Genomic DNA, 115,343 nt, shown 5'->3' with positions numbered 1-115,343 from the left:
CCGGAGTAGCCCTCGGTCAGTGCCGCAGGCCGGTCCGCTCCCGCGGGCCAGGGGACCAGGGACCACCGGTCCCCGGCCCTCGGCCTGTGTGCGGGCGAATCAGTCCGCGATGGGCAGGTACACGCGGTTCCCGCTCGCAGCGAACTCCTTCGACTTCTGGGCCATGCCGTCCTCGATCTCGGCCCGGTTGCCGCCGTGTTCACGACGGATGTCCTGCGAGATCTTCATGCTGCAGAACTTGGGACCGCACATCGAGCAGAAGTGAGCCGTCTTGGCGGGCTCCGCCGGCAGGGTCTCGTCGTGGAACTCCCGTGCCGTGTCCGGGTCGAGGGCGAGGTTGAACTGGTCCTCCCACCGGAACTCGAAACGGGCGTCGGACAGCGCGTCGTCCCACGCCTGGGCACCTGGGTGTCCCTTGGCGAGATCTGCTGCGTGGGCGGCGATCTTGTAGGTGATGACGCCGGTCTTGACGTCGTCACGGTTCGGCAGGCCCAGGTGCTCCTTGGGCGTGACGTAACACAGCATGGCCGTACCCCACCAGGCGATCATCGCGGCGCCGATGCCGGAGGTGATGTGGTCGTACGCCGGCGCGACGTCCGTAGTCAGCGGGCCGAGCGTATAGAACGGAGCTTCATCGCAGATCTCCTGCTGAAGGTCGATGTTCTCCTTGATCTTGTGCATCGGGACGTGGCCCGGGCCTTCGATCATGGTCTGTACGTTGAAACGCTTGGCGGTCTGGTTGAGTTCCCCGAGCGTCCTCAACTCCGCGAACTGTGCCTCGTCGTTGGCGTCCGCGATCGAGCCCGGCCGCAGACCGTCGCCGAGGGAGTACGTGACGTCGTACGCGGCGAGGATTTCGCAGAGCTCCTCGAAGTTCTCGTACAGGAACGACTCCTTGTGGTGCGCGAGGCACCAGGCGGCCATGATCGAGCCGCCGCGCGAGACGATGCCGGTCTTGCGGTTGGCCGTCAGCGGCACGTACGCCAGGCGCACGCCCGCGTGGACCGTCATGTAGTCCACGCCCTGCTCGGCCTGTTCGATGACCGTGTCCTTGTAGATGTCCCAGGTCAGCTCCTCGGCCCGGCCGTCGACCTTCTCCAGGGCCTGGTAGAGCGGCACGGTGCCGATGGGCACGGGGGAGTTGCGCAGCACCCATTCGCGCGTGGTGTGGATGTTGCGGCCGGTGGACAGGTCCATGACCGTGTCGGCGCCCCAGCGGGTCGCCCAGGTCATCTTCTCGACTTCCTCCTCGATGGAGGACGTCACCGCCGAGTTGCCGATGTTGGCGTTGACCTTCACCAGGAACCGCTTGCCGATGATCATCGGCTCGATCTCCGGGTGGTTGACGTTGGCCGGCAGCACCGCCCGGCCCGCCGCGATCTCGTCGCGCACCACCTCGGGCGAAACGTTCTCCCGGATGGCCACGTACTCCATCTCGGGCGTGATCTCGCCCCGACGGGCGTACGCGAGCTGCGTGACCGCCTTGCCGTCCCTGCTGCGGCGCGGCTGGCGCGGCCGTCCTGGGAAGACGGCGTCGAGGTTGCGCAGGCCGCCGCGCGGCGAGGTGTGCTTGATGCCGTCGTCCTCGGGACGGGCGGGTCGGCCCGCGTACTCCTCGGTGTCGCCACGGGCGATGATCCAGTTCTCGCGCAGCGGCGACAGGCCCCTGCGGACGTCTGTGTCGACGAGAGGATCGGTGTACGGGCCCGACGTGTCGTACAGCGTGACCGACTGCCCGTTGGTGAGATGCACCTGACGGACCGGCACCCGCAAGTCGGGGCGAGAGCCCTCGACGTACGCCTTGTGCCAGCCGATGGACTTCCCGGCCTCCTCGGACTGTGCGTCCTGAACGGAGGCAGGCGTGCGTGCGTCCTTGTTGGTCATGAGACCTACTCCCTACGCCGGCATTACCCGGTAACAGGTTCGGCGGTCGACGCAGCGGCTTCCGTCTGCCGACGTTTCGTGTGAAACATCACTCGACTTCGGTGATGTTTCATGTGAAACATCGCTGGGACGGAGGTCAGCGCCCTCTCAGCCCGGTGCTCCGAGCTCCCGCGTGTACAAAAGGTGCCTCCACGCTAGCGGCAATTCTGGCGCGGTGAACAGAGGGCCCCCCTCGTTCTTGCGATGATCGGTCGGTGACCACGACGCAGCGTCCTCCTTACCCACCGCCCGAGCCGCCCCGCGGATCCGGCGCCGGCAACGGCAACGGCCGTGGAAACGAGCACGATTTCGCCGCCCCGGGCGGGCTCGGTCCTGCCCGGGGACAGACGCACGGGCACAGGCCCGGTCCCGAGAGCGGACAGGGTGCCGCTCCGGCCGGTGCGTACGGTTCTGGCTCCGGAGGCTGGCACGGTCCCGGCCCCGGAGAAGGCGACAGGCCCAGCGGAGGCCACGGTCACAGCGGAGGCGACGGGCACGGCGAAGGCCACGGTCCCGGCGGCGGCCACGGGCACGGTGGGGGCGACGGGCACGGTCACGGAAGCGGCCCCGGCCCGGCACCGGGCGGCGGGCACGGGCACAGTCACAGCCACGGTCCTGCCACGCCCGTCTCCATGCACCTGCGCAAGGTCATCGCGGCCGTCCTGATCCCGTTCGCCGCTGCCGTGCTGGTCGGTCTCGCCGTGCTGTGGCCGGGCGGCGCCCCGCCGCACGAGCGCACCGGCGTCGGCTTCGACCGGCAGACGCAGCAGGCCTCGGTCACCGAGGTCGTGGAGGTGAGCTGCAAGGAGGCCGGCGCTTCGGGCGTCCCGCCGACCGGAGACACCTCCACCGCCGAGGGTTCCTCCGCGGTGCAGCAGGAGAAGGGCACCTGCAAGCGGGCGACGATCCGGGTCGACAGCGGCAAGGACAAGGGCCGTACCTTCACCGAGATCGTGCAGCCGGACCAGTCCCGCCAGTTGCACGAGGGCCAGAAGGTCGTGGTCGCCTACGAGCCCTCAGCGCCGAAAGACCTTCAGTACTCGGTAACCGACATCAACCGCCGCCTGCCCTTGGCGCTACTCGCCGGCATCTTCGCCCTCGCCGTCGTGGTCGTCGGGCGACTGCGGGGTGTCATGGCCCTGGTCGCGCTGGCCATCAGTTTCATGGTGCTGAACCTCTTCATCCTGCCCGCGATCCTTCAGGGCTCGAACCCACTGCTCGTGGCGGTGGTGGGCGCGAGCGCCATCATGCTCATCGCCCTGTATCTGTGTCACGGCCTGTCGGCCCGGACTTCCGTGGCGGTGCTCGGCACCCTCATCTCGCTGCTGCTGATCGGCGTCCTCGGCTCGCTGTTCATCGGCTGGGCAGCGCTCACCGGCAACACCGACGACAACACCGGTCTGATCCACGGCCTCTACCCGACGATCGACATGAGCGGTCTGCTGCTCGCCGGCGTCATCATCGGATCGCTGGGCGTACTCGACGACGTGACGGTCACGCAGACCTCGGCGGTCTGGGAGCTGCACGAGGCCAACCCGTCCATGGGCTGGCGCGGCCTCTACCGCGCGGGTATCCGGATCGGCCGCGACCACATCGCCTCGGTCGTCAACACGCTCGTCCTCGCCTACGCGGGTGCCGCCCTGCCGCTGCTCCTGCTGTTCTCCATCGCGCAGAGCGGTGTCGGAACGGTCGCCAACAGCGAGCTGGTCGCGGAGGAGATCGTGCGCACGCTGATCGGTTCGATCGGCCTGGTCGCCTCGGTGCCGGTCACCACGGCCCTGGCCGCGCTGGTGGTCTCGGCCGACCGCCCGGGAGCACAGCCCGCCGTGGAGGCCGCCGCGGCTCCGGCACGCGGGGGGAAGGGCCGGCGCCGCAAGCGCTGACGGCTCTCGAACTCCGAAGCCATCTGTCCCGCCGTACAAAGAAGCGTTCCTGCACAGCTCGGCGGCATCCGGTGAAGCGTTACTCCACCGTGCCGCCCCATGGATGTCTCAGCCGGCGCCCTGTTCCGCCAGAATGCGGTCCAGGGCCTCGTCGAGATGAGCGTCGAAGTCGGCGAGCGAGCCCTCCTGGCCCAGCGGCACCAGCTTGTCGGTGCGGTCGAGGAAGGCGACCAGCGGTGCCGTCGACGACCGGAACAGCGCCTGGTCACTGCCCACCTGAAGCCGGATCAGCACCTCGCCCAGCGAGTCCGGTTCGACAGGCGTGACCCGCACATCGCCCTCCCCGCACGGCCGGCCGACCCCGTCGATCAGCAGCTCACGGCCGAAAGCCCACGTCACCGGTGCATCACCGGGCAAGTGGAAGGTCAGCCTGACCGCATAGGGATCACTGGTCTCATAGCGCAGCTCCACCGGAATGCGGAAGGAGAGCTCCTCGGACACGAGAAAGCTCATCATGACCTCTGCCTGTACGGACTCGCGCATCGCTAACCCCGTCATTCGCCGTGGACTGGCCGGGAACGAACCTCTGACACTTGTGGAATCTTGCTGAACGTACACAGCAGATCACAAGGAGTGAGTTTTCACATACTGATAGAGAGTGCGAGGGACCCGAGCCGGCTCCCGATCTCACTCTGCAACCGCCGGGCCGCCGGGAGCAGCCGGTGCTCCTGGTGGGCGGGCATGGAGATGGCCATCGTGGCGGCCGTGGCGCCGAGGGTGAGCGGAATCGCCGCGCAGACGGCGCCCAAGGCGTACTCCTGCCGCTCGGTCACCGGTTCCATCCGCCGCACCCGCTCCAGACGGCGCAGCAGGCTGTGGTTGTCCCGCACGGTGTACGGCGTGAGGGCCCGCACGGGATAGCGGTCGAGGTGGTCCCGGCGGGCCTCGTCGTCCAACTGGGACAGCAGGCACTGCCCGATGGCGTGCGCGTGCCCGGTCTCCCGGAAGTCGGCCCACTCCTCGACCGCGGGATTGCCCGGGGTGTCGGAGACGCACACGACCTCGATCTCGCCCTCGCGGTACACCGCGTAGTACACGGGGACGCCGAGCACGTCCCGCCAGTGCGCGACGGCGTCGATGACCGTGCTGCGACGTTTCTGCCGTGCCCCGCTGCTGCTCAGCCGCTCGGCGGCCTCGCCGAGGAAGAACAGGCCCTTGTCCCGGTGCAGATAGCCCTCGTGCACGAGGGTGCGCAGCAGGTGGTAGGTCGTGGGCAGGGCCAGCCCGGTCTCACGGGCCAGTTGCTTGGCAGGGGCGCCGTATTCGTGCGCCGCGACGGTCTCCAGCAGGCGCATCGCGCGCTGCACGGACCCGATGAGAGTCGCCGGAGGGGGTGACGGGGCGGGAGGCGGTTGCTCGGAGGGGGGCGCCGAGCGGGGTTGCGCGGGGACAGCGTGCAGGTGGACACGTGCGGTGTCGGCCGGGGCCAAGGGTCACTCCCGAAGCGCGAGGGGGTAGACCCGTGCCGATGGACACGGGTGGAGGTGTACGCCGCTCGCGGGGATGTCCCCGCGTCGAGTTCCGGACTCTATTCGTCTGCCACCGCACGCAGACGGCCCGGAAGGAAAACTTCCCCCGGCCGAGGGAACCGGTGACGCCGGGTGTTTCCCGCTACCCCCACCGGTTTCCCACCGGTCTCACCAGTCGCTGCGCGACGAGGAGCTCGACGTGAACTTCCGTACGACGTAGATCAGTCCACCGATGAGTGCCACGAAGACCAGCACCTTGAAGAGCAGTCCGATGACGAACCCGACCACGCTGGCGATCAGCCCGCCGAACACGACCAGGGCGACGACCGGCACCGCGATCCACTTCACCCACCACGGCAGTCCCGTGAAGATCTCTCGCATCGCCCTCGTCCTTACCTCTCCGCCCGTTCGAGTGCCGGGTCCTGTCGGTCTTTCTGGATCTCCTGATGTCCTGCACTCGATGCTAGGTCCGGGAGGGGGTCGCGCGGGGGCCTCGCATCCCTTGTCCTCCCCTGACCGATCCCCTAGGGAACCCCGAGACCCGTCAGCTCTCGGGCGGAGAGAAGACCACCAGCACCCTCAGGTCCTCGGTGATGTGATGGAACTTGTGCGCGACGCCGGCCGGCACGTAGATCACGCTGCCGCGTGCCACCTGCGTCGTCTCCAGGCCGACGGTGATCGCGGCACGGCCGCTCACAACGAAGTAGACCTCGTCCTGATTGTGCGGCTTCTGTGGATCCTGGTCGCCCGCATCGAGGGCGTACAGGCCGACCGACATGCTCTGCTCCCGCAGAAACTGCAGGTAGGCGCCTTCGTTGGCGGCGCGCTCCGCCTCCAGTTCGTCCAGCCGGAATGCCTTCATCGCCTTGGTCGCCCCTGCCTCTTGTGCCCATGTCCGATCAGGTCTGCCACGATCAGACACATGATGAATTTCGTAGTCAAGACGATCGCCAACGCGGGTGCCCTGGCGGTCGCGGTATGGCTGCTCGACAAGATCACCCTGACCGGCGACAGCACGGGCAAGAAGATCGGCACCCTGATCATCGTCGCGCTGATCTTCGGCCTGGTGAACTTCCTGGTCAAGCCTGTCGTCAAGCTCCTCAGCCTCCCGCTGCTGATCCTGACGCTCGGCCTGTTCACCCTGATCGTCAACGCGCTGATGCTGCTGCTCACCTCGTGGCTGGCCGACCAGTTCGACCTCAGCTTCCACGTGGAGGGCTTCTGGACGGCCGTCCTGGGCGGCCTGATCATCTCTGTCGTCTCCTGGGCGCTGAACGTCGTCCTGCCCGACAAGGACTGAGCGCGCATGACCTACCGCGTCTGCTTCGTCTGCACGGGCAACATCTGCCGTTCCCCGATGGCCGAGATCGTCTTCCGCGCGCGCGTGGCGGAGGCCGGTCTCGACGGCCTGGTCGAGGTCGACAGTGCCGGCACGGGCGGCTGGCACGAGGGCGACGGCGCAGACCCGCGCACGATGACCGTCCTGGCGGAGAACGGCTACGCCACCGGCCACACGGCCCGCCAGTTCCAGCCCTCGTGGTTCTCCCGCCACGACCTGGTCGTCGCCCTCGACTCCGGCCACCTCAGGGCACTGCGCCGCCTCGCACCCACGGAACAGGACGCGCAGAAGGTGCGTCTGCTGCGTTCGTACGACCCCGCCGCCGGCGACGACCTCGACGTACCGGACCCTTATTACGGAGGTGCCGAGGGCTTCGAGGAGTGCCTTGAGATGGTGGAGGCGGCGAGCGCCGGCCTGCTCGCCGCAGTGCGTGAGGACATGGAGGAACGGGCAGCATGAGCGAACCCGCGACGGGCGACGCGCATCGCGAGACAGGCGACGCCGTTCCGGCGGCGGGCGCCGCGGGCCGGGTGGCGCGCAGCGGCGACCGGGTGGCCGCGGGTGCCGGTGACGGCACGCGCGCGGTGCGGGCCGGGCTGCCCGAGCCGGCCAAGTACGAGCCCACCCTGCCCGGACCGGTGTTCGCCGCCCACTACCACCTGCCGGGCGAGCCCACCGGCCCCTACACCTACGGCCGTGACGAGAACCCGACCTGGACGCTGCTGGAGCGCGCCGTCGGCGAGCTGGAGGCGCCCGGCCAGGACGGCGTCGAGACGCTCGTGTTCGCCTCCGGCATGGCCGCGACCTCGGCGGTGCTCTTCTCCCAGCTGCGCGCCGGGGACGTGTGCGTCCTGCCCGACGACGGTTACCAGGTGCTGCCCCTGGTCCGCGCGCAGCTGGAGGCGTACGGCATCGAGGTGCGCACCGCGCCCACCGGTGGTGACGCCCAGCTCGACGTCCTCGAGGGCGCGAAGCTGCTCTGGATCGAGACCCCGTCGAACCCCGGGCTCGACGTGTGCGACATCAGGCGGCTCGCAGAGGCGGCGCACGCCCGTGGCGCCCTGGTGGCCGTCGACAACACCCTCGCGACACCGCTCGGCCAGCGCCCCCTGGAGCTCGGCGCCGACTTCGCCGTGGCCAGCGGCACCAAGCAGCTCACCGGTCACGGCGACATCCTCTTGGGCTACGTCGTCGGCCGGGACCCCGAGGCCATGGCCGCCGTACGCCGCTGGCGCAAGATCGTCGGTGCGATTCCCGGGCCGATGGAGGCCTGGCTAGCACACCGTTCGATCGCGACGCTCCAGATGCGGGTCGACCGGCAGAGCGCGACGGCCCTGGAGGTCGCCGAGGCCCTGCACGAGCGGCCCGAGGTGACCGGGCTGCGCTACCCCGGACTTCCCAGCCACCCCGCGCACAAGATCGCCGCACAGCAGATGCGGCGCTATGGGTGCGTGGTGTCGTTCACGTTGCCCACACGCGCGCGTGCCGACCGTTTTCTCGACGCCCTGCGGCTCGTGGACGACGCGACGAGCTTCGGCGGAGTGCGGTCCACGGCCGAACGGCGCGGACGCTGGGGCGGCGACGCGGTGCCGGAGGGCTTCATCCGTCTGTCGGTCGGCGCCGAGGATCCGGAGGACCTGGTGGCCGATGTGCTGCGCGCGCTGGACGCGTCGGCAGCCTGACCATCCCCCACGGACGGTCCGAGCCTCCCCCCTCGTGGCTCGGACCGTCCCCCGGTTCCGCGCGCAAGAACCGCGCGACCAAGGCTAGTTGACTCTCTGTCAGTGTCCAATCACAGTAGCGACAGAGACCTATCGACTTATTTATAGTTGGGCGCGGTCGAGGGCCGGGAGCGGGGCCGAAGAGGGGAGAGCGGTGTGGATCTGGCCTTGCTGCGGACCTTCGTGACCGTGCACCGGGCCGGTTCCTTCACCCGCGCCGCCGCCCTGCTCGGTCTCTCCCAGCCGGCCGTCACCTCGCAGATACGGACGCTGGAACGGCAGCTGGGCCGCCCCCTGTTCCTGCGGCAGGCCCGCGGCGTGACCCCGACGAGCATCGGCGACGAACTCGCCCACAAGGCCGCACCGCATCTCGACGCCTTGGTGGAGATCACCGAGACCGGCATCGACGACGACTCCTCCTTACGGACGCTGCACCTCGCCGGGCCTCCGGAGTTCACCGCGGAACGAGCCTTGCCCGCTCTCACGGAGCTGACCGGCGAGGACGGCCAGGGCTTCGCCCTGCGCGCCTCCTTCGGGAACGCCGAGGAAACGCTGGAAGGGCTTTCCGCCGGGCATCATGATCTGGCCATCAGCACGGCCCGTCCGCGCGGTGCCCTGCTCACGGCGACTGCGCTCTGCGACGAGGAGCACGTCCTGATCGCCGCCCCGCGCTGGGCCGGAGAGATCGGCGCCGAGCAGCCGGACCGCAAGCCGGAACCGGCTCTGGAGCAGGTGCCGGTCGTGGAGGTGCACGAGTCGCTGCCCTTCGTCTCCCGCTACTGGGCCTCCGTCTTCGACTCGTGCCCGGCCGCTCCGGGCACTGTCGTCGTCCCCGATCTGCGTGCGGTTCTGGCGTGCGCGGTTGCGGGTGCGGGCCTGGCGGTACTGCCCCGCTATCTGTGCGCGGCCGCGTTGGAGCGGGGTGACGTCGTCGCCCTGCACGAGCCGGCGGTGCCGCCGCTGCGCACGTACTTCCTGGTGGTGCGCACCGGAACGCTCGCGATGCCCCATATCGCGCGGGCTCATGAGTGGTTGCAGCGGGCGGCGGCCGACTGGTGCTGAGGAGGCGCCCGAGGGCGGGTACCGGGTTGCGCGGGCGCGTATGCAGGCTGCCCCCACCGTGCCTCACTCTGAGAGCCCGGCCGGTGACGTTTCGCGATGTTTCACGTGGAACCAGCCGGGCCACATTTCACCCATGACCGTCCGACCTGTGGTCAAGCGCACCGCCCGTGCCGTTCTGCTGGACGGTGACGACCTGATCCTGATCAAGCGCACCAAGCCCGGCATGGACCCCTACTGGCTCACCCCCGGCGGTGGGGTCGAGCCCAGCGACTCGACCGTTGTCGACGCCCTGCACCGCGAGGTGTACGAGGAGCTCGGAGCGAAGATCACCGACGTGGTGCCCTGCTTCGTGGACACCGTGGAGCACATCGGGGACGACGGCGGTGCGACCGGTGTGAAGGTGCAGCACTTCTTCGTCTGCCGCCTGGAGTCCATGGATCCCTCGCTCCGCCATGGTCCCGAGGTGGACGAGCCCGTCGGCGAGTACGAGATCGTCCGCGTGCCCTTCACCCGGGTCGGAATCGCCTCCGTCCATCTCGTTCCGCTGTCGCTGCGGCACTACCTGGACGGCAACATCGAGGGCGTGCTCGCCATGCACGCCCCTGACCTGGGCTGACACCGGCAGCGGATCAGGACCCGGCCGCGATCAGTTCCTCCAGAGAGTCGTGCCGTATGCGCTCCGACGGGATGCCGATGTCCCGCAGGGCGTCCACACCGCTGCGGACCATCCCGGGCGGGCCCGACAGGTAGGCGTCGTACTCGTTCCACGGCCCGTAGGCGCGTACCGCATCCGGAAGCTGCTGGTGTGCCTGCTGGTCGATGATCGCGCGGACCGAGAGCCAGGAGTGGCTCTGCTGGAGGCGGAGCATGGTGTCGATGTCGTACAGGTCATGGTCGGTGCGGGCACCGTAGAAGACCTCGACCGGTCGGCGTTCCCCGTGCTCAGCGACGTCCTCGACCAGCGCCTTGATGGGCGCTATACCGGTGCCGCCGCCCAGGCAGAGCAGCCCGCTGTCGGTGGTGTGGTCCACGGTCATGGAGCCGGCGGGCGGGCCGAGCCGGACGATGTCACCGGGTCGGGCGCGGTGCACCAGGGCGTTGGAAACCCAGCCCGCCGGGACGGCCTTCACATGGAACGACAGCAGGCCGTCGGAGCGGGGCGCCGAGGCGAAGGAGTAGTGCCGCCATATACGGGGCCACCAGGGGGTCTCCAGGCTCGTGTACTGCCCGGCGAGGAAGGGGTAGGGCTGGTCGGGACGGACGGTGACGACCGCGACGTCCGGGGTCCTGAGGTCGTGTGTGACGATCTCGGCGTACCACCAGGCCGGGGCACGCAGTTCGTCGGCGGCCGCCGCGTCGATCATGATCTGGGAGATCGTGGTGTACGTCCGTACCCAGGCCGCCTCCATCTCCGCGTCCCAGACCCCGGCGGCGTACTTGCTGAGCGCGCCGATCAGGCATTCGCCGACGGCCGGGTAGTGCTCGGCACGCGTTCCGTACTTCCGGTGGCCCCGGCCGAGGTTCTGTAGGTAGTCGACCAGGACATCGGTGTTGTCGATGTGCTCGGCGGCCGTGAGCAGTGCCCTGAGCAGCCGGTCCCGCTGGGTGTCCATGGCGGCCGGGAAGAGCGAGCGCAGGTCGGGGTGGCGGACGAAGAGCAGGGCGTAGAAGTACGAGGTGACCTTGTCGGCCACGGGCGTGACCTCTGCCATGGCGCGGCGAACGAGGACAGCGTCCGGGGACGCTTCCGTAGCCGGGGCGGAGGCTGCCGGTCCTGGGGGCGACACCGATGCGGGCCGCTCAGCGGGAGGAGCCGTGGCGGAGGTGAAGGCCGCCGGGGCCGGTGTGACCGTCGTGGGGGCGGGTCGTGGCGATGAGGCCGCGGAAGAGGGGGTGGAGGGCGGGGCTGTGGGGGCTGGCGCGGGTATCGCGTCCGGGAATTCGCGCTCCTGGTCCGGCGCCCCGGTGCTCGCGCTGTCTGTCGTCGAGGCCGGTGGAGCCGCTGCGCCGTCGGCCGACGCTTCCGGGTCGGCCGTCTGCCGGCCCACCGGACGTATCACGGCCGGGCGACGGCCGTCCGGCGTTCCGGGCTCGTCTCCGGGCTCGTTTCCGGGCGTCGTCGTCGGCTTGGTGCGGGGCGTGAACCAGTCGCCCCCGCCGCCAGAAGTGCCGTCCTCGGCCGACGTGGTGGTCGGAGCGTCCATGGTGTGCCTCGCCTCGAGCATCTTTCGGTCGGTCTGCGCACTTCCCCAGTCGGAAGGTGCCTGCTTTCCCCCGTGGACGGACTGCGTTCCCATCCGTGTCGCGGCCAATGCGGCCACATTCAACCCGTGTTCCAGCTCTGTACGGACAAGTAAGGCGAGAGTGTGACATTGGCCGCAGTACTCCCACCTGAGCTTGCCACTCACCTGGGCGGCTCAGTCGCATATCCGGAAACGCGGGTCTTCGATCTCTCCGTCCCATTAGGCTGCATTGCCCTGTACGCGGCCCACACAGAACGGGTCGCCCGCCCCGGATGTGAACCGGAGTCGACCCTACCGGCCACCGCTGTGCACACAAGTCCCCCCTTGACCCGTCACGAATGAGGGCACGGCGCGCATCATCACTGCGGTCGAACCGAGCGACGCGCCTGTGTTTCACGTGAAACGTCTGGCGTCTGTCCGCACTCTGTGCAGTCGGCTACAACTGGCCAAAAGCTCGTATGTGTCTGGGGAAAGAGGTGGACGTCAGGGGCTCCGGTCGGACAGCCTGACCTGCGTGCCGACTCCTTCCCTTGCCTCCCTGCCCATCCGCCGTCTGACGCTCCGCGATCTCGCCGCCTGCGCCGACTTGTCCGAGGACCGGGGGTGGCCACGGGAGGAGCACAAGTGGGGCTTCCTCCTCACGGCCGGAAAGGGCTACGGCATCGACGACCCTGACGGCGGCCTCGTGAGCGCCTGTGTCGTCACCGAGTACGGACCGCAGGAGCGCCCCGCCCTCGCGGCGATCGGTATGGTGCTCGTCGCCGAACGGCACACGCGACAGGGCGTGGGACGCCGGCTAATGCGCCACGTCGTCTCAGCGATGGGCACCACGCCCCTCACCCTGCATGCCACGCCGTACGGCCGCCCCCTCTACGAGGAACTCGGCTTCAAGGTCACCGGGCGGGCGGAGATGGTGTGCGGGCGTTTCACTCCTGGCGGGCCGCAGCCGACGGTCGCCACCCGTGCCGCGACCGCCGAGGACCTCGCTGCGATGCTCCGGCTCGACGAGCAGGCGTTCGGGACCGACCGCACCCACATCGTCACCCGACTGCCGGCCTTCGCCGACCAGTTGCGCGTGGCGGAGGAGGACGGGCGGATCATCGGATACGCGGCCGCCTGGCCCAACATGGACACCCATGTCGTCGGTCCGCTCATCGCGCGTGACACGTCGGTGGCCCAGGCGCTCATCGCTTCCCTCGCCGCCCACACGGACCGCCCCCTGCGCACTGACATCGACGTACGGCACACCGAGCTGCTCGGGTGGGCGAAGGATCGTGGTCTGGCCTCCGTCGCCTTCAACTCGGTGATGTCGTACGGGATCACCGAACTGCCCGGGGACTGGAGCCGCCGCTTCGCCCCGGTCACGGTCGCGGCGGGCTGAAGAGCCCCTATACGACGACGCCGGTTCCCCGGGGGATCGGGGAACCGGCGTCGTCTCGCTGACGGGGCCCGGTCAGGCAAGGGCCTCCACGGCGGCCGTGGCGAAGGCGTGGTCCTGCTCCGGCGCACCACCGCCGACACCGATCGCCCCGATCAGGCGGCCGTCGCGGTGCACCGGCACACCGCCGGCGGTGAACAGCAGCGGCCGGTCGAGCGCGGTGGGAAGGGTGTGGAAGAGGCCTCCGGGCTGCACGGCGTCGACGAGGCCGGCGGTGGGCGCGTTCAGCTGGAGGGCCGTGTAGGCCTTGCGGATGCTGGTCTCGCCGGGGATCAGGACAGCGCGGTCGTCCGGCCGGAAGGCGAGCAGATGGCCGCCCGCGTCCAGGACGGTGACGCTGACGGTGACACCTGCGGCCTCGGCGGCACGCCGGGCGTCGGTGACGAGGACATCGGCGTCCTGATTGGTCAGCGGGGCGACTGCGGTGATGGTGCTCATGAGGTGGTTCTCCTGGAAACGTGCAGGATCGCGCAGGTCCGGGTCGAGGGAAGGCGGTGAGCCTGGTATCGGCCCGGTGGCTCAGTGGTGGACGGTGGTCCGCTGCTCGGCCGGCGCGGATCCCGTGACGACTGTGCTGGGTGCCCCGGCACGGCGTTCCAGGGCGGCCGAGAGGAAGGCCAGGACCAGGGCTCCTGCGGCCAGGACGGCGCCGACCCAGTTGGGGGCGGTGTAGCCGAAGCCCGCCGCGATCACGAGGCCGCCGAGCCAGGCGGACAGGGCGTTGCCGAGGTTGAAGGCGCCGATGTTCACGGCGGATGCCAGCGTCGGGGCGCCGTGCGCCTGGTCGAGGACCCGCTTTTGGAGCGGCGGGACGCTGGCGAAGCCCAGGGCGCCCATCAGGGCGATCGTGACGGCCGACAGCAGCTTGTTGTGCGCGGTGAGGGTGAACAGTGCCAGGACGACGGCCAGGGCGCCCAGGGAGACGTACAGCATGGGCATCAGGGCGCGGTCGGCGAACTTGCCGCCCACGAGGTTTCCGCCGACCATACCGAGGCCGAAGAGGACCAGCAGCCAGGTGACGGAGCCGTCGGCGAAGCCCGCGGTGTGGGTCATCATCGGGGCGATGTAGGTGATGGCCGCGAAGACGCCGCCGAAGCCGAGGACGGTCATCGCCATCGCGAGCAGCACCTGCACGTTCTTGAAGGCGGCGAGCTCATGCCGCAGGCGCACCCCCTCCGGCTTGGGCATGTCGGGGACGAGCCGGGCGATGCCGGCCAAGCCGATGACACCGAGGGCGGCGACGATGCCGAAGGTCACCCGCCAGCCGACGGACTGCCCGACGAGCGTGCCCAGCGGAACGCCGACGACGTTGGCGACGGTCAGGCCGGTGAACATCATCGCGATGGCTCCGGCCTTCTTGTCCGGGGCTACGAGGTCGGCCGCGACGACCGAGCCGATACCGAAGAAGGCGCCATGGGCCAGCGAGGCGACGAGCCGGCCGATCAGCATGACGGCGAAGGCGGGAGCGAGTGCCGAGAGCAGGTTGCCGACGATGAACAGGCCCATCAGCAGCATCAGCATCCGCTTGCGGGAGACCTTGGTGCCCAGAACGGTCATCAGCGGGGCACCGAACATGACACCGAGCGCATAGCCGGTCACCAGGTACCCGGCGGTGGGAATGGAGACCCCGTAGTCGCCCGCGACCTCGGGCAGCAAGCCCATGATCACGAACTCGGTCGTTCCGATTCCGAAGGCCCCGATCGCGAGGGCCAGAAGCGCGAGAGGCATGGAGGGGTACACCTTCCCAGACGATTGCAGGAGCGCTTTGCATGCGTACACAATAATTGCATACGCGGGCTATAGGCAACCGCCGTCAATTGCGGCCCTGCTCTATCCTGGGTGTCAGCCGCTCCGGGACGGAGGAACGCCAATGACAGCGACAGACCCCGCGCTCACCGCTCTCGCCCAGAGCTGGTGCGCCCTCTCCCTGCTGCACGGGAGGATCGAGGCCCACATCGAGCGCGCCCTACAGGCCAAGCACGACCTGAGCGCGCGCGAGTACTCCTTGCTCGACGTGCTGAGCCGCCAGCACGACGGGGACGGAGGTCATCTCCAGATGAAGCAGGTCGCCGACGCGGTCGTCCTCAGCCAGAGCGCCACCACACGTCTGGTCACCCGGCTCGAGGACCGCGGACTCCTGGAGCGCTACCTCTGCCCCACCGATCGCCGGGGCATCTACACGAACGTCACCGAGGCGGGCCTCAAGTTGCTCGAAGAGGCCCGGCCGACCAACGACGCCGCCCTGCGCGAGGCCCTCGACGAGGCGGCGAAGACTCCCGAGCTGGCCCCGCTGGTCCGGGTCGTGGAGACCCTGAAGGCTCCGGTGCCCGCATAGAGGCCGCTCTCACCGGCCGTTGCTGCGAGGGCCCGTCCATTCCCGCGTAAGGTCCGGTCGTTCCTGCATAGGGTGCACCCCATGGGAGATCTTGAGATACGCCCCGCGACCGCCGAAGACGTCCCCGCGATCGTCGGCATGCTCGCGGACGACCCCTTGGGCGCACAGCGCGAGTCGCCCGACGACCTCACCCCGTACCTGACCGCGCTGAAGCGGCTCAGCGCCGACCCGAACCAGCGCTTGGTCGTGGCGGTCCGGGAGGGCCGTGTCGTCGGCACGCTCCAGCTCACGATCATTCCCGGGTTGTCCCGGCGCGGTGCGACCAGGTCGATCATCGAAGGCGTACGCGTCCATGCCGATGAGCGCGGCAGCGGTCTGGGAACACAGCTCATCGAGTGGGCGATCGCCGAATCCCGGCATCAGGGCTGCCAGTTGGTCCAGCTGACCTCCGACAACACGCGAACCGACGCCCACCGCTTCTACGAACGGCTCGGCTTCACGGCCTCCCACACGGGCTTCAAGCTCTCGTTGTGACCGATGTGGGTGGGGCCCTGTTTCACGTGAAACAGGGCCCCACCCACATCACCGTCTAACCGATCCCACGCCAACCCCCGGGGTCGACCCCGCCCGGCACCGGAGCCCCTTCGTCGTACGGCTGACGCGTGAAGACGAACGAACCGAGGTCCAGATGGCTCACGGACCCGTCCGGCCGCCGTACGGCCTTCAGCAACTCCCCGGCGTAGTAACCCTCAAGGCCGGTCCAGGTGCCGTCGCCGTTCGGGCGAAACCGCGAGCGTCGCCCGTTGCCGGACAGCGGCTCCAGCGAAGCGAGCCCGTCCGCCGTGAGCCGCAGGGCGAAGGCGTACGTCCCCCAGTACCACTGCCCCGTCAGCTCCAGCATCAACGGGTCGGCATCACACAGTGGCTTCCACGGGGCGGGGATGCGCGGCTCCGCCTCGGCGACGATACGGACGAGATCGGCGGCCACGCCGGACACCAGTGGGCCCGAGGTGCAGTTGGCCAGCACGACCGCTGACACGTCGTCCTCCACGCTGATGCTCACATTCGCCAGGAAGCCCGGCAGGGATCCGCTGTGCCCCACGAGCAGCCGACCGTGCCGACGCTGAATCTGCATGCCGAGACCGTAGGCGTCACCGGACATCACGTCCGCGGCTTCCGCCGGCGCCGCCGGGGTCCGCATCTCCCGCAGGGACTCGGCACTCAGCACCCTCTCGTCGCCCCTCACCAGGAAGGCCGCGAACCGGGCCAGGTCTCCCGTTGTCGACCAGAGTTGACCGGCGGGTGCCATACGGCCGAGGTCCTCGGCGGGCTCTGGCAGCAGCACGTCGGCCCAGGGGTGCACGGCCCAACCGCCCGCGTGCGGGGCCTGCGGTCGCACGCCGGTCCGGTCGAGTCCCAGCGGTTCGAGCACTTCACGCCGTAGCGCCTCCTCCCAGGAGGTCCCCCGCAGCTTCTCCACTAGCGCGCCCAGCAACGTGTAGCCAGGGTTCGAGTAGTGGTGCCGTCGGCCGACGGGGTGCAGGAGAGGCTGCTCACCGAGCACGTCGGACAGTTCTGGCCGCAGGGCCCCGGGCGTGCGTTCCCACCACGGCCCGGGCGACTCGGCCGCCAGCCCGCCCGTGTGTGCGAGCAGTTCGGCGATCGTGGCCTCCCCCGCGCCGGTAACCGGCACGTACTTCTCCAGTGGATCCCCGAGCCCGAGCAGCCCCTCGTCCCTCAGGCGCATCACGAGAACGGCGGTGAAGGTCTTGGTGATCGAGCCGATGCGGTACTGGACGTGCTCGTCGGGCACTTGCCCGTCCACCGATGTCCGGGCGCCGTGCCACACCGTCCGCCCGTCCCGGACGACGGCCGCGACCAGCGACGGAGCCCGCCCCTGTGCCTGTGCCACGGCGATCCGGTGCAGCAGCGCACGACTCGTCGCGGGAAGCAGCTCTTCCTGATGTGTCGTCATGGCCCAAGTCCACCTGGCCCGGTCCGGCGAGTCGAGCCCATTTCGCCGTCGGCACCGGCTCAGGTCTGCGCCATGTCCACGAACCGCGAGTAGTGGCCCTGGAAGGCGACCGTGATCGTCGCCGTCGGGCCGTTTCGGTGCTTGGCCACGATCAGGTCGGCCTCGCCCGCGCGCGGCGACTCCTTCTCGTAGGCGTCCTCGCGGTGCAGCAGGATGACCATGTCGGCGTCCTGCTCGATGGAACCGGACTCACGCAGGTCGGAGACCATCGGCTTCTTGTCCGTGCGCTGCTCGGGACCACGGTTCAGCTGGGAGAGCGCGATGACCGGGACCTCCAGCTCCTTGGCCAGCAGCTTGAGGTTACGGGACATGTCCGAGACCTCCTGCTGACGGCTCTCGGCCCGCTTGGAACCGCCGGACTGCATCAGCTGGAGGTAGTCGATGACCACCAGCCGGAGGTCGTTGCGCTGCTTGAGGCGGCGGCACTTGGCGCGGATCTCCATCATCGACAGGTTCGGGGAATCGTCGATGTAGAGCGGTGCCGCCGAGACGTCCGGCATCCGCCGGGCCAGGCGCGTCCAGTCCTCGTCCGTCATCGTGCCGGACCGCATGTGGTGCAGGGCGACCCGGGCCTCGGCGGACAACAGACGCATCGCGATCTCGTTACGCCCCATTTCCAGCGAGAAGATCACGCTCGGCAGGTTGTTCTTGATCGAGGCGGCCCGCGCGAAGTCCAGCGCGAGCGTGGACTTACCCATGGCCGGACGCGCGGCGATGACGATCATCTGGCCCGGGTGCAGTCCGTTGGTGAGCGAGTCGAAGTCCGTGAACCCCGTGGGCACACCGGTCATCTCGCCGCTGCGCGACCCGATCGCCTCGATCTCGTCGAGCGCGCCCTCCATGATGTCGCCGAGCGGCAGATAGTCCTCGCTGGTCCGCTGCTCGGTGACCGCGTAGACCTCCGCCTGGGCGCGGTTGACGATCTCGTCGACGTCGTCGTCAGCGGCGTATCCCATCTGCGTGATGCGCGTACCCGCCTCGACCAGGCGGCGCAGCACGGCCCGCTCATGGACGATCTCCGCGTAGTAGGCGGCGTTGGCGGCCGTGGGCACCGTCTGGACGAGGGTGTGCAGATACGAGGCCCCGCCGACCTTGTTGATCTCACCGCGCTTGGTGAGCTCGGCGGCGATCGTGATGGGGTCGGCCGGCTCGCCCTTGGCGTAGACGTCGAGGACAGCCTGGTAGATCGTCTCGTGGGCCGGCTTGTAGAAGTCGTGGCCCTTGAGGATCTCGACGACGTCGGCGATGGCGTCCTTGGAGAGGAGCATGCCACCGAGGACGGACTGCTCCGCCTCGATGTCCTGCGGCGGTACCCGCTCGAACGCCGGGGCGGCTCCGCCGTCCCATGCGCCGTTGTCCCTGCCGCGCTCGTGCTGCTCGTCGCGGCCCCGGGCTCCGTCGCCACGTCGGCGGGAGGCGGGCAGACGATCACTGGGACCGCTGTCGGCCCACGGGTCGTCCAAGGGCTCGGAAATGCTCACCGAGCCACCTCCTCCCGTCCGCCGCAGCAGACCTAACCGTGCCCCTCATTCCTACGGCACGGCACTGACAAATGAGACGCCCAACTCCGGTTAGCCAGCGCCGGTTTTGTGGCGTTTTGAAAACCGGCAGACGGAGCGGGCGCCGGACCACGTTAGGCCTGTCGGCACCGTCAGCCAATCTGGTTATCCACAGGCCATGTGGACGACGGCCCAGATGCTGTGGAGAACTCCTCAAAACCTGTGCACGACCCGGTGGACAGGCCTGTGAACAAGCATCGAGCCGACTCGGAGAGACGCCTCTGACCTGCGTCTTTGCCGTCCACCGGCTGTGCAGAAGAAAAACTTCCCCAACCGGCGCAAGATCGCTTCGAATGGTGCACGGCAGTGCGCACCGCGGAACGGAAGGTAAGGGGTGCAAAACCTTTGCATCTCTTACCTGTGGACGATTAGATTGGCGCGCATGACACAGGCCCCTGCGCGCCGCCGAACCGGCCGGAGACAGCACGACCGAGAGATCGTCGCGTTGGCCGTGCCTGCCTTCGGCTCCCTCGTCGCCGAGCCCCTCTTCCTCATGGCCGACACCGCCATCGTGGGCCATCTGGGAACGGCCCAACTCGCCGGCCTCGGCGTCGCATCGGCCCTGCTGATGACCGCCGTCAGTGTCTTCGTCTTCCTCGCCTACGCCACGACAGCGGCGGTCGCCCGTCGCGTCGGCGCGGGTGACCTCCAGGCCGCTATCCGCCAGGGCATGGACGGCATCTGGCTGGCGCTGCTTCTCGGCGCTGCCGTCGTAACCGTCGCCCTGCCGACGGCGTCCGCCGTCGTGGACCTCTTCGGCGCTTCGGACGCGGCGGCTCCGTATGCGACCACGTACCTGCGCATCTCTGCGCTCGGTATACCAGCCATGCTCGTCGTCCTCGCCGCGACCGGCGTCCTGCGCGGCCTCCAGAACACCAAAACGCCTCTCTATGTGGCCATCGCCGGCTTCGTCGCCAACGGCGCTCTCAATGCGGGGCTCGTCTACGGCGCCGACCTGGGGATCGCCGGCTCCGCATGGGGCACCGTCATCGCCCAGTGGGGCATGGCAGTGGTCTATCTCGCGGTGGTTCTGCGCGGTGCGCGCAAGCACGGTGCCTCACTTCGCCCGGACGCCGCCGGAATCAGGTCCTCTGCACAGGCCGGTGTGCCCCTGCTGGTTCGCACCCTCTCCCTGCGGGCGATCCTGATGATCGCCACGGCAGTCGCCGCCCGTCTCGGGGATGCCGACATCGCGGCACACCAGATCATCCTGTCCCTGTGGAGCCTGCTCGCCTTCGCCCTCGACGCCATCGCCATCGCGGGACAGGCCATTATCGGGCGCTACCTCGGAGCCGGTGACGCACAAGGCGCCCGCGAAGCATGCCGCCGCATGGTCGAGTGGGGGATCGCCGTCGGGGTCGTCCTCGGCGTCCTAGTCGTCATCACCCGACCGGCATTCCTGCCCCTGTTCACCAGTGACTCCGCGGTCAAGGACGCGGCGCTGCCCGCCTTGCTCATCGTGGCCCTCTCGCAGCCGACCTCCGGCATCGTCTTCATCCTGGACGGAGTCCTGATGGGCGCCGGCGACGGCCCCTACCTGGCCTGGGCGATGCTGATCACTCTGGCGGTCTTCACCCCGGTCGCTCTACTGGTGCCAGTGCTGGGCGGTGGGCTCACCGCCCTCTGGGCCACCATGGCGCTGATGATGACCGTGCGGATGCTGACGCTGTGGCTCCGGACCCGCTCGGGCCGCTGGATCGTGACGGGCGCGACCCGCTGACGACCCGACCTCAGGCCCTCACTGACTGTTTCACGTGAAACACCGTGTTTCACGTGAAACGACGATGGGGCCGAAACGACGATGGGGCCGCACCCCGAAGGGTGCGACCCCATCGCTCACTGCTTCAGCGAGCGCAGCACTCAGGCCGCGACGACCTCGATGTTGACCTTGGCGGCAACCTCGGGGTGCAGACGCACGGACGTCTCGTGAGCGCCCAGCGTCTTGATCGGCGAGCCCAGCTCGATGCGGCGCTTGTCGACCTCGGGGCCACCGGAAGCCTTGATCGCGGAAGCGATGTCGGCCGGGGTGACGGAACCGAAGAGACGACCGGCGTCGCCGGAGCGGACAGCCAGACGGACCTTGACGCCCTCGAGCTGGGCCTTCACCTGGTTGGCCTGCTCGATGGTCTGGATCTCGTGGATCTTGCGAGCACGACGGATCTGCTCGACGTCCTTCTCGCCACCCTTGGTCCAGCGGATAGCGAACTTCCGCGGGATCAGGTAGTTGCGAGCGTAACCGTCCTTGACGTCGACGACGTCGCCCGCGGCACCGAGGCCGGAGACCTCGTGGGTGAGGATGATCTTCATGTGTCGGTCACCCTTCCCTTATCGCGCGGTGGAGGTGTAGGGCAGCAGCGCCATCTCACGGCTGTTCTTGACGGCCGTGGCGACGTCACGCTGGTGCTGCGTGCAGTTGCCGGTCACGCGGCGGGCACGGATCTTGCCGCGGTCGGAAATGAACTTCCGCAGCATGTTCGTGTCCTTGTAGTCCACGTACGTGACCTTGTCCTTGCAGAAAGCGCAGACCTTCTTCTTCGGCTTGCGCACAGGCGGCTTCGCCATGGTGTATCTCCTGTGTGATCAAGAAGTTGGGATGCGAACCCGCCCTAGAAGGGGGGCTCGTCCGAGTAGCCGCCGCCCTGCTGGCCGCCGCCGGAGCCACCGCCCCAGCCGCCGCCACCGCCCTGGTTGCCACCGGCGGGAGCGCCGGTCGCCCACGGGTCGTCGGCGGGAGCGCCGCCGCCCTGCTGGCCGCCACCGGGGCCGCCGCCCCAGCCGCCGCCACCCTGGCCGCCACCGCCACCGCCACCGCCGTAACCGCCCTGGCCACCGCGGCCGGTGGTCTTGGTGACCTTGGCCGTGGCATTGCGCAGGCTGGCGCCGACTTCCTCGACGTCCAGCTCGTAGACCGTGCGCTTGACGCCCTCACGGTCCTCGTAGGACCGCTGCTTCAGCCGGCCCTGCACGATGACGCGCATGCCTCGCTGGAGCGACTCGGCGACGTTCTCCGCCGCCTGACGCCAGACCGAGCAGGTCAGGAAGAGGCTCTCGCCGTCCTTCCACTCGTTCGTCTGACGGTCGAAGGTGCGGGGAGTGGACGCGACACGGAACTTCGCGACGGCCGCACCGGAGGGGGTGAAGCGCAGCTCGGGGTCGTCGACAAGATTGCCGACCACCGTGATGACGGTCTCGCCTGCCATGGGGAACCTCTCGGCGGGTTTGCTCTGGCTGCTTGCTACTCGAATCCCGGGATCAGCTGAGCGTGGAAGCTCAGTGCATCTCGGGACGGAGGACCTTGGTCCGGAGGACCGACTCGTTCAGGTTCATCTGGCGGTCGAGCTCCTTGACGACCGCAGGCTCGGCCTGCAGGTCGATGACCGAGTAGATGCCCTCGGGCTTCTTCTTGATCTCGTACGCGAGACGGCGACGGCCCCAGGTGTCGATCTTCTCGACCTTTCCGCCGCCGTCACGGACGACAGAAAGGAAGTTCTCGATCAGCGGGGAGACAGCGCGCTCCTCGACGTCGGGGTCGAGGATGACCATCACCTCGTAGTGACGCATGTGGAACCCACCTCCTTTGGACTCAGCGGCCACGGTCGTTCCGTGGCAGGAGGGTCGTGATGCGTAGCAACGGTATCGGCCCCCACTGACAATCGGGGGTTCCGTGGAGAAGCCCCTGCCGTGACATGGGCAGACACCGGTGCAGACGGTACAGAGTACCCGCACAGCGGCTTGCGGTTGAAATCCGGCCGCCAGGGCAGCCAATCTGTACACATCGGGTGTGTATGGCGCTACGATGCGCCGACTTTCGCAGGAGGTGCCCTATGGCACAGGCATTGCGACCCAACACCGCCGGCGGCCTCTTCGCCACGGACGGCAAGCCCCACCCCCTCCAGGACACCCTGCTCGCGGTGACCCTGGTGCTGGGCATCACGTCGTTCATCACTGCGCTCATCGACGAGGACCTGCATCTGCTGAGCTCCTGGACCGGCCTGGTGGGCATTCTCACCGGTGCGTACGGCCAGTGGGTCTCGGAGACGACCCGGGAGCGCTTCGGTCTGATCCTCGGCCTCGGTGCCGCGGGCGTCGGGTTCTTCCTGGGCATGGCGCACGGCGGACTCTTCGGCGGTCTCATCGACTGACGCCAGGGACACCCTTCCGAACACCGGGTGCCGCCCCGGCCGCCCACGGGCCGGGGCGTAGGCCCTGTACGCCCAACCGGCGCGCATCCAAGGCGCAGTAGGCTTCGCGCGAGAGCCGGAGCCCCTGACCCTATGGGGACACACCAGCCGAGGAGCGCCCCGAATGACCCTGACCCTGAGGACCATCAGTCGCGAGCAGCATCTGGCATACATCCAGAGCCTGCCGTCGGCGAGCCACATGCAGGTCCCGGCCTGGGCTGACGTCAAGGCGGAGTGGCGCTCCGAGAACCTCGGGTGGTTCGACGACAGGACGGGCGAGCTGGTCGGTGCCGGTCTGGTCCTCTACCGGCAGCTTCCCAAGATCAAGCGTTACCTCGCCTACCTGCCCGAGGGCCCGGTCATCAACTGGTTCGCGCCGAATCTCCAGGACTGGATCGAGCCGATGCTGGCGCACCTGAAGCAGCAGGGCGCCTTCTCGGTGAAGATGGGTCCGCCGGTGGTCATCCGGCGCTGGGAGGCCACCTCCATCAAGCAGGGCATCCAGAACCCCGACGTGAAGCGGCTGCGCGACATCGAGGCCGACCACATCGAGCCGCGCGCCTTCGAGGTCGCCGACAAGCTGCGCCGCATGGGCTGGCAGCAGGGCGAGGACGGCGGCGCCGGCTTCGGCGACGTCCAGCCCCGCTACGTCTTCCAGGTGCCGCTGGCCAACCGTTCCCTGGAAGAGGTCCACAAGAACTTCAACCAGCTGTGGCGCCGCAACATCAAGAAGGCCGAAAAGGCCGGTGTCGAGGTCGTCCAGGGCGGCTACCAGGACCTCGAGGAATGGCAGCGGCTGTACGAGATCACGGCCGTGCGCGACCACTTCCGGCCGCGCCCGCTGTCGTACTTCCAGCGCATGTGGACGGCCCTCAACAGCGAGGACCCCAACCGCATGCGGCTGTACTTCGCCCGGCACAACGGCGTGAACCTGTCGGCGGCGACGATGCTGATCGTCGGCGGGCACGTCTGGTACTCCTACGGCGCCTCCGACAACATCGGCCGCGAGGTCCGGCCGTCGAACGCGATGCAGTGGCGGATGCTGCGCGACGCCTACGCGCTCGGCGCCACGGTCTACGACCTGCGCGGTATCTCCGACTCGCTGGACGAGACCGACCACCTCTTCGGTCTGATCCAGTTCAAGGTGGGCACGGGCGGCCAGGCCGCCGAGTACCTCGGCGAGTGGGACTTCCCGCTGAACAAGCTGCTGCACAAGGCGCTCGACATCTACATGTCGCGCCGCTGATGTCGCGTTCAGTGCTTCTATACCTCTGACACACGGCAACCGCTGACACACGGCAACCGCTGATTCACGGCAACCACGAGAAAGGTTCCAGGTCCGGCCATGGCGCTCACGCTCTACGTCGACACCGCGCGCTGGCGGGCGCACCACAAGCACGTGCAGGAGCAGTTCCCCGGCCTCGTGCCGGTCTGCAAGGGCAACGGCTACGGCTTCGGGCACGAGCGGCTGGCGGAGGAGGCCACGCGGCTGGGCTCGGACGTCCTCGCCGTCGGCACGACGTACGAGGCCGCCCGGATCAAGGACTGGTTCGGCGGTGACCTGCTGGTGCTGACCCCGTACCGGCGCGGCGAGGAGCCTGTGCCCCTGCCGGACCGGGTCATCCGCTCGGTCTCGTCGATAGACGGTGTGTACGGCCTCGTCGGGGCCCGCGTGGTGATCGAGGTGATGTCCTCGATGAAGCGGCACGGCATCGGCGAGCAGGATCTGTCCCAACTGCACGCCGCCATCGAGAACATCCGCCTGGAAGGCTTCGCGATCCACCTGCCGCTGGACCGCACCGACGGCTCGGACGCGGTCGAGGAGGTCATCGGCTGGATGGACCGGCTGCGCGCCGCCCGGCTGCCTCTGCACACCATGTTCGTCAGCCACCTCAAGGCCGAGGAACTCATCCGGCTCCAGCAGCAGTTCCCGCAGACCCGGTTCCGCGCTCGCATCGGTACGCGGCTGTGGCTGGGGGACCACGAGGCCACCGAGTACCGCGGCGCGGTCCTGGACGTCACGCGCGTGGCCAAGGGTGAGCGCTTCGGCTACCGGCAGCAGAAGGCGGCCTCCGACGGCTTCCTGGTGGTCGTGGCGGGCGGCACGTCGCACGGGGTGGGCCTGGAGGCCCCCAAGGCGCTGCACGGCGTCATGCCGCGGGCCAAGGGCGTCGCCCGGGCCGGCCTCGCGACGGTCAACCGGAACCTTTCTCCGTTCGTCTGGGGCGGCAAGCAGCGCTGGTTCGCCGAGCCGCCGCACATGCAGGTCTCGATCCTGTTCGTGCCCGCGGACGCGCCGGAGCCGAAGGTCGGCGAGGAGCTGGTGGCTCATCTGCGGCACACCACCACGCAGTTCGACCGGATCATGGACCGCTGACCGGCGTACGCACCGACGGACCCGGCACAGCAAGAAGGCCGTACACGGTTTCCCGTGTACGGCCTTTCGCGTCGTTCGCTCAGAGCGAACCACCCGTCGCGTCCCGCCTGCCCCACTCGACCTGCGGTCCGTCGAACTGAGCGGCCGCGTGCCGGGCGGGACGGGCCGCGGGGCCGAGGACGAAGACGTCCTCAGCGCCGTCGAGCACTCCGCCCGAGGGATCGTCGTCCCCGGACCGGCGCACCGGATCCCGCTCCGGCATGAAGATGTCGCGCACGATCATGACGCACAGATACAGCGTGCCCAGCAGGTGCAGGCCGATGGCCCAGTGGTAGCCGTCGGTGGGCAGCCCCTTGTGGGCGTCTCCGCTGGTCGTGTACGCGAGGTACATCCAGATCCCCAGGAAGTAGGCCACCTCGCAGGCCTGCCAGATCAGGAAGTCCCGCCACTTCGGCCGGGCCAGGGCGGCCAGGGGCACCAGCCACAGGACGTACTGCGGCGAGTAGACCTTGTTGGTGAGGATGAACGCCGCGACGATCAGGAAGGCGAGCTGGGCGAACCGCGGCCGGCGCGGAGCGGTCAGCGCGAGCGCCGCGACACCCGCGCAGCACACCAGCATCAGCAGCGTGGCGAGCGTGTTGACGGTGTCGGTGCTGAGCGGGTCGTCCGAGTTCTGGGCCATGATCAGCCAGAAGGAGCCGAAGTCGACGCCCCGTTCCTGGCTGAACGTGTAGAACTTCGACCAGCCCTCGAACGCGAAGAGCATCACCGGCCCGTTCACGACGACCCAGGCGACGATCGCACCGCCCAGAGCCGTCCCGAACTCACGCCACTTGCCCGCTCGCCAGCACAGCACCAGCAGTGGCCCGAGGATCAGGAAGGGATAGAGCTTGGCGGCCGTGGCGAGTCCCAGCAGGACACCGAAGGCGAGGGAGCGGCCGCGCGACCACATGAGCATCGCCGCGGCCGTCAGGGCGACCGCCAGCAGGTCCCAGTTGATGGTCGCCGTCAGCGCGGCGGCAGGGGCCAGGGCGATCAGCAGGCCGTCCCAGGGACGCCGGGCATGGGTGCGGGTCACGCAGACGGCGATGACCGACGCGCACACCATCAGCATCCCGGCGTTGACCATCCAGTACCACTGCTCCTGGTCCTGGATGCTGCCGCTGCCGGGCGTGAGCCAGGAGGCGACCTCCATGAAGACGCCGGTGAGCACCGGGTACTCCAGGTACTGCATGTCGCCGGGGAGCTTGTCGAAGTACGGCACGAGCCCGTCGGCGAAGCCGCGCCCCTGGTACAGGTGCGGGATGTCCGAGTAACACGCGTGCGTGTACTGGGAGCTGGCACCGAAGAACCAGGCGCCGTTGTAGCAGGGCGCCTTCTGGACGAGGCCGAGGGCGAACATGCCGATCGCCACCAGCGCGATCACCCGCACGGGAGTCCACCATGACGCCCCGAGCAGGGCACGCCGCCCGAGCGGGCCGCCGATCAGCTCGCTGCCGGACGCGGCGACCTCGTCCTCCTGGGTCGGCCGCACGGGGTCCGGCTCGTGGACGCTCGCTGGCGTCATCTCTGCACTGGGCATGGGCCCATCCTGCCGTACGAGCACGAGTGGGAGGACGGCGCCGGTTCGTCCGAACCGCCGCGTTGAGCCGCCCGAAATCCATATACCCGCATTGCACCCCAATCGCCAGCATTATCAATCTTGAAGCATCGCTTATGTGCTGCTAGCTTCCTTTTCAAGGCGTTCACGCCACAAGCGAGGGGGGTAAATGAAAAAGAGGGCACAACTCGGCTTAGTCGCCGCCGCGTCGGCACTGTTCGTCGGTTTTACGACCAGTCCGTCCCAGGCAGCCGTGCAGCACTATGCGAGCTGCTCCACGAGCCCGGCCGGCGCCAGCGGATCCGTCTCCACCAGCGGGTGGGACTACGGCGACAGAAGCATTCCCAGCCTTACCATGAAGCTGTACGACAAGGCCGCTGACAGCCACCACGTGCGCATTCGGCTCGTCGTTTCGTACGCCGATTCTTACGGCTTCTTCCCATGGCGCCACAACTACGACGGCAACGGAACGCAAAAAGAGTTCCCCAGCTACGTCTCCGAGGGTGGCAACATCTTCGACGTCGCAATTCAGGCAGCCGTGTTCGAGGGGGACAAGAAGCTCGACCACTGCACCAAGTGGGTTTCCGGATCCACGAAGGAACCTTCCTGAGTCAGCTGACGGCCTGCGTTTCCTTTTGACCTGATGCCGGGACAGGGCGATCTACCGCCCTGTCCCGGCATCAGTGTTGTACGGGTACGGCGTGCCGGCATCTGCATTCCCGGGCCAACCCGCTTCACGGCCCCGCACAGAAGCGAGCGGGCGCGATACGACTCGGTCGTATCGCGCCCGCTCGCCGGCAGACATCGGCTAACCGGCTGGGCCTCCGAAGATGCCTCCGTTGCCGTTGCCTCTGCTGTTGCCGCCGGTCTCGCTCGTATCGCTCGGCGAGGGTGAGGGCGACACGTCTCCGCCGGTATCGCCGCCGTTCTCCGTGCCACCGTCGTTCTCGCAGCCGAAGAATCCACAGGTGTCACTCGGCGAGGGCGACGGAACCGTCGGGGTCTCGCTGGGCGTGGCGCTCGGCGACTCGGTCACGGTCTCGCTGGGCTCCACGCTCGGGGTCGGGGTCGGGGTCGGGGCACCCAACGCGTCCTGGATCTTGCCGATCTTCACGGGATCCGGGAAGCCGAGGTCGGGCTTGCCCTTCAGCGCGGCCTTCATGTACTCGGTCCACACCAGCGTGGGGACGTCACCACCGTGGATGGACTTCTCACCCGCCGTGCCGTTCATGGAGAGCAGCTTGGCGCTCTTGGGATCCTCACGGAACATCGCGATCGAGGTCGACAGCTGCTGGGTGTAGCCGACGAACCAGGCCGACTTGTTCTCGTCCGTCGTACCGGTCTTGCCGGCCGCCGTACGGCCCAGGGCCAGGGCCTTCTTACCCGTACCGTTCTGGATGACGTTCTCCAGGACGTTCGTGACGTTGTTCGCCACGTTCTCGGGCATCGCCTGCGTGATCCTCGGCTTGTCGAAGCCGTCGACTTCCTGCCCGTTGAACTTGACGCTGGTCACCGAGTACGGGGCGGCCTGCTTGCCGGCGGCGGCGAACGTCGCGTAGGCGTCGGCCATGCGGATCGCGCTGGGTGTCGACGTACCGAGCGCGAACGACGGATTGAGCTCCTGAACCATGCTCTGGTCCAGGATCCCGGACCGCTCGGCGACCTCCCGCACCCGCGCCATGCCCACATCCACGCCGAGCTGCACGAACGGCGTGTTGACGGACTGCTCCATCGCCTTGCGCAGGGTGATGTAGCCCCACGGGTGGGCGCTCTCGTTCTGCTGCCGGAAAAGCGTGTTGTCCTTGCGCATGTAGTAGGTGCCGTCCGGCTTCCTGACCTTCAGGTCGTCGTTGCCGTTGTACTTGCTCAGCGGCGAGACGCCGAGTCCGTTGCTCCGATAAGTGCCGTGCTCCATCGCGGCGGCGAGCACGAACGGCTTCCACGTCGAACCCACGGGGACACCCGAGGTGTCCGCGTTGTTGTTGAAGTGGCCCTTCTCGTAACCCGCGCCACCGTAGAGCGCGACGATCGCACCGTCCTTGGGCTTCACCGACGCCGCGCCGAACTGGACGTGCTTGTCCAGCTCACGCTTCTCCGGGTCCAGCTTTTCCTTCTCGACCTTCTTGACGGCCTTGGTCAGCGCCTCGACCTTGGCCTTCTCGAAGGTCGTCTTGATCTGGTAGCCGCCCTGGTCGAACTGCTTCTCCGTGATGTTGGAGTGGTTCAGGACGTACTTCTTGGCCGTGTCCACCAGGTAGCTGATCTGGCCGCTCATGCCCTTGGTCGCCTTGCGGCCCTGGGGCATGGGGTACTTACTGATCGCCTTCTGGTAGGCGGCGTCCGAGAGCTTCTTGTCGTGGTGCATCTGCTGGAGGATCCAGCCCCAGCGCTGCTGGGACCGCTTGCGGTTGTCATCCCTGTTCGCCGAGGGATCAAGGCTCTCGTTGCCCGCGGGGTCGTAGTACGTCGGGCCCTTGAGCAGGGCGGCGAGGAAGGCGCACTCGCTCGGCGTGAGCTTGTACGCGTCCTTGCCGTAATAGGTCTGTGCGGCAGCCTGGATGCCGTAGGCGCCGCGGCCGTAGTACGAGGTGTTGAGGTACCCCTGGAGGATCTCGTCCTTGGAGAGCTTCGTGCCCACCTTGATCGAGATGAACATCTCCTTGAACTTACGGCTGACTGTCTGTTCCTGGCTCAGGTAGGTGTTCTTGACGAACTGCTGGGTGATCGTCGAACCACCCTGCGTGTCAGCGCCCCGGGCCATGTTCGCCAAGGCGCGGGCGATACCCATGGGGTCGACGCCCGAGTCCTTGTAGAACGTCTTGTTCTCGGCCGAGATCACCGCCTGCTGCATGGCCTTGGGGATCCGGTCGATCGTGACGTTCTGCCGGTTCTGGCCGCTGCCCGTCGCGACCATCTGCTGGCCGTTGGACCAGTAGTAGACGTTGTTCTGCGACTGGGCCGCCGCGTTCTCCTCGTTGGGGACGCCCACCATCGCGTACCCGATGCCCGCCACAGCCACCAGGCTGCCGAAGAAGCCGATGCACAGACCGGAGACGAGCTTCCAGGACGGCAGCCAGCGCTGCCAGCCGTACTTGCCGGCCCGCGGATAGTCGATCAGCCGCTTCCTGTCGGAGACGGCAGCCGCGCGCCCTCGGCCCCGCCCGGGCCCGGCAGGCCCGCCCGGGGCGGCGCGCCGGCCACCACGGCTCGGTTCGGCCGCTCTGCGGCGGCCGCCTCCGGTGCTTCTCTGCGCCGCACGCCGGGCCTCGGCACGGCCGCCGTACGGACGCTCCTCACCCCCCGGGTCATAGGAGCCCGACTCATAGGAGTCGGACGGAGACCCGGTTGCGCCTCGCGGGGCCGCGCGGCGACCGGAGGATGAACCGGACTGGCCGCGTCGGGCCGCGGCACGTCCGCCTCCCTGCGGCTGCGGCGGTTTGCGACGGTGCTCGCTCATCGAACGACTACTCCTCGGGCAGGCGCACCCTTGCGCGCCTGGAAACGGCGGCTGGTTTCCGGTCCCCCCGAAGTACGGATGCGGTCGGCTCCGCATTCATCGGTCCCGCATGCACCCGTACTACACCGAAGACGACGACGCTCTCAGGCGTCACTTGGTTCCCGGTGATGTGCATGGCGCACAGACTACGCACCGCCAAAACCTGCCGAGGCCTGAAGTTCACCCCAAATCAGGCAACTCGTGTCCGATGAATCGGTGATGTGATCCCGTTCACCACACCCCCTCTTGTCGCATCCGGAAGGCCGTTCTATCGTCGTGATGTATCGAGTCGATACATCAGCGCGACACATCGGGCCGGTACATCGGCCCGAGACACCGGATCGAGACATCGGGTACGCGGTAGAGAGGAGGCGACGATGAGCCGGCGTTCCGGGATCCTCGAGTTCGCCGTCCTCGGCCTGCTCCGCGAATCTCCGATGCACGGCTATGAGCTGCGCAAACGACTCAACACGTCACTGGGTGTGTTCCGCGCCTTCAGCTACGGGACGCTCTACCCCTGCCTCAAGACTCTGGTCACCAACGGCTGGTTGATCGAGGAGCCGGGGAACACCGCCGAGGACGCCCTCGCCGCACCCCTCACGGGGCGCCGCGCCAAGATCGTCTACCGGTTGACGGCGGAGGGTAAGGAGCACTTCGAGCAGCTGCTCTCGCAGACCGGGCCCGACGCGTACGAGGACGAGACATTCGCCGCCCGTTTCGCTTTCTTCGGGCAAACCTCACGCGATGTGCGCATGCGCGTGCTGGAGGGCCGCCGCAGCCGGCTGGAGGAGCGCCTGGAGAAGATGCGCCTCTCCCTGGCCCGGACCCGGGAGCGCCTCGACGACTACACGCTTGAGCTCCAGCGCCACGGGATGGAGTCCGTGGAGCGCGAGGTGCGCTGGCTGAACGAGCTCATCGAGAGCGAGCGGGCGGGGCGGGACCTGAAGGATTCCGCCTCGGGGGAGCCCGGTTCGCGTGACACCACATCTGGAGCGTCGGGCGGCCTGCCCCGGCCGGGGGACGACCCCCGACCGGATACGCCCGACGACACCGCCATGTGAGAGCCCGTTGCAGGGCCTCACTCATACACACAGGGAGCAACCGGAATGGGTTCGGTTCGCGTAGCCATCGTCGGTGTGGGCAACTGCGCCGCATCGCTGGTGCAGGGAGTCGAGTACTACAAGGACGCCGACCCGGCGTCCAAGGTGCCGGGCCTGATGCACGTCCAGTTCGGCGACTACCACGTCCGCGACGTCGAGTTCGTCGCCGCGTTCGACGTGGATGCCAAGAAGGTCGGTCTCGACCTGGCGGACGCCATCGGCGCCTCCGAGAACAACACCATCAAGATCTGCGACGTGCCCAGCACCGGTGTGACGGTCCAGCGCGGCCACACCCTCGACGGCCTCGGCAAGTACTACCGCGAGACCATCGAGGAGTCCGCCGAGGAGCCGGTCGACGTCGTCCAGGTCCTCAAGGACAAGCAGGTCGACGTCCTCGTCTGCTACCTGCCCGTCGGCTCCGAGGACGCGGCGAAGTTCTACGCCCAGTGCGCCATCGACGCCAAGGTCGCCTTCGTCAACGCCCTTCCGGTCTTCATCGCTGGCACCAAGGAGTGGGCGGACAAGTTCACCGAGGCGGGCGTCCCGATCGTCGGCGACGACATCAAGTCCCAGGTCGGCGCCACCATCACGCACCGCGTCATGGCGAAGCTGTTCGAGGACCGGGGCGTCGTCCTGGACCGCACGATGCAGCTGAACGTAGGCGGCAACATGGACTTCAAGAACATGCTCGAGCGCGACCGCCTCGAGTCGAAGAAGATCTCCAAGACGCAGGCCGTCACCTCCCAGATCCGCGACCGTGAACTGGGCGAGGGCAACGTCCACATCGGCCCGTCCGACTACGTCGCCTGGCTGGACGACCGCAAGTGGGCCTACGTCCGCCTCGAGGGCCGTGCCTTCGGTGACGTCCCGCTGAACCTGGAGTACAAGCTGGAGGTCTGGGACTCCCCGAACTCCGCCGGCGTCATCATCGACGCCCTGCGCGCCGCGAAGATCGCCAAGGACCGCGGCATCGGCGGCCCCGTGCTCTCCGCGTCGAGCTACTTCATGAAGTCCCCGCCCGTCCAGTACTTCGACGACGAGGCCCGCGAGAACGTCGAGAAGTTCATCAAGGGTGAGGTCGAGCGCTGACGCGCCGCAACTGATCGCTCCTGCCAGGGCTGTGAAGGTCCCCGGGTCGTAGGACCCGGGGACCTTCTCCGTATGTGAGGCTGTGCCCCATGGCCGTCGTCCGTGACCTGCGTGTCCTGTTGCGCTTCCAGGGCTTCAGGCGCCTTCTCGGCGTGCGCCTGCTCTCCCAGGGCGCCGACGGCGTCTACCAGGTCGCGCTCGCCGCGTACGTGGTCTTCTCGCCGGAGAAGCAGACCTCGGCAGCCGCGGTCGCCTCCGCGATGGCGGTGCTGCTGCTCCCGTACTCCCTCGTCGGCCCTTTCGCCGGTGTCCTGCTGGACCGCTGGCGGCGCCGCCAGGTCCTGCTCTACGGCAGCCTGCTGCGCGCCCTGCTGGCTTGCGCCACGGCCCTGCTGATACTCAGTCCGGCTCCGAACTGGCTCTTCTACGTCTCCGCCCTGTGCGTCACCGCCGTCAACCGTTTCGTCCTCTCCGGCCTGTCCGCCGCCCTGCCCCGCGTGGTCGACGCCGAGCGCCTCGTCATCGCCAACTCCCTCTCCCCGACCGCCGGGACGCTGGCGGCGACCGCGGGCGGCGGTATCGCCTTCATCGTCCGCCTGCTGGTGGCGGGCTCCGACGCCGCCGTGGTGCTCGTGGGAGCGGTGCTGTATCTGTGCGCCGCCCTGGCGTCGCTCAGCATGGCGCGGGAAATCCTCGGCCCCGACCGGAACTTGGTGCGCGACCGGATCGGGACGGCTCTCACGGGCACCGCTCGCGACCTGGTGGCGGGCGTACGTCACCTGGCCGCACCCCAGCGCCGGGAAGCGGCCTGGGCGCTCGCGGCGATGACGCTGATGCGCTTCTGCTACGGCGCCCTGCTGGTGATGCTGCTGATGCTCTGCCGGTACGCACTCACCACGACCACGGACGACGGACTCGCCCTGCTGGGGTTGGCATTGGGCGTCTCCGGCGCCGGCTTCTTCGCGGCCGCCGTGGTGACGCCCTGGACCGCCGGGCGGCTCGGACCGGGCCGCTGGATCGTCGTGTGCGCGGGGGCCGCCGCGCTGCTGGAGCCCGCTCTCGGGCTGCCGTTCGCCACTGCCCCTCTGCTGGCTGCGGCCTTCGTCCTGGGGCTGACCACCCAGGGCGCGAAGATCGCCACGGACACGATCGTCCAGTCCTCCGTCGAGGACGGCTTCCGTGGCCGGATCTTCTCGGTCTACGACGTCCTTTTCAACGTCGCTTTCGTCGGCGCCGCCGCCGTCGCCGCCCTGATGCTGCCGCCGGACGGCCGATCCGTGCCGCTGGTGATCACGATCGCCGCCATCTACGCGGCAGTAGCTGTGACCATGGGCCGGTTTGGCCGCCAGTAAGGCTCAGTTCGTGGTACTGGCCAAGCTCAAGGGCGCGTACCTCACAGAAACGAAGTAAGGCAGACGGGACCGAGGGGCGGTGTTTCACGTGAAACACCGCCCCTCGGTCCGTCTCCCCGGGTCGTGTTTCACGTGAAACATGACCCGGTTTCACAGCCTCAGCCCTCCTGCTCGGCCCACCACCCCTTGAGCGCGGCCACCGCGGAGTCAAACTCCATCGGCCCGTTCTCCAGGCGCAGCTCCAGCATGTGCTTGTACGCGCGGCCGATGACCGGACCGGGACCGACGCCGAGGATCTCCATGATCTGGTTGCCGTCGAGGTCGGGACGGATCGAGTCGAGCTCCTCCTGCTCCTGAAGCTTGGCGATCCGCTCCTCCAGACCGTCGTACGCACGCGACAGGGCTGCCGCCTTGCGCTTGTTGCGCGTGGTGCAGTCCGAGCGGGTCAGCTTGTGGAGGCGGTCGAGGAGCGGGCCGGCGTCACGCACGTAGCGGCGGACCGCCGAGTCCGTCCACTCGCCGGTGCCATAGCCGTGGAAGCGCAGGTGGAGTTCGACCAGACGTGAGACGTCCTTCACCAGCTCGTTGGAGTACTTCAACGCCGTCATGCGCTTCTTGGTCATCTTCGCCCCGACCACCTCGTGGTGGTGGAACGAGACCCGGCCGTCCTTCTCGAAGCGACGCGTGCGGGGCTTGCCGATGTCGTGCAGCAGGGCGGCCAGGCGGAGAGTCAGGTCGGGACCGTCGTCCTCCAGCGCCATCGCCTGCTCCAGGACGATCAGCGTGTGGTCGTAGACGTCCTTGTGACGATGGTGCTCGTCACGCTCCAGGCGCAGGGCCGGCAGCTCGGGCAGCACGCGGTCGGCGAGGCCCGTCTCGACGAGCAGCGTCAGGCCCTTGCGCGGGTGCGGCGACAGGATCAGCTTGTTCAGCTCGTCCCGAACCCGCTCGGCCGAGACGATCTCGATACGCCCGGCCATCGCGTTCATCGCCGCGACCACCTCGGGAGCGACCTCGAAGTCGAGCTGAGCCGCGAAACGCGCGGCCCGCATCATCCGCAGCGGATCGTCGGAGAAGGATTCCTCCGGGGTGCCAGGAGTCCGCAGCACACGCGACGCGAGGTCCTCGAGCCCGCCGTGCGGATCGATGAACTCCTTCTCCGGCAGCGCGACGGCCATCGCGTTCACCGTGAAGTCACGGCGGACAAGGTCCTCCTCGATGGAGTCGCCGTACGACACCTCGGGCTTGCGCGAGGTGCGGTCGTATGCCTCCGACCGGTAGGTGGTCACCTCGATCTGATAGCCGCTCTTCTGGGCTCCGACCGTGCCGAAGGCGATTCCGACCTCCCAGAGGGCATCGGCCCACGGGCGCATGATCTTGAGTACGTCCTGGGGGCGGGCGTCGGTCGTGAAGTCCAGGTCGTTGCCGAGCCGGCCCAGCAGCGCGTCCCGGACCGAGCCGCCGACCAGGGCGAGTGAGAACCCGGCCTCCTGGAAGAGGCGGGCGAGGTCGTCGGCGACAGGAGCGACCCGCAGCAGTTCACTCACTGCGCGGTGCTGCACCTGACTCAGGGCACTGGGCGTTTCTTCGTTGGCGTTCGGCACAACAGAAGAGGGTACGTGGCCCGAGCGCCCCTGAGCTCCCCCTGTTGCGCATGCAGACACGTCCGTCAATACACGCACAAGGGATGCCCTTGCCCTGTAGACAACCGCTGTCTGTCATACGGTGACATACCAGACAGCACGGTGCTGGGACGCGATCTTGTGGAACGGACCGCGGCACTTCCCCTCAGCGCGCATCGTTACCATGCGTGGACGCACATTCCGACGACCACTGACGACGACGAGGGACGGGCGAGCGCGTGGCCGAGGCGGCAGACTTCCAGGGGACCAGTGCCTCACCTGCCCGCCGGTGGCTGCGGCGCACCGGGGCACTGCTCGCCGGTGCGCCCCTGCTGGCCGGACTCCTCCAGTTGCCCGCCGCGACGCCGGCGGACGCGGCCGGGCAGGAGTCCCTACAGGCTGCCTCCGGCGCGGGCTCGGTGTCCGTCGCTGTCGACTCGCTCAGCCCCAGCGCCCCCACCGAGGGGGACACGGTGTCCGTGACAGGCACGGTGACCAACAACGGCAAGCAGCCGGTCACCGACGCCCACGTCGACCTGCGCGTGGGGCCCTCGCTCGACACCCGCTCCTCCATCGACGCCCTCGCCAAGAAGAGCGACGACGTCCAGGGCCCCGCCGGCAAGGCGGTCGGCGGCAAGTACACCGAGAAGTTTTCCAAGCTCACCCCCGGCGTCGCGGAGCCCTTCAACATCTCCGTTCCGGCCGACGAGCTGGACCTCGGCCAGGACGGCGTCTACCAGCTGGCCGTCGCACTCTCCGGTGAGACGGCCGCGCAGCCCTGGGACCAGGTTCTCGGCGTCCAGCGCACGTTCCTGCCGTGGCAGCCGGAGGCGGCCGGCACCAAGACGAAGACCACGTTCCTGTGGCCGCTCGTCTCCGACGTCCACATGACGGCCGAGACAGGGTCGAACGAGCAGCAGACGCCGGTCTTCAGCAACGACGACCTCGCCGAGGAGATCTCCCCGGGCGGCCGCCTCGACCAGATGGTGTCGCTGGGCAAGGGCCTCGACGTCACCTGGGTGGTCGACCCGGACCTGCTGGCGTCCGTCGACGCGATGACGAGGAACTACCAGGTCAAGGGCGAGGACGGCACCATCACCTCCGGCCGGAACCAGGCGGTCGCCAAGCAGTGGCTCTCCGAGCTCCAGCAGGCGGTGGCGGGCAAGGAGGTCGTCGCCCTGCCGTTCGGCGATCCGGACCTGGCCTCCCTCGCCCACAACGGCACGAGCGTCACGGGCTCGCTGAGCCACCTCAAGGAGGCCACCGACGCCGTCGACACCACGGTGCCGACGATCCTCCACGTGAAACCGTCCACGGACTTCGCGTGGCCCGTGGACGGCGCCGTCGATCCGTCGATCATGAAGGTCGCGACCTCCGCGGGCGCCGACAAGGTGATCGCCCGCAGCGACAGCCTCCAGGACAATCTGTCGTACACGCCGTCCGCGGCCCGGCCCATCGGCGGCGGCACCACGGCGGTCGTCGCGGATTCCAGGATGTCCACGGCGTTCCAGGGCAACCTGACGAAGGCCTCCGCGTCCACGCTCGCCGTGCAGCGCTTCCTGGCGCAGAGCCTGACGCTCGGCCTCCAGACCGGCAAGCAGCGCAGCGTCGTCGTCGCCCCGCAGCGCATGCCCTCCGTGAACCAGGCGCAGGCGATGGCCGAGGCGCTGGGGGCCCTCCAGGGCGGGAACTGGTCCGAGTCACAGGACCTCGCGGACGCCGCCAAGGCCAAGCCGGACCCGGCGGCCAACAGGAAGCTGCCGCCCGCCTCGGCGTATCCCTCTTCGCTGCGCAAGCAGGAGCTGCCGCGAGCCGCCTTCGAGCAGATCGCGAGGACACAGGACAACCTCGACAACTTCAAGGTGATCCTCACCGACGAGTCCCGGGTGGTCACCCCCTTCGGGCGGGCCATGAACCGCGAGATGTCCACGTCGTGGCGTGGCCGGGGCGTCACGGCGGTGGGATACCGCGACAACGTCGAGACCTACCTCGACGGGCTGGTCGACGGGGTCAAGCTGATCGAGAAGTCGGAGACCAAGCTCTCCGGCCGCAGCGCCACAATCCCGGTGACCGTCCAGAACAACCTGGTCCAGGGCGTCGAGCACCTGGAACTGCGGCTCACGTCGCAGAACCCGACGCGGCTCAAGATCGCCGGCGACGCCTACGAGGAGCAGCCGGTCGCCGTGAACGGCGGGCACAGCCAGTCGGTGAAGTTCACCACGTCCGCCAACGCCAACGGCCGGGCGGAGGTGGTCGCCCAGCTGTACACGGAGGACGGCCAGAAGTACGGCGAACCCGTCACCTTCGACGTGAAGGTCACCGAGGTCACTCCCACCGTGATGCTGGTCATCGGCGGCGGCGTCCTGCTCCTGGTCCTCGCCGGCTTCCGTATGTACACCCAGCGCAAGCGCGCCGCCGCCCGCGAGGCCGCCGAGGACGCCACCGCGGAGGCGGACGACGACGTCGACAGCCCGGTCGGCCCTCGGCAGAACCCGGAAGCCCCCGGCGCCCTTCTCAAGGAGGAGTCCGAGGCCGGCTCACGGGCAGACGCCCCGCAGCAGCCGAGTGACCCGGCCCCGGACACCACAGCGGAAAGCGCCGACCCGTCCGGCACGGGTGAGAGAGTGGACCGTTGAGATGTCGTGGCCGGTGGGCCCGGGACGATGAGGTGGGGTAACCATGAACGCGCCGTACGACGGTGACCACGGCCGTGGCGTGGGCAGCTCGGGCTACCCCGAGTCGGGCGGGTCCGAGGGCTCGCCGCCCGAGCACGGCCAGGAGCCGCCGCAGCCGCCCGCGGACATGTACCTCCAGGACGCCTACGCCCAGGACCCCTACCGGGCACAGGACCTCTCCGCCCAGGACCCGGTCGCCGAGGCGCGCTACGACCGCGCCGCGCACCCCCCGCCCCCTGCGGGCACGTACGAGCCGCAGCAGCTGTACGCCCAGCCGCCGCAGTCGCCGTACGCGCCCGATCCGCAGGTGTGGGCCCAGACGCCCCCGCCGGAGCCGGAGGGCCCGACGCGACACCTGCCGTACGGCGACGACGCCCGGACCACCCAGTTCGTGGGCGTGGACGACCTCGTCTCCCGTGCGGGCGAGCCGCGCCAGGAACCGGACGCGTTCGCGCACCTCTTCCGGGACCAGCAGCAGGGCAGCGGCCACCCGTCGTACGAGTCGCCGTCCGTCCCCGCCCCGTCTCCGGCCCCGGGCCAGATGGCGCCGGGGCAGTACGCGGCGCAGGGACAGTACGCGGCGGGCCAGTACCCGGCTCCCGGCGAGACCGCGGCGACGCCGGCGGTGGACAACACCCCTGCCCCGGAGCCCGCTGCCTCGCCCGCTCCGAAGAAGGGCGGCCGTGCCGCGGGCCTGATGAAGTCCAGCGCCGTGATGGCGGCGGGCACGATGGTCTCCCGCCTCACCGGCTTCATCCGCTCCGCACTGATCGTGTCGGCCCTCGGCGTCGGTCTCCTCGGTGACACCTTCCAGGTCGCCTACCAGCTGCCGACGATGATCTACATCCTCACCGTCGGCGGCGGCCTCAACTCCGTCTTCGTGCCGCAGCTGGTCCGCGCCATGAAGGAGGACGAGGACGGCGGCGAGGCGTACGCCAACCGCCTGCTGACCCTCGTCATGGTGACGCTCGGCGCGCTCACCGCGCTCGCGGTCTTCGGCGCGCCGCTCCTGATCCGCATGCTGTCCGACCCGGTCGCCAGCGACCCGGCGGCGAACCAGGTCGGCATCACGTTCGTCCAGTACTTCCTGCCCTCGATCTTCTTCATGGGCGTCCACGTGGTGATGGGGCAGATCCTCAACGCCCGTGGGAAGTTCGGCGCGATGATGTGGACCCCGGTCCTGAACAACATCGTCATCATCGTGACGCTGGGCATGTTCATCTACGTCTACGGCACTGCGGCCGACTCCGGGATGAAGGTCACGAACATCCCGCCGGAGGGCCAGCGCCTCCTCGGCATCGGCGTCCTGCTCGGCCTCGTGGTCCAGGCGCTGGCGATGATCCCCTACCTGCGCGAGACCGGCTTCCGCCTGCGGCTGCGCTTCGACTGGAAGGGCCAGGGCCTCGGCAAGGCCGTCACGCTCGCCAAGTGGACGGTCCTGTTCGTCCTCGCCAACCAGGCGGGCGCCATGATCGTCATCCAGCTGTCCACCGCGGCGGGCAAGGCCTCACCGGTCGACGGCACCGGCTTCGCCGCCTACGCCAACGCACAGCTGATCTGGGGCCTGCCACAGGCCATCATCACGGTCTCCCTCATGGCCGCCCTGCTGCCGCGCCTGTCGCGCTCGGCGGCCGAGGGCGACGGCGGCGCCGTGCGCGACGACATCTCCCAGGGCCTGCGCAACACGGCGGTCGCGATCGTGCCGATCGCGTTCGGTTTCCTCTCGCTCGGCATCCCCATGTGCACGCTGATGTTCGGCTCCTCTGGCACCAGCGAGGCCACCAACATGGGCTTCATGCTGATGGCGTTCGGACTCGGCCTGATTCCGTACTCCGTGCAGTACGTCGTGCTGCGGGCCTTCTACGCCTACGAGGACACCCGAACTCCCTTCTACAACACGGTCATCGTGGCCGCGGTCAACGCGGGCGCATCCGCGGTCTGCTACTTCGTCATCCCGTCGCGCTGGGCCGTGGTCGGTATGGCCGCCTCGTACGGCCTGGCCTACGCGATCGGCGTCGGCGTCGCCTGGCGCCGGCTGCGCAAGCGGCTGGGCGGGGACCTCGATGGCGCCCGTGTCCTGCGGACTTACGCCCGGCTGTGCATCGCGTCGATCCCGGCAGCCCTGCTCAGCGGCGCAGCCTGCTACGGCATCGGCCGCACGCTCGGCCAGGGCGTCGTGGGCTCGCTCGCCGCGGTGCTGGCGGGTGGTGCCGTTCTGCTCGTGATCTTCTTCGTCGCCGCCCGCCGCATGCGCATCGAGGAACTCAACTCGCTGGTCGGCATGGTCCGCGGACGCCTGGGACGCTGAGTCGGGGGGTAGGCGCACAACCATCGTCAGCCACCGCGTGTCGTGCATAGCGGCGGACTGTGGGCACAATTGGTTTCGGCGTCGGACGGCGTGCAACGGATGCCGGGCGGCGCGCAATGGATGGGAAGGCAGGAACGACGGTGGCGGAACGGAGTACGGCTGCCGTCGACGTGGCAGACAACAGCGACGAGACGTCGCTGACCGCACAGGCGGACCAGTCCACGGCCGACGGGGTGGCCAAGAACCGGGAGCGGGACACGGACAGCGACGAGGTACAGGAGAGCACCCGGACCGACGGTCCAGGGAAGACCTCGCCGCCTGAACTGCACAGTGGTCACAAACTCGCCAGACGCTACCGCCTCGAGGAGTGCGTGACCCGTCTGGACGGTTTCAGCAGTTGGCGTGCCGTGGACGAGAAGCTCCGTCGTGCCGTCGGCGTGCACATTCTGCCCGCGGACCACTCACGGGCCCGGTCCGTCCTGGCCGCCGCCCGCTCCTCCGCCCTGCTGGGCGACCCGCGCTTCGTCCAGGTGCTGGACGCTGTGGAGGAGAACGACCTCGTCTACGTCGTCCACGAGTGGCTTCCGGACGCGACGGAACTGACCACGCTCCTCGCCGCCGGGCCGCTGGAGCCGTACGACGCCTTCCAGATGGTCAGCCAGATCTCCTCCGCCATGGCCGCCGCCCATCGCGAGGGTCTCGCCCATCTGCGGCTGAACCCCAACGCCGTTCTGCGTGCCTCGACCGGCCAGTGGCGCATCCGCGGACTCGCGGTGAACGCCGCGCTGCGGGGCGTCGCGTCCGACACCCCGCAGCGCACCGACACCGAGGCGATCGGCGCCCTGCTGTACGCGGCGCTCACTCAGCGCTGGCCGTACGAGAGCGATGCCTACGGGCTGTCCGGCCTGCCGAAGGACATCGGCCTGATCGCGCCCGACCAAGTGCGGGCCGGTGTGCACCGCGGCCTCTCCGAACTCTCCATGCGCGCGCTCGCCAACGACGGCGCCACCGCCTCCCGCCACGAGTCGCCGTGCACCACCCCGGAGGAGCTGGTGAAGGCGATCGGCGAGATGCCCCGCATCCGCCCGCCGGAGCCGGCGTTCACCGCCCCGCCCGAGTACCAGCGCACCGCGTACCAGCAGGGCACGTACGGCCGCCAGGCCCCGCGCCCCGGTTCCGCGCAGCCCGTCCCGACCCCGCCGCCCCCGCTGCAGAGCCGCACGGGCAAGGCACTGAAGTGGGCCGTGTCCGCGCTCCTGATCGCCGCGCTGGGCCTCGGCAGCTGGCAGCTGGCGGACGCGCTCATGGACCAGGGCGGCAAGAACGACGACCCGGGCCAGACGCAGAACAACGAGGACGGCGACAAGAACAAGAATCGCCCGGCACCGAAACCGATCGTCATCAAGGGCGCCGAGGAGTACGTCGCCGAGGGCGACGCCCAGCACCCCGCCGACGTCTCCAAGACCTACGACGGCAACACGTCCACGGCTTGGCGCACCAGCAGCTACCTGGACGGCCCGAAGATGGTGATAAAGCCCGGTGTCGGCATCGTCTACGACCTCGGGTCCGAGAAGGAAGTCTCCGCCGCAACGCTCTCGCTGCGGTACGGCAGCGACCACACCACGGTGGAGCTGTACGCGACCGACACCCTCGGTTCGTCCACGCCACTGAGTGCCATGACGAAGCTGGGCACGGCCACGACGAGCAGCACCTCCGCGAAGGTGACCGTCGACAAGCCGGTGAAGAGCCGGTACCTCCTGGTGTGGCTGACGGCCCTGCCGTACTCCGGCGACGACCCCGCCAACTACAGCCGCCCGGGCTACAAGCAGGCCATCACCGAAGTGAAGTTCACGGGCTGAGAGCCGACCGAGGGGAAGGGGGTTCGATGGCGGACCGCGCCGAGCACAGCGGTGCAAGTGATCAGGACCTCCTCGCCCGGCATGTCGAAGGCGACCCCGACGCCTTCGGTGAGATCGTGCGGCGGCACCGCGATCGGCTCTGGGCCGTCGCCCTGCGGACGCTGGGAGACCGCGAGGAGGCCGCTGACGCGGTGCAGGATGCCCTCGTCTCCGCCTACCGGGCCGCCCACACCTTCCGGGGCCAGTCGGCCGTCACGACGTGGCTGCACAGGATCACGGTGAACGCCTGCCTGGACCGCGCCCGCAAGGTCGCCTCCCGGAAGACCTCTCCCGTCGACGACACCGAGCGTATGGAGCAGTTGCTGGAGCCGCACGAGTCGGCTGCGGCGCCCGCCGAGCGCAACGATCTCCACAGGCAGCTCATCGAAGCCCTGGGGACCCTGCCGCCCGACCAGCGAGCGGCGCTCGTCCTGGTGGACATGCAGGGCTACCCGGTCGCTGAGGCGGCCCGCATCCTCGACGTGCCGACCGGCACGGTGAAGAGCCGGTGTGCGCGCGGCAGAGCCAGACTCCTGCCACTGCTCACCCATCTACGGCCGGACAGCAACGGTGAGAGCAAGAAGCCGGGCGCGGAACGGAACCGGACGCAGGGGCCAGCCGTCCCACCCGCAGCGGGACCGCGTCGAGCGGAACCACCGGACACAGGACCGAGCGACCCAGCGGCCGTGAAGGGCGGAGGTGGACGAGCGTGACGTCGACGACAGACATGGCCGGGCACCCGGACGTCTCGGAGATCTCCGACCTCGCCGAGGGCCTCCTCCCACCGTCCCGGAGCACTGACGTACGTCGGCATCTGGACGGGTGCGAGCTCTGCGCGGACGTCTACACCTCCCTGGAGGAGATCCGCGGGCTGCTCGGCACCCTGCCGGGTCCGCAGCGCATGCCCGCCGATGTCGCAGGCCGCATCGATGCCGCCCTCGCCGCCGAGGCCCTGCTGAACGCCACCGGGCCGGATACCGCGGAGAGCCGCACACCGGTGAGTACTCCCCGGTCCGCGTCCGAGGACGACGGTGGCGCGCATGTTTCACGTGAAACATCGACACCCACCGACCGGCCCGCCGGGCGCCCCCGCTCTTCCACCACCGGCCCGGGCCGCAAGGGCCGCACGCTGAACGGGCGCCGGAAGATCGCCGTACTGGGGACCGTCTTCACCGTCGCCGCCCTGGGACTGGGCTCCGTCCTGCTGTCGTCAATCGGAGACGGTAACCCCCCGCAGGACACGGCGGGCGGACAGCAGACCGCCCCTGCGGACACCTTCTCCGAGGGCAAACTGGAGAAGCAGGTCACCGACCTCCTGACGGAGAACCAAAGCAAGAAGGGCGGTTCCCGCACCCCCTTCGGCGCGAAGACAGCCCCTCCCCAGGTCTTCAGGGCGCCCACCGTGCCCGGCTGCGTCCGCGACGGCATCGGGCGCAAGGACACGGCCCTCGCTGTCGAGAACGGCAGGTATCAGGGGAAGAAGGCCATGCTGGTGCTGCTCCCCGACGCATCCGACGCCACTCGGGTCACCGCCTACATCGTCGACGCGACCTGTGTGGATCATGCCGCGGCCAACGCCAAGGGCAAGATCCTTCTCGAGCGCTCGTACCCGTCAGCCTGAGGCACGTCTTCGTCTTCATCCCGCTCGGTGCCCGGCAGAGGACCGCATCTCCGTGTGCCCGGACACAGCGGGAATGCGCGCCCCTTAGGATCCGTTGGGTGGGGTGAGAGCTCCGAGAGGAGCTCCCCCGGTCGAACGACGCAGTCCAGAGACGAGGAATCAAGCCGTGAGCGACGTCCGTAACGTGATCATCATCGGCTCCGGGCCCGCCGGCTATACGGCGGCGCTCTACACCGCGCGCGCGTCGCTGAAGCCACTGGTGTTCGAGGGCGCCGTCACCGCCGGCGGTGCGCTCATGAACACCACCGACGTCGAGAACTTCCCGGGCTTCCAGGACGGCATCATGGGCCCCGAGCTCATGGACAACATGCGCGCCCAGTCGGAGCGCTTCGGGGCCGAGCTCATCCCGGACGACATCGTCGCCGTCGATCTGGCCGGTGAGATCAAGACCGTCACGGACACGTCCGGCACCGTCCACCGCGCGAAGGCTGTCATCGTCGCCACCGGCTCGCAGCACCGCAAGCTCGGTCTGCCGAACGAGGACGCCCTCTCCGGTCGTGGCGTGTCCTGGTGCGCCACCTGTGACGGGTTCTTCTTCAAGGACCAGGACATCGCCGTGATCGGTGGTGGCGACACCGCCATGGAGGAGGCCACCTTCCTCTCGCGGTTCGCCAAGTCCGTGACCGTCGTCCACCGCCGCGACACCCTGAGGGCCTCCAAGGCCATGCAGGAGCGCGCCTTCGCCGACCCGAAGATCACGTTCGTGTGGGACAGCGAGGTCGCCGAGATCCAGGGCGACCCGAAGCTCTCGGGCCTGAAGCTGCGCAATCTCAAGACCGGCGAGCTTTCGGACCTGCCGGTGACCGGTCTCTTCATCGCCATCGGCCATGACCCCCGGACCGAGCTCTTCAAGGGTCAACTCGACCTGGACGACGAGGGCTACCTGAAGGTGGACGCGCCGTCGACGCGCACCAACCTGACCGGTGTCTTCGGTGCCGGCGACGTAGTCGACCACACCTACCGTCAGGCGATCACCGCAGCGGGGACCGGCTGCTCCGCCGCTCTCGACGCCGAGCGCTATCTCGCCGCCCTCGCGGACGAGGAGCAGCCCGAGCCCGAGAAGACCGCTGTCTGACCCCTCTCCCTACCCTCCCCACGCACCAACCAGTTAAGGAGCCCGCCGTGGCCGGCACCCTGAAGAATGTGACCGACGACTCCTTCGAGCAGGACGTCCTCAAGAGCGACAAGCCCGTCCTGGTGGACTTCTGGGCCGCCTGGTGCGGTCCGTGCCGCCAGATCGCGCCGTCCCTCGAGGCGATCGCCTCCGAGTACGGCGACAAGATCGAGGTCGTCAAGCTGAACATCGACGAGAACCCGGGTACGGCCGCCAAGTACGGCGTCATGTCCATCCCGACCCTGAACGTCTACCAGGGTGGCGAGGTCGCCAAGACCATCGTGGGCGCCAAGCCGAAGACCGCGATCGTTCGCGACCTCGAGGAGTTCATCGCCGAGTGAACCGGCGGAGCCGTCTGACCGACGGTGCATGTTTCACGTGAAACACGAATGGGCCAACCCGGAAGGGTTGGCCCATTCGTTTGACTGCTTCCTCTACAGCGGTCGCAGCACCGGCTCCTTCTGTACGGCTCCCAGAAGCCGGTCCAGCGCCATCTCGACGTCTTCCTTCCAGGAAAGCGTCGACCGCAGTTCCAGTCTCAGCCGGGGATAAGTGAGGTGCTGCCGGACCGTCTTGAAGCCCACCGCCAGGAGGTGGTCGGCGGGCAGCACACAGGCCGGTTCTTTCCATCGCGCATCCCCGAACGCCTCGATCGCTTTGAACCCGCGCCGCAGCAGATCTTTGGCGACCGTCTGAACCATCACCCGGCCCAGTCCCTGCCCCTGGTACCCCGGCACGATGAACGCGGTCATCAGCTGAACCGCGTCGGGGGAGACGGGACTCGTGGGGAACGCCGTGGAGCGGGGTACATAGGCGGGAGGCGCGTAGAGCACGAAGCCCACCGGCACGTCGTCGACGTACACGACCCGACCGCAGGATCCCCAGTCCAGCAGAACGGCCGAGATCCATGCTTCCTTCTCCAGAGCGGCCTCGCCCGCCTTTACCGCGGCCTCACCGCTGACGGGGTCGAGCTCCCAGAAGACACACGAGCGACAGCGCTTGGGAAGGTCCTGAAGGTTGTCCAGCGTGAGCGGTACGAGCCGGCGCCCCATGAAGGCTGTTCCTCGCTTCCTTGGCCTGCCGCGTCGCGGGCGGCTGTCAGAGCGCTCCGTTCCCTGAGGAGACTGCCGATGAACCCACCGACCGCTCCCAGCCCCAAACCGGCGCTCACCAGTCCAGTGCGGCTCATCGTTCGCATGGCCCCTGCCTTCCTCTCAGAGGTGCTGCCGGGTGGTTGCGCCGTATCCGAACGCATCGTATCCACGATGCGATTCCATCTATACCGCCAGAAAGGAAAGAGCGGGCCATGTTCCGGCACACACCGGACATGGCCCGCTCTGTCATCCACAACAGAGGCTCCTGCCGGAGGCTCAGGACTCGCTCTCCTCCGAGTCGCTCTCCAAGAGACTCTTCTGCAGAACCGGTCCCTCGCCCGGAGCGAGTGAGCCGAGGATCCGCTCAAGGTCTTCCATGGAGGCGAACTCGACGGTGATCTTGCCCTTCTTCTGGCCCAGGTCGACCTTCACCCGCGTCTCGAAGCGATCCGAGAGCCGCGTGGCGAGCTCGGACAGCGCGGGAGAGACACGAGCACCGGCACGCGGGCCCTTGGGTCGCTGGGCCTTCTGAGGACGCGAACCCATCAGGGTCACGATCTCCTCGACGGCCCGTACCGACAACCCCTCGGCCACGATCCGGTGAGCCAGCCTGTCCTGCTCCTCCGAGTCCTCGACGGACAGCAGGGCCCGTGCGTGGCCGGCGGAGAGCACTCCGGCGGCGACCCGGCGCTGCACCGCCGGCGAGAGCTTCAGCAGGCGCAGGGTGTTGGAGACCTGCGGGCGGGATCGGCCGATGCGGTCCGCCAGCTGGTCGTGCGTGCAGTTGAAGTCCCGCAGCAACTGGTCGTAGGCGGCTGCCTCTTCCAGCGGGTTCAGCTGGGCGCGGTGCAGGTTCTCCAGCAGCGCATCCAGGAGGAGCTTCTCGTCCTCCGTGGCCCGCACGATCGCCGGGATCGCCTCCAGCCCCGCCTCGCGGCAGGCCCGCCAGCGACGCTCGCCCATGATGAGCTCGTAGTGGGCAGGACCCACCTGCCGTACGACGACCGGCTGGAGGAGGCCCACTTCCTTGACGGAGGTGATGAGCTCGGCCAGCGCGTCCTCGTCGAACACCTCACGCGGCTGCCGCGGGTTGGGCGTGATGGAGTCGAGGGGGATCTCGGCGAAGTGCGCGCCGATGGGCGGCGCAGGCGCGGCGGGAGCACTGGGCTGCGCCGGCTCCTCTGTTTCACGTGAAACAGTCGGCAGCGTCGCCACCTTCGCTGCGGCCACCCCACGGTCGTTCGGCAGGACAGGCACTGCTGCGGGGGATGTGGAGGCGGCGCCCCCAGCCGCAGCCTGGGCTACCGACTTCTCTGTCGGGGCAGCAGGGATCAGTGCGCCGAGACCACGGCCCAGCCCCCTCCGTCGCTCGCTCACTGAATGCCCTCCACCATGCTCGGGTCGTTCTGCTGTGCGCCGATATGGGCGTGCGTCGCGTCATAGCTGATGCCAACGCCCTTCAGCGCGATCTCTCGTGCCGCCTCAAGATAAGAGAGGGCACCACTCGATCCAGGATCGTAAGTCAGGACCGTCTGCCCATAACTCGGCGCCTCGGAGATACGGACGGACCTGGGAATGCTCGTCCGCAGCACCTCGTCGCCGAAGTGGGTGCGCACCTCTTCCGCGACCTGGGACGCGAGCCGCGTCCGGCCGTCGTACATGGTGAGCAGGATGGTCGACACATGCAGGGTGGGGTTGAGGTGCCCCCGCACCAGGTCGACGTTCCGCAACAACTGCCCCAGCCCTTCCAGCGCGTAGTACTCACACTGGATGGGGATCAGTACCTCCTGGCCCGCCACCAACGCATTGACCGTCAGGAGGCCGAGCGAGGGCGGACAGTCGATGAGGATGTAGTCCAGCGGCTGCTCGTACGCCTGGATGGCGCGCTGCAACCGGCTCTCCCGTGCCACCAGGGACACCAGCTCGATCTCCGCACCGGCGAGATCGATCGTGGCAGGGGCACAGAAGAGGCCCTCGACATCGGGGACCGGCTGGACGACCTCGGAGAGCGGCTTGCTCTCCACCAACACGTCGTAGATGGACGGAACTTCGGCATGATGGTCGATGCCCAGCGCGGTGGACGCATTGCCCTGTGGGTCGAGGTCGACCACCAGAACCCGGCCACCGTGCAGGGCCAGTGACGCGGCAAGGTTGACGGTCGTCGTCGTCTTGCCCACACCGCCCTTCTGGTTGGCGACCACCATGATTCGGGTCTGCTCGGGCCGTGGCAGACCCTCGCCGGCGCGGCCGAGAGCCTCCACCGCCAGCTGGGCAGCACGACCGATGGGAGTGTCGTCCATCGGAGGCGGTGTTTCACGTGAAACATCCGCCCCCATCGACTCGGTACGGGGACCGGGGACCGGATCGGTCATCGGTCCCGCGATGTTGGCGTCGGACCGCAAGGATTCACTCTCCTCGACTTCAGGCTCGCAATGAACAGAGCCTCCCATGCCTTCGGGGTCGTGAACCAGTGAGGCCTTCCGTTCTGTGGAGAAATCCACCTCTGTGGACAACTCAGTTCCCTCATCGAGTGACCCGAGAGGCTTACGGTCGCGGGGTTCGGCCGCAGCGCGGCCACGACTGATGATGCCGTGCAGCAGTGAGCGACGTTTCACGTGAAACACGATGCACAGCAGCCGTGGCCGAACTGTCGCGACACTCCGGCATGCATAGGTTTGGCAGCTTGTGTGGAGTACGTCTCGTCGTCAGGACGGATCAGCGTCGTCGGGCACGGTCAGCACCGTCGGACCGGATCAGCATTCCCAGGACGGGTCAGCGTCGTCGGCGGGCGCGCCCCGTGCGAGCCGCCTTGGCGCGCTTCGCGGCGAAGCGCACACCGCCCGGGCTCTCCCCGACCTCGACCCGTACCACCGTGGACATCGGGTCCACCACGCCCTCACCGACATGCAGGATGGACGTCTCCACCGCACCCAGCTTGCTCAGGGCCGCCGACGCGCTCTTCAGCTCCTCCTCGGCGGCGTCGCCCTTGAGCGCGAGCATCTGCCCGTACGGCCGCAGCAGCGGAATGCCCCATGTGGCGAGGCGGTCGAGGGGAGCGACGGCTCGGGCCGTCACGACATGGACAGGCTGAATCTTCCCCATGACCTCCTCGGCCCTGCCGCGCACGACGGTCACATGATCGAGGCCGAGCAGTTCCACGACCTCGGAGAGGAAGTTGGTACGCCGCAGCAGCGGCTCCAGCAGCGTGATCTTCAGGTCCTCTCGGACCAGAGCCAGTGGAATGCCGGGAAGGCCGGCGCCCGAGCCGACATCGCACACCGTCACGCCCTCGGGCACGACCTCCGACAGCACCGCGCAGTTCAGCAGGTGCCGCTCCCACAGGCGGGGCACTTCACGCGGGCCGATGAGACCGCGCTGCACGCCTGCCTCAGCGAGCAGCTCGGCGTACCGCACCGCATCCGCGAAGCGATCACCGAACACCTCGCGCGCCTGCTCGGGCGCGGGGGGAAGCTCCGCTGCCTCCGTCACGGGGGACCGTCCTTCCGTACGCGTCAGCGCACCAAGCGCCGACACCAGAACCACCAGAACTATCAGGCTGACAAAGGTCGGCCCCGCCTGCGCAACAGACGGGGCCGGGGAACGTAGGGGCCGATCAGGCGGGAAGCACGACGACGAAGCGCTGCGGCTCCTCGCCCTCGGACTCGCTGCGCAGGCCCGCGGCCTTGACCGCGTCGTGCACGACCTTGCGCTCGAACGGCGTCATCGGCTTCAGCTTCACAGCCTCACCGCTGCTCTTGGCCTCGGCGGCGGCCTTGGCGCCCAGCTCGGACAGCTCGGAGCGCTTCCGGGCGCGGTATCCCGCGATGTCGAGCATCAGCCGGCTGCGGTCACCGGTTTCACGGTGCACGGCCAGACGGGTGAGCTCCTGGAGCGCCTCCAGCACCTCACCATCACGGCCGACCAGCTTCTGCAGGTCACGGGTGCCCGTGTCACTGATGATCGAGACAGAGGCACGGTCGGCCTCGACGTCCATGTCGATGTCGCCGTCGAGGTCGGCGATGTCGAGCAGACCCTCCAGGTAGTCCGCAGCGATCTCGCCCTCCTGCTCCAGGCGGGTCAGGGTGTCTGCACCCTCGGCAGCGGCGGAGGTGGTGCCTTCCGTCACGGGATGGACTCCTTCTTACTTCTTGGACGGGGACTTGGGCCGCTGCGGACCCTTGCGCTGTCCGGACTGGGCCTTGCTGCGGGTACCGCTGCCGGACTTCGCGCCGCCCTTCTTGGCAGCGGTGGCGGGCTTGGCGTCCTCGGGCTCGTCGGACTTGGTGAGTGACGTCTTCGGCTCGGACTCGTCGGCCGCCTTCGTGGCACCGGACTGCCGCTGGGCCTTGGTCTGACGCTTGGGCTGCTGCCGCTTCGGAGTGCCGGTGGTCGGCGTACCGTCCTCGGCTTCGACGGCGGCAGAGGTGTCGCTCTTGATCACGGTGCCGTCGGTCTGAGCGGCGAGGCCGGCCTTGCTCAGGCCGTTGATGAACTTGCGCTCGAACTCGTTGCGGTCGCGTCCCTTGGCGACGAGCGCCTTGACGATGACCTTGTCACGGCGCCGGCTGACCTTGCCGTGCTGCGTGACGTGCTTGTGCAGGCGCTCCAGGTACGCGGCCTGGGCCTTGGAACCCGGGGTCGGGTTGTTGTGGATGACGTACATCTGCTGGCCCATGGTCCACACGTTGGTGGTCAGCCAGTAGACGAGGACACCGACGGGGAAGTTGATGCCGAAGACGGCGAACATGACGGGGAAGACGTACATCAGCATCTTCTGCTGCTGCATGAACGGCGTCTTCACCGTGGTGTCGACGTTCTTCGTCATCAGCTGGCGCTGGGTGAAGAACTGCGACGCCGACATCAGGACGATCATGATGGCGGTGACCACGCGGACGTCGGTGAGGGAGGCACCGAGTGCTTCTACCTTCGACGCGCTGTCGGTGAACTTCACCGCCAGCGGCGCACCGACGATGTGCGCCTTCTGGGCACTCTCCAGAAGGCTGGTGTTGATCACGCCGATGGTGTCGTTCGACGCGATGCTGTTCAGCACGTGGTACAGGGCGAAGAAGAACGGGGACTGCGCCAGGATGGGAAGGCACGAGGACAGCGGGTTGGTGCCCGTGTCCTTGTACAGCTTCATCATCTCTTCGGACTGACGCTGCTTGTCGTTCTTGTAGCGCTCCTGGATCTTCTTCATCTCGGGCTGGAGCGTCTGCATGGCCCGGGTCGCCTTGATCTGCTTCACGAAGAGCGGGATCAGGCAGATACGGATCAGGATCACCAGGGACACGATCGACAGGCCCCAGGCCCACCCGGTGTCAGGCCCGAAGAGGGCGCCGTACACCGAATGGAACTGGACGATGACCCAGGAGACGGGTGTGGTGATGAAGCTGAAGAGGCTGGCAATCGTGTCCACTAATCATGCTCCTTGGGCATGGGACGGTGTCTCTGCGGCCTGGCTCGAAGGACTGGACCGACTTGTGGGAGAAGTCTGTCCCTCGGTGGCCGGGACGGCGGCGGAGGGCCCGCCCTTGCGTGCACGCCACGCGTTACGCAACATTTCGTGCCACCGCGGGCGCTTGCGCGGCGGGACATGGTCCACACCGCCCAGCGACCACGGGTTGCACCGCAGGATGCGCCAGGCCGTGAGTGCCGTTCCCTTGATGGCACCGTGCCGATCGATGGCCGTGAAGCCGTAGTGGGAGCACGACGGGTAGTACTTGCAGACCGGCCCGAGCAGCGGACTGATCGTCCACTGGTAGAGCTTGATCAGAGCAAGCAGCGGGTACTTCATCGCGCGCCCCCTCCCAGCAGCCGCTGAAGGGCGGCGTCCAGGTCTCGGGCCAGCTGTGCATGGTCGGCGTCGCCCGCACCGGGCAGCGCTCGTACCACTACCAGGCTACCGGGGGGCAGCTGGGCGACTCGGTCGCGCATCAGGTGGCGAAGCCTGCGCTTCACTTTGCTGCGTACGACCGCACCGCCCACGGCTTTGCTCACGACGAAACCCGCACGCGTCGGGGGAGCGCTCTCCCCAGGCGCATGCGGGTCCGTGGCACCGCTTCGAAGGTGGACGACGAGGTGGGGGCGTCCTGCCCGGCGTCCTCGCCGTACCGCGGTCGCGAAGTCCTCGCGCCGCCTCAGCCGGTTCTCGGTGGGCAGCACGACGTCATGACCTGATCGGAATCAGGCGGACAGGCTGGCGCGACCCTTGCTGCGACGGTTCGCGAGAATCGCGCGACCGGCACGGGTACGCATCCGCAGGCGGAAGCCGTGGGTCTTCGCGCGACGACGGTTGTTCGGCTGGAAGGTGCGCTTGCTCACTCGGGGGCTCCAGAAGAAATCGGTAGTTGCGGGGTGCCGTCCTGGCTGTCACCGTGCGCCCACGAGTAGCTCGCAGTTACGCCCGTGTGCACCGCTGACCGATCACCCAAATGATCTGTGCCCATCGGAGGCAGGCGGCAGCAGCCATCGACAACTCGACCTGGTTACGGTACGCGCGGCTACGCCATCCGGTCAAACCAGCAGCCGCCCGGAGACACTTGTCCACAGGCTGGGGACAACAACTTGAACCGCAGCGGCCGCCCTGACTACCGTGACGGAACTCCGATTCGTTCCCTTATCCCTGACCCACCCGATTTACATCCCGAGCCGTCCCAGAACCACACGTTCGTGGGACCTGTGAGAGAGCGTGCCCTGTGGCTGACGTACCTGCCGATCTTGCCGCAGTGTGGCCACGCGTATTGGAGCAGCTCCTCGGGGAGGGCCGCGGTCAAGGGGTCGAAGGGAAGGACGAGCACTGGATCCGGCGCTGCCAGCCGCTCGCGCTGGTCGCGGACACCGCCCTGCTCGCCGTACCGAACGAATTCGCGAAGGGCGTACTCGAGGGCCGCCTGGCGCCCGTCGTCAGCGAGACCCTGAGCCGCGAGTGCGGCCGCCCGATCCGGATCGCGATCACCGTCGACGACTCCGCGGGCGAGCCCCCGGCGACGCCGGCGCCTCCGGCTCGCCACCAGACGCGTTACGAGGAGCCCGAGCTTCCGGCCGCGCGCCAGGACCGCGACGGGTATGAGGGGTACGGCCGCCACCGCGCCGACCAGCTGCCGGGAACGGCTGGCGACCAGCTTCCGCCTACGCGCGGAGATCAACTTCCCACCCCCCGTCCCGCGTACCCGTCCGAGTACCAGCGCCCCGAGCCCGGCTCCTGGCCGCGGCCGACGCAGGACGACTACAGCTGGCAGCAGCAGCGTCTCGGCTTTCCCGAGCGTGACCCGTACGCGTCACCGAGCCAGGACACCTACGGCTCACAGGACTCGTACGGCACCCAGGACTCGTACGGATCCCACGGGTCGTCGCAGGACTCGTACGGATCACAACGATCACAACGATCACAGGGATCACAGGGATCACAGGGATCACACGGGTCCCATGGGTCCCATGGGTCTCAGGACTCGTACGGATCGCACGGGTCGCAGGACTCGTACGGCTCATCCCCCCAGGACGCCTACGGCTCCCCCTCCCAGGACTACCGCCCGCAGTCCATGGAGCGCCCCTCCTACGAGTCACCGCGCTCCGACTACGACACGTCACGCCCCGACTACGACCAGCGCGACCCGGTCCGCCGGGAGCTGCCCGAACCGCCGACCGGCTCGGGGCACGTGCACCGCGGCGGCCCCGTCGGCCCGAACCTGCCCACGACCGGCGCGCCCGGCCCGCTGGCCGCGCAGCCCGCGCCGGCGACCGGCCCGGGTGAGCCCACCGCTCGTCTGAACCCGAAGTACCTCTTCGACACGTTCGTCATCGGCGCCTCCAACCGCTTCGCGCACGCCGCCGCGGTCGCCGTCGCCGAGGCACCGGCGAAGGCGTACAACCCCCTGTTCATCTACGGGGAGTCCGGGCTCGGAAAGACGCACCTGCTGCACGCGATCGGGCACTACGCGCGCAGCCTCTACCCGGGCACGCGGGTGCGGTACGTGAGCTCGGAGGAGTTCACCAACGAGTTCATCAACTCGATCCGCGACGGCAAGGGCGACAGCTTCCGCAAGCGCTACCGCGAGATGGACATCCTGCTCGTCGACGACATCCAGTTCCTGGCGGACAAGGAGTCGACGCAGGAGGAGTTCTTCCACACCTTCAACACGCTCCACAACGCCAACAAGCAGATCGTGCTGTCCTCCGACCGGCCGCCCAAGCAGCTGGTGACGCTGGAGGACCGGCTGCGGAACCGTTTCGAGTGGGGTCTGATCACCGACGTGCAGCCGCCCGAGCTGGAGACGCGTATCGCGATCCTCCGCAAGAAGGCGGTGCAGGAGCAGCTGAACGCGCCGCCGGAGGTGCTGGAGTTCATCGCTTCCCGGATCTCGCGCAACATCCGCGAGCTGGAGGGCGCGCTGATCCGGGTCACGGCGTTCGCCTCGCTCAACCGGCAGCCGGTGGACCTGGGCCTGACGGAGATCGTCCTCAAGGACCTGATCCCCGGCGGCGAGGACTCGGCCCCCGAGATCACGTCCACGGCCATCATGGGCGCGACGGCGGACTACTTCGGGCTGACCGTCGAGGACCTGTGCGGCACCTCGCGCGGCCGCGCCCTCGTCACCGCCCGGCAGATCGCCATGTACCTGTGCCGCGAGCTCACGGACCTGTCGCTGCCGAAGATCGGCGCGCTGTTCGGCGGCCGCGACCACACGACGGTCATGCACGCGGATCGCAAGATCCGCAATCTGATGGCCGAGCGCCGCTCGATCTACAACCAGGTCACCGAGCTGACCAACCGCATCAAGAACGGCTGACAGAGCCGGCGGTACGACGCCGAGGGCGCCCCCGGAGCAGGTTTCCGGGGGCGCCCTTCGTCGTGTCGCGGCCGTCCTTCGTCGTGTGACGGTCGCCGGCTGTTCGAATTACCTGCCGGGTTACGGCCCCTCTCCACAGATTCGGCGACTTTCTCCCGTCCACACCCTGGGGACTGGGAAGTTGTCCAGACTGTGTCCACAGAGGCCTCTGTTGAAGGACCATGAGACCAGCTCAGCGGCATGTGGATTCGTGGACGAACGATCTCCACAGCCTGTGGACAACAAGTGGATCCACAGGCTGTGCATCGAGTTGTCCACCGGCAACCCACAGGCTGGGGCCGGTTGTCCCCAGCGATCCCCAGCTTCTCCACATCGCTGTCCACTGTTCGGCAACGCGACGCGCCTCCTCACCGGGTCGAGTGAAAGGCGTCACACGAAGGTGCCGGGTTGGGCTGTGGGAAACGTGGGTAAAGCTGGGGACGGCACTGGGGAGAACTCGCCTCACCCTGTGCACGGGGTGTGCAGAACTTTCCGTTCTCCACAGAGACCCCTGGTTGTCCACCGCCTTCACCCACAGGACCAGTGGACAAAATTCCTGCTCTGAGCTGGGCAAACGTGGTTATCCACGGTATCCACAGGCCCTACTACTACTCCCGACTAGAGAGAGCTGGGAATTCGTTTCGAAGCGGGTCCTGTGCACAACTCGCCCTCCGGCGCCCGACCGCCCCTCGTCACGACTTGACCCCGAGCGGCACCTACTGTCAGTGCGGTGCGTCAGACTGGTCCCCGGTGTCCTCCCCGTCCCAGGGACCGTCGACACCGAGACAGACGACGAGGGCCAGGCAGAGCGAGAAGCGCCGGCAACAGCAGGAGGCGGCAACAGTGAAGATCCGGGTGGAACGCGACGTACTCGCGGAGGCAGTTGCCTGGGCGGCACGCAGCCTCCCGGCCCGTCCGCCGGCGCCTGTCCTCGCCGGCCTGCTGCTGAAGGCCGAGGACGGCCAGCTGAGCCTGTCCAGCTTCGACTACGAGGTCTCCGCGCGCGTGTCCGTGGAGGCCGAGGTCGACGAGGAGGGCACGGTGCTCGTCTCCGGCCGCCTCCTCGCGGACATCTGCCGCGCCCTCCCCAACCGGCCGGTGGAGATCTCCACAGACGGTGTACGGGCGACGGTGGTGTGCGGCTCCTCCCGGTTCACACTCCACACACTGCCTGTGGAGGAGTACCCGGCGCTGCCGCAGATGCCCAACGCGACGGGCACGGTCCCCGGCGAGGTCTTCGCCTCCGCGGCCGCCCAGGTCGCGATCGCCGCCGGCCGCGACGACACGCTGCCCGTCCTCACCGGTGTGCGCATCGAGATCGAGGGCGACACCGTCACGCTGGCCTCCACCGACCGCTACCGCTTCGCGGTCCGCGAGTTCCTGTGGAAGCCGGAGAACCCGGAGGCCTCCGCGGTCGCCCTGGTGCCCGCCAAGACGCTCCTGGACACCGCCAAGGCCCTGACGAGCGGTGACCAGGTCACCCTGGCGCTGTCCGGCTCGGGCTCGGGCGAGGGTCTGATCGGTTTCGAGGGCGCCGGCCGCCGTACGACGACGCGTCTGCTGGAGGGCGACCTCCCGAAGTACCGCTCGCTGTTCCCGACCGAGTTCAACAGCGTCGCCGTGATCGAGACCGCCCCCTTCGTGGAGGCCGTCAAGCGTGTGGCCCTGGTCGCCGAGCGGAACACTCCGGTGCGGCTCAGCTTCGAGCAGGGCGTGCTCATCCTGGAGGCCGGCTCCAGCGACGACGCACAGGCTGTGGAGCGGGTCGACGCCCAGCTGGAGGGCGACGACGTGTCGATCGCCTTCAACCCGACCTTCCTGCTGGACGGCCTGAGCGCCATCGACTCCCCGGTCGCGCAGCTGTCCTTCACGACGTCCACGAAGCCCGCGCTGCTCAGCGGCAAGCCGGCGCTGGACGCCGAGGCGGACGAGGCCTACAAGTACCTGATCATGCCGGTGCGCCTCAGCGGCTGAGCTCCGGTGGTTGTCCACAGGCTGGGGGCAAAGCCGCAGGTGAGGGCGTACGACTGAGCGCGTATGCCCACAGATGTGCGCGAGCGTCCGGGTTTAGGCTCGGACGCGGGTACGAAAGTGCCGCAACGCCACGTCGGACACCTGCAAACCTAAGGAACACAACTGATGGAGCTCGGTCTCGTCGGCCTCGGCAAGATGGGCGGCAACATGCGCGAGCGGATCCGCCGCGCGGGCCACACCGTCTTCGGATACGACCGCAACCCGGACCTCGCCGATGTCCACAGCCTGCCGGAGCTTGTGGGCAAGCTCAGCGGCCCGCGTGTGGTCTGGGTGATGGTCCCGGCGGGCGAGCCCACGCAATCCACCATCGACGAGCTGGCCGAACTGCTGGAGCCCGGTGACGTCGTGGTGGACGGCGGCAACTCTCGCTGGACCGACGACGAGAAGCACGCCGAGGAGCTGGCGGCCAAGGGCATCGGCTTCGTCGACTGCGGTGTCTCCGGCGGCGTCTGGGGACTGGAGAACGGCTACGCGCTGATGTACGGCGGCGACAAGGAGAACGTCGCCAAGGTGCAGCCGGTCTTCGACGCCCTCAAGCCGGAGGGCGACTTCGGCTCGGTGCACGCCGGCAAGGTCGGCGCGGGCCACTTCGCGAAGATGGTCCACAACGGCATCGAGTACGCGATGATGCAGGCGTACGCCGAGGGCTGGGAGCTCTTGGAGAAGGTCGACTCCGTGACCGACGTCCGGGAGGTCTTCCGCTCCTGGCAGGAGGGCACGGTCATCCGCTCCTGGCTGCTGGACCTCGCGGTCAACGCACTCGACGAGGACGAGCACCTGGACAAGCTCCGGGGTTATGCACAGGACTCCGGTGAGGGACGCTGGACTGTGGAAGCCGCGATCGACAACGCGGTGCCGCTGCCGGCGATCACCGCGTCGCTGTTCGCGCGGTTCGCCTCCCGCCAGGAGGACTCGCCCCAGATGAAGATGATCGCGGCGCTGCGGAACCAGTTCGGCGGCCACGCGGTCGAGACCAAGTAAGCAACACCCGACGGTTGGGGAGGTCGGCGAAACGACCATGCACGTCACGCATCTGTCGCTGGCCGACTTCCGCTCCTACCCCCGGGTCGAGGTCCCGCTCGACCCGGGGGTGACGGCCTTCGTCGGCCCGAACGGGCAGGGCAAGACCAACCTCGTCGAGGCCGTCGGATATCTCGCCACGCTCGGCAGCCATCGCGTCTCCTCCGACGCCCCCCTGGTCCGCATGGGCGCCGAGCGCGCGATCATCAGGGCTCAGGTGCGGCAGGGCGAGCGGCAGCAGCTGGTCGAGCTGGAGCTGAACCCGGGGCGCGCCAACCGGGCCCGTATCAACAGATCCTCGCAGGTCAAGCCGCGTGACGTGCTGGGGATCGTACGGACCGTGCTGTTCGCCCCCGAGGATCTCGCCCTGGTCAAGGGCGACCCCGGTGAGCGGCGCCGCTTCCTCGACGAGCTGATCACCGCCCGCTCCCCGCGCATGGCCGGAGTCCGCTCCGACTACGACCGGGTCCTGAAGCAGCGCAACACCCTCCTGAAGTCGGCCGCGCTCGCCCGTCGGCACGGCGGCCGCAACGTGGACATGTCCACGCTCGACATCTGGGACCAGCATCTCTCGCGCGCGGGCGCCGAGTTGCTCGCCCAGCGCCTGGACCTGATCGCCGCGGTCCAGCCGCTGGCCGACAAGGCGTACGAGCAGCTCGCCCCCGGCGGCGGCCCGATCGCCCTGGAGTACAAGCCGTCCGCGCCGGGCGAGGCGCACACGCGCGAGGACCTGTTCGAGCAGTTGATGGCCGCGCTCGCCGAGGCCCGCAAGCAGGAGATCGAGCGGGGCGTCACTCTGGTCGGCCCGCACCGCGACGACCTCCAGCTCAAGCTCGGCCAGCTGCCCGCCAAGGGGTACGCCTCCCACGGCGAGTCCTGGTCCTACGCCCTGGCGCTGCGCCTCGCCTCGTACGACCTGCTGCGCGCGGAGGGCAACGAGCCGGTGCTGGTGCTCGACGACGTCTTCGCCGAGCTGGACACCCGCCGCCGTGAACGCCTCGCCGAGCTGGTCGCGCCCGGCGAGCAGGTCCTGGTGACGGCCGCTGTCGACGACGACGTACCGCATGTGCTGTCCGGGGTGCGGTTCGCCGTGTCCGAGGGGACGGTGGAGCGCGTATGACGGAGAACACACCTGAGGGCCCCCCGGAGGAGGCATCCGGGGAAGCCACCGGGTCCCGGGCCCCCGAGCCGTCCGGTGTCGACCTCGCGCGCGTGGCGCTCCGCGCCGCCAAGGAAGCCGCACGCGCGCGTGGGGACGCGGCACAGCAGAAGAAGCAGGCGCGCCGCGGCGGACTGCGCTCCGGCGCGCGCGCCGACGGCCGCGACCCCATGGCGCTCGGCTCCGCGATCAACCGGCTGATCACCGAGCGCGGCTGGGAGGCCCCGGCCGCTGTGGGCGGGGTGATGGGCCGCTGGCCGCAGATCGTCGGCGAGGACGTGGCCAAGCACTGCGTGCCGGAGAGATACGACGAGGACGAGCACGTCCTGTCCGTGCGCTGCGACTCGACGGCCTGGGCGACGAACCTGCGGCTGCTCGCTCCGACCCTGGTCGCGCGCCTGAACGAGGATCTAGGCCACGGCACCGTGAAGATGATCAAGGTGCAGGGCCCGGGCGCCCCCAACCGCCGCTACGGCCCGCTACGGGCTCCCGGCAGCACCGGCCCCGGCGACACCTACGGCTGACGGGAGCCCCTCCCGGCGGCTGCCCGGAGGCCCTGTGAGGGCCCGATCGGCGCCCGTTTCCCACCCGTCGGCAGCAAGTGACTGACATCACAAAAATGAGTGTCGGCGGTCCGTTCGAAGCCCCGGCACCCCTCTCTTCGCACCACCGCACACGGTTGCGAATCGCCACCTGTCTCCGAAGTAGCCAAGGGTTGACGGCCGGAAGCGCTGAGTGCCTCCGTGAGCCTCTTGGAGCCCCCATCCGCATATCGGGAGTCGGGGAAGACCGGTTGAGGGCGGCACATGCGGACTCAGGTACCGGCAAACCCCCATCAGTGTCAGTGCTACCGGTAGACTGGAAGCAATCCCGCCCCAATCGTGGGGACCGTCCGGGAAAAGCTGAGCAACGCTGATCAAGGCTTACCAACGCAACATGCCGCAGCCGCTCCGGCAACCCGCCGACGAGCCCGGCTCGTGCTGTGCCAGAAAGGGCGCTTCGTGGCCGATTCCGGCAACCCCAACGAGAACAATCCGTCCGTCGAGGCCATGGCCGGAGTCGCCGAGGCCTCAGCTACTGCTTCGTACGACGCAAGTGCCATCACCGTCCTCGAGGGTCTGGACGCGGTCCGCAAGCGACCCGGCATGTACATCGGTTCGACCGGTGAGCGCGGCCTGCACCACCTGGTGCAGGAGGTCGTCGACAACTCCGTCGACGAGGCGCTGGCGGGGTACGCGGACACGATCGACGTGACGATCCTCGCCGACGGCGGCGTACGGGTCGTGGACAACGGTCGTGGAATCCCGGTCGGCATCGTGCCCTCCGAGGGCAAGCCGGCCGTCGAGGTCGTGCTGACGGTGCTGCACGCGGGCGGAAAGTTCGGCGGCGGCGGCTACGCGGTCTCCGGTGGTCTGCACGGCGTGGGTGTCTCCGTCGTGAACGCCCTGTCGACCAAGGTGTCCGTCGAAATCAAGACCGACGGCTACCGCTGGACCCAGGACTACAAGTTGGGCGTCCCGACGGCCCCGCTTGCCAAGCACGAGGCCACGGACGAGCACGGCACCACGGTCACCTTCTGGGCCGACCCGGACATCTTCGAGACCACCGACTACTCCTTCGAGACGCTGTCGCGGCGCTTCCAGGAGATGGCGTTCCTCAACAAGGGCCTGCGGATCAACCTCACCGACGAGCGCGAGTCGGCGAAGGCCACGGCCGGGGCGGACGAAGCGGGCGAGGACGAGAAGCACGAGGTCAAGAGGGTCTCGTACCACTACGAGGGCGGCATCGTCGACTTCGTGAAGTACCTCAACTCCCGCAAGGGAGACGTGGTGCACCCCACCGTGATCGACCTCGAGGCGGAGGACAAGGACCGGAGCCTGTCCCTCGAACTCGCGATGCAGTGGAACGGCGGCTACAGCGAGGGCGTGTACTCCTTCGCCAACATCATCCACACCCACGAGGGCGGTACGCACGAAGAGGGCTTCCGGGCCGCGCTGACCTCGCTGATCAACAAGTACGCGCGCGACAAGAGGCTGCTGCGCGAGAAGGACGACAACCTCACCGGTGACGACATCCGCGAGGGCCTGACCGCGATCATCTCGGTCAAACTGAGCGAGCCCCAGTTCGAAGGCCAGACGAAGACCAAGCTGGGCAACACCGAGGTCAAGACCTTCGTCCAGAGGGTCGTCTACGAGCACCTGAACGACTGGCTGGACCGCAACCCCAACGAGGCCGCGGACATCATCCGCAAGGGCATCGCGGCGGCCACCGCGCGCGTGGCGGCCCGCAAGGCCCGCGACCTGACCCGTCGCAAGGGCCTGCTGGAGACCGCGTCCCTGCCGGGCAAGCTCTCCGACTGCCAGTCGAACGACCCGATCAAGTGCGAGATCTTCATCGTCGAGGGTGACTCCGCCGGCGGCTCGGCCAAGTCCGGCCGGAACCCGCAGTACCAGGCGATCCTCCCGATCCGCGGCAAGATCCTCAACGTCGAGAAGGCGCGCATCGACCGGATCCTCCAGAACCAGGAGATCCAGGCGATGATCTCCGCGTTCGGCACGGGTGTGCACGAGGACTTCGACATCGAGAAGCTCCGCTACCACAAGATCATCCTCATGGCGGACGCCGACGTCGACGGCCAGCACATCAACACCCTGCTGCTGACCTTCCTGTTCCGCTTCATGCGGCCCCTGGTCGAGGCCGGGCACGTGTACCTCTCCCGTCCGCCGCTCTACAAGATCAAGTGGGGCAAGGACGACTTCGAGTACGCGTACTCCGACCGCGAGCGCGACGCCCTGATCGAGATGGGCCGCCAGGCGGGCAAGCGCATCAAGGACGACTCGGTGCAGCGCTTCAAGGGTCTCGGCGAGATGAACGCCGAGGAACTGCGCATCACGACCATGGACCAGGAGCACCGCGTCCTCGGTCAGGTCACCCTCGACGACGCCGCCCAGGCCGACGACCTGTTCTCGGTCCTCATGGGCGAGGACGTCGAGGCCCGCCGCGCGTTCATCCAGCGCAACGCCAAGGACGTCCGCTTCCTCGACATCTGAGTCGGTCTCAGCTGACCGCACCAGGAAGGACCTTCACCAGCAATGACCGACGAGAACACTCCCGTGACGACGCCCGAGGGTGACGCCCTGGCCATGCGCGTCGAGCCCGTCGGGCTCGAGACGGAGATGCAGCGCTCGTATCTCGACTACGCGATGTCCGTCATCGTCTCGCGTGCGCTGCCGGACGTCCGTGACGGCCTCAAGCCCGTCCACCGCCGCGTGCTCTACGCCATGTACGACGGCGGCTACCGCCCCGAGCGCGGCTTCTACAAGTGCGCCCGCGTCGTCGGCGACGTCATGGGCAACTACCACCCGCACGGCGACTCCTCCATCTACGACGCGCTCGTGCGTCTCGCCCAGTCGTGGTCGATGCGCATGCCGCTCGTCGACTCCAACGGCAACTTCGGCTCCCCGGGCAACGACCCGGCCGCGGCGATGCGGTACACCGAGTGCAAGATGGCGCCGCTGTCGATGGAGATGGTCCGTGACATCGACGAGGAGACCGTCGACTTCACGGACAACTACGACGGCCGCTCCCAGGAGCCGACCGTCCTGCCGGCCCGCTTCCCGAACCTGCTGATCAACGGCTCGGCCGGGATCGCGGTCGGCATGGCGACCAACATCCCGCCGCACAACCTGCGCGAGGTCGCGGCCGGCGCCCAGTGGTACCTGGAGAACCCCGAGGCCTCGCACGAGGAGCTCCTGGACGCGCTCATCGAGCGCATCAAGGGCCCGGACTTCCCGACCGGCGCGCTCGTCGTCGGCCGCAAGGGCATCGAGGAGGCGTACCGCACGGGTCGCGGCTCCATCACCATGCGTGCGGTCATCGAGGTCGAGGAGATCCAGAACCGCCAGTGCCTGGTGGTCACGGAACTGCCCTACCAGGTCAACCCGGACAACCTCGCCCAGAAGATCGCCGACCTGGTCAAGGACGGCAAGGTCGGCGGCATCGCGGACGTCCGCGACGAGACGTCCTCCCGCACCGGCCAGCGCCTGGTCATCGTGCTGAAGCGGGACGCGGTCGCCAAGGTCGTGCTGAACAACCTCTACAAGCACACCGACCTCCAGACGAACTTCGGCGCCAACATGCTGGCGCTGGTGGACGGCGTGCCGCGCACGCTCTCGCTCGACGCGTTCATCCGCCACTGGGTGGCGCACCAGATCGAGGTCATCGTCCGCCGTACGCGCTTCCGGCTGCGCAAGGCCGAGGAGCGCGCGCACATCTTGCGCGGTCTGCTGAAGGCCCTGGACGCCATCGACGAGGTCATCGCGCTGATCCGGCGCAGCGACACCGTCGAGATCGCGCGCGGGGGCCTGATGAGCCTCCTGGAGATCGACGAGATCCAGGCCAACGCCATCCTCGAGATGCAGTTGCGCCGACTGGCAGCCCTGGAGCGCCAGAAGATCGTCCAGGAGCACGACGAACTCCAGGCGAAAATCACCGAGTACAACGAGATCCTGGCCTCCCCGGTCCGTCAGCGGGGCATCGTCAGCGCGGAACTGGCCGCGATCGTCGAGAAGTACGGCGACGACCGCAAGACCAAGCTGATCCCGTACGAGGGCGACATGTCCATCGAGGACCTGATCGCCGAGGAGGACATCGTCGTCACGGTCACCCGGGGCGGCTACATCAAGCGCACCAAGACCGACGACTACCGCGCCCAGAAGCGCGGCGGCAAGGGTGTCCGCGGCACGAAGCTCAAGGAAGACGACATCGTCGACCACTTCTTCGTGTCCACGACGCACCACTGGCTGCTGTTCTTCACCAACAAGGGCCGCGTCTACCGCGTCAAGGGCTACGAGCTGCCCGACGCCGGCCGGGACGCGCGCGGTCAGCACGTCGCGAACCTGCTCGCCTTCCAGCCCGACGAGGCGATCGCCGAGATCCTGGCGATCCGCGACTACGAGGCGGTTCCGTACCTCGTCCTCGCCACCAAGGCCGGACTTGTGAAGAAGACGCCTCTGAAGGATTACGATTCGCCGCGTTCCGGCGGTGTGATCGCGATCAACCTCCGGTCGATGGAGGACGGTTCGGACGACGAACTGATCGGAGCCGAACTCGTCTCGTCGGACGACGATCTGCTTCTGATCAGCAAGAAGGCACAGTCGATCAGGTTCACCGCCTCGGACGAAACCCTGCGGCCCATGGGCCGTGCCACCTCGGGTGTCAAGGGCATGAGCTTCCGCGAGGGCGACGAGCTGCTCTCGATGAATGTTGTTCGACCCGGTACGTTCGTGTTCACTGCCACCGACGGCGGGTACGCGAAGCGGACCAACGTCGACGAGTACCGCGTCCAGGGTCGCGGCGGCCTCGGCATCAAGGCCGCCAAGATCGTGGAGGACCGTGGATCTCTCGTCGGCGCTCTGGTGGTCGAGGAGACCGACGAGATCCTCGCCATCACGCTGGGCGGCGGTGTGATTCGTACGCGAGTCAACGAGATCAGGGAAACCGGCCGTGACACCATGGGCGTCCAACTGATCAATCTGGGCAAGCGCGATGCCGTTGTGGGCATCGCACGCAACGCCGAGGCGGGACGCGAGGCGGAGGAAGTCGACGGCGATGTGGTCGTCGACGAGACCGCCGAAGGTGCCGCGGCCACCGGCACGGACGAGGGTGAGGCGCCCTCGGCCGAGTAGCACGAGGAGTGAGTCAGCGTGAGCGGAGCCACGGGCGCCGGACCGAGCGGTACCTCGAAGGGTACGGACACGGACGACGGCGGCCGTGGCTCCGCCGCGCGTGCGGCGGATCCGCACACGACCAACCTGAAGGCGATCAAGTCCCCGACCAAGGACTCGCCCTCGCCTGAGACGCATGGATCACAGGGGGGAACTGTGACGGACACCAGAGGTCCGCAGACCCAGCAGCACACCGCTGGAGCGGGCCCGTCCGCGTCCGGCGCCCAGCCGCGGCCCGAGCCGGCCGCGCAGGAACAGGACACCGCCGCGCAGACGGCCTCCCCCCTGCCCGGAGAACGGAAGGCACAGCAGCAGGCCGGGCCGTACCACCCGCCGCAGGCCTACGCGGCGCAGCCCGCCGCGGGCGGTGCCGGAGCCGGTGCCGCCGCCGGTACCGTACGGCGCCCCCGCACAGGCGCTCGCACCACGCCGCGCGTCCGCAAGGCCCGCCTGCGCGTGGCCAAGGCCGACCCGTGGTCGGTGATGAAGGTCAGCTTCCTGCTCTCCATCGCCCTGGGCATCTGCACGATCGTGGCGTCCGCCGTGCTGTGGATGGTGATGGACGCGATGGGCGTCTTCTCCACGGTCGGCGGCACGATCTCCGAGGCGACCGGCTCGAACGAGTCGAACGGCTTCGACCTCCAGGCCTTCCTGTCGCTGCCCAACGTCCTGATGTTCACGTCGATCATCGCGGTCATCGACGTCGTCCTGGCGACGGCCCTCGCGACGCTCGGCGCGTTCATCTACAACCTCTCTGCGGGCTTCGTGGGCGGGGTGGAGCTGACGCTCGCCGAGGACGAGTAGAACCCTCGTAGATCCCTCGCTGACGGCGGATGTCGGTGTCCCGACAACCGATTTTGGGACTGCGCATGTCGTGCGCTAATCTTCAGGAGTCAGCGCGCGGGACACACCGCAGAGCGCGGCGGGGCTATAGCTCAGTTGGTTAGAGCGCATCCCTGATAAGGATGAGGCCACAGGTTCAAATCCTGTTAGCCCCACCAGCGAAAAGACCCCCAGTCGGTAGCGGCTGGGGGTCTTTGACATCCATGGCTGACATCAGCCGATGAGTGGATCTTCCAGAAGCTCGGCGAGCATGCCGACCGCCTCCCGCTCGCTGTCCCCTACCACGTGCGTGTAGACGTCCATGGTCATGCTGATCTGGCTGTGTCGGAGGATCGCCTGAGCGACCTTGGGGTGCACCTTCAGGAAGGCGAGCAGGGTCCCGCAGGTGTGCCGGGCGAGGCGGACCGTGATGCGGCGGATATCGGCCCGCTTGACAAGCCGGTCGAAGGTCCGGGAGAAGCCGACAGGGTCGATCATGCAGCCGTGCTCGGAGGAGAAGATCAGGTCATGGCCCGGCTCCTGGGCCCAGAGGTCACCAGCGATCTTCCGTTCGAGCTGCTGGAGATCCCGGCGCTCCTCGAGGGCACGGGCGCAGGACTCCGGGAGCGGGAGCACCGCCTGTGACGACTCGGTCTTGAGGTCTTTGAGGACCAGGCCGACGCCCTTCACACGCTGCACCTGCTTGACCGGGGTGAACTGGCCCGCCTCGAAGTCGATGTCCTGCCAGCGAAGGCCCAGGACTTCACTGCGGCGGAGGCCGAGGACCAGGACGAGGACGCACGCCGCGTAGAGACGGTGCGCACGAACCGCGCGGAGGAACGCGATCGCCTCGTGGGCGTTCCAGGGCTTCTTCTTGTCCTGGCTCACCTTGGGCATGTCGACCAGGAGGGCGACGTTGCGCGTGACCAGCTCCTCGCGGATGGCTCGGTTCAGGGCGTTCCGCAGGACGCGGAGAACCTCGAAGCGGGTGGCCGCGCCGACCTTCTCACGCCGGAGGGTGGCCATGAAGGCGCGCAGCTGGGCAGGTGTGAGCTTGACGAGCGGCTTCTTGGCGAGGTGCGGCAGCAAGTAGAGCCGGACCTTGGACTCGTACTTGACGTACGTGTTGTGCTCGCGTTCTGGCTCGACATGTGCTCCAGCCAGTAGGTGAGCCACTCGCCGAGCGTCCAGGAGCGGGAAGGCACCGGGACGCCGTTGCGCTCCTGGTCCTGGAGCTTGCCGAGCTTTTCGTTGGTCTCGTCCCAGGTGGCGCCGTAGGCCGGGGGCGGGGTGTCGGGTCCCTCCGGGCCGGCGTGACGCGGCGCGAGCTGTTACAGGTTTCTCTACCTCATCAAGGCACCCGGCTGCGCTCCGCTCCGCCGGGCGCGCTTCCCGGCTCTGGCTGCGCCCGCGCTCCTGCCTTCGGCCCGCTCGGCGCTGCCGCCGCCGACGCGCGCCCACATGTGGATAGGGCCGGTGGCCACGAGTCGATCACCGTACAGAGCAGCCAACGGTCAAGACGATGCCTCCGGCGGGGGATCGGCCGGCACCGGGATGGAGGGGGCGCCGTTCCCGACTGCGGGCACGTAGTGGCGTGCGCAGGAGGCTCCCATCCCGACCACCATCGACCCAGGCAGAGCCGAGCAGACGCGGCCCATGGCGTCCAGGTCGTTCGTACAGTGGCGCGCTCCACCTGGACGCCATGAACCACGCCCGCTCCACGGTGTGTGGGTCGACGGCGGACGGGATGGGAGCTGGTGAGAGTGGTGGGTGAGGAAGTGGGCGGCTAATTAGTCGCGCTTGGGCCAGATCGGGCCCTGGTCGGTCCAGATGACGCCCTTGTTGCGGCACAGACAGAAGGGGTGGCCGATCGGGTCGGTGTAGACCTGCCAGCCGTAGCCGTTGGGGCCGATGAAGTCCTGCCTTAGCGCCGCGCCGAGGTCGAGGACGCGGCGCTGCTCGGACTCGATCTCGTCCACTTCGAAGTCGAGGTGGAACTGCTTGGGGTGCTCGCTGTCGGGCCACTGCGGAGCGCGGTAGTCGTCCACCCGGATGAATGCCAGCTCGACCTCGCCGAACTGGATGCCAGCCCAGTTCTCGGAGCTGCCTTCCTTGATCGGACGGCCCGTCACCTCGGAGTAGAAAGCCGCCAGCTTCATCGTGTCCGGGCAGTCGATAATGAAATCGGTGAGTCGCAGCATCACGCGATCTTGGCACAAGCTCACACCCGACTTCGAGACAGGCCCTGAGTTGGGTTTGTCAAGAGCGCCCCTCATCGCTGACATCAATGGCCGACATCAACAGGGGCGAACGGCAGCGGTCAGCGCCGAACACCGACGGACGATCCATCGAGGCCCAGAGCGAGTTGGCCGACGTCAATGACCCCACATGATCGACCTGATAAGGATGAGGCCACAGGTTCAAATCCTGTTAGCCCCACCAGCGAAAAGACCCCCAGTCGGTATCGACTGGGGGTCTTTGTTGGCATCTGTGAGGTTCGACGTCCAGGGCAGTACGGACGGGAACAGCCTCAGCCCGCGAGCGTCTCGCTCGCCGACCAGGTCTTCCCGATCCAGAAGAGGGGACGCCGGGGGCGTCCTACCAGACGCCGCGAGATCAGCTGCCATCTGCAGGTGAAGAAGGCCCGGCGGCTCCGAGGAGCCGCCGGGCCTGTACGCGGGTCGCCGGGACGTGCTGGGGACATCAGCGCTGTAGCGGAGTGAGATGGTCCGCTGGGTCGACGTCGGTGACGTCGTCGGTGCAGTCGGCGGTGGGCGATGCCGTCGTGTCCGCGAGCGGGCGGTGGCGGCAGCTGGGGGACTTGCCGTGGGCCTCGGCGTGGATGCGCTGTTTCATCGTGGGGGGCAGGGCCTTGGCGTAGGACAAGGACCGAGGGGCCGTCGCCGGCGCCGTCCGCTGCTGCGGGATGAGCGCGCTGTTGCGCTTCTGCTCGGGCTGCGGTACCGCCGCGGCGGCGGTCGTGGTGACGAATCCGAGCGTCGTGCACAGCGCGAGGAAGGCGGTGACGATGGCGGTCCACAGCTTCATGACCTTGTTCCGGGCCATAACCCCTCACTTTCGGGTTGGGCGATTTGCGTACTTTCCTCATGATGTGTATGGGGGCCGAGAAGTGGTGGACCGACGCCCGTGGCGCGTCGATGTTCAGATGAACACCACACGGATGGGTGCAAGAGGGATGAAAAGGTGAGGAAAGAGGAGGAGAGCGGTCGAAGTAACCGTCCGTCGGCGTGTGATGACTCTCCGGCCGGAGCGGCGGGTTCCGCTTCTATCCCGGTTTCCCGGACGGGAGTTGAGGGCCGACTCAGGTCACCGATCGGTATCGGTCGGTGTGTATAGTCGGGCGCCAGAGGTCCCCTACGTCAAGGAAAGACGAGGTCGCGCGGTGAAGAAGCTTCTCCTGGTCGCACTGGCCGCCATCGGCGGGCTCCTCGTGTACCGCCAGATCCAGGCGGATCGCGCCGAGCAGGATCTGTGGACGGAGGCGACTGACTCCGTGCCCACGGGTTCGTGAGTCACGACATCCCAAACCGAGCACACCCCGGCCGCCTCGCGGTCGGGGTTTTGCGTGTTTGCGGAGACGGCGGGACGGTGAACGCGGCCGCGGGGCAGGATGGGCCACGGTTCCACGGTTTGCGGTTTCACTGCGGTTCTGCGGTCCGGTGACGTGAGGGGTGGCGCGTGAGGGGACGGTGTCGTACGGCGTGGGGGCGTGCGGGCGTGTGGCGCGGTCGTCGTCCGTCGGTGGTCGTGCGCCATGGCGCCGTGGCGGTGGTGCTGGGTACGACGGCTGCCGTGGTGCCCGGACAGGCCGCCCTGGCCGCCGCCGGGGCCTCCGGTACGGCGGTGTCGCCGAGCCAGTACGCCTTCGCCGACGACGCCCGGAGTATCGAGGGGGCGAGGAGCACCGCTGACGCCGTACCGCTGAGGTTCGGCACCGCCTACAAGAGCTCCCTCCCGAGCAGCGGCAAGGTCAGCTACCGCCTCCAGCTCGACGCCACGTCGAACGCGTACGTCTCCGTCACCGCCGTCCCCTCCCCCGGCAGCACTGTCTCCGTCATCGACGGGCTCAAGGTGTCCGTGGAGGACGACGACGGCACCCCCTGCTCAAGCGACACCGCGAATTTCGGCGCCGCTCGCAGTCCGCACCCGATCGCGGCGTGGGGCCGGCGCGAGATCTCGCCCACCAAGCCGCTGTGCCGGGAGGCCGGGTCCTACTACGTGTCCGTCGAGCGCGTCGACCCGAAGGGCGAGGGCTCCTCGCCCGACGCCTGGGATCTGGAACTCTTCGCGATGACGGAGCCCCGGACGGCGAAGACCGGGGAGACCAGCGCACCCGGGGTGTGGAACTCCGCCTCGCCCCAGCCGCTCCAAGGCGAGGCCGAGCGCCGCCGGGGCGGTGCGGGATTCGCCGGGGCCACCCCGCTGGACCAGGGGGTCTGGCGGGACGACATCCGGCCCGGCCAGACGGTCTTCTACGAGGTGCCGGTCGACTGGGGCCAGCAGCTCCACGTCACCGCCGAGCTGGGCAGCTCGGCATCCGCCGGCACCGGCTATACGCCCGACGCGCTGGACCTGGCCCTGTACAACCCGGCGCGCGGCCCCGTCGCCGACGTGGGCGTCGGCTACGACGGCGACCAGAAGTCCGGCAGCCTGCCTCCCTTGCCGCCGGTCGACCACGCCAACCGCTACGCCGTCACCGGTCAGGTCGGCGGGATGCGCTTCGCCGGCTCCTACTACCTCGTCGCGCACCTCGCGGAGAGCGTCGCCGACAGCTTCGGGGACGGGCCGTTCCACATGACCCTGCGGGTCCGGGTGAGCGGGGCGGCGCGGGGCGGGCCCGACTACGTGGGGGAGTCCGATCCGAAGGGCGTCTTCGAGGTCTCCGACCAGGACCGGGAGGCGGCGGCCGAGGGCGTGGCCGCGGATGACGACACCGCGATGCGGGTCGTCGCCGTGGGCGGGCTCGGCACCGGCAGCGCGCTGCTGGTGGGGCTCGGGGTGTGGACCGTGGTGGCCCGGCGGAGGAGCGCCGGGTAGGAGAGCCGGGCGGGCGCCCGGGCTGACGCCCGCGGGTGCTCAGATGCGGGCCAGGGCCCAGAACCCAACGGCGTAGCAGGCCAGGGCGAGGAGCAGGAGCGGGACCGCCACCTTGGCCGGTGGGCCGGGGCGGCGGGGAGGACGTTGCGCTCGGTGCCGTGAGGGCACCTGTCCGGGCCGTGGGGCTTGCCGGCTCTGTGGTGTCTGCGGGGTCTGGGTGGTGTAGGGGGCGGTGGAGGTGTTGGTGGGCTGCTGTGTTGCGGGTGGTAGGGGCTGGCTGGGGTAGACCGCGTGGTTCGAGGGGCTCGGGTGACTCGGGTAGGCCGGTGGGAGCGGCTGAGAGGGGGACAGGGGGTCTGTGCGGTCGTAGGGGAAGTGCAGGGACTGCTGGTGCGAGGGCTGTGCCTGTACATGTGCCTGTGCGTCGTGGCCCGGCGTGGGGGAGTTGATGACGGGGGCCTGGGGCGGCGGCAGGTGGAAGCTGCCGGTGTCCGACATGGAGGGCGGCTGAGCCGGGGTGTCCGGCGGGGCGGTGTCCTGGCGAGGGCCGGGCGGCATGACCGCTGCACCCGGGGAGGACCAGGCGTCGCCGTTGCCGGAGGCGTTCCGCCGGGACCGCTCCTCGCCCGCCGCCGTACCGGGCCGCTCCTCGCCCGTCACCGGGCTGGGCGGCTCGTCCTCTCTCGGTCGCAGCCCCCGCGCTCTCTCCAACGGGCCCTCCGGAGCGAACCCCGGGGGAAGCGGGCCGAGTTGGTCGAAGATCTCGATCAGTTCGTCGTCCGGCCCGGGCTCGGGGAGGAGCTCCGCGGCGGCGGCGAGCGCCTTGCGCGCCCCCGTGGCCGTACGGAACCGGGCCTGCGCGTCCGGCTGGAGCAGCATGGCCACCACCTGCCACAGCGGCTCCGGAATGCCCTTGGGCGCACCGGGCGTCCCGTGCTCGGCGAAATACTGGATGAGCGCCTTGCTGTCCGGCTTGGCACCCTCCAGCAGATACAGCGCGACCAGGCCTACGGCGAACAGGTCGGCGGGGAAGTCCGGCTCCGCGCCCATCATCTGCTCGGGCGCGAGATAACCGGGTGTCCCCACCACGAGGTTGGTCTCCGTCAGGCGGGGCTCACCCAGCCGCATCGCGATGCCGAAGTCGGACAGCCGCAGCCGCGGCCGGCCCGTGCCGGTGGCTTCCAGCAGGATGTTGGCGGGCTTGACGTCGCGGTGCACGACGTCCTCCGCGTGCACCGCGGCCAGCCCCGCCAGCAGCTGGTCGAGCAGCGCGCAGACGAAGGCCGGCGGTAGAGGCCCGTAGTCCCCGACGAGGTGGACCAGTGAACCGCCCGCGACCAGGTCCATGGTGAAGAGGACCTTGTCGTCGTCGGCGGCCCAGCTGGTGGGAGCGAGCACATGGGGGTGGTCGATCCGCAGGGCCTGTTCGCGGACGAAGCGCAGCAGCGAGTGCGCGTCGCTCTGGAGCAGGACCTTGGCGGCAACATAGCGGCGGCGGCGGTGGTCCCAGGCGCGCCAGACGGCGCCGACCCCTCCGCGTCCGATCGGGTCGACCAGTTCGTACCGGCCGGCGAACACCTCACCCATGGCTGTACGTCGCTCCTCCCCCTGTGGTCTCCCCCCTTGCTTCCCCCTCGACGAGCGTTACGACTCCCCGACGGGCGAAACGGCTCCCCCGATGACTGATACCGATGAGTGATACACGTCCCCCTCGCGTCGACCGGTCCCCCGTACGGCACACGCCCCCTCGTGCCCGCCCGTACGGTGACGCACCCCCCGTCACATCACCCGAAGCCCGGTGCCGAACCCCCTTCGGCTGCCGGGCGGTGGGATCAGCTCTGGTGGGACTGGTAGTGCGCGACCGCGTCCGAGGTGCGGCCGGCACCGTACACCCGGAGGAACTCGGCCAGCTCCGGGTGGGTCGGGGCGAGGGTCTCCGCGGCGTCGATGATGTCGCCCGCCGCCGCGACCGAGCGCAGCAGCGACTGGATCTCCCGGACGACGCGCTTGACCGTGGGCGCCCCCGAACTGCTCGTCGTCTGCGTGGTGTTGCTGAGCACCGAGCCCCCCTGTGACTTCTTGATCTCCTCCATGCGGTCGGTGGCCTCGGCCGCGCTCACGCTGCCGTCCGCGACCTGCCCCGCCAGGTCCTGAAGCAGCTGCACCCGCTGCACCACAGCGGGGTTGCCGATCTTCGCCCGCTGCCCGCTCATCAGCTGCGACAGCATCGGCGCGGACAGTCCCAGAACCCCCGCGAGACGAGCCTGGTTGAGACCAAGATCGTCGATGAGCCTACGGAAGAGCGCCCCCAGCGGCTCCCCGTACCAGTTCCGCTGCAGTTCCCGCGCTCTTGCGGTGGCTTCCTGCTGTGCGGCGTCCATTGCGTCTCCCCATCGCTTCCCCAAGTACGGCGGTTCGCGGTAGCGAACCACGCCGAGCATCTTACGGAGAGTGGTCGGCGACGGGGACCCCCAATCTTTTTGCGGAATCACGGGGGTGACCCGGTACTCTGGTCTCCGACGCTCGCCTGGACGTGGTTTCTCCGGGCGGACGTTTCTCTTCCGGGGCCTTAGCTCAGTTGGTAGAGCGCTGTCTTTGCATGGCAGATGTCAGGGGTTCGACTCCCCTAGGCTCCACTCTCGAATGCCCTCCGAACTGCGGAAACGTGGTTCGGAGGGCATTTTGCATGGGCGGTGCGCTCTGGTCGGTGAGCAGCGCCGGAGCAGTGTGCCGGCCAGGCCTGGCCAGGCCAGGCCAGGCCAGGCGCGGTGCGGTCGCCGCGCTGCATGCAGTGCTGGAGGAGAGCCGTGCCCCGCTGTGCCGCACCGCTCACGCCCGTCCTCGCCAGAGTTCCGCGGTCCTGCCCGGGCGTGCTCACTATCCTCGTCCTGACCAGGAATGAACGCACCTCATCGGGCGAGGAGTTGACAGGTGGCGGGACAACACGAGCAGGGACGACGTGACGCCCGCCTGGCCGCGCTGTGCAGCCGCCTCGGCGCACCAGGCGGGCCGCTGGCCGACGACACCGAACTGCGGGCGCTGGTGGCCGACGTGGCGGCCGGGGTGCGCACCGCGGAATTCCGGTGACCGGGGTCTCCGCCTACGAGCCGCTGCCGGGACTGGGGGAGGGGCGCGCCCTGCTGGAGGTGCGAACCTGCCCGCGTCGCCGCTGCACTCGCGTCGAGGCACCGGCCGGGACCCGGGCAGGGGGCGAACCGTCGCGCTGCGCCGTGTTCGACGAGCCCCTCCGACTGCTCGACGTCACGCCGTGAGCCCGGTGTGAGTGCCTTCCTCGGCACGCTGGGCGGAAAACTCGCCGAACGCTGGAGCGCGCTGCTCGTCCTGCCGGGGCTGCTCTACCTGGCGGTACTGGCCGGAGCGGTCGTGCTGCGCCGGGAACGGTGGTACGGCGTGGCCCGGCTGCGTGACGTCCTCGACGAGGTGGGGTGGCGCCCGCGGCCGACTCCCCCGGCGTCGTCGTTCTCACGGCGGCCGGAGTGCTGATCGGTGCCTTCGGCGTGGACCTGGTCGCCAGGGCCCTGGGCGCGGGCATCGAGGCGCTGTGGCTGGCCGAGGGCCGGGGGCCTCTGGCCCGTCGACTGACCGCGCGGCGGCTGCGGCGCTGGCGTGCGGCCGACGACGCCTTCCGGGAGGCACTGGTGGCGGCGGGACGCGCCCGGCTGAGCGGGGACGCCGAGGCCGCCGCCCTGGCCGAGCGGGCGGCGCTGCTGAACGCCGAACGTAACCGCATCGCCCTGGCGGCACCGAGCCGGCCCTTCTGGGTCGGGAACCGGCTGGCCGCTGTGGAGCAGCGGGTGTGGGGACAGTACCGGCTCGACCTGGCCTCGGCATGGCCCAGACTGTGGCTGCTGGTCGAGGACGGCGCGCGGCTGGAGCTCCAACACTGCTCGTCAGACGCTGGCCGCCGCGCACCGACTCCAGGCGTGGGGAGTGCTGTACGCGGTGCTCGCCGTGGTCTGGAGGCCGGCCGCGGTGCTGGGAGCCGGGGCGTTCCTGGTCGGGGTGCGCCAGGCACGGCCCGCGGCGGCCGTTCTCGCCGAGCTCGTCGAGTCGGCCGTCGACCTGCGGATCCGTGCGCTCGCCGACGATCTGGGATTCGACTGCCCGGGGCCGGTTGAGCACGCCACGGGCGAGGATCTGACCCGAGCGAAACGCAAGGGCACCTGACGGGTGGACCCCTGCGGTGGGCCGGGGGCGTTCTGAAGGAGGCGGCCCATGTTTCACGTGAAACAGCACGGCAGGGCGGGAGACTCCCAAGGCTCTCCAGGTTGAGTCCAGGCTGAGCCTCAAGTCTCCCACCCCGCCCTGCTGTCGGACCGGCTTCTGGAACCGGTGGCCGTCAGGAACGGTCGTCGCGCTTGGCGGCCTCGTCCTCGGCCTGCTTCGCCTCGACCTCCGGGTCGAGAACGGACTCACCACTGCCGTCCACGGAGGTCAGGCGGCCCGACTCGGGAACCTCCGTCGCAGCGGGCGGCTCCACCAGCCAGTCCGGGTTGGCCTGCTTGTCCCACCACTTCCAGGCCGCGAAGGCACCGCCCGCGACGGCGCCCAGAATGACCAGCGTCTTCATGGCCCGGCCGGCCCTCGCCCGCCGTTCCTGCTTGCGGATCAGCTTCTGGACCTCCTTCGACGAGACCTGACCGCGCAGCGCGGCCATCGCGGCCACACTCCGGGCGGCGGCCTCGCTCGTGACGGGCACGGCCGCGGCCATTGCCTGCTCCAGCCTTGGCCTGGAGTACTCCGCCGCCTGCCGGGCGGCCTTGCGCGTCCGGACGGCGGCCTCGTGGGCGGCCTGGTCGACCTTCGGCGGCACATGCGTGCGGGCCTGCTCCAGATACGGCTGCACATGGGCGCCGTACTGGACGCGCGCCTGCCCGGCGGCCTGCGTCACCTTGGGCGCTAGCCGTACGCGTGCCTCGTGTGCGTAGTGCGCGGCCCTGTCCTTGGCCGTGTCGGCGTAGGGCGCCACCACGTCCGCGGCGTGCAGCACGCTGTCCTTCGCCGAACCAGTCGCGGCGCGCACGCTGTCGATGCGGGTCACGGGTTCCTCCTCCTCGGTGGCGTACGGTATTTCGACTTTCCACCCTTTTACGGATCATGCCTCCCGGAGCACTGCCAGGCATGCGCGGGCGGGCATCCGGGTCACGGGAGCCGGCTCCGGGCCATCTCCGGTCGAAAACCGATCAAGAGCGGACCGAGTGCTGATCGGGAGCCGATCACATGCAATAGCGGATGAATAGGGGGCAACAGGAGCTTGTCGTCGACAATGCCACGGATCGCCGCCGCGCGCCCCCGCCCCGGGACTACTCGACTGGTTTTCTGCAAGCGATCGGCCCCGTTTACCCCCGGTGAACGGAGGACGGGCGACGCGGAGCCCCGTCCATGCGAGGATCAGGGAGTCACGGAAAGACAACGGAAGGCAGATCGTGGCTGAGCAGCTCTACGCCACCCTGAAGACCAATCACGGCGACATCGAAGTCCGGCTTCTGCCGAACCACGCCCCCAAGACGGTCAAGAACTTCGTCGAGCTCGCCCAGGGCGAGCGGGAGTGGACCCACCCGGAGACGGGCCAGAAGACCACGGACAGGCTCTACGACGGCACGGTCTTCCACCGGGTGATCAGTGGCTTCATGATCCAGGGCGGTGACCCGCTGGGCAACGGCACCGGCGGTCCCGGCTACCAGTTCGAGGACGAGTTCCACCCGGACCTGCGCTTCGACAAGCCCTACCTGCTGGCGATGGCCAACGCCGGCCCGGGCACCAACGGCTCGCAGTTCTTCGTCACCGTCTCCCCGACGGCGTGGCTGAACCGCAAGCACACCATCTTCGGCGAGGTCACCGACGCGGCCAGCCAGAAGGTCGTGGACACCATCGCCACGACCCAGACGAATCCGCGCACCGACCGCCCGCTCAACGACGTGGTCATCGAGTCGGTCGTCATCGAGACCCGCTGAGCGCTGGAACCCCCACAGGGAACCAATCGCCCCGCTCGTCCGTAAAGATGAGCGGGGCGGGCTTTTTCATCACGACCTAGGGGATCTCATGGACGACCAGGCTGCGGGCAGCCCGCAGGACGCCCACAGCGTCCCCATGTGCTACCGCCACCCGGACCGCGAGACCGGCATACGCTGCACCCGCTGCGAGCGCCCGATCTGCCCCGAGTGCATGGTCAACGCCTCCGTCGGCTTCCATTGCCCCGAGTGCGTCCGCAGTGGCTCCGGCACCGGTCACGCGCCCACGGCCGCGATGCCCCGGACGATCGGGGGCGGCGCCCTCACCGCCGATCCCCGCCTGCTGACCAAGATCCTCATCGGTATCAACCTGGCGGTGTTCATCGCCGTCTCCGTCCGCGAGTCGCTCCTGAACGACCTCGTCCTGCTCGGCGCCTGGCCGCCGGCGCCCTTCACACCCACACAGGGCGTGGCGGGCGGCGAGTGGTACCGCATGGTGACCGCGATGTTCACCCACCAGGAGATCTGGCACATCGCGTTCAACATGCTCAGCCTGTGGTGGCTCGGCGGCCCGCTCGAAGCGGCACTCGGCCGGGTCCGTTACCTCGCGCTCTACTTGGTCTCGGGCCTCGCGGGCAGCGCCCTGGCCTATCTGCTGACCTCTCCGAACACGGCGACGCTGGGCGCCTCCGGCGCGATCTTCGGCCTGTTCGGCGCCACGGCCGTGTTGATGCGCCGGCTCAATTACGACATGCGGCCGATCATCGCGCTGCTGGTGATCAACCTGATCTTCACCTTCAGCCCGGGCTTCAACATCTCCTGGCAGGCCCACATCGGAGGCCTTGTCGCCGGTGTCGTCGTCGGATACGCCATGGTCCATGCCCCGCGCGAGCGACGCGCCCTGATCCAGTACGGCACATGTGCGCTGGTCCTCGGCCTGGTCGTCCTGTTGACCCTGTTGAGGACGGCCCAACTCAGCTGAGCGCGGGTGTTGTCCACAGCGGGTTGCGGATCTTGTGCACAGCGTGCGGGAACACATGTGCCCCCTGCCACCGACCTGCGTTTCCGCAGGTCAGGCAGGAGGCGAACAAGTTTTCGAGATCCGGTACTTCCGTCATACCGGCGTCAACGCTCAACGAGTTATCCACAGATCGTCGTTCTTTTCCACCTGTGGAAAACTGCTGTGGATAACTCAGCGAACAACCCTGGGCAGGGCTGCGTTCACCTGCTGGCGAGCGCTACTTCCACTGGGTCGAGACACCGAATCCGGCAGCGATGAAGCCGAAGCCCACCACGATGTTCCAGTTGCCCAGCGAGTCGATGGGCAGCGAGCCGTCGGTGACGTAGAAGACCACGATCCAGGCCAGGCCGATGAGGAACATGGCCAGCATGACGGGCGCGACCCAGGCACGGCTGTTCAGCTTGATGGCGGTCGTCTGCTTCGCAGGCGGCGGCGTGTAGTCGGCCTTCTTGCGGATACGTGACTTCGGCACGAGGGTCTCTCCTGTCGATGCGCTGCGTGGCCGCGCAGGGAACTGAGTCGGTCTCGGGGCAACGTAAGGGGACTCTGAGCGCTCCCCCGGGCGTCCGTTAGCGTAGTGCTTCCGTGGCGCCGAAGGAGATAAGGGTACGTTGAGCAATTCTGCCGACTCCCCCGGGACGGGATCCACCCCTGAGCGCGCGCGCCGTTTCCGGCCCGTGCGGATCCTCACGGCGGCCGTGTTCGCTCTCGCGGGACTCATTTTCTTCACCAGCTTCAACACCGCCAAGGGCACCAACATCCGCACGGACACCTCGCTGCTGAAGCTGTCCGATCTCATCCAGGAGCGCAGCCGGGAGAACGGCGAGCTGGAACAGACCAACGGGACCCTGCGCAAGGAGATCGAGACGCTCGCCGAGCGCGACGACGGCAGCACCAGGGCGGAGGACGAGAAGCTCGCCGCCCTGGAGAAGCGCGCGGGCACGCAGAAGCTCAAGGGCGAATCGCTCACGGTCACGCTCAACGACGCCCCGCCGGACGCCACCGCCAAGCTGCCCGGCTATCCCGAGCCGCAGCCCGACTACCTGGTCATCCACCAGCAGGACCTCCAGGCCGTGGTGAACGCGCTGTGGCAGGGCGGGGCCAAGGGCATCAAGGTCATGGACCAGCGGCTGATCTCCACCAGCGCCGTGCGCTGCGTGGGCAACACCCTGATCCTTCAGGGCCGCGTCTACTCACCGCCGTACAAGATCACGGCGGTCGGTGACCCGGGCAAGCTCCAGAAGGCGCTCGCGGCGTCCCCGGCGATCCAGAACTACATGGTCTATGTCAACGTCTACGGGCTCGGCTGGAAAGTCGAGGAGAACGGGCCGGTGACTCTTCCCGGCTACTCGGGCACAGTGGATCTGCACTACGCGAAGCCCGTGGAGGAGTAGAGCCTGGCCGGGGGAGCCGCCGGTGCGTGTGATCGTCAGGACCGTCAGTGAACTGTGCATCACCGTCGGCAGCGTGATCGTGCTGTTCGTCGTCTACGTGCTGTTCTGGACCGGCGTGCAGGCCGACGACACCATGGACGACCAGATCGAACTGCTTCAGGAGCAGTGGGCGCAGCCGAGCGCGCCCCCCGCGGCGGCCGGCTCCTCCCCCGCGAGCCCTCCGAAACCCGCGCCCTACGCCAAGGGCAAGCCCTTCGCGATCATGTACGTCCCGCGTCTTGGTTTCACGTGGAACAAGCCGGTCCTCGAAGGCACGGCCACCGGCACCCTGAAGAAGGGCCTGGGCCACTACGCGGAGACGGCGCAGCTAGGCCAGAAGGGGAACTTCGCGGTCGCCGGCCACCGCCGCACCCATGGCGACCCCTTCAAGGACTTCCCCCAGCTGAGGCGTGGGGACGCCGTGGTGCTGACCGACGGCACGACCTGGTTCACGTATCGGGTCGACAAAGGCCCGTACAAAACAGTGCCCTCCGACATCGAGGTGATCGACCCTGTCCCACGTACATCCGGGTACACGCGTTCGGGCCGCTATCTGACGCTGACCACGTGCGAACCGGAATGGGGACACAGTCATCGGCTGATCGTCTGGGCGCATCTGGACTCCACCCAGCCCGTGGAGGCAGGGAAACCTGAGGCGTTGCGCCGCTAGTCTGGTGGCTGTACGGCGTGGGTCTGGTGCCGTGGTACGACGGAAGGGACGGCATGTACGGCTGGATCTGGCGGCATCTGCCGGGGAACACGTGGGTGAGGGCGCTGATCTCACTCGCCCTGGTCGTGGCCGTGGTCTACGTCCTCTTCCAGTACGTCTTCCCGTGGGCGGAACCGCTGCTGCCCTTCAACGATGTGACGGTGGACAACCAGTGAGCGCACGCATTCTCGTCGTCGACAACTACGACAGCTTCGTCTTCAACCTGGTCCAGTACCTGTACCAGCTGGGCGCCGAGTGCGAGGTCCTGCGCAACGACGAGGTGTCGACGGCGCATGCCCAGGACGGCTTCGACGGTGTCCTGCTCTCCCCGGGTCCGGGCACGCCGGAGGAGGCGGGCGTCTGCGTCGACATGGTCCGGCACTGCGCCGCCACGAGCGTCCCGGTCTTCGGTGTGTGCCTCGGCATGCAGTCGATGCAGGTGGCCTACGGCGGTGTGGTGGACCGCGCGCCCGAGCTGCTGCACGGCAAGACCTCGCTGGTCGAGCACACGAGCCGGGGTGTCTTCGCGGGCCTGCCCTCGCCCTTCACGGCGACGCGGTACCACTCGCTGGCCGCCGAGCCCGCGACGGTTCCGGCCGAGCTGGAGGTCACCGCCCGGACGCACGACGGCATCGTCATGGGCCTGAGGCACCGGGAACTTCCGGTCGAGGGTGTGCAGTTCCATCCCGAGTCGGTGCTGACCGAGCACGGACACCGGATGCTGGCCAACTGGCTGGTGGAGTGCGGCGACCAGGGTGCGGTGGCGAGGTCGGCCGGGCTCGCCCCGGTGGTGGGCAGGGCCACGGCGTGACCGCGCTGCGCCCCGAGCGCGAGTCCGACACCTCGTACGGGCAGCAGTCGTACGGGGTGCCGGGTGCGTTCGAGGACTGGTCGGGTGGAGGGGCGTACGGTGCTTCTCCGCAGCCGGAACCGCAGCCGCAGCCGTACATGTCAGAGCCGTACATGTCAGAGCCGGAGCCGCAGCCGTACGCGCCGCAGCAGCAGCCGTACGCGCCAGAGCCGTTCACGTCGGAACCGTTCGCGTCCGAGCCGGAGCCGTACCCCGCGTCGTACGAGCCCGTCCCGGACGAGCCGTACCGGCCTGTCGTCGACGAGGAGACGGTGGCGCTGCGGATACCGGATCCGCCGCCCGCGGCCGGTGACCCCACAGCCGGTTCTCCGGGCTCTTCCGCCACGCGGCACGACGGATCCGCCCGTGGCGGGCGCGCGGCCCGCAGAAAGGCCTCCAAACGCCGTCACGGGCGCCATGGCGGCGCTTCGGAGACCCGTCCGGCCCAGGACTCGGCCCAGGACGGGCGGCGGGCGCCGCTGTCGCGGGTCGAGGCGCGACGGCAGGCGCGGGCGCGCAAGCCGGGCCCGGCGGTGGTGGCCAGCCGGGCGGTAGGTGAGGTGTTCATCACGACCGGCGTGCTGATGCTGCTGTTCGTGACCTACCAGCTGTGGTGGACGAACGTCCGGGCGCACGCGCAGGCCGGCAAGGAGGCCAGCAGCCTCCAGGACAACTGGGCGAACGGCAAACGCAACCCAGGGGCCTTCGAGCCGGGGCAGGGCTTCGCCATCCTGCACATCCCGAAGCTGGACGTGGTGGTGCCGATCGCCGAGGGCACCAGCAACAAGGGTGTTCTCGACCGGGGCATGGTCGGCCACTACGCCGAGGGCGCGCTGAAGACCGCGATGCCGAGTGACAAGACCGGGAACTTCGGGCTCGCGGGCCACCGCAACACCCACGGAGAACCGTTCCGGTACATCAACAAGCTCACTCCGGGCGATCCCATCGTCGTGGAGACGCAGGACGAGTACTACGTCTACAAGATGGCGTCGATCCTGCCGGTCACCCCACCCAGCAACACGAGCGTCCTGAATCCCGTCCCCGCGGGGTCGGGATTCACCGAGCCCGGCCGCTACATCACGCTGACCACGTGCACGCCGGAGTTCACCAGCAAGTACCGGATGATCGTCTGGGGCAAGATGGTCGAGGAACGGCCGCGCAGCAAGGGCAAGCCGGATGCGCTCGTCAGTTAAGGGCAGATGACCAGTGGCAGCGACCACCGACACGGAGCACGAAGAGCACACCGGCGCGGCGGCGTCCCGGCCGTCCGCGGCCCGGCGCCGTCCCGGCCCGATCGCCATCGCGGTGAGCGTCTTCGGGGAACTCCTCATCACCGCGGGCCTGGTCCTGGGTCTGTTCGTCGCCTACTCGCTCTGGTGGACGAACGTGGTCGCCGACCGCGCGGCCGGGAAACAGGCGGACCAGGTCCGTGACGACTGGGCTGACGGCCGGGGTGGCCCGGGTGCGCTGGACACGAAGAACGGCATCGGGTTCCTGCATGTGCCGGCGATGAAGAACGGCGAGGTCCTGGTCGAGAAGGGCACGTCGAACAAGATCCTCAACGACGGTGTCGCCGGGTACTACACCGATCCCGTCAAGTCGGCCCTGCCGATGTCGGGCAAGACCGGCAACTTCTCCCTCGCCGCCCACCGGGACGGGCACGGCGCCAAGTTCCACAACATCGACAAGATCAAGAAGGGCGACCCGATCGTCTTCGAGACGAAGGACAAGTGGTACGTCTACAAGGTCTACGGCATCCTTCCCGAGACCTCGAAGTACAACGTCAAGGTCCTCTCGGCGGTCCCCAAGGAGTCCGGCAAGAAGAAGCCCGGGCACTACATCACTCTGACGACCTGCACGCCGGTGTACACGAGCACGTACCGCTACATCGTGTGGGGCGAACTGGAGCGGGTCGAGAAGGTCAACGCGGACCGGACACCGCCGAAGGAACTGAGCTCCTAGCGCGGTGATGTCGATCCCTCGGGCGCTCCGGGCGCGATGAGTTCACGGCGGTGCTCGCCGGAGGACGGGATGAGGGTGTTGAGCAGCGGGACGACGGCCCGGGCCCGGGTCCAGGACGCCCTCGCCGCCTACGAGACGGCCCGCCGCCCCGCCCAGCGCCCGGCCGGCGTCGCCCGCCTGATTCACCGTGCGGTGCACACCCGACGCCCGCTCGCCCCGGTGCGGAACGCCGCGATGCGCCTGTTCCTGACGGCCGACAGGCCACCGGCCTGACATACGGCAGGGCCCCGGCGCCCTGTCGAGGGTGCCGGGGCCCTGCCGTTGGTCGGGTACGACCCGACGGGTCAGTCCTCGTCGCGGCCGGTGATGCCGCCGAAGATGCCGCCGTTGCCGTTGCCGCCGCCGTTGTTGTTGCCGCCTCCGATGCCGACGGTCTGCAGAGTGATGACCGTGGCCGCCGGGTCGTCGACCTCCTGGTTGCCCTGCGGGTCCTGGCCGGAGACGATGGCGGTGTCGCTCTGGTCGCTGCCGCCCGCGAACTGGATGTTCGTGAAGCCGGCGGCCGCAAGGATCTGCTTGGCCTGGCCGACGTTCTGGCCGACGACCTGGGGCACGCGCGTCTTCTGCTGTTCCTTCTTCTTGCCGATCTGGATGTTGACCGACGAGTTCTTGTCGACGGAGGCGCCGGCCTGCGGCGTGGTCGTGATGACCTTGCCGACCTGGTTGTCGTCGTCGGTCTCCACCTCGGTGCAGTTGCCGACCAGGTTGCTGTCCTGCATCTGCTGCTTGGCCGCGTCACAGGTCTGGCCGAGCACGTCCGGGACGGTGGACTTCGCCGCTTCCTTGGCGATGGTGAGGGTGATGGTGGAGCCCTTCTCCACCTCCGCGCCCAGGCGCGGGTTCTGCTCGAGGACGGTGCCGGGGTCCTCCGGGGACTCCTTCGACTTCGTCTCTACCTGGAACTCGTACTTGTCGTCCCCCAGCGTCGCCTTGGCGTCGTCCAGGCTGTCGCCGACGACGCTCGGCACCGCGACCTTCGGCGCCCCGGTCGACACGACCAGGGAGATGGTGTCGCCCTTCTTGACGTTCGTTCCGGCTGTCGGGTCCTGCGAGCAGATGTTGCCCTTGGTCTGGTTCTCGCAGGCCTTCTTGCTGAAGGACAGTTCCAGGTCGGCGTTGGTGGCGAGCTTCCGGGCGTTCTGCTGGGTCTCACCGACGAAGTTGGGCGCCGCAAACGGGTCGTCGCTCGCGCCTCCGTTGCCGCTGAACGCCCACCGGCCGATCAGGATCGCTCCCACCAGCACCAGGATGCCCGCCACCACCAGCAGGATCGTCGAGGTGTTGGACTTGCGCTGCTGCCCGCGGCGCCGGTCGGGGCGGTCGTCGTAGCCGTAACCGCCGTCGTCCGGGCTCATGGGGGGCAGCATCGACGTGGCGCCCGCGCCGGAGTCCGCGCGCAGGGCCGTCGTCGGCTGGTCGTCGGGGTAGCCGCCGTAGCCCACCGAGCCCATCGCGGCCGTGGCCGCGACCGGCTGGCCGTCGAGGCAGGCCTCGATGTCGGCGCGCATCTCGTCGGCCGACTGGTAGCGGTAGTCCGGGTCCTTGACCAGCGCCTTCAGGACGATCGCGTCCATCTCGGGCGTGATCTCGGGGTCGAAGACCGAGGGGGCCTGCGCCTCTTCCCGTACGTGCTGGTATGCGACGGCCACCGGGGAGTCGCCGACGAAGGGAGGCCTTACCGTCAGCAGCTCGTACAGCAGGCAGCCGGTGGAGTAGAGGTCCGACCGCGCGTCGACCTGCTCGCCCTTCGCCTGCTCCGGCGAGAGGTACTGGGCCGTGCCGATGACCGCCGCGGTCTGCGTCATGGTCATGCCGGAGTCGCCCATGGCGCGGGCGATGCCGAAGTCCATCACCTTGACCTGGCCGTTGCGCGTCAGCATGACGTTCGCGGGCTTGATGTCGCGGTGGACGATGCCGTTGCGGTGGGCGTACTCCAGGCCTTGGAGGATGCCGATGGTCATCTCCATGGCCCGCTCCGGCAGCAGCTTGCGGCCGGAGTGGAGCAGCTCACGGAGCGTCGAGCCGTCCACGTACTCCATGACGATGTACGGGATCGACACGTTGTCGATGTAGTCCTCGCCCGTGTCGTAGACCGCGACGATCGCGGGATGGTTGAGCGAGGCGGCCGACTGGGCCTCCCGGCGGAACCGGGCCTGGAAGGAAGGGTCACGCGCGAGATCCGCGCGCAGCGTCTTCACCGCCACGGTGCGGCCGAGGCGGGTGTCATGCGCGAGGTAGACCTCCGCCATGCCACCACGCCCGAGCACCTGGCCCAGTTCGTACCGGCCGCCGAGGCGACGCGGCTCTTCCATAGCTACCTACCAGCCCTCTCCGTCGATCCCGACCGGAAGCTTGTACGGTCGGAGGCTGCCGTCCGGGCCTACCGTACCCGGCTCGCTTTGTGTGACCTGGCCAAGCCCGTCAGCCGATACAGGACCGGTATCGCAACGTGCACCGATGTGAAGCAGACGTGAGCGGGGTCACTCCTTGCTCTCGATGACCGCCTCCATCACGTTCCTCGCGATCGGCGCCGCGAGGCCGCCGCCGGAGATGTCGTCACGAACGGCCTTGTCGTCCTCGATCACGACCGCCACGGCGACCGGCGAGGTGCCGTCGTCACCCTTGGCGTACGAGATGAACCACGCGTAGGGGTTCTCGCTGTTGTCGACACCGTGCTGGGCGGTACCGGTCTTGCCGCCCACCTTGACGTTGGGGATCTTGGCGTTCGAGCCCGTGCCCTTCTCGACGACCGTCTCCATCATCGACTGGAGCTTCTGGGCGTTCTCCGAGGACAGCGGCTGGCTGAGCTCCTCGGGCTCGGTCTTCTCGAGGGTGTCGACGCTGCGGGCCTGGAGCTCGTCGACCATGTACGGCTTCATCAGCTTGCCGTCGTTGGCGACGGCCGAGGCGACCATGGCCATCTGCAGCGGGGTCGCGGCGGTGTTGAACTGGCCGATGGAGGAGAGCGCGGTCTGCGAGGCGTTCATGTCGTCGGAGAACACCGAGGCGTTGGCGCGGACCGGCGTGAACTGCTCCTCGGTGAAGCCGAACTTCTTTGCCATGTCCAGCATCTTGTCGTTGCCGAGGTCGGCGCCGATCTTGCCGAAGACGGTGTTGCAGGAGTACTGCAGGGCGACCCGGAGCGTGGCGTTCTTACAGGGGATGTTGCCCTCGTTCTTCAGCGGAGTCGTGGTGCCCGGCATGATCCACGGCAGCGGTGTCTCCGTCTTCTGGTCCGGGTCCGTGTACAGACCGTCCTCCAGGGCGGCGGCCGCGGTGAGGACCTTGAAGGTGGAGCCGGGCGGGTACGTCTCGCGCAGGGCCCGGTTGAGCATCGGGTCGTCCGGGTTGTTCTTCTTCTGGAGCTTCTGCCAGGCCTTGGTGTCCGTCGTCGTGGAGTTCCCGGCGAAGGACGACGGGTCGTACGACGGGTAGGAGGCCAGGGCCAGGATCTTGCCGGTGGACGGCTCCAGGGCGACGACGGAGCCCTTGCCGCCCTGCCTCTTCAGACCGTTGTACGCGGCCTTCTGCGCGGCGGCGTTCAGGGTCGTGACGACGTTGCCGCCCTCCTGCTTCTTGCCGGTGAGCATGTCGAGGGTGTTGCGGAAGAAGAGCCGGTCGTCGTTGCCGGTGAGGATGCCGTCCTCGATGGACTCCAGCTGGGTGGCGCCGAAGGCCTGCGAGGCGTACCCGGTGACCGGCGCCCACATCGCGCCGTCCTTGTAGGTCCGCTTGAACTTGAAGTCGCTGCCGGACGTCTCGGTCGAGCCGGTGATCGGCTGTCCGCCGACGATGATGTCGCCGCGCGGCGAGGCGTAGCGCTCGATGACGACGCGGCGGTTGTTCTTGTCGGTCCTCAGCTCGTCGGCCTGGACGTACTGGATCCAGTTGTCGCGGATCAGCAGTGCCAGAACGAGCAGGCCGCAGAAGATCGCGATCCGGCGCAGGGGCTTGTTCATGACGGGCGGACCACCTGGGTCATCTCGGCGTCGGGGTTGGCGGCGGGAGCGGGGGCCGGGCGTCGGGCGGTGTCGCTGATACGCAGCAGAACGCCGATCAGAGCCCAGTTGGCGATCACGGAGGAACCGCCGTAGGCCACGAACGGCAGCGTCATACCGGTCAGCGGGATGAGGCCCATGACACCGCCGGCCACGACGAAGACCTGGAGGCCGAAGGCGCCGGACAGGCCGATGGCCAGCAGTTTGCCGAACGGGTCGCGGGCCGCGAGCGCGGTGCGTACGCCCCTCTCGATGATCAGGCCGTAGAGCAGCAGGATCGCCATGACACCGGCGAGCCCCAGCTCCTCGCCGAAGGTGGCGAGGATGAAGTCGGAGTTGGCAGCGAAGCCGATGAGGTCGGAGTTGCCCTGCCCGAGGCCGGTGCCGAGGGTGCCACCGGAGCCGAAGGCCCACAGGGCCTGCATGGCCTGCTCGGAGTGGACGACGCCGTCCTGGACGCCGGCGCGGGAGAGTTCGAACTCGCGCATCGGGTCGAGCCAGGCATGCACGCGCGTCTGGATGTGCGGCTCGAAGCTCGCCACGCCGACGGCGCCGACCGCGGACATCAGCAGACCGAAGACGATCCAGCTGGTCCGCTCGGTGGCGACGTACAGCATGATGATGAACATCCCGAAGAACAGCAGCGACGTACCGAGGTCGGTCTCGAAGACCAGGATGAGGATCGAGATGACCCAGACGACGAGGATCGGACCCAGGTCGCGGCCGCGCGGCAGGTACAGGCCCATGAAGCGGCGGCTGGCCAGGGCGAGGGCGTCTCTCTTGACCATGAGGTAGCCGGCGAAGAAGACCGCCAGGGCGATCTTGGCGAACTCACCGGGCTGGAGCGTGCCGAGGCCGGGGATCTTGATCCAGATCTTGGCGCCGTAGATGTTCGCGCCGAGTCCCGGCACGAGCGGCAGGATCAGCAGGAACAGCGCTCCGGCCATGGAGATGTAGGTGTAGCGCTGGAGGACACGGTGGTCCTTGAGGAAGATCACCACGACCGCCAGCAGGGCGACGCCCATCGCCGAGTACAGCAGCTGGCGCGGTGCGGCTTCGGCGTAGTTGCTGAGTCGCTTGGACTGGTCCAGGCGCCAGATGACGACCAGACCGAGCCCGTTCAGCAGCGTCGCCAGCGGCAGCATCAGCGGGTCCGCGTACGGCGCGAACTTCCGTACGGTGAGATGGCCGACGCCCGCGAGCAGGCCGAGTCCGAGCCCGTAGCTCAGCAGGCCGGGCGGCACCGAGTCGTTGATGGCCAGCCCGACGTTGGCATAGGCGAACACCGGAATGACCACCGCGAAAGCCAGCAGCGCGAGCTCGGTGTTGCGCCGGCTCGGCGCGCCGATCGCGCCGATCGTGGATGTGTGGTGCGTCGGCGAGTGCGATGTGTTCGTACCGCTCATCGTGTAACAGGGCCTCTCACGGCTTGCCTACTGCTTACCGCACAGCGAGACGACCTTCTGCTCTTCCTCCGAGAGGCTGGGGCCGGGGCTGGGAGTAGGTGCGGTCGTGGACGGGTTCGGGGACTTTTCAGGCGCTGACGGCGAGCCCGACGGGTTCGACGGGTTCGGCGTCGGTGTGGCCTTGGACGTGAAGGAGGCGGGAGTGGTTCCCGTGGTGCCCCCGGCCTCGCCTTCGCCGGTCTTGGAGTTGTTCTGGCTCTCGGCTTCGCGCCGCTGCGCCTCCTTCTTGCACGCGGAGGCCTGCACCGACAGTTCCTGGATCTTCGCCTGGGCGTTCTTCAGCCCGCCCTCGGCGATGGTCGCCTCGACCAGCTTCTGCTGGTAGGGCGGCAGGTACTTGAGTTCGATCTCGGGGTGGTCCTTCTCGACCTCCGACAACGACACCCACGCCAGGTCCTGGCTGATGCCCCGGTACAGCGCGACGTGCTCGTCCTCGGCGCCGACGTAGTACTGCGTCTGCGTCCAGCGCCAGCCGCCGTACATACCGCCGCCGACGACGGCCAGCGCGAGGACGCCGTAGAGGGATCTCTTCAGCCAGCGGCCCTTCTTACGCGGCTTGACGAAGTCGTCGTCGCCGTAACCGAGGTCGGCCGCCGGGATGTAGCCGGTGGTGTCGCCGGAGCCGGGCGGACCGAACTCGCCGCCTCCGCCGCCCTGGCCGGGCCCCCGGCGGCCGAGCCCGGAGGCGCGGCCGGCGGGGGTCTGCATGAAGGCGTTGTCCTGCAGCTGGTGCTGGTTCTCGGCGACGGCGCCGACCACGACCGGGGTGTCGGACAGCTGCCCCGCGAGGGTGTCGCCGGTGTCGAGGTCGAGGACGTCGGCGACGATGACGGTGATGTTGTCCGGGCCGCCGCCGCGCAGCGCCAGCTCGATCAGGTTCTGGACGGTCTCCTGGGGGCCCTGGTAGCTGGCGAGGGTGTCCTCCAGCGTCTGGTGGGACACCACGCCGGACAGGCCGTCGGAGCAGATCAGGTAGCGGTCGCCGGCGCGGACCTCGCGGATGGACAGGTCCGGCTCGACGTGGTCGCCGCTGCCGAGCGCGCGCATGAGGAGCGAGCGCTGCGGGTGGGTCGTGGCCTCCTCCTCGGTGATGCGGCCCTCGTCGACCAGGCGCTGCACCCAGGTGTGGTCCTGCGTGATCTGCGTCAGTACGCCGTCGCGGAGGAGGTACGCGCGGGAGTCGCCGACGTGGACCAGGCCGAGGCGCTGACCGGTCCAGAGCAGGGCGGTGAGGGTGGTCCCCATGCCCTCCAGCTGGGGGTCCTCCTCGACCATCGAGCGCAGCTGGTCGTTGGCGCGCTGTACGGCCATGCCGAGCGAGGTGAGGATGTCGGAGCCGGGGACGTCGTCGTCGAGCGCGACGATCGTGGAGATGGCTTCGGAGGAGGCGACCTCGCCCGCCGCGGCGCCGCCCATGCCGTCGGCGATGGCGAGCAGGCGCGGGCCGGCGTACCCGGAGTCCTCGTTGCCCTCCCGGATCATCCCCTTGTGCGATCCGGCCGCGAAGCGCAGTGACAGACTCATGCGCACCTCGCCTGTCGGCTCCGGGTACAGCCGGTCGTGTCGAGCCACACTGCCCACCCTCCGGTCGGGAGCGCGCGGGGGCCCGGGGTGGGGCCCGCCACTGCGTGCTCGCTCCGCTCGCGCCTATCCATGATGTAGCACTACTTCCGCAGCTCGATGACGGTCTTGCCGATGCGGATCGGCGCGCCCAGCGCAATCGGTGTGGGAGTCGTCAGCCGGTTCCGGTCCAGGTACGTGCCGTTGGTGGAGCCGAGGTCCTCGACGATCCACTGGCCGTCGCGGTCCGGGTAGATCCTGGCATGGCGGCTGGAGGCGTAGTCGTCGTCCAGCACGATCGTCGAGTCGTGCGCCCGGCCCAGGGTGATGGTCTGGCCCTGGAGCGCGACCGTGGTGCCGGTGAGGGTGCCCTCGGTCACGACCAGCTTGGTGGGAGCGTTACGGCCGCGTCGGCCGCCGCCGGACTGCTGGCGCTGCTGCGGCGGCGCCTGGCGGGCGGCCTGCTGCTGCCGGCCGGCCTCCCGTCGCGATCCGCGCTGGGTGACGCGCGTACCGAACAGGTCGCTCCGGATGACCTGCACGGCCACGATCACGAACAGCCACAGAACGGCCAGGAAACCCAGCCGCATGACCGTGAGGGTCAGCTCTGACATTGCCCCCGCTTCACCCTTCGGCTTGCCGGTAAATGATGGTGGTGCTGCCCACGACGATCCGCGAGCCGTCGCGGAGCGTAGCGCGGGTGGTGTGCTGCCCGTCCACCACGATGCCGTTGGTGGATCCGAGATCCTGGATCGTCGAGGGCGTTCCGGTCCGGATCTCGCAGTGCCGGCGGGAGACGCCGGGGTCGTCGATCCGCACGTCGGCGTCGGTGCTGCGGCCCAGCACCAGCGTCGGGCGGGAGATCTGATGGCGCGTGCCGTTGATCTCGATCCAGTGGCGGGTGCGTCCGCCGGCCGCCGGGGCGGCCGGGGGCCGCTGGCCGCCCGCGGGCGCGGCGGGCTGCGGGTAGCCGTATCCGCCGGGGCGGCCGCCGGGTGGCGGCGCGGACGGCATGGGCGGGGCGCCCGCGGGCGCGGCGGGCTGCGGGTAGCCGTATCCGCCGGGGCGTCCGGCGGGCGGGGCGGCGGGCGCGGCACCGGCCCCCGGGGCCTGCTGGCTGCTGGAGGAGGCGAGCGTACGGCTGCGCACCCGGTACAGGCCGGTGTCCAGGTCGTCCGCCTTCTCCAGGTGCACCTTGATCGGGCCCATGAAGGTGTAGCGCTGCTGCTTGGCGTAGTCACGCACCATGCCGGCGAGCTCGTCGCCGAGCTGGCCGGAGTAGGGGCTGAGCCGCTCGAAGTCCGGCGTGCTCAGCTCCACGATGAAGTCGTTGGGCACGACCGTCCGGTCGCGGTTCCAGATGGTGGCGTTGTTGTCGCACTCGCGCTGGAGCGCGCCGGCGATCTCCACGGGCTGGACCTCGGACTTGAACACCTTCGCGAAGGTGCCGTTGACCAGACCTTCGAGACGCTGCTCGAACTTCTTCAGGACTCCCATGGGGCACCTCCTCCGTCGCTGCCGTCCTGTGTGCTGCCCTGCGGGCCGCTTGCCTGGTACTGCTTACTGATCGTATCCACGCGCCGCTCGATCGGCTGGTTCCCCCTGTCAGCACGGCCGACGGGTGTCGACGCTTGACGAAGTTCCCTGTGGAGCTCCCCTTCGAACTCCTCCGGTGGTACGGCTGCCGCGCAACCGCTCTCGCGTACTCCCGACAAGGATCGTAGAGGCGGCCGAAGACCAGTGTCCCGCACCCGGCTGTGGACCCGGACCGCCTCCTGGGGAGACAGGGGGTACCGGTACGAGGTTGATACGTGAAGCGCTACGCGTTGATACGTGGCCAGGGCACCGAAGGTTCGGCGGCGGGTCTGCCTGCGGAGGAAGGGATGTGAATCCACCCCGACCCGCGTGCTAATGTTCTGGGTGTCGGAAGGCGCCAGGCCCCAAGGGGCAGGAGCCCACGACACACCCAATGCGCGGGTGGCGGAATAGGCAGACGCGCTGGATTCAGGTTCCAGTGCCCGCAAGGGCGTGGGGGTTCAACTCCCCCCTCGCGCACCAAGGAGCACCGACGAAAGTGCTCTAGCTGCACCGACGGAATGGGCGGCATCGCGATGGCGATGCCGCCCATTCCTGTTTCTGCGGTGTGATGTCTGTCTCTGGGCACGGTGAAGCGGACCGTCGGTGGCTGAGGGCCGCCGGCGGTCCGCGTTCATGGGTGGATCTTGCTTGAGTAGCTCTTGGATCGTGCCCTCTGTGAGGAAGGTCTCAGCGCTGGGTGATGTGGCCCTTGGGGGTCCAAGTGCCCAGAGGCTTGGTCCTGCGGCGGCGGGTGGGCCGTCGGCGGGGCCGTTCGCCGCCCAGAGCGATGGCGTCGGCCCAGGAGGCGAGTTTGCGGCGGTTGGCGTGGGCGAGCTGGAAGGCCAGGAGGAGGGTCTGGGCCGCGATGCCGCGGATGCCGCGGATGCGGCGGGTGCCGGCGTCTTCGAGGCGTTCCTGGAGGCGGTCCTTGGCGAAGCCGTTGATGCCTTCGACGCTGTTGCGGAGCCGGAAGTAGACCCGTTGCCAGGCTTCGGAGCCGTACTGGAGGGGCTGCCAGAGGTTGGCGCCGGCTTCCGGGGGACGGTGAGAGTGCGCTGGACGCAGCACAGCGGTGAGCCGGCCGGGTTCGGGACGGGGTCGACGAGGGGCAGGTGGATGCCGCGGCCGAGCGTGCGGGGCTTGAGAGGGCACTGCGCGCGGTTGGCTTCTGCCGGGCATATCACGCGGCGGTGAAACATGGCCGCCGGGGCCGTACGGCTGTCGGCGGACGACCTGGCAGCACTGTGCGCGGGCTTGCCATCCAGGCCACTGCGGCGCATATGACAATTATTTCAGCCTCAGATGTGCCAAGTAATGAGCGCCGTCAAGATGTACGTCACTCAAGGACCAAGGTGTCGGCGCCACCAGTTCCTCCAACTCCTCTGGAGAGAGGAAAAGGTAGTCGAACCAGTCGGTTACGACGGCTCGGTGACTGATGCGGATACTCCATTGGCCGGGGAGCCGTCCCCGCTGCCGATTGCGCTCGCGATAGCGGACGTCGTGGTCGTCCACGAAGGCAGCGTGGTCGATCGTCGTACCGAGCAAGGAGGCGCCATCACGGGCTGTCCGGGCCAGCGCGGTCAGGATGGTGGGTGCGGTTTCCCTGTCCTGCAGGAGCCCGAGGCCGTTTCCGGCCATGACGATGGTATCGAAGGGCTTGTGGAGCGGGGGGAGATCGGTGATGGAGGCAACTGCCGCGTCGATGCCCCGTGACGTGCAGAGACGCACTGCTCCCGGTGACGAGTCGATTCCGTACACCCGGTTACCGCGCTGCTGTATTTCCACAGCGAGGCGGCCACCTCCACACCCCACATCGAGGACGTCTCCGCGGGCTCGGTGCACGATCATCTGCTCCGGGGCAGTCCAGTCGGAGTACGGGGCGAAGTAGACGCGTGCATCGCTGACGACGGTTCGTCCATCGTCACGTTCCACAGTTTCGTCCAACGCGTGGGGTGGCCCCGTCGGATTCCAGCACTCGTGCAGGAGCATTCCGAAGGCGTCGCCCACCTGCGGACGATGTAAGATGTCTTGTGCGTTCATCGTGGACTCTTATTCATTTTTCCGATCCGATTTCGTATTCCGCTGCCGTCTGATATGGGATTCCGCCACTCTTCGGAACAGAGCGTGAGTCTCCCTCTCATGGGTTGGGTCCGGTCCGAACAGGCGATTGTGATGCATATGAAGCAGGCTCAGGATGACAGTGTCCTGCCTGTTCTCCCGTTCGTCGCTCGTCACCCCGGGAAGTAATTCCGCGCCGAGCCGCCGGGCGGCGGTGCGGCCAGACCGTAGTAGCTCAGCCCACTGATGAGGCAAGGGCGTGGACGCGTAGTCCCGTATGTGGCCAGGTACCGCTATCTGCGAGGCCAGCGACAACTCCGGCTTTGTGAAGGGCCCGTCGGAGAATGTACGGACGACCCATGTGGGCCAGTCCCAGTCCCCCAGCGACTCCAGCAGAACGGCGTAGTTCACCGCTGCGAGCACTCGCTTCGGGATACGGTTTCCCTCCCGGGTCTGGGCGAGGAATCGGAGCTGCTGGACAACCAGCCGGCTGTCGGTGCAGAACATCTCCTCAGCCAACTTCATGGTTTCGGGGCCGCCGTATCTCATCACCTCCGGTTCGTACGAGGCCACGACGGTCTCTCTGATCAGGCCGGAGCGCTGCCACGCGTGTGTGCTGTCGAGGAGCTGGGGCCAGACCCGCTGGGTGACACTGCGCCTGTCACTGTGAATGCGTAGCCGGATGTGGTGATCGGGGTCCCGGAAGCGGACGAAGAACCAGCTGTCGATGTCTGACGTCAGGCGCTCGATCAGCTCGGGGATGTGGTTCGTGAGCAGCTCTTCGTGTACTTCGGGACCACAGTAGAGCTTAACGAATGTCCATTCGCTGCCCGGTGGGTAATCGATCCTCTCAGCCAGGCGCTCACGCTCCAGCACATGGCTGACAGGATGGGGCGGTTCGGTCGGCGCAGCGCGCAGGAGCGGTATCACAACTTCGGTGCGCCGGCCTCCAGACCAGCCGTGAGAATTGCTGCCCCCCGGTCTCTCAGTGATGGCAATGCCGGGACGGCGTACGATGTCGCGGCGCAAGATTTCGCGGTGGAACGCATTCTCCAAGTCCAGCTCGTACGCGCGATCGTGATGTGCCACGTTCACCAGCGCGGGAATCCGTAACCGCGTGCGCCACGAGGCGACAGTGGTGTCCCACTGGTCGGAGCTCGTCGCCGCGCGCGCCAAGTCCAAGCCGGGGCGCCAGGTGAGCGGCGACAGTATGGTTCTGCCCAGCCGTACTCGGGGAACGCAGGGAAGACTGGAGTACGGTGACCAGTCCCACGGCTGCCAGACCTTGCCCTCGTGGCAGTGCCGCAGTTCGGCGAGCAGCCTGACGAGGTTGGGTGCGGTCGCCGGCAAGGACACCGCGTGAGGCAGCAGTGGGAAGACCTCCTGTCCGGTTCTGTGCCAGTGCAGTCGCAGACGGTCTCCGTCGTCGGCGACGATCAGGTCCCTCCAGTCGATGACCCCGGGGGCTCGACTGTCGTGAAACACCCCGATCGGAATGGTGTGCGGGGTCAGATCGGGCACTTGCATGAGATTGAGCGCCCGCGGCATTGCCGGAAGGAAGCGGATCTGCGCCACGATGCCGCCTGGGCTGCCCCGCCGTACGAGGTCACTCAATGCGGCAGACATATCCGTGACGTCAGTGAACCTACCGGAGAGCTCACCGGCAGACCGTGCCGCCGCGGTGGGCGTCATGGCCATCTCGAATGCGCCGGACTCCAGCCCTTCCGAGCTCTCGGCGAGCAGTTGGAAGCACAGTTCGAGGGAAGGAGGGGGTGGGAGCCGAGAGGGGACGGTGAGTTCCTCGATGTCCTCGCCGGTGAGTCTGATCTCGCGCTGCGGATCGGATAGACCACGGTTTACCAACTCGCCGAGGTACAGCGCGCGTTTGCTGCTCGGGTCGGTGGGCGAGTCCGAGTCTGCGAGGGCCTGGCGATAGGGGACGGCAGGATGCAGGTATGTCTGAGGGAATCCCAGGCCCGTGTGGGGATTCACCATTTCGGTCAAGCGGACGGCGCCTCGTCGGCCGTACTTCGCGAGGAAGGCGCGTCGATATGCCTTTATATGCGAGTAGGTTCCGGAGCCGTAGGAGATGCGCCAGAGGACTGAAGCACATTGTTCTGCCTCGCGCTTCACTTCGTCGGGCACCGTCATCTCGACCTGAGCCTGGAGATCGACCTGGGGCAGTGCCGGGATACCGTTGCTCTGCTCCGAGATGGTGCCGGTGAGGGCAACGAGTCGCCGCCATGCGCCGGTCCCTTGGCCGGGTGCGGTGTCGGCATAGGCACGCAGGGCTGATCGGGCCTGGCGCAGGGGCTCGGAGTGCGAGGTGTGCTGCCGCAGTTCGTCCAATCGGTTCAGGAAGGCCTCGTCGATGCGGTCCGAGGACAGCTCGGTGAGCAGGATCTCGTCCGCGACGAGGCGGGCGAGGACCTCCTCCAATCCCTGCTCGGGGAGGCCTGGGAACTCCCGTCCCGCTTGCGCGAGCAGGTCTCCGTAGCGAAGGGGGTGTACGGCCTTCTTCATGATCCATGAGACGACAGCGGTGTTTCTGAGGGACAGTTCGCGGCCTGCCCTGACCGTGGTATCGGTCGTTGAGGACGATGTGGGGCGCTGCCTCACGTAAGGGAGGATCAGCCGATCACCACGTTCGAAGCAAAGGCTGTTCGCCATCACGTGGGTGGCGTGACGCATTGCTGGGTCCTTCAGCCATGTACGGGTCACTCCGTCCAGCCACTCGGAATCGAACCGTAGCTGCTTTCGCCACTGGACCGGTTCCGGAGACCAGGACGGCGTCACCCGTCGTGGCGCCTTGTCGGCTGCCAGCGTTGCTCCTGCATACAGTCCGAACGGCGTCGGTCTGCCGGTGATCCGCAGTGCGTAGCGAGTGGCGGAAATCGCTGCCCGTATCAGCTTCTTCCGGCGGGGAACTGCGCCACCGGAAATTTGCCGGAGGGCATCTGACAGTGCTGAACTGGACACGGCGATCGCTTCGGTGAGAACCGGGTTCCGGGACAGCATCCGAATGTATGAGGCGACGGTGCTGTCGTCCGGTACACCCTCCCTGCCGAAGTCAGCGATGAGCGTTGCGAATTCGTCGGAGCGCAGGACGTTCAATCGCAGCAGAAGGGGTTCTGTGGCGGTGAAGCTCGTCCGCTGAGGCAAGGACGTCTCGTTTCACTCGGCACGAGTCGACGCGGCAGGCCGCCGCCCGGTGTATAGCGGGCAGCGGCCCCAGGACGATCAGGAGTTGCTACGCTTTTCCTTCTTGGTCGGGTGGCAGTTCCAGGACATGAGGAACATGTCGGGGCCGGTGACCTCCGTGGTGTCCCCGGTGTCAGTGAACCTGGCGTCCAGGTCGAGGTCCGAGGCCTTGAGTTCCTTCTCTTCCACTACGTCGAGCGCAGTGCTCATACGAACTCCTCACGTGGATGGGCCGTACACTCAAACCTTCTCAGTACGGCTACCCGGACTCCCGGGAGTACGGGTAGCCGTCCTCGCCCATCTTTGATGGCGGCTTCGGGCCGGGGCAAGCTTTTGCCCCGCGGAGAAAAAACCCAGTTCATGGGCAGGCTTTCCGGCTCTGAGCGACACTTGTGCGTCCGGCTGGCCGATCAGGAATCAGCCTCGACTTTCGGTCTTCCCGGCCTATGGATTCAAGCCCATACATTGCCTGACATTTTTCCCGGATATGCCCGATATCAGTGCATCTGTGTGAGCTTCGGGCCTGCTTCCCGTGTGGGCGCAGTGCCGGCCAGCGAATACCGCTCCCTGATCGCTGCCGCTCCCCATGTACTCGCGCGTTCCGCGTCTGGCGGGAGGCCGAGGCTGCCGGTCCTGAAGCTGGGCAGATATGGCGCCGCGCTGGCGGTCGGGTTCGCTGCTCGTCGGCAGCCAGAAGTACGGGCGACAGGGAATTGGCTGAAGGCTGTCCCGTAACTGCGGGCCGTCCCTCCCGTGACGGTTCGCTCTGCGCTCCCGTGGTCAGCCGAAGACGAGCTCAACGTCCATGTCCATGCAGAAGCGCAGGACGGTGACCAACTGGTTGACGTCAGTGGTGCAGCGTCTCCACCACGCTGGCGCCGCCCTCGGGGAGCGTGAACCCGTCCACCTGGGCCAACCACTGTGGCTCAACACCGCCTCTTCCAGCCGGAGCAGTCGTTTGTAGCAGCACGGGGCCGCGGCGAGGCCGAGAAAGGCCAGGTAGTTGCGTGGATGGCGTTCGTGGCGGGGGCTGAGTCTGCGGTAGCCGGACAGCCAGGAGATCGTGCGCTCGATCACCCAACGGCGACGGCCCAACCGTTCGCTGGACTCGACGCCTTTGCGGGCGATGCGCACGCCGATGTGCTTGCCTCGCAACCATTTTCGCAGGTGGGGAATGTCGTAGGCCTTGCCGGCATGCAGGCGTTGGGGCTTGAAGCAGCGGCTGTTGTAGGGGTCGTGTCTCGTTTGGTGGCCCTCGACTGTGGGCTTCAAGCCTTCGCTGTCGTGGATGTTGGCGGCGGAGACGCCGACGACCAGGGGCAGTCCGTTCGCGTCCGACAGGACGTGCATCTTGGAACCCGGCTTGCCCCGGTCCACGGGGCTCGGACCGGTGTGTTCGCCCCCTTTTTTTTGGCGCGCACGTGAGTGGAGTCGAGGACGACGCGGGAGACGTCGATGAGGCCTGCGTCGTCGAGTTGGTGCAGGACCGCTTCATGCAGCCGGCCCCAGACGCCAGACCGAGACCACCTGACCACCCGGCGGCTGGCCTCGATCGGGCGGGCGAACCGCTGCGTGCCTGCACGAGATCCCATCGGACGGCTGCGACGACCCACCGGCAAACCCGACGGACCGTCACGAAAGATCGAGGTCAGGCGCGCTGTCCGCGCCGCACACGAAGCCGCGCACCAGAGATCCCCGACCTCACCTTGCTGCCCGCACCGCTCCGCACCGGCCGGATTGCAGAGTAATACGTCGGATCTTCACTGCGTTCGCGGCTCATTCGCATTCTGCACTCCTGCATTGCTCCCGTCAGTCGGGGTGATGCTGAATTGCTCGCCGATCTTTGCGCGCGAGCAAGTTGCGCGCTGTGTGTGCCAGTGGTCCGCAGGTGCAGTTGCCACCACGCTCGATGGGGGAATGGCTGTACCCCGCATTCTCGTATGTACCTTCTGTTGACAGCCGCCCGAGGGCGGTACGTTGAGGTCGTCGGGTGCCGTGTCGGTACTTGGTGCTTCCCCCTGAAGTCGGGGGCGGCGCACATCAATCCACGCTGGGGTGCGAGCATGGGGCGTGACAGAGAAGAGCCCTCCGAGGACGGCGACGAGGTCGTTATTCTTGAAGACGCGATCAAGATGTACGAAAGTTTGAGCGGTTCCGTGTCGGCCATTCTCGGTGTAAACCTGGTGTTACGTAAAGGGAGATTCCTGGCGGTGATGGGGCCTCGGGAATCCGGCAGGACGACTCTGTTGCGATGCCTCGCAGGACAAGTCCGGCTGACCGCCGGCACTTTGTGGCGCAGCCCCGAGGCCCGCGAAGTCGCGCTGTGCCGGGGCGGGCTGGACGAGCGGGCTCTGGCCGCGCCACCCCCGATCGTCCTCATCGATGGCGCCTCGCAGCGAGATTGCGCGCTGCTGCGCGGCGCCGTGGACGAGGGCCGGGTGGTGGCGGCCGTCGTGACCACCCAGGACGCGGTGGCCGCCGCAGTCGCGGACGCAGTCCTGTTCCTGTGGCAGGGGCGCGTCGTCGACATGGTGGCGGGCGCGAACCCCGAGCGGATCCAAGAGTGCCTCAGCCGGACGGGTGGGTAACGGGGGGATGGAGCCTGCGGCCGACCAGGTCGAGCAGCGAGGAAGGCTGGTGCAGGAAGAAATGGTCGCCCTCGAGCTCGAACGACTCGAAGGGACCCGAAGTGTGCCGCGCCCACAGCCGCACCTGGTCGTGCCGGGCCTCGGGATCGGCCGCACCGGCGAACGCCGTGACCGGCGTGGACACGCGTGCCTCGGGGGGTGGCACGGAGTCTTCGGACAGGGCGAAGTCGGCCCGGATCATGGGCAGGAGCAGCTGCAGGACCTCTTCGTTGGCGAGCACCTGTGGCGGAGCGCCGTTCATCTCCCGTATTTCCGCCACCAGTCGCTCGTCGGGCAGTTCGTGCCGCAGCACCTGGCTGGCCTGCGGCGCGCATCCCGACAGGAAGAGGCGGTGCGGCGTGGGCGCCCCCTGCGCGGCCAGGTGGTGGGCGAGAGCGAACGCGATCTGGCCGCCCATGCTGTGCCCGAAAAACGCGAACGGCTTGTCCAGGGCAGGCGCCAAGTGCTCGGCGAGTGCAGCCACCAGGGCATCGGCCCGGGTGAAGGCCGGTTCGCTGAAGCGTTCCTCCCGTCCGGGCAGCAGCACTGGGCACACCTCGATCCCGTCATCCAGGTGGGTGTGCCAGTCGCGGAAGATGCTGGAACCGCCGCCCGCGTAGGGGAAGCAGAAGAGCCGGACCGTCGCGTCGGGCCGGGGCGGCCTGGCCACCGTCCACCGTGGTGCCGTCCGGGCGCGGGAGCGGGACTGTTGCTGGGACATGTCTGTCACCTTTCCGGGGTGTCCGTGACGGGAGCGGGAGCCATGGCGGGCTCGGTCGGTGCCCCGCCCGTCACCTGAGTGAAGGAACGCAGGGCCGGACTGAGCGTCGCGCCGACGCCGGCCAGCAGCAGGGCGACGGTGCAACCGAGGACAGCGCCGCGCCAGCCGACGGTCTCGACGAGTGTGCCGCCCAGCAGTGGGCCCGCAGCGCCCGCGACCCCGCCGGTCAGACCGAGCGCGGCACTGACCCGGCCACGCAGCCGGTCCGGTGTCGACGCCATCTGGTAGGTCACCACAGCCGTCTGCACGGTCGGAGCGAGGAAGGCGATCACGCCGAGCACGGCGCCGAACAGCAGGGCGTCGGCCGTCGTGGCCAGTAGCGGGGTAAGAGCCGTGCCGGCCCAGGCCAGCACCAGGATCGAGGTTCTGGGCGTCATCAGGCGCTGGAACCGGGGGGCGAGCAGTGCTCCGGCGAGCCCGCCCGCACCGGTCATCATGCCGATCACACCGATCTGCGCGGTGGGAACGCCCGCACGCTGGGCCACGGCCAGCACGATCAGGTTCAGGGCGTTGAAGCAGATGCTCGCCATGACCGCCACCAGCAGGCTGGCGCGGATGACGGGGTTGTGGCCGATCCAGCGGACTCCCTCCCCGATCTCGCGCACCAGGGAGCGCCGTGCGGGCGAGGGCCGGCGTGCCTTGATGCGCGTGCACAGGATGAGCAGGCCCGACAGTGCGAACGTCAGCGCATTCGCCAGGAACGGCAGCGCGCGGTGGACACTGAAGAGGAAACCGCCGATACCAGGACCCGCCAACGTGGCGATGTAACTGCGGGCGGCAGTCACCGCCACCGCCGTCGGCAGCTGGCTTTCCGCCACCACTTCCGGGAGTACGGCCTCCTCGGCGGGCGCGAACAGCGCGGCGGCCGCTCCGTCGACGACGGCGACCAGCAGCACCAGGCTGAACCCGGCCGCGTCGTGCAACAAGCCCACCGCGAGGGCGACGATCGCCGGAAGCCGGGCCAATTCGCACCACAGCATGACTCGTCGGCGGTCCCAGCGGTCGGTCAGGGCCCCGGCCGGGATCAGGACGACGAGTCGGGTGATGGCGCTCACGGCGCTTGCCGCGCCGGCTTGGACCGCGGAACCGGTCAGGGCGAGTACGAGCAACGGCAGGGCGAACACCGAGATCTGTGCGCCCAGTTCGGACAAGACCTGGCTGGACCACAACAGGTTGTAGTTTCTGTTGCGGAACAGCGGTGTGGGTTCCTGAGGAGTTTCCAGCGTCGCTGCCCTTCCTGTACGCGGGCCCGGGATGGTCAGGTGCATGCTGGCATCACCCTCCGTGGCCGGACAGGGCTTTAAACCACGCGTCAAATGCACTGGTGAAACGGATCGTGCAGACGATCGGCCGGTGTGGGACCCCCGAATGGTGGTGCAGGCTCCACCCGGGTTCGGGTGCGCGGTGTACTGCCCAGGACACCGGGAGCGGGCAGCATGGAGGAGACGGCGCGGGGACCGCGTGACGCGACGAGCCCGGAGTGGAGTGGGAGTTCTGATGGCACGTTCTACCGACTACGACGAGGACCGCGCATCCCGGACGGCCAGGGGCGCGTGGTACGTGCCGCCGCTGCTGGTGTTCTTCGTGGGCGCCATGCTGACGTCCGTGGTCTCCCACGCAGTGGACGGCGGGACCTACACCGCGGTGATGAGCGCGGGATTCGCCCTGGACGCTCTCGCGGTGATCTGGGCGGTCGTCCGCTGGCGACGATCCGCGAGCTGAAACGGGCACTCAGGGAGAGAATGCTGAATGAAGTCGTCACTGGGTATGCGGACCCGCTTAGCGGGCAGGCGCCGGAGGGGCGCCGGGATCCTGGTCGGTGGAATCATCGCCGTACCGGCCGTCCTCGGCCTTACCGCCTGTGATTCCCCGCAGGACGCGCTGGATCGGGGCGACATGTGCCTCAACATTCTGGACATCGCACTTTTCGACCCCAACCCGTCGAGTGTGGACGAGGCCCGTAAGGACGTCCGCGAACGCGCCGACAAGATTGACGAGATCGCCGGAAAGGCTTCCGACGACAAATTGCGGGATGCCGCGGAGGAGACCGCGAAGGAACTGCGGAACGCCGCCGACGACGATCTCTCGCCGGGAACGGTCTCGGACTACGTCGCGCAGCAAAATGATCGCCTGAAAGCGCTGCGCAAGACGTGCACCGATCTCGGCGACTTCAACTGACCCACTCCATCGCAAAGCTGGGAATCCGGCGTCACGGGCCATCCCCCGAACCGTGGAGTTCGGATTCCCCCGAAGGGCGTCCGGGGCCAGAGCCCCCGGACGCCCTTCCTCCGTCCCGGCCGCGGTTCCGCTGCGGTTACCGGGGCGCCTCGCCGGAGATGTCGTTGCCCAGGTACGCGAGGACGGCCAGAACCCGGCGGTGGACGCTTGTGCCCTCCGCAGGCAGGTTCAGCTTGTCGAAAATGCCTCGGATGTGCTTGCTGACGGCCCGTTCCGTGACGAAAAGCCGTTGCGCGATGGCGGCGTTGGCCAGTCCCTGGGCCATCAGCTCCAGCACCTCCTGCTCCCGCGCCGTCAGCCCTTCCAGCGACCGCGTCGACGCCTTCTGCTTGATGATCTCGTTGACCACCTCGGGATCGAGGGCGGTGCCGCCCTCGCCGATGCGCTCCAGGGCCTCCAGGAACTGCTCCACCCGGCCGACCCGGTCCTTGAGCAGATAGCCGATCCCGCGCGCGCCCAGCGCGAGCAGCTCCGCGGCGTAGGCCTGCTCCACGTACTGCGACAGCACGAGAATGGGCAGGTCGGGATATTCCTGCCGGGCCGCGACGGCCGCGCGCAGGCCCTCGTCGCGGAAACTCGGCGGCAACCGCACGTCCAGCACCGCCGCGTCCGGCTCGGTTCGGCGCAGGGCCGGCAGGATCTCGGGTCCCGAGGCACATGTGGCCACCACCTCGTGGCCGTTGCGGGTCAGCAGCAGCGTCATGCCTTCCCGGAGTAACGCGTTGTCCTCCGCGATCAAGATCCGCATGGCAGCTCCACCTTCATCCTCGTCGGCCCCCCGGGAGGGCTCGTGATCTCGGTCGTGCCGTCGAGCGCCGCGACCCGGCGGCGGATGCCGAGCAGCCCGCTTCCGCCATGTTCCTCAGCCCCGCCGTGCCCGTTGTCGGTCACTACGACCTGCAACAGCCCGTCGGCCCTGGTGAAGCGTACTGAGGCCTGCGTCGCCCCGCTGTGCTTGCGGATGTTCGTCAGACACTCCGCGATCACGAAATACACTGCGGCCTCCACGGCCGCCGGCAGCCGGTGACCGTTTTCCACCGCCGCCAGATTCATCTCGACCGGGATGTCCGTGGAGACCGCGAGTGCGCGTACCGCTCCGGCCAGGCCTCGGTCGGTGAGGACCGGCGGATGCACCGCACGGACGATGCCCCGGAGTGCCGCGAGCGTGCCGTCGATTTCCTCCTGGGCCTCGTCCAGCCACTCCACGGCGGCATCCGGGTCGTTCTTCACCTGCTGGCGTGCGAGCCCGATGCGCATGGACAGCGCCACCAGCTGTGCCTGCACCCCGTCGTGCAGGTCGCGCTCGATGCGGCGCAGTTCGGCGCTGTGAGCCTCCATGGCGCCGGCCCGGGACTCGGACAGCTCTGACACACGTTGGCTGAGTTTCGTCGACGGCGACGGCTTGAGCAGCCGAGCCGTCCACCGGGCCTGGGCGTCCGCCAGGGCCTCGAAGACGGGCAGCAGAAGCGCGCGACCCGGTTCGGGAGCGGGGTCGTAGGGCTCGGTGCTTCTGCGCTCCAGTGACCGGCGGACTCCGGCCGCGGTGCCGTCGACGAGCAGCGCCAGGGGCCACAGCACCAGTGCGACCGCGCTGAAGCACAGGATGCTGACGGTCGCGAACGGTAACCAGAGCGCGTCTCGCCAGGTACCGGGATCGGTGAGCGCCAGCCGCACCCGGTCGCCGGGCGAGCCGTCCAGCGGCAGGTACAGCTCCGGGATCGGCTTGCCCAGCCAGCCTCCGGCCCGGACCCGTTCGTATCCGGCGAACCGGCGCAGCATGCGCACGATCTCCGGCCAGGCCGGCGCGCCGATGACGAACAGCGTGAAGAAGACGCCGATCGGGACCGCGAAGCAGCCCAGGAAGGCGGCCATGGCCACCGGCACGCCGAAGAACAGGTGGCAGGACGCCTGCCAGGACCGCTGAAGCCGGGAGGAGAAGGAGGGCATGAAAGCACGGTAGTTGGGCGCAGGGCCCGCGGTCGGTGTGTCCATCTCCCCAGGCGCGGTGGCGCTGGCTGTACCCCGGAACGGGTGGGCGCTCCATCGTGCCGCCCCGGGGCCCGGACCTAGAGTCGCCAGAGGTGGAAGACCTCTCCCTCGCCTCCCCCGGAAGGACGAGGCAAGGCATGTGAACGACACGGTCGGCGACCGCGACCTGGAAGGCGAATCAATGGCACTTCGCATGGGGAGAAGGGCCTCGATGCCCGTCGGTACGACGCGGGCGGCAGGCCGCGACGAGGCGGGCGCCCACGCGCTCACCCTCGACTCCGTCACCCGGCGCTACTGGCGCGGTGGCAAGGACTTCCACGCGCTGGAGAACGTGAGCATGGAAGTGCCGCAGGGCCATTTCCTCGCGGTCATGGGCCGTTCCGGTTCCGGCAAGACCACATTCCTGCAGTGCGCCGCAGGGCTCGACCAGCCCACCTCGGGCACGGTGTGGATCGGGGACACAGACCTGTCCCGGCTGTCCGAGGCCGCGCTGACCCGGCTGCGCAGGGACAGGGTCGGCTTCGTCTTCCAGTCCCTGAACCTCGTACCGTCGCTCACCGTCCGGGAGAACACCGCGCTGCCGCTGCTGCTGCGCGGTATGAACCCCCAGGACCGCGCTGTGCGGGAGCGCTCCCTCGAAGTGCTGGAGGCCGTCGGCCTCGCCGATCGGGCGGACGACTCCCCGCTGCGGCTGTCGGGTGGCCAGCAACAGCGCGTGGCCATCGCCCGGGCCCTGGTCACCGACCCTGCCGTGATCTTCGCCGACGAGCCGACCGGGGCGCTCGACCCGGTCACCGCCCGCGAGGTCCTCCAACTGCTGCGCCGGGCCGTGGACCTGTCCGGGCACACCGTCGTGATGGTGACTCACGATCCGGAGGCCGCCGCCTGGACCGACGAAGCGATCTTCATCGAGGCGGGGCGTGTGGTGGCACGCGAGGAGCGCCCCGCGCCGGAGACCGTGGCCGAGCAGCTCTCCCAGCTCGGGGAGCGGTGACGGTGGCCGTCGACACCCGGCAGCGCTCCAGCCGGACACCGGCCCGGGACTCGCGCGCGGAACCAGTGGGGCGCGTCCAGCGCACCGCCCGCTTCCTTGCCCGCCGCTCGATGCGTCTGCACCGCAAGGCGTGGGCCGCCGTGTTCGGGTCCCTGCTGCTCACCGCACTGCTCCTGGGCAGTTTCGCCCTGGCCACCCTCTCGGCGTTCGTGGGGCACGCCCACGTCGAGCGGTACGCGGCGACCACGGCTGTGGTCGCCGCCGACCAGACAACCCGCTACCGGGCCAAGCCGTGGGGCGACCCGCCGACCACCGTGACGCAGTCGCTCACCGAGCGGGTCCGCGTGCCCACCGACGTCGTGGGCCGGCTCGCCAAGGTGCCCGGCGTCCGTGCCGCCATCCCGGACAGCAGCTTCCCGGTCTCGCTCGCGAGCGCCGACGGCCGGCTCGTGTCCGGACCGGACACCGACTCCGGATCCGCGCCTGTGTACGGCCATGGATGGTCGGCGGCAGCGCTCGCTCCGTTCACCCTGCGTGCGGGCAAGGCGCCCTCGGGGACGCGGCAGGTGGCGATCGACGGCGACCTGGCGGCGCGCGCGGGGCTGGGCCCGGGCGACCGGATCCGGCTTCAGGTGTTCGGCACACCGGCCGAGTACGTCGTCTCCGGCGTCGTCGCCCCCGAGGGTGAGGCCGACGACACCGGGCTCGCCCACCAGGGTGCCGTCTTCTTCACCCAGAACCAGGCCGTCCGGTTGTCCGGCCACCCCGGCACCGTGGACGCCATCGGGGTACTCGCCGCAGAGGGCGTGGACGTGCATCAGCTCTACCCCGAGCTGCGCAAGGCCCTCGACGGTCCGGACCCGGCGCGGGACGCCCTCGCCGGCGACCGGGACCGGCAAGACTCCTCCCAACTGCGGGTGCTGACCGGCAGCGGGCGGGGCCAGGCGGAGTTCCTCGAGGCGGCGCCGAGCCGTACGAGCCTGCTGAATCTGCTCGCCATGCTGTGCGCGACCGTCATCATGATCGCGCTGCTCGTCGTGGCGAGTACGGTCAGCCAGGCGGTGCATCAGCGAGCCCGCGAACTCGCGCTGCTGCGCGCGGTCGGGGCGACGCCCTGGCAGCTGCGGGTGACGGTGGGCCGGGAGGTGACCGGCGTCGCCACGACGGCCGCGGTGCTCGGCGCGATCGGTTCTCTCCCGGTCTTCCTGACCCTGCTGTGGATGCTGCGCGAACGCGGCGCCGTACCCGTCGGGCTGGACCTCCCGGTGCTGCCGTGGATGCTCGGCACGCCGGTCCTCACGGCCATCCTCACCCTGGTGGTGGCCCGGGTCTCGGCCGCTCTGGCATGCGGACGCATCGCGAAGATCCGTCCCGCGCAGGCGCTGGGCGAGGCACAGAGCGAACCCGGGCAACCGGGCCGTGGGCGCACCGTCACCGGCCTGGTCGTCCTCTTCGCCGGCCTCAGTTCCGCGGGCACGGCCGCGCTGCAGTCGGGCGAACTCGCCGCCATGGCAGCGAGCAGCGCGGCCCTCGCCCTCGTGATCGCCTGTGCACTGCTCGGCCCGTGGATCGCCCGCGGGGCCATGCACCTGCTCGCACCGCTCGTCCAGAAGCTGGGCGGCGCCGGAGGCTACCTCGCCGCCGCGTCGACCACGGCCAACTCTCGCCGGCTGGGCGCGGCGATCACCCCGGTCGTCCTCGTGGTCGCGTTCGTGGGCGTCCAGCTCGCGGCGGGCGCCACCATGGACCACGAGGGCAGCGCACAGGCCAGGCAGGCGATGCGCGCGAGCCTCGTCGTGACCACCCAGGGCGCCGGACTGCCCGCCGAGGCGGCGCGGGACGTGGCCGCCGTGCCGGGTGTCGAGGCCGCCACGGGCGCGCTCCACAGCACGGTCGTCCTGGCCCGGCGTGAGGCCGGCGATCCCGTGCTCGAACGGCTCCCGGTGATGGGCATCACGCCGAGCGCTCTGCCCACGACGCTGGATCCCGAGATCACCTCCGGATCTCTGCGGGACCTGCGCGAAGGCACCGTGGCGGTGGGTGCGGCCCGGGCCGACTCGCTGGACCTGAAGGTCGGCTCCGAGGTTCGGCTGCGCCATGGCGACGGCGTCGTCGCCGCGCTACGGGTGGTGGCGGTCTACGAACGGTCCCTCGCACTCGGCGACTTCCTGTTCGCCCGGGACGCGCTGGCCGCCCACACGTCCGCGCCCCTGGACACCCGCATCCTGGCCCGGACCGCAGCGGACGCCGACCAGGACGCCGTGCAGCGGGCGGTGCGCGAGGCGCTGTCCGGTACCGCACTGGGCGTACGGGTGGCCGGCGCCCCGAGCCCGGAGCACCTGCAGTCCGAGGACCGGGGCGTGAGCCAGGTGCTCACCGCCGTCGCCGTCGGCGTCGTCGGCGGGTTCACCGTCATCGCCGTCCTCAGCACCCTGGTGCTGATCCTGATCGGACGCCGGCCGGAGCTGGTGCTCTTACGGCTGGTGGGGGCGGGGAGGCGCCAGGTCAGGCGCATGCTGCGGGTCGAGGCGGCGATCGTGATCGTCACCGGACTGGTGGTCGGCACGCTGGCCGCGGCGATCCCCCTCACAGCGTTCAGCCTGTCCGTCACCGGCTCGCTGCCCTACCTTCCGCCGGTCCAGGCGGGGGCCATCGTCCTGGTCGTCGTCGTGACCGTGGCCGCCGGCGTCCTCCTGCCCGCGCGCCCGGCGCTGCGCCGGCGGCGCCCGGCGGCGCTGGACCGCCACTGACCGCCACCGTCCCGGGCACCGCCGGCAAAACGGCCGGGCGGCGGCCGGTCGAGCGGGGCAGGATCGTCCGCGACGTGACACACACGCTAGAGAGCAAGGAGCCGCACCCATGGCCCGTTTCGCAGCCATCGTGCTGACCCTGGCCGGCGCCGCGGCGCTGGTCCTCAGCGCCTTCCAGCCCTGGTACCAGGGGCGGGAGCCGCGCGAGACACCGCTGCAGGACCTGTTCACCGGCCTGGAGCCCGGTGCCTCCGGCGGCACCGCCACCTCCATGCTGCTGCCGCTGGCCGCCGGAGCCGTTCTCGCCCTGCTCGCCCTGCTCCTCCGGTCCCGGGCCGTGATGGGTGTGGCCTGCCTGGTGGGCCTGGCGACGGGGATCCTGTGGACGGTGCAGCAGATTCGCGCGGTGGCTCCCGTCGCCTTCGAGGTGACCGATGTGCAGCGGGGGCTGTGGAACGCCGCAGGCGGGGTCCTGGCGCTGGTCGTCGCCGCGATCGTGCTTCCGCCACGGGCCTGACGGCCCGCGTGCCCGTGGACGCTCCGACGGACGCTCGCAGGTGTCCGATCGGCGCGGCGTCCACGGGCTGCGTGTTTGCGGCAGAGCTTAATCTTCTGTTCGATTCGGCCCCGCTCCCCGAGGATTTCTCCTGAGCGGTGAACCACGGGACCACATCCGGACACCGCCTTTCGTGGAATACCCATGCGACTGGGGAGGCGGGGTTCATCCGTGGCCGGCGCACCGACAAGAACATGGCCCGAAACGTTCCCTGACCGGGACACGTTGAAAGAACTCGCCGAAAGCTGCTATGTGTTCGGTGGCCAATTGGCCGTCTTCCACCGGGGTGTCCTGACCACCTGGGCGTTCGGCACCGAGGAACACGAAACCGGCCGACCGGTCGGCGACAATTCACTTTTCGCCTACGGGTCGGTCACCAAGGCGTTCACCGCGACCCTGCTGCTGCAACTGGTCTCCGACGGCGACCTGGACCTGGACCGTCCGATCGGCACCTGGCTGCCGAGCGCACCGCCGAACGTTCAGGACGTGTTCGGCGCCACCCCGCGCATGCTCCTCAGCCACACCGCGGGCCTGCCCTCCGACCACGACGACGAGCGCGCGCGCAGCTTGCGGGACTGGTACGAAGGCTTCCTCACCCGGGCCGAAGCGGAGCCGGCGGGGTGGCCGGCGCGCGGGGCGTTCTCGTACTCCAATGTCGGCTACGGCATCGCCGGCCGCCTCATCGAGACCGTCACCGGGCTGTCGTGGTGGGAGGCGCTGCGGACCTGCCTGCTGGAACCGCTCGGGACCGGCGTGCGGCTGCTGGGCGGCACCCCTCTCGATCCCGGCCCTGCCCCCGCACCCCGTGGACACCGCACCCGCACCGGCGCGCGCGGCAACCCGGTTGTGCACGTCGTCCCCGCACGGACCGACGCCGGTTCCATGGCCGCCGGCGGCCTCGCCGGCAGCGCCGCGGACCTGGTGCGCCTGGCCCGTCTGCACCTGGCCGACCCGGCGGACCGGGACCACGCGGATCTCCTCGACCCGGTCGTGCTGCGTGAGATGGGCCGCCCGGTGCCCGGACCGGGCCCCTATGGTCTGGCCCACTCCTGGGGCGCCGGGCTGGGGCTGTTCGGCCGCCCCGGCAGCCTCTGGCTCGGTCATGACGGAACCCTGGACGGCACCACCTGCCATCTGCGCATCCGGCCCGATGACGGCACGGTGGTCGCCCTGACCACCAACTCCGCGACGGGAGTCCGGCTCTGGGACGCGCTGGTGCTCCGGCTGCGCGAGGCCGGGGTCGAGGTGGGCGTGCACGAACCGGAGGTTCCCGCAGCGGTGTCCGCGGCGCGGTTCGCGGAATGCGCGGGGACGTATCGCAACGGCGATCTCACCGTCGATGTGGTCGTCACGGCAGGCAGAATGACGCTGCGGCTTCCGGGTGGTCTGTCCGAACATCTCGTCCCGCGCGCCGGCGGCGTTTTCAGCTCGGTGGGGACCGAATTCCCCGCCACTTTCGGACGTTTCGTCAAAGACCGGGTGACCGGCCGTATCAATGCCCTCCAATACAGCGGGCGAACTCTGCTGCGGGATCTCCGCCCGACGTGAGCACCGGGAACGGGTGCGGCGGAATCGAGCAGTCCGATCTTCCTTTTTCATTCGGCGTTCTTCTGGGTTATCTGGGGTCTCGGCATGAAGTCTGACAGCAGCTCTTACCAGCAGGTCCGGCAGCCGTCCGGCGGCGTCACCCTGCACGGCCTGTTCGAGACGCAGGCGGCACGACGCCCCGACCACCCGGCCGTGGAGTGCGGCACGACGGTGCTGACCTACGGCGAGGTCGACCGCCGCGCCAACCGGCTGGCCCACCACCTCACCGAGCTCGGCGTCGGCCCGGAGACCAGGGTCGGGGTGTGCCTGGAGCGGGGCCCCGACCTCCTCGTCGTCCTGCTGGCCATCCTCAAGGCCGGCGGCGCCTACCTACCCCTCGACCCGGGCTATCCCCTGGACCGGCTGGAGTTCATGGTCTCCGACGCGGACGTCCAGCTCGTCGTCAGCGACAGCGAGACCGGCAACCGCCCCGCGGGCGCCCCCGCGGTCCTGATGCTCGACGCCCCCGCCGGCCTGGACACCTCCCGCCCCGACGCCCCGCCGCGGGTGGCCGTCCTGCCCGACAACACCGCCTACGTACTGTTCACCTCGGGCTCCACCGGCCGCCCCAAGGGCGTGGCCGTCACCCACCGCGGCATTCCGCACCTCGGTGCCGCGCACACGTCGGCTCTCGGCATCGACGGCGACAGTCGCGTCCTGCAGTTCGCCTCGCCCAACTTCGACGTCTCCATCGCCGACATCGTGCAGACCTGGTACGCGGGCGCGACCCTGGTGCTGCCCGCCCGTGCCACCCAGACCGTCGGCGACTCCCTGGCCGAGCTGCTGACCGACGCGGCGATCACCCACGCCATGATCCCGCCGTCGGTGCTGGCGACCGTTCCGCCCGCGCCGCTGCCCGGGCTGCGTGCCCTGGCCACCGGCGGCGAGCCCTGCCCGCCCGAGGTGGTGGCCCGCTGGGCCGCAGGCCGGCGCATGTTCAACGCCTACGGCCCCACCGAGGCGACCGTGACGGCGACCTTGAACGGACCGCTCGCCACCGACCTCGCCCAGGCCCCCGGCATCGGGCGGCCCGTGGACGGCGTACGCGTCCTCGTCCTCGACGAGAGTCTGCGCCCCGTCCGCGACGGCGAGGTCGGCGAACTCTGCATCGCGGGCGAGGGACTGGGCCGCGGTTACGTCAACCGGGCCGCCCTGACGGCCGAGCGCTTCGTGGCCGACCCGTTCGGCGAAGGGGGGTCGCGGATGTATCGCACCGGCGACCTCGCGCGCCGGCTTCCCGACGGCGGCTTCGAGTTCGTCGGCCGGGCCGACGGCCAGGTCAAGATCCGCGGCCTGCGCGTCGAGCTCGGCGAGATCGAGACCGCCCTCACCGAGCACGAGGCCGTGCTCCAGGCCGTGGTCGTGCTCCAGAAGGACCCGCAGCCGGGCCGGCTCGTCGGCTACTACGTGCCCGCCGACGCCACTCGCACGCCCGGCCACGAGACCCTGCGAAGCCATCTGGCGGGCCGGTTGCCCGCTCATATGGTGCCGGCCGTCCTCGTTCCCCTGGACCGCTTCCCCCTCACCCCCAACGGCAAGGTCGACCGTGCGGCCCTGCCCGCACCCCAGGTGCCCGCCGAGCCCGGCACGGACACGTACACCGAGCCACGCGACGAGACGGAGCGCGTGCTCGCCGGGATCTGGGCGGACCTGCTCCCGGTGGAGCGGATCGGTGTGCACGACGACTTCTTCGCCGTCGGCGGCGACTCCATATCCGCTCTGCGCGCGGCGTTCCAGGTGGAGCGGCACCTCGGTGTCACCCTCGACGCCGCGACGTTCTTCGACCACCCCACCGTCGAACGTCTCGCCGCCCATCTGCGTACCGCCGCAGCGCACCAGGCCGCGCCGCGGCCCGCCATCGCCCCCGTCCCCCGCGGGCAGCGGCTGCCGCTGTCCGCCGCCCAGCAGCGCCTGTGGTTCCTGGACCGCCATGAGCCGGGCTCCGCCGCCTACAACTGCTCCAACGGGCTGTGGCTGCACGGCCGCGTCGACCCCGAGGCGCTCGGCACCGCGCTGACCGCCCTGGTCGCCCGGCACGAGCCGCTGCGCACCTCCTTCCGCGAGGAGGACGGCACCGCGGAACAGTTGATCGCCGAACCCGGCGCGGTACGCGTCACCGTCCGCGTCGAGGACCTCACCGTCGGTGCCAAAGCGGAACGTGACCGGGCACTGGACCGGCTGCTGCGCGCCGAGGTCAAAGCCCCCTTCGACCTCGCCACCGCGCCCCTGCTGCGGGCACTCCTCGTACGCACCGGGCCCGAGGAGCACCTGCTGGTCCTGACGGCCCACCACATCGTCGCCGACGCCTGGTCCATGGAGGTGCTCGGCCGGGAGCTGGGCGCGCTCTACGTCGCCGCGCTGCGTGACCCGGCCGCGCGGCCCGACACGCTCGCCACCGCCGCGTCGCTGCCAGAACTTCCCTTGCAGTACGCCGACTTCGCCGTCTGGCAGCGCGCACTGCAGGACACCCCGGAGACCGAGGAGCAACTCGCCTACTGGAGGCGCAGCCTGGACGGAGCCGTCCCGCTGGAACTGCCCGCCGACCGGCCCCGTCCGCCGGTGCGTACCTCGGCCGGTGACCGCGTCCAGTTCACGGTGCCCACCGGCACGGTGGGCCGGCTGACCGAACTCGGCCGTGCCGCAGGCGGCACGCTGTTCACCGTGCTCACCGCCGGCGTGCAGCTCTTCCTCGCCCGGCTCACCGGACAGCGCGACATCGTGCTCGGCACCGTCGACTCCGGCCGGCGCCGGGCCGAACTGGCGGACCTGGTCGGTTTCTTCGTCGACACCCTCGCGCTGCGCGCCGACGTCGACGAGTCGCTGACGTTCACCGAGTTCGTCGCCCGCGGCCGACGGAGCGCAACCGACGCCTTCGCCCACAGCCTGGTCCCCTTCGACCGTGTGGTGGACGCCGTGCTGCCCGGGCGCGATCCGAGCATTCCGCCGCTCGTGCAGGTCATGCTGGTGCTCCAGAACGTTCCCGGTGGGGCTCCCGAGCTGCCCGGCATCCGTGTCGAGGAGGCCGTCCTGCCCCGGGAGGCCGCCCTGTTCGACCTCACCCTGGAGTTCTGGCCGGTCGCCGACGGCTCGTTCACCGTCTCCGCCGAGTACAGCACCGACCTCTTCGACCGCGGCACCGTCGAACGCTTCGCGGGCCATCTGCGCACCCTGCTCGCAGAACTCGCCGAAGCCCCGGACCGCCCGATGGCCGACGCGGGCCTCCTCACAGACCGGCAGCGCCGACGGGTGCTCCAGGAGTGGAACACCGCCGACCGCGGCATGGCACCGGCCACCCTCACCGACCTGTTCGCCCGCCAGGCCGCGCGCACTCCTGACGCCGTCGCCGTCCACCAGGCCGACACCCGGCTCACCTACGTCGATCTCGACACCCGCGCCAACCGGCTGGCTCACCACCTGCGCGAGCGGGGCGTGCGCACCGGCGACCGCGTCGGCCTCTGCCTGCCCCGCGGCACCTCCCTGATCGTCGCCATGCTCGGCATCCTCAAGGCGGGTGCCGCCTACGTACCCGTGGACCCCGCCTACCCCAGGACCCGGCAGGAGTTCATGCTCCACGACTCCGGGGCCGTGGTGCTGGTCACCGACCGGGCCGGTGCCCGGCGGCTCGACGCGGACGGGCGCACCCTGGTCCGCGTCGACGCCGACCGGCAGGCCATCGAGGCCGCCCCGGACGGACCGGTCGACGCCGGACTCACGCCCGACCACGGCGCCTACGTCATCTACACCTCCGGCTCGACCGGCACGCCCAAGGGAACCCTGACCCCGCACCGGGCCATCGACCGCGTGGTGCGTCACACCCCGTACATCCACCTCACCCCGCAGGACGTCGTCGCCCAGGCCGCGTCCGTCTCCTTCGACGCCGCCACCTTCGAGATCTGGGGCGCCCTGCTCAACGGGGCGACGCTGGCCGTGGCACCGGCCGGTGTCCTGGACCCGCCCGAGCTTCGGAGGTTCCTCACCGCACACGGCGTCACGACGCTCTGGCTGACCGCCGGTCTCTTCCACGAGGTGGTGGACGCCGACATCGAGGCCCTCGCCGGACTGCGCCACCTGCTGGCCGGCGGCGACGCCCTCTCCTGGCGGCACTGCCGCGCCGTCCTCGAACAGCTGCCCGGCACCACCCTCATCAACGGCTACGGCCCCACCGAGACCACCACCTTCGCCGCGGCCGGAGCCCTGCACCCGGCCGACCTCGCCCGCGAGACCGTGCCCCTCGGCGGCCCCGTCGGTGACACCCGGCTCTACGTCCTGGACGACAGGCTGCGCCCGGTCGCCCCCGGAGTCGGCGGCGAGCTCTACATCGCGGGGGAGGGCCTCGCCCACGGCTACGTCAACCGGGCCACCCTGACCTCGGAGCGGTTCGTGGCCGACCCGTTCGGCGAGCCCGGCAGCCGTATGTACCGCTCGGGCGACCGCGTGCGCTGGAACTCCGACGGGCGCCTGGAGTTCCTCGGCCGCGGCGACGGGCAGGTCAAGATCCGCGGGTTCCGCGTCGAGGTCGGCGAGATCGAGTCCGCCCTCGCCGACCATCCGAAGGTGGCGCAGGCCGTGGTGACGGCCGCGGCCGGTCCTGGCTCCGCCAGGCGGCTGGTGGCTTATGTGGTTCCGCGGTCCGGCGGGAGTGGTGTGGATGTCGG

General features: G+C 68.9%; 102 protein-coding genes, 3 tRNA genes and 2 pseudogenes (1 of these 107 running past the window's edge). 59 read left to right on the top strand and 48 right to left on the bottom strand.

The window, feature by feature from the left end; translation table 11 throughout:
• Positions 1–9: the 3' end of a hypothetical protein gene (locus tag ACZ6TU_RS29750; protein ID WP_467678036.1), read on the top strand. 858 nt of this gene lie to the left of the window's left edge; 9 of the gene's 867 nt are visible here — the last part of the coding sequence; the start codon falls outside the window, past its left edge; the stop codon is at positions 7–9.
• Positions 10–99: 90 nt separating this feature from the next.
• Here the strand turns inward: ACZ6TU_RS29750 and thiC are convergent, their stop codons facing one another.
• The gene (thiC, locus tag ACZ6TU_RS29745; protein ID WP_467678038.1) at positions 100–1,884 is read right to left on the bottom strand and encodes a phosphomethylpyrimidine synthase ThiC; all 1,785 of its coding nucleotides are present in this window, start codon (positions 1,882–1,884) and stop codon (positions 100–102) included.
• Between the two features lie 254 nt (positions 1,885–2,138).
• Between thiC and ACZ6TU_RS29740 the strand changes: the two genes are divergently transcribed.
• The gene (locus ACZ6TU_RS29740) at positions 2,139–3,806 is read left to right on the top strand and encodes a YibE/F family protein (RefSeq protein WP_469552103.1); all 1,668 of its coding nucleotides are present in this window, start codon (positions 2,139–2,141) and stop codon (positions 3,804–3,806) included.
• Positions 3,807–3,914: 108 nt separating this feature from the next.
• Here the strand turns inward: ACZ6TU_RS29740 and ACZ6TU_RS29735 are convergent, their stop codons facing one another.
• From ACZ6TU_RS29735 to ACZ6TU_RS29720, 4 genes are all read right to left on the bottom strand, one after another.
• Positions 3,915–4,349 carry an SsgA family sporulation/cell division regulator gene (locus tag ACZ6TU_RS29735; protein ID WP_020271172.1) on the bottom strand — a complete coding sequence of 145 codons (435 nt, stop codon included), beginning with the start codon at positions 4,347–4,349 and terminating at the stop codon, positions 3,915–3,917.
• A 98-nt stretch (positions 4,350–4,447) separates the two neighbouring features.
• Positions 4,448–5,296 carry an IclR family transcriptional regulator gene (locus tag ACZ6TU_RS29730; RefSeq protein ID WP_469552100.1) on the bottom strand — a complete coding sequence of 283 codons (849 nt, stop codon included), beginning with the start codon at positions 5,294–5,296 and terminating at the stop codon, positions 4,448–4,450.
• Positions 5,297–5,503: 207 nt separating this feature from the next.
• Positions 5,504–5,716, bottom strand: a complete 213-nt coding sequence (locus ACZ6TU_RS29725) for a DUF5326 family protein (protein ID WP_467678044.1) — start codon at positions 5,714–5,716, stop codon at positions 5,504–5,506.
• A gap of 163 nt (positions 5,717–5,879) precedes the next feature.
• Positions 5,880–6,197 carry a cupin domain-containing protein gene (locus tag ACZ6TU_RS29720; protein ID WP_467678227.1) on the bottom strand — a complete coding sequence of 106 codons (318 nt, stop codon included), beginning with the start codon at positions 6,195–6,197 and terminating at the stop codon, positions 5,880–5,882.
• 60 nt (positions 6,198–6,257) lie between these two features.
• Here ACZ6TU_RS29720 and ACZ6TU_RS29715 point away from each other — a divergent pair, with 60 nt between their 5' ends.
• From ACZ6TU_RS29715 to ACZ6TU_RS29695, 5 genes are all read left to right on the top strand, one after another.
• The gene (locus ACZ6TU_RS29715) at positions 6,258–6,635 is read left to right on the top strand and encodes a phage holin family protein (protein WP_467678046.1); all 378 of its coding nucleotides are present in this window, start codon (positions 6,258–6,260) and stop codon (positions 6,633–6,635) included.
• A 6-nt stretch (positions 6,636–6,641) separates the two neighbouring features.
• Positions 6,642–7,133: a low molecular weight protein-tyrosine-phosphatase gene (locus ACZ6TU_RS29710; RefSeq protein ID WP_469552097.1), complete on the top strand. Its 492-nt coding sequence runs from the start codon at positions 6,642–6,644 to the stop codon at positions 7,131–7,133.
• A complete protein-coding gene (locus ACZ6TU_RS29705) occupies positions 7,130–8,356 on the top strand; it encodes a cystathionine gamma-lyase (RefSeq protein ID WP_469552095.1) in 1,227 nt (408 codons plus the stop codon). The genes ACZ6TU_RS29710 and ACZ6TU_RS29705 overlap by 4 nt, the downstream gene beginning before the upstream one ends.
• A 195-nt stretch (positions 8,357–8,551) precedes the next feature.
• Positions 8,552–9,457: a LysR family transcriptional regulator gene (locus ACZ6TU_RS29700; RefSeq protein ID WP_467678052.1), complete on the top strand. Its 906-nt coding sequence runs from the start codon at positions 8,552–8,554 to the stop codon at positions 9,455–9,457.
• 133 nt (positions 9,458–9,590) lie between these two features.
• A complete protein-coding gene (locus tag ACZ6TU_RS29695; RefSeq protein WP_467678054.1) occupies positions 9,591–10,073 on the top strand; it encodes an NUDIX domain-containing protein in 483 nt (160 codons plus the stop codon).
• Between the two features lie 13 nt (positions 10,074–10,086).
• Here the strand turns inward: ACZ6TU_RS29695 and ACZ6TU_RS29690 are convergent, their stop codons facing one another.
• Positions 10,087–11,682, bottom strand: coding sequence for a globin domain-containing protein (locus ACZ6TU_RS29690; protein ID WP_469552092.1), 1,596 nt, complete (start codon positions 11,680–11,682; stop codon positions 10,087–10,089).
• A 532-nt stretch (positions 11,683–12,214) separates the two neighbouring features.
• Between ACZ6TU_RS29690 and ACZ6TU_RS29685 the strand changes: the two genes are divergently transcribed.
• A complete protein-coding gene (locus tag ACZ6TU_RS29685) occupies positions 12,215–13,081 on the top strand; it encodes a GNAT family N-acetyltransferase (RefSeq protein ID WP_467678058.1) in 867 nt (288 codons plus the stop codon).
• A gap of 72 nt (positions 13,082–13,153) precedes the next feature.
• Here the strand turns inward: ACZ6TU_RS29685 and ACZ6TU_RS29680 are convergent, their stop codons facing one another.
• Complete coding sequence (locus ACZ6TU_RS29680; protein WP_467678060.1) at positions 13,154–13,576, bottom strand: GlcG/HbpS family heme-binding protein; 423 nt, start codon at positions 13,574–13,576, stop codon at positions 13,154–13,156.
• Positions 13,577–13,657: 81 nt separating this feature from the next.
• The gene (locus ACZ6TU_RS29675; RefSeq protein ID WP_469552088.1) at positions 13,658–14,866 is read right to left on the bottom strand and encodes an MFS transporter; all 1,209 of its coding nucleotides are present in this window, start codon (positions 14,864–14,866) and stop codon (positions 13,658–13,660) included.
• A 142-nt stretch (positions 14,867–15,008) separates the two neighbouring features.
• Between ACZ6TU_RS29675 and ACZ6TU_RS29670 the strand changes: the two genes are divergently transcribed.
• Together ACZ6TU_RS29670 and ACZ6TU_RS29665 are read left to right on the top strand one after the other, a co-directional pair.
• A complete protein-coding gene (locus ACZ6TU_RS29670; RefSeq protein WP_467678063.1) occupies positions 15,009–15,473 on the top strand; it encodes a MarR family winged helix-turn-helix transcriptional regulator in 465 nt (154 codons plus the stop codon).
• An 81-nt stretch (positions 15,474–15,554) separates the two neighbouring features.
• Positions 15,555–16,007 (top strand): GNAT family N-acetyltransferase, encoded by a 453-nt coding sequence (locus tag ACZ6TU_RS29665; RefSeq protein WP_467678065.1) that lies wholly within the window; start codon positions 15,555–15,557, stop codon positions 16,005–16,007.
• A gap of 55 nt (positions 16,008–16,062) precedes the next feature.
• Here the strand turns inward: ACZ6TU_RS29665 and ACZ6TU_RS29660 are convergent, their stop codons facing one another.
• Both ACZ6TU_RS29660 and dnaB read right to left on the bottom strand, forming a co-directional pair.
• A complete protein-coding gene (locus ACZ6TU_RS29660) occupies positions 16,063–17,448 on the bottom strand; it encodes a serine hydrolase domain-containing protein (RefSeq protein ID WP_467678067.1) in 1,386 nt (461 codons plus the stop codon).
• A 59-nt stretch (positions 17,449–17,507) separates the two neighbouring features.
• Positions 17,508–18,989 carry a replicative DNA helicase gene (dnaB, locus tag ACZ6TU_RS29655; protein WP_403845809.1) on the bottom strand — a complete coding sequence of 494 codons (1,482 nt, stop codon included), beginning with the start codon at positions 18,987–18,989 and terminating at the stop codon, positions 17,508–17,510.
• Positions 18,990–19,449: 460 nt separating this feature from the next.
• Here dnaB and ACZ6TU_RS29650 point away from each other — a divergent pair, with 460 nt between their 5' ends.
• Complete coding sequence (locus ACZ6TU_RS29650; RefSeq protein ID WP_469552085.1) at positions 19,450–20,787, top strand: MATE family efflux transporter; 1,338 nt, start codon at positions 19,450–19,452, stop codon at positions 20,785–20,787.
• A gap of 140 nt (positions 20,788–20,927) precedes the next feature.
• Here the strand turns inward: ACZ6TU_RS29650 and rplI are convergent, their stop codons facing one another.
• The 4 genes from rplI to rpsF form a co-directional block, all read right to left on the bottom strand.
• Positions 20,928–21,374: a 50S ribosomal protein L9 gene (gene rplI / locus ACZ6TU_RS29645; RefSeq protein WP_010032778.1), complete on the bottom strand. Its 447-nt coding sequence runs from the start codon at positions 21,372–21,374 to the stop codon at positions 20,928–20,930.
• Positions 21,375–21,392: 18 nt separating this feature from the next.
• Positions 21,393–21,629, bottom strand: coding sequence for a 30S ribosomal protein S18 (gene rpsR / locus ACZ6TU_RS29640; RefSeq protein WP_003949403.1), 237 nt, complete (start codon positions 21,627–21,629; stop codon positions 21,393–21,395).
• A gap of 44 nt (positions 21,630–21,673) precedes the next feature.
• On the bottom strand, positions 21,674–22,267 hold the full coding sequence (locus tag ACZ6TU_RS29635) for a single-stranded DNA-binding protein (protein ID WP_399164561.1): 594 nt from the start codon (positions 22,265–22,267) through the stop codon (positions 21,674–21,676).
• Positions 22,268–22,337: 70 nt separating this feature from the next.
• Positions 22,338–22,628 carry a 30S ribosomal protein S6 gene (rpsF, locus tag ACZ6TU_RS29630; protein ID WP_190199270.1) on the bottom strand — a complete coding sequence of 97 codons (291 nt, stop codon included), beginning with the start codon at positions 22,626–22,628 and terminating at the stop codon, positions 22,338–22,340.
• A 263-nt stretch (positions 22,629–22,891) separates the two neighbouring features.
• Between rpsF and ACZ6TU_RS29625 the strand changes: the two genes are divergently transcribed.
• The 3 genes from ACZ6TU_RS29625 to ACZ6TU_RS29615 all read left to right on the top strand — a co-directional run bounded on the left by ACZ6TU_RS29625 (position 22,892) and on the right by ACZ6TU_RS29615 (position 25,625).
• On the top strand, positions 22,892–23,209 hold the full coding sequence (locus tag ACZ6TU_RS29625; RefSeq protein WP_467678074.1) for a hypothetical protein: 318 nt from the start codon (positions 22,892–22,894) through the stop codon (positions 23,207–23,209).
• 163 nt (positions 23,210–23,372) lie between these two features.
• Complete coding sequence (gene femX, locus ACZ6TU_RS29620) at positions 23,373–24,494, top strand: peptidoglycan bridge formation glycyltransferase FemX (protein WP_467678075.1); 1,122 nt, start codon at positions 23,373–23,375, stop codon at positions 24,492–24,494.
• Between the two features lie 99 nt (positions 24,495–24,593).
• Positions 24,594–25,625: an alanine racemase gene (locus tag ACZ6TU_RS29615; protein ID WP_467678077.1), complete on the top strand. Its 1,032-nt coding sequence runs from the start codon at positions 24,594–24,596 to the stop codon at positions 25,623–25,625.
• A 79-nt stretch (positions 25,626–25,704) separates the two neighbouring features.
• On the opposite strand, the gene ACZ6TU_RS29610 is transcribed toward ACZ6TU_RS29615, so the two are convergent.
• A complete protein-coding gene (locus tag ACZ6TU_RS29610) occupies positions 25,705–27,207 on the bottom strand; it encodes a glycosyltransferase family 87 protein (protein ID WP_467678079.1) in 1,503 nt (500 codons plus the stop codon).
• Between the two features lie 187 nt (positions 27,208–27,394).
• Between ACZ6TU_RS29610 and ACZ6TU_RS29605 the strand changes: the two genes are divergently transcribed.
• Complete coding sequence (locus tag ACZ6TU_RS29605; RefSeq protein WP_467678081.1) at positions 27,395–27,835, top strand: hypothetical protein; 441 nt, start codon at positions 27,395–27,397, stop codon at positions 27,833–27,835.
• A 198-nt stretch (positions 27,836–28,033) separates the two neighbouring features.
• On the opposite strand, the gene ACZ6TU_RS29600 is transcribed toward ACZ6TU_RS29605, so the two are convergent.
• On the bottom strand, positions 28,034–30,682 hold the full coding sequence (locus tag ACZ6TU_RS29600; RefSeq protein ID WP_467678083.1) for a transglycosylase domain-containing protein: 2,649 nt from the start codon (positions 30,680–30,682) through the stop codon (positions 28,034–28,036).
• Positions 30,683–31,098: 416 nt separating this feature from the next.
• Between ACZ6TU_RS29600 and ACZ6TU_RS29595 the strand changes: the two genes are divergently transcribed.
• From ACZ6TU_RS29595 to ACZ6TU_RS29585, 3 genes are all read left to right on the top strand, one after another.
• Positions 31,099–31,782, top strand: a complete 684-nt coding sequence (locus ACZ6TU_RS29595; RefSeq protein WP_467678085.1) for a PadR family transcriptional regulator — start codon at positions 31,099–31,101, stop codon at positions 31,780–31,782.
• Between the two features lie 45 nt (positions 31,783–31,827).
• Positions 31,828–32,910, top strand: a complete 1,083-nt coding sequence (locus tag ACZ6TU_RS29590) for an inositol-3-phosphate synthase (RefSeq protein ID WP_467678087.1) — start codon at positions 31,828–31,830, stop codon at positions 32,908–32,910.
• 89 nt (positions 32,911–32,999) lie between these two features.
• Entirely contained in the window at positions 33,000–34,262 is a 1,263-nt protein-coding gene (locus ACZ6TU_RS29585; RefSeq protein WP_467678089.1) for an MFS transporter, read from the top strand.
• Between the two features lie 158 nt (positions 34,263–34,420).
• On the opposite strand, the gene ACZ6TU_RS29580 is transcribed toward ACZ6TU_RS29585, so the two are convergent.
• Complete coding sequence (locus tag ACZ6TU_RS29580) at positions 34,421–35,866, bottom strand: CCA tRNA nucleotidyltransferase (protein ID WP_467678091.1); 1,446 nt, start codon at positions 35,864–35,866, stop codon at positions 34,421–34,423.
• Between the two features lie 257 nt (positions 35,867–36,123).
• Here ACZ6TU_RS29580 and ACZ6TU_RS29575 point away from each other — a divergent pair, with 257 nt between their 5' ends.
• The 7 genes from ACZ6TU_RS29575 to trxA all read left to right on the top strand — a co-directional run bounded on the left by ACZ6TU_RS29575 (position 36,124) and on the right by trxA (position 45,901).
• Positions 36,124–38,520, top strand: coding sequence for a DUF6049 family protein (locus tag ACZ6TU_RS29575; protein ID WP_467678092.1), 2,397 nt, complete (start codon positions 36,124–36,126; stop codon positions 38,518–38,520).
• Positions 38,521–38,563: 43 nt separating this feature from the next.
• Positions 38,564–40,867: a murein biosynthesis integral membrane protein MurJ gene (murJ, locus tag ACZ6TU_RS29570; RefSeq protein WP_467678094.1), complete on the top strand. Its 2,304-nt coding sequence runs from the start codon at positions 38,564–38,566 to the stop codon at positions 40,865–40,867.
• 140 nt (positions 40,868–41,007) lie between these two features.
• The gene (locus ACZ6TU_RS29565; protein ID WP_467678096.1) at positions 41,008–42,726 is read left to right on the top strand and encodes a protein kinase family protein; all 1,719 of its coding nucleotides are present in this window, start codon (positions 41,008–41,010) and stop codon (positions 42,724–42,726) included.
• A 26-nt stretch (positions 42,727–42,752) separates the two neighbouring features.
• Positions 42,753–43,478 (top strand): RNA polymerase sigma factor SigM, encoded by a 726-nt coding sequence (gene sigM, locus ACZ6TU_RS29560; RefSeq protein WP_467678098.1) that lies wholly within the window; start codon positions 42,753–42,755, stop codon positions 43,476–43,478.
• On the top strand, positions 43,475–44,386 hold the full coding sequence (locus tag ACZ6TU_RS29555; RefSeq protein ID WP_467678100.1) for an anti-sigma factor family protein: 912 nt from the start codon (positions 43,475–43,477) through the stop codon (positions 44,384–44,386). Before sigM ends, ACZ6TU_RS29555 begins: the two co-directional genes overlap by 4 nt.
• Positions 44,387–44,552: 166 nt before the next feature.
• Positions 44,553–45,521 (top strand): thioredoxin-disulfide reductase, encoded by a 969-nt coding sequence (trxB, locus tag ACZ6TU_RS29550; protein ID WP_467678102.1) that lies wholly within the window; start codon positions 44,553–44,555, stop codon positions 45,519–45,521.
• 47 nt (positions 45,522–45,568) lie between these two features.
• Positions 45,569–45,901: a thioredoxin gene (gene trxA, locus ACZ6TU_RS29545; RefSeq protein WP_467678104.1), complete on the top strand. Its 333-nt coding sequence runs from the start codon at positions 45,569–45,571 to the stop codon at positions 45,899–45,901.
• A gap of 93 nt (positions 45,902–45,994) precedes the next feature.
• Here trxA and ACZ6TU_RS29540 read toward each other — a convergent pair whose 3' ends face one another.
• From ACZ6TU_RS29540 to rpmH, 9 genes are all read right to left on the bottom strand, one after another.
• Positions 45,995–46,612: a GNAT family N-acetyltransferase gene (locus ACZ6TU_RS29540; protein WP_467678106.1), complete on the bottom strand. Its 618-nt coding sequence runs from the start codon at positions 46,610–46,612 to the stop codon at positions 45,995–45,997.
• Between the two features lie 318 nt (positions 46,613–46,930).
• Complete coding sequence (locus ACZ6TU_RS29535; RefSeq protein ID WP_467678108.1) at positions 46,931–48,031, bottom strand: ParB/RepB/Spo0J family partition protein; 1,101 nt, start codon at positions 48,029–48,031, stop codon at positions 46,931–46,933.
• The gene (locus ACZ6TU_RS29530; protein ID WP_392035600.1) at positions 48,028–49,104 is read right to left on the bottom strand and encodes a ParA family protein; all 1,077 of its coding nucleotides are present in this window, start codon (positions 49,102–49,104) and stop codon (positions 48,028–48,030) included. Before ACZ6TU_RS29530 ends, ACZ6TU_RS29535 begins: the two co-directional genes overlap by 4 nt.
• Positions 49,105–49,426: 322 nt before the next feature.
• Positions 49,427–50,143, bottom strand: coding sequence for a 16S rRNA (guanine(527)-N(7))-methyltransferase RsmG (rsmG, locus tag ACZ6TU_RS29525; protein WP_403845854.1), 717 nt, complete (start codon positions 50,141–50,143; stop codon positions 49,427–49,429).
• A 124-nt stretch (positions 50,144–50,267) separates the two neighbouring features.
• On the bottom strand, positions 50,268–50,780 hold the full coding sequence (locus ACZ6TU_RS29520; RefSeq protein WP_467678110.1) for a Jag family protein: 513 nt from the start codon (positions 50,778–50,780) through the stop codon (positions 50,268–50,270).
• Positions 50,781–50,795: 15 nt separating this feature from the next.
• Positions 50,796–52,070, bottom strand: coding sequence for a membrane protein insertase YidC (yidC, locus tag ACZ6TU_RS29515; protein WP_467678112.1), 1,275 nt, complete (start codon positions 52,068–52,070; stop codon positions 50,796–50,798).
• 3 nt (positions 52,071–52,073) lie between these two features.
• Positions 52,074–52,448 (bottom strand): membrane protein insertion efficiency factor YidD, encoded by a 375-nt coding sequence (gene yidD / locus ACZ6TU_RS29510; RefSeq protein ID WP_086850639.1) that lies wholly within the window; start codon positions 52,446–52,448, stop codon positions 52,074–52,076.
• Positions 52,445–52,816, bottom strand: coding sequence for a ribonuclease P protein component (gene rnpA / locus ACZ6TU_RS29505; RefSeq protein ID WP_469552074.1), 372 nt, complete (start codon positions 52,814–52,816; stop codon positions 52,445–52,447). Before rnpA ends, yidD begins: the two co-directional genes overlap by 4 nt.
• A 21-nt stretch (positions 52,817–52,837) precedes the next feature.
• A complete protein-coding gene (gene rpmH / locus ACZ6TU_RS29500) occupies positions 52,838–52,975 on the bottom strand; it encodes a 50S ribosomal protein L34 (protein ID WP_005482975.1) in 138 nt (45 codons plus the stop codon).
• 374 nt (positions 52,976–53,349) lie between these two features.
• On the opposite strand from rpmH, the gene dnaA reads away from it, so the two are divergent.
• From dnaA to ACZ6TU_RS29455, 9 genes are all read left to right on the top strand, one after another.
• Positions 53,350–55,440: a chromosomal replication initiator protein DnaA gene (gene dnaA, locus ACZ6TU_RS29495; RefSeq protein ID WP_469552072.1), complete on the top strand. Its 2,091-nt coding sequence runs from the start codon at positions 53,350–53,352 to the stop codon at positions 55,438–55,440.
• An 882-nt stretch (positions 55,441–56,322) separates the two neighbouring features.
• Positions 56,323–57,453, top strand: a complete 1,131-nt coding sequence (dnaN, locus tag ACZ6TU_RS29490; protein ID WP_467678115.1) for a DNA polymerase III subunit beta — start codon at positions 56,323–56,325, stop codon at positions 57,451–57,453.
• Between the two features lie 165 nt (positions 57,454–57,618).
• Positions 57,619–58,494, top strand: a complete 876-nt coding sequence (gene gnd / locus ACZ6TU_RS29485; protein ID WP_469552071.1) for a phosphogluconate dehydrogenase (NAD(+)-dependent, decarboxylating) — start codon at positions 57,619–57,621, stop codon at positions 58,492–58,494.
• 37 nt (positions 58,495–58,531) lie between these two features.
• On the top strand, positions 58,532–59,653 hold the full coding sequence (gene recF, locus ACZ6TU_RS29480) for a DNA replication/repair protein RecF (protein WP_467678119.1): 1,122 nt from the start codon (positions 58,532–58,534) through the stop codon (positions 59,651–59,653).
• The gene (locus ACZ6TU_RS29475) at positions 59,650–60,216 is read left to right on the top strand and encodes a DciA family protein (protein ID WP_467678121.1); all 567 of its coding nucleotides are present in this window, start codon (positions 59,650–59,652) and stop codon (positions 60,214–60,216) included. The genes recF and ACZ6TU_RS29475 overlap by 4 nt, the downstream gene beginning before the upstream one ends.
• A 477-nt stretch (positions 60,217–60,693) precedes the next feature.
• Positions 60,694–62,742, top strand: coding sequence for a DNA topoisomerase (ATP-hydrolyzing) subunit B (gyrB, locus tag ACZ6TU_RS29470; RefSeq protein WP_467678123.1), 2,049 nt, complete (start codon positions 60,694–60,696; stop codon positions 62,740–62,742).
• A gap of 42 nt (positions 62,743–62,784) precedes the next feature.
• Positions 62,785–65,379: a DNA gyrase subunit A gene (gyrA, locus tag ACZ6TU_RS29465; RefSeq protein WP_467678125.1), complete on the top strand. Its 2,595-nt coding sequence runs from the start codon at positions 62,785–62,787 to the stop codon at positions 65,377–65,379.
• Positions 65,380–65,397: 18 nt separating this feature from the next.
• Complete coding sequence (locus tag ACZ6TU_RS29460) at positions 65,398–66,222, top strand: DUF3566 domain-containing protein (RefSeq protein ID WP_469552068.1); 825 nt, start codon at positions 65,398–65,400, stop codon at positions 66,220–66,222.
• Between the two features lie 120 nt (positions 66,223–66,342).
• Positions 66,343–66,419, top strand: a tRNA-Ile gene (locus tag ACZ6TU_RS29455).
• A gap of 55 nt (positions 66,420–66,474) precedes the next feature.
• Here ACZ6TU_RS29455 and ACZ6TU_RS29450 read toward each other — a convergent pair.
• The 3 genes and pseudogenes from ACZ6TU_RS29450 to ACZ6TU_RS29440 form a co-directional block, all read right to left on the bottom strand.
• Positions 66,475–67,517: pseudogene (locus tag ACZ6TU_RS29450) on the bottom strand (tyrosine-type recombinase/integrase); the annotation flags it as partial.
• 513 nt (positions 67,518–68,030) lie between these two features.
• Positions 68,031–68,441: a VOC family protein gene (locus ACZ6TU_RS29445; protein ID WP_467678129.1), complete on the bottom strand. Its 411-nt coding sequence runs from the start codon at positions 68,439–68,441 to the stop codon at positions 68,031–68,033.
• A 502-nt stretch (positions 68,442–68,943) separates the two neighbouring features.
• A complete protein-coding gene (locus ACZ6TU_RS29440; RefSeq protein WP_467678131.1) occupies positions 68,944–69,306 on the bottom strand; it encodes a DUF6344 domain-containing protein in 363 nt (120 codons plus the stop codon).
• Between the two features lie 337 nt (positions 69,307–69,643).
• On the opposite strand from ACZ6TU_RS29440, the gene ACZ6TU_RS29435 reads away from it, so the two are divergent.
• Complete coding sequence (locus ACZ6TU_RS29435; protein ID WP_003999697.1) at positions 69,644–69,772, top strand: DLW-39 family protein; 129 nt, start codon at positions 69,644–69,646, stop codon at positions 69,770–69,772.
• Between the two features lie 167 nt (positions 69,773–69,939).
• A complete protein-coding gene (locus ACZ6TU_RS29430) occupies positions 69,940–71,298 on the top strand; it encodes a hypothetical protein (protein ID WP_469552065.1) in 1,359 nt (452 codons plus the stop codon).
• A 39-nt stretch (positions 71,299–71,337) separates the two neighbouring features.
• Here ACZ6TU_RS29430 and ACZ6TU_RS29425 read toward each other — a convergent pair whose 3' ends face one another.
• Positions 71,338–72,885, bottom strand: coding sequence for a serine/threonine-protein kinase (locus ACZ6TU_RS29425; protein WP_469552063.1), 1,548 nt, complete (start codon positions 72,883–72,885; stop codon positions 71,338–71,340).
• 245 nt (positions 72,886–73,130) lie between these two features.
• Entirely contained in the window at positions 73,131–73,679 is a 549-nt protein-coding gene (locus ACZ6TU_RS29420) for a helix-turn-helix domain-containing protein (protein WP_467678135.1), read from the bottom strand.
• A gap of 182 nt (positions 73,680–73,861) precedes the next feature.
• Between ACZ6TU_RS29420 and ACZ6TU_RS29415 the strand changes: the two genes are divergently transcribed.
• The 5 genes from ACZ6TU_RS29415 (at position 73,862) to ACZ6TU_RS29395 (ending at position 75,486) form a co-directional block, all read left to right on the top strand.
• Positions 73,862–73,934 (top strand) — tRNA-Ala (locus ACZ6TU_RS29415).
• Between the two features lie 295 nt (positions 73,935–74,229).
• Positions 74,230–74,385, top strand: a complete 156-nt coding sequence (locus ACZ6TU_RS29410; protein WP_467678137.1) for a hypothetical protein — start codon at positions 74,230–74,232, stop codon at positions 74,383–74,385.
• A complete protein-coding gene (locus ACZ6TU_RS29405) occupies positions 74,382–74,570 on the top strand; it encodes a hypothetical protein (protein ID WP_467678139.1) in 189 nt (62 codons plus the stop codon). The genes ACZ6TU_RS29410 and ACZ6TU_RS29405 overlap by 4 nt, the downstream gene beginning before the upstream one ends.
• Before the next feature lie 7 nt (positions 74,571–74,577).
• Complete coding sequence (locus ACZ6TU_RS29400; RefSeq protein WP_467678141.1) at positions 74,578–74,802, top strand: hypothetical protein; 225 nt, start codon at positions 74,578–74,580, stop codon at positions 74,800–74,802.
• 447 nt (positions 74,803–75,249) lie between these two features.
• A complete protein-coding gene (locus ACZ6TU_RS29395; protein ID WP_467678143.1) occupies positions 75,250–75,486 on the top strand; it encodes a hypothetical protein in 237 nt (78 codons plus the stop codon).
• A gap of 172 nt (positions 75,487–75,658) precedes the next feature.
• On the opposite strand, the gene ACZ6TU_RS29390 is transcribed toward ACZ6TU_RS29395, so the two are convergent.
• Positions 75,659–76,360, bottom strand: a complete 702-nt coding sequence (locus ACZ6TU_RS29390; RefSeq protein ID WP_467678145.1) for a DUF5324 family protein — start codon at positions 76,358–76,360, stop codon at positions 75,659–75,661.
• A gap of 385 nt (positions 76,361–76,745) precedes the next feature.
• Here ACZ6TU_RS29390 and ACZ6TU_RS29385 point away from each other — a divergent pair, with 385 nt between their 5' ends.
• Positions 76,746–77,273: a peptidylprolyl isomerase gene (locus ACZ6TU_RS29385; RefSeq protein ID WP_467678147.1), complete on the top strand. Its 528-nt coding sequence runs from the start codon at positions 76,746–76,748 to the stop codon at positions 77,271–77,273.
• Between the two features lie 88 nt (positions 77,274–77,361).
• On the top strand, positions 77,362–78,252 hold the full coding sequence (locus tag ACZ6TU_RS29380) for a rhomboid family intramembrane serine protease (protein WP_467678149.1): 891 nt from the start codon (positions 77,362–77,364) through the stop codon (positions 78,250–78,252).
• A 256-nt stretch (positions 78,253–78,508) separates the two neighbouring features.
• Here ACZ6TU_RS29380 and crgA read toward each other — a convergent pair whose 3' ends face one another.
• Entirely contained in the window at positions 78,509–78,763 is a 255-nt protein-coding gene (gene crgA, locus ACZ6TU_RS29375; protein ID WP_059417130.1) for a cell division protein CrgA, read from the bottom strand.
• Between the two features lie 139 nt (positions 78,764–78,902).
• Between crgA and ACZ6TU_RS29370 the strand changes: the two genes are divergently transcribed.
• The 7 genes from ACZ6TU_RS29370 to ACZ6TU_RS29340 all read left to right on the top strand — a co-directional run bounded on the left by ACZ6TU_RS29370 (position 78,903) and on the right by ACZ6TU_RS29340 (position 83,518).
• Positions 78,903–79,685 (top strand): DUF881 domain-containing protein, encoded by a 783-nt coding sequence (locus ACZ6TU_RS29370; protein ID WP_467678151.1) that lies wholly within the window; start codon positions 78,903–78,905, stop codon positions 79,683–79,685.
• Positions 79,686–79,707: 22 nt separating this feature from the next.
• Positions 79,708–80,394: a class E sortase gene (locus ACZ6TU_RS29365; protein WP_467678153.1), complete on the top strand. Its 687-nt coding sequence runs from the start codon at positions 79,708–79,710 to the stop codon at positions 80,392–80,394.
• A gap of 17 nt (positions 80,395–80,411) precedes the next feature.
• Positions 80,412–80,609, top strand: coding sequence for a hypothetical protein (locus ACZ6TU_RS29360; RefSeq protein WP_059417127.1), 198 nt, complete (start codon positions 80,412–80,414; stop codon positions 80,607–80,609).
• A complete protein-coding gene (locus tag ACZ6TU_RS29355; RefSeq protein ID WP_467678155.1) occupies positions 80,606–81,244 on the top strand; it encodes an aminodeoxychorismate/anthranilate synthase component II in 639 nt (212 codons plus the stop codon). Before ACZ6TU_RS29360 ends, ACZ6TU_RS29355 begins: the two co-directional genes overlap by 4 nt.
• Positions 81,241–82,476 (top strand): class E sortase, encoded by a 1,236-nt coding sequence (locus ACZ6TU_RS29350; protein WP_467678157.1) that lies wholly within the window; start codon positions 81,241–81,243, stop codon positions 82,474–82,476. The genes ACZ6TU_RS29355 and ACZ6TU_RS29350 overlap by 4 nt, the downstream gene beginning before the upstream one ends.
• Positions 82,477–82,489: 13 nt before the next feature.
• Positions 82,490–83,245, top strand: a complete 756-nt coding sequence (locus ACZ6TU_RS29345; protein WP_467678159.1) for a class E sortase — start codon at positions 82,490–82,492, stop codon at positions 83,243–83,245.
• Positions 83,246–83,314: 69 nt separating this feature from the next.
• Positions 83,315–83,518 (top strand): hypothetical protein, encoded by a 204-nt coding sequence (locus tag ACZ6TU_RS29340; protein ID WP_467678161.1) that lies wholly within the window; start codon positions 83,315–83,317, stop codon positions 83,516–83,518.
• Positions 83,519–83,589: 71 nt separating this feature from the next.
• On the opposite strand, the gene pknB is transcribed toward ACZ6TU_RS29340, so the two are convergent.
• The 6 genes from pknB to ACZ6TU_RS29310 form a co-directional block, all read right to left on the bottom strand.
• A complete protein-coding gene (gene pknB / locus ACZ6TU_RS29335) occupies positions 83,590–85,617 on the bottom strand; it encodes a Stk1 family PASTA domain-containing Ser/Thr kinase (protein ID WP_467678163.1) in 2,028 nt (675 codons plus the stop codon).
• Positions 85,618–85,785: 168 nt separating this feature from the next.
• Positions 85,786–87,264: a peptidoglycan D,D-transpeptidase FtsI family protein gene (locus tag ACZ6TU_RS29330; RefSeq protein ID WP_467678165.1), complete on the bottom strand. Its 1,479-nt coding sequence runs from the start codon at positions 87,262–87,264 to the stop codon at positions 85,786–85,788.
• Positions 87,261–88,709 carry an FtsW/RodA/SpoVE family cell cycle protein gene (locus tag ACZ6TU_RS29325; RefSeq protein WP_467678167.1) on the bottom strand — a complete coding sequence of 483 codons (1,449 nt, stop codon included), beginning with the start codon at positions 88,707–88,709 and terminating at the stop codon, positions 87,261–87,263. The genes ACZ6TU_RS29330 and ACZ6TU_RS29325 overlap by 4 nt, the downstream gene beginning before the upstream one ends.
• A 27-nt stretch (positions 88,710–88,736) precedes the next feature.
• A complete protein-coding gene (locus tag ACZ6TU_RS29320) occupies positions 88,737–90,293 on the bottom strand; it encodes a Stp1/IreP family PP2C-type Ser/Thr phosphatase (protein WP_467678169.1) in 1,557 nt (518 codons plus the stop codon).
• Positions 90,294–90,433: 140 nt separating this feature from the next.
• Positions 90,434–90,943: an FHA domain-containing protein FhaB/FipA gene (locus ACZ6TU_RS29315; protein ID WP_020273104.1), complete on the bottom strand. Its 510-nt coding sequence runs from the start codon at positions 90,941–90,943 to the stop codon at positions 90,434–90,436.
• A 10-nt stretch (positions 90,944–90,953) separates the two neighbouring features.
• The gene (locus ACZ6TU_RS29310) at positions 90,954–91,826 is read right to left on the bottom strand and encodes an FhaA domain-containing protein (protein WP_467678171.1); all 873 of its coding nucleotides are present in this window, start codon (positions 91,824–91,826) and stop codon (positions 90,954–90,956) included.
• Between the two features lie 474 nt (positions 91,827–92,300).
• On the opposite strand from ACZ6TU_RS29310, the gene ACZ6TU_RS29305 reads away from it, so the two are divergent.
• A tRNA-Leu gene (locus ACZ6TU_RS29305) sits at positions 92,301–92,387 on the top strand.
• A gap of 207 nt (positions 92,388–92,594) precedes the next feature.
• On the opposite strand, the gene ACZ6TU_RS29300 is transcribed toward ACZ6TU_RS29305, so the two are convergent.
• From ACZ6TU_RS29300 to ACZ6TU_RS29280, 5 genes and pseudogenes are all read right to left on the bottom strand, one after another.
• Positions 92,595–92,975 (bottom strand): hypothetical protein, encoded by a 381-nt coding sequence (locus ACZ6TU_RS29300; protein WP_469552055.1) that lies wholly within the window; start codon positions 92,973–92,975, stop codon positions 92,595–92,597.
• Positions 92,976–93,194: 219 nt separating this feature from the next.
• A complete protein-coding gene (locus ACZ6TU_RS29295; protein WP_467678175.1) occupies positions 93,195–93,914 on the bottom strand; it encodes a class I SAM-dependent methyltransferase in 720 nt (239 codons plus the stop codon).
• Positions 93,915–93,956: 42 nt separating this feature from the next.
• Positions 93,957–97,127, bottom strand: coding sequence for a lantibiotic dehydratase (locus ACZ6TU_RS29290; RefSeq protein ID WP_469552053.1), 3,171 nt, complete (start codon positions 97,125–97,127; stop codon positions 93,957–93,959).
• 78 nt (positions 97,128–97,205) lie between these two features.
• Positions 97,206–97,376 (bottom strand): hypothetical protein, encoded by a 171-nt coding sequence (locus ACZ6TU_RS29285; protein ID WP_469552051.1) that lies wholly within the window; start codon positions 97,374–97,376, stop codon positions 97,206–97,208.
• A gap of 732 nt (positions 97,377–98,108) precedes the next feature.
• A pseudogene (locus ACZ6TU_RS29280) lies at positions 98,109–98,713 on the bottom strand (IS5 family transposase); the annotation flags it as partial.
• Between the two features lie 516 nt (positions 98,714–99,229).
• On the opposite strand from ACZ6TU_RS29280, the gene ACZ6TU_RS29275 reads away from it, so the two are divergent.
• Positions 99,230–99,754 carry a hypothetical protein gene (locus ACZ6TU_RS29275; RefSeq protein ID WP_467678181.1) on the top strand — a complete coding sequence of 175 codons (525 nt, stop codon included), beginning with the start codon at positions 99,230–99,232 and terminating at the stop codon, positions 99,752–99,754.
• On the opposite strand, the gene ACZ6TU_RS29270 is transcribed toward ACZ6TU_RS29275, so the two are convergent.
• A complete protein-coding gene (locus ACZ6TU_RS29270; RefSeq protein WP_469552049.1) occupies positions 99,735–100,514 on the bottom strand; it encodes a thioesterase II family protein in 780 nt (259 codons plus the stop codon). The genes ACZ6TU_RS29275 and ACZ6TU_RS29270 overlap by 20 nt on opposite strands.
• A 5-nt stretch (positions 100,515–100,519) precedes the next feature.
• Complete coding sequence (locus ACZ6TU_RS29265) at positions 100,520–101,842, bottom strand: MFS transporter (protein ID WP_469552047.1); 1,323 nt, start codon at positions 101,840–101,842, stop codon at positions 100,520–100,522.
• A gap of 229 nt (positions 101,843–102,071) precedes the next feature.
• Here ACZ6TU_RS29265 and ACZ6TU_RS29260 point away from each other — a divergent pair, with 229 nt between their 5' ends.
• Positions 102,072–102,296 (top strand): hypothetical protein, encoded by a 225-nt coding sequence (locus ACZ6TU_RS29260; protein ID WP_467678187.1) that lies wholly within the window; start codon positions 102,072–102,074, stop codon positions 102,294–102,296.
• Between the two features lie 27 nt (positions 102,297–102,323).
• Positions 102,324–102,752, top strand: a complete 429-nt coding sequence (locus ACZ6TU_RS29255; protein ID WP_467678189.1) for a hypothetical protein — start codon at positions 102,324–102,326, stop codon at positions 102,750–102,752.
• A gap of 136 nt (positions 102,753–102,888) precedes the next feature.
• On the opposite strand, the gene ACZ6TU_RS29250 is transcribed toward ACZ6TU_RS29255, so the two are convergent.
• Positions 102,889–103,560 (bottom strand): response regulator transcription factor, encoded by a 672-nt coding sequence (locus ACZ6TU_RS29250; protein ID WP_467678191.1) that lies wholly within the window; start codon positions 103,558–103,560, stop codon positions 102,889–102,891.
• A complete protein-coding gene (locus tag ACZ6TU_RS29245) occupies positions 103,548–104,759 on the bottom strand; it encodes a sensor histidine kinase (protein ID WP_467678193.1) in 1,212 nt (403 codons plus the stop codon). Before ACZ6TU_RS29245 ends, ACZ6TU_RS29250 begins: the two co-directional genes overlap by 13 nt.
• Positions 104,760–104,982: 223 nt before the next feature.
• On the opposite strand from ACZ6TU_RS29245, the gene ACZ6TU_RS29240 reads away from it, so the two are divergent.
• The 5 genes from ACZ6TU_RS29240 to ACZ6TU_RS29220 form a co-directional block, all read left to right on the top strand.
• Positions 104,983–105,795, top strand: a complete 813-nt coding sequence (locus ACZ6TU_RS29240; protein ID WP_467678195.1) for an ABC transporter ATP-binding protein — start codon at positions 104,983–104,985, stop codon at positions 105,793–105,795.
• On the top strand, positions 105,792–108,545 hold the full coding sequence (locus ACZ6TU_RS29235; protein WP_467678197.1) for an ABC transporter permease: 2,754 nt from the start codon (positions 105,792–105,794) through the stop codon (positions 108,543–108,545). Before ACZ6TU_RS29240 ends, ACZ6TU_RS29235 begins: the two co-directional genes overlap by 4 nt.
• A gap of 109 nt (positions 108,546–108,654) precedes the next feature.
• On the top strand, positions 108,655–109,062 hold the full coding sequence (locus ACZ6TU_RS29230) for a hypothetical protein (RefSeq protein ID WP_467678199.1): 408 nt from the start codon (positions 108,655–108,657) through the stop codon (positions 109,060–109,062).
• Positions 109,063–109,245: 183 nt separating this feature from the next.
• Positions 109,246–110,649, top strand: coding sequence for a serine hydrolase domain-containing protein (locus tag ACZ6TU_RS29225; protein ID WP_469552043.1), 1,404 nt, complete (start codon positions 109,246–109,248; stop codon positions 110,647–110,649).
• Between the two features lie 84 nt (positions 110,650–110,733).
• The coding region (locus ACZ6TU_RS29220) for an amino acid adenylation domain-containing protein (RefSeq protein ID WP_469552041.1) at positions 110,734–115,343 on the top strand (4,610 nt) is incomplete at its 3' end.

It is taken from the genome of Streptomyces sp. NPDC052064 (genome assembly GCF_055585925.1).
Note: the sequence above shows the minus strand (reverse complement) of the source record. Positions and strands in the feature narration are given on the sequence as shown.

Coding starts and splice junctions, on each gene's coding strand:
- thiC (WP_467678038.1), bottom strand. CDS start 1,884: ATGACCAACAAGGACGCACGCACGCCTGCCTCCGTTCAGGACGCACAG.
- ACZ6TU_RS29735 (WP_020271172.1), bottom strand. CDS start 4,349: ATGCGCGAGTCCGTACAGGCAGAGGTCATGATGAGCTTTCTCGTGTCC.
- ACZ6TU_RS29725 (WP_467678044.1), bottom strand. CDS start 5,716: ATGCGAGAGATCTTCACGGGACTGCCGTGGTGGGTGAAGTGGATCGCG.
- ACZ6TU_RS29720 (WP_467678227.1), bottom strand. CDS start 6,197: ATGAAGGCATTCCGGCTGGACGAACTGGAGGCGGAGCGCGCCGCCAAC.
- ACZ6TU_RS29715 (WP_467678046.1), top strand. CDS start 6,258: ATGATGAATTTCGTAGTCAAGACGATCGCCAACGCGGGTGCCCTGGCG.
- ACZ6TU_RS29710 (WP_469552097.1), top strand. CDS start 6,642: ATGACCTACCGCGTCTGCTTCGTCTGCACGGGCAACATCTGCCGTTCC.
- ACZ6TU_RS29705 (WP_469552095.1), top strand. CDS start 7,130: ATGAGCGAACCCGCGACGGGCGACGCGCATCGCGAGACAGGCGACGCC.
- ACZ6TU_RS29695 (WP_467678054.1), top strand. CDS start 9,591: ATGACCGTCCGACCTGTGGTCAAGCGCACCGCCCGTGCCGTTCTGCTG.
- ACZ6TU_RS29690 (WP_469552092.1), bottom strand. CDS start 11,682: ATGCTCGAGGCGAGGCACACCATGGACGCTCCGACCACCACGTCGGCC.
- ACZ6TU_RS29680 (WP_467678060.1), bottom strand. CDS start 13,576: ATGAGCACCATCACCGCAGTCGCCCCGCTGACCAATCAGGACGCCGAT.
- ACZ6TU_RS29675 (WP_469552088.1), bottom strand. CDS start 14,866: ATGCCTCTCGCGCTTCTGGCCCTCGCGATCGGGGCCTTCGGAATCGGA.
- ACZ6TU_RS29670 (WP_467678063.1), top strand. CDS start 15,009: ATGACAGCGACAGACCCCGCGCTCACCGCTCTCGCCCAGAGCTGGTGC.
- ACZ6TU_RS29665 (WP_467678065.1), top strand. CDS start 15,555: ATGGGAGATCTTGAGATACGCCCCGCGACCGCCGAAGACGTCCCCGCG.
- ACZ6TU_RS29660 (WP_467678067.1), bottom strand. CDS start 17,448: ATGACGACACATCAGGAAGAGCTGCTTCCCGCGACGAGTCGTGCGCTG.
- ACZ6TU_RS29650 (WP_469552085.1), top strand. CDS start 19,450: ATGACACAGGCCCCTGCGCGCCGCCGAACCGGCCGGAGACAGCACGAC.
- rplI (WP_010032778.1), bottom strand. CDS start 21,374: ATGAAGATCATCCTCACCCACGAGGTCTCCGGCCTCGGTGCCGCGGGC.
- rpsR (WP_003949403.1), bottom strand. CDS start 21,629: ATGGCGAAGCCGCCTGTGCGCAAGCCGAAGAAGAAGGTCTGCGCTTTC.
- ACZ6TU_RS29635 (WP_399164561.1), bottom strand. CDS start 22,267: ATGGCAGGCGAGACCGTCATCACGGTGGTCGGCAATCTTGTCGACGAC.
- rpsF (WP_190199270.1), bottom strand. CDS start 22,628: ATGCGTCACTACGAGGTGATGGTCATCCTCGACCCCGACGTCGAGGAG.
- ACZ6TU_RS29625 (WP_467678074.1), top strand. CDS start 22,892: ATGGCACAGGCATTGCGACCCAACACCGCCGGCGGCCTCTTCGCCACG.
- femX (WP_467678075.1), top strand. CDS start 23,373: ATGACCCTGACCCTGAGGACCATCAGTCGCGAGCAGCATCTGGCATAC.
- ACZ6TU_RS29615 (WP_467678077.1), top strand. CDS start 24,594: ATGGCGCTCACGCTCTACGTCGACACCGCGCGCTGGCGGGCGCACCAC.
- ACZ6TU_RS29610 (WP_467678079.1), bottom strand. CDS start 27,207: ATGCCCAGTGCAGAGATGACGCCAGCGAGCGTCCACGAGCCGGACCCC.
- ACZ6TU_RS29605 (WP_467678081.1), top strand. CDS start 27,395: ATGAAAAAGAGGGCACAACTCGGCTTAGTCGCCGCCGCGTCGGCACTG.
- ACZ6TU_RS29600 (WP_467678083.1), bottom strand. CDS start 30,682: ATGAGCGAGCACCGTCGCAAACCGCCGCAGCCGCAGGGAGGCGGACGT.
- ACZ6TU_RS29595 (WP_467678085.1), top strand. CDS start 31,099: ATGAGCCGGCGTTCCGGGATCCTCGAGTTCGCCGTCCTCGGCCTGCTC.
- ACZ6TU_RS29590 (WP_467678087.1), top strand. CDS start 31,828: ATGGGTTCGGTTCGCGTAGCCATCGTCGGTGTGGGCAACTGCGCCGCA.
- ACZ6TU_RS29585 (WP_467678089.1), top strand. CDS start 33,000: ATGGCCGTCGTCCGTGACCTGCGTGTCCTGTTGCGCTTCCAGGGCTTC.
- murJ (WP_467678094.1), top strand. CDS start 38,564: ATGAACGCGCCGTACGACGGTGACCACGGCCGTGGCGTGGGCAGCTCG.
- sigM (WP_467678098.1), top strand. CDS start 42,753: ATGGCGGACCGCGCCGAGCACAGCGGTGCAAGTGATCAGGACCTCCTC.
- ACZ6TU_RS29540 (WP_467678106.1), bottom strand. CDS start 46,612: ATGGGGCGCCGGCTCGTACCGCTCACGCTGGACAACCTTCAGGACCTT.
- ACZ6TU_RS29530 (WP_392035600.1), bottom strand. CDS start 49,104: ATGGGAGGCTCTGTTCATTGCGAGCCTGAAGTCGAGGAGAGTGAATCC.
- yidD (WP_086850639.1), bottom strand. CDS start 52,448: ATGAAGTACCCGCTGCTTGCTCTGATCAAGCTCTACCAGTGGACGATC.
- gnd (WP_469552071.1), top strand. CDS start 57,619: ATGGAGCTCGGTCTCGTCGGCCTCGGCAAGATGGGCGGCAACATGCGC.
- recF (WP_467678119.1), top strand. CDS start 58,532: ATGCACGTCACGCATCTGTCGCTGGCCGACTTCCGCTCCTACCCCCGG.
- ACZ6TU_RS29475 (WP_467678121.1), top strand. CDS start 59,650: ATGACGGAGAACACACCTGAGGGCCCCCCGGAGGAGGCATCCGGGGAA.
- gyrA (WP_467678125.1), top strand. CDS start 62,785: ATGACCGACGAGAACACTCCCGTGACGACGCCCGAGGGTGACGCCCTG.
- ACZ6TU_RS29445 (WP_467678129.1), bottom strand. CDS start 68,441: ATGCTGCGACTCACCGATTTCATTATCGACTGCCCGGACACGATGAAG.
- ACZ6TU_RS29440 (WP_467678131.1), bottom strand. CDS start 69,306: ATGGCCCGGAACAAGGTCATGAAGCTGTGGACCGCCATCGTCACCGCC.
- ACZ6TU_RS29425 (WP_469552063.1), bottom strand. CDS start 72,885: ATGGGTGAGGTGTTCGCCGGCCGGTACGAACTGGTCGACCCGATCGGA.
- ACZ6TU_RS29420 (WP_467678135.1), bottom strand. CDS start 73,679: ATGGACGCCGCACAGCAGGAAGCCACCGCAAGAGCGCGGGAACTGCAG.
- ACZ6TU_RS29380 (WP_467678149.1), top strand. CDS start 77,362: ATGGACGACCAGGCTGCGGGCAGCCCGCAGGACGCCCACAGCGTCCCC.
- ACZ6TU_RS29340 (WP_467678161.1), top strand. CDS start 83,315: ATGAGGGTGTTGAGCAGCGGGACGACGGCCCGGGCCCGGGTCCAGGAC.
- pknB (WP_467678163.1), bottom strand. CDS start 85,617: ATGGAAGAGCCGCGTCGCCTCGGCGGCCGGTACGAACTGGGCCAGGTG.
- ACZ6TU_RS29330 (WP_467678165.1), bottom strand. CDS start 87,264: ATGAACAAGCCCCTGCGCCGGATCGCGATCTTCTGCGGCCTGCTCGTT.
- ACZ6TU_RS29325 (WP_467678167.1), bottom strand. CDS start 88,709: ATGAGCGGTACGAACACATCGCACTCGCCGACGCACCACACATCCACG.
- ACZ6TU_RS29320 (WP_467678169.1), bottom strand. CDS start 90,293: ATGAGTCTGTCACTGCGCTTCGCGGCCGGATCGCACAAGGGGATGATC.
- ACZ6TU_RS29315 (WP_020273104.1), bottom strand. CDS start 90,943: ATGTCAGAGCTGACCCTCACGGTCATGCGGCTGGGTTTCCTGGCCGTT.
- ACZ6TU_RS29310 (WP_467678171.1), bottom strand. CDS start 91,826: ATGGGAGTCCTGAAGAAGTTCGAGCAGCGTCTCGAAGGTCTGGTCAAC.
- ACZ6TU_RS29285 (WP_469552051.1), bottom strand. CDS start 97,376: ATGAGCACTGCGCTCGACGTAGTGGAAGAGAAGGAACTCAAGGCCTCG.
- ACZ6TU_RS29275 (WP_467678181.1), top strand. CDS start 99,230: ATGGGGCGTGACAGAGAAGAGCCCTCCGAGGACGGCGACGAGGTCGTT.
- ACZ6TU_RS29270 (WP_469552049.1), bottom strand. CDS start 100,514: ATGTCCCAGCAACAGTCCCGCTCCCGCGCCCGGACGGCACCACGGTGG.
- ACZ6TU_RS29265 (WP_469552047.1), bottom strand. CDS start 101,842: ATGCACCTGACCATCCCGGGCCCGCGTACAGGAAGGGCAGCGACGCTG.
- ACZ6TU_RS29260 (WP_467678187.1), top strand. CDS start 102,072: ATGGCACGTTCTACCGACTACGACGAGGACCGCGCATCCCGGACGGCC.
- ACZ6TU_RS29255 (WP_467678189.1), top strand. CDS start 102,324: ATGAAGTCGTCACTGGGTATGCGGACCCGCTTAGCGGGCAGGCGCCGG.
- ACZ6TU_RS29250 (WP_467678191.1), bottom strand. CDS start 103,560: ATGCGGATCTTGATCGCGGAGGACAACGCGTTACTCCGGGAAGGCATG.
- ACZ6TU_RS29245 (WP_467678193.1), bottom strand. CDS start 104,759: ATGCCCTCCTTCTCCTCCCGGCTTCAGCGGTCCTGGCAGGCGTCCTGC.
- ACZ6TU_RS29240 (WP_467678195.1), top strand. CDS start 104,983: ATGGCACTTCGCATGGGGAGAAGGGCCTCGATGCCCGTCGGTACGACG.
- ACZ6TU_RS29230 (WP_467678199.1), top strand. CDS start 108,655: ATGGCCCGTTTCGCAGCCATCGTGCTGACCCTGGCCGGCGCCGCGGCG.
- ACZ6TU_RS29225 (WP_469552043.1), top strand. CDS start 109,246: ATGCGACTGGGGAGGCGGGGTTCATCCGTGGCCGGCGCACCGACAAGA.